The 102546-nt window shown below is 30.8% G+C and carries 95 protein-coding genes and 2 pseudogenes (1 of these 97 only partly in view); 31 read left to right on the top strand and 66 right to left on the bottom strand.

The features are described from left to right. Positions 1 to 771: 771 nt before the first annotated feature. The 5 genes from thrS (at position 772) to rlmF (ending at position 5084) form a co-directional block, all read left to right on the top strand. Positions 772 to 2712, top strand: a complete 1941-nt coding sequence (gene thrS / locus BMX42_RS09080) for a threonine--tRNA ligase (protein WP_091312634.1) — start codon at positions 772 to 774, stop codon at positions 2710 to 2712. An 86-nt stretch (positions 2713 to 2798) separates the two neighbouring features. Then, positions 2799 to 3299 carry a translation initiation factor IF-3 gene (gene infC / locus BMX42_RS09075; RefSeq protein ID WP_143055624.1) on the top strand — a complete coding sequence of 167 codons (501 nt, stop codon included), beginning with the start codon at positions 2799 to 2801 and terminating at the stop codon, positions 3297 to 3299. A gap of 81 nt (positions 3300 to 3380) precedes the next feature. Continuing rightward, a complete protein-coding gene (rpmI, locus tag BMX42_RS09070; RefSeq protein ID WP_008256922.1) occupies positions 3381 to 3578 on the top strand; it encodes a 50S ribosomal protein L35 in 198 nt (65 codons plus the stop codon). A gap of 123 nt (positions 3579 to 3701) precedes the next feature. After that, a complete protein-coding gene (rplT, locus tag BMX42_RS09065; RefSeq protein WP_091312626.1) occupies positions 3702 to 4046 on the top strand; it encodes a 50S ribosomal protein L20 in 345 nt (114 codons plus the stop codon). Between the two features lie 123 nt (positions 4047 to 4169). Beyond that, a complete protein-coding gene (gene rlmF, locus BMX42_RS09060) occupies positions 4170 to 5084 on the top strand; it encodes a 23S rRNA (adenine(1618)-N(6))-methyltransferase RlmF (protein WP_091312623.1) in 915 nt (304 codons plus the stop codon). Between the two features lie 71 nt (positions 5085 to 5155). On the opposite strand, the gene BMX42_RS09055 is transcribed toward rlmF, so the two are convergent. Both BMX42_RS09055 and BMX42_RS09050 read right to left on the bottom strand, forming a co-directional pair. Beyond that, the gene (locus BMX42_RS09055) at positions 5156 to 5998 is read right to left on the bottom strand and encodes an isoaspartyl peptidase/L-asparaginase (protein ID WP_091312620.1); all 843 of its coding nucleotides are present in this window, start codon (positions 5996 to 5998) and stop codon (positions 5156 to 5158) included. Between the two features lie 91 nt (positions 5999 to 6089). Next, entirely contained in the window at positions 6090 to 6962 is an 873-nt protein-coding gene (locus tag BMX42_RS09050) for a cyanophycinase (protein ID WP_091312617.1), read from the bottom strand. Positions 6963 to 7222: 260 nt separating this feature from the next. Between BMX42_RS09050 and cphA the strand changes: the two genes are divergently transcribed. Further along, the gene (gene cphA / locus BMX42_RS09045; protein ID WP_091312613.1) at positions 7223 to 9847 is read left to right on the top strand and encodes a cyanophycin synthetase; all 2625 of its coding nucleotides are present in this window, start codon (positions 7223 to 7225) and stop codon (positions 9845 to 9847) included. A 69-nt stretch (positions 9848 to 9916) separates the two neighbouring features. On the opposite strand, the gene BMX42_RS09040 is transcribed toward cphA, so the two are convergent. From BMX42_RS09040 to BMX42_RS08960, 17 genes are all read right to left on the bottom strand, one after another. After that, complete coding sequence (locus BMX42_RS09040) at positions 9917 to 10828, bottom strand: glutaminase (protein WP_091312608.1); 912 nt, start codon at positions 10826 to 10828, stop codon at positions 9917 to 9919. 62 nt (positions 10829 to 10890) lie between these two features. Further along, entirely contained in the window at positions 10891 to 11589 is a 699-nt protein-coding gene (locus tag BMX42_RS09035; protein ID WP_091312606.1) for a response regulator transcription factor, read from the bottom strand. Positions 11590 to 11592: 3 nt separating this feature from the next. After that, on the bottom strand, positions 11593 to 13176 hold the full coding sequence (locus tag BMX42_RS09030; RefSeq protein WP_091312602.1) for a sensor histidine kinase: 1584 nt from the start codon (positions 13174 to 13176) through the stop codon (positions 11593 to 11595). Between the two features lie 70 nt (positions 13177 to 13246). Further along, on the bottom strand, positions 13247 to 13834 hold the full coding sequence (gene coaE, locus BMX42_RS09025) for a dephospho-CoA kinase (protein WP_091312599.1): 588 nt from the start codon (positions 13832 to 13834) through the stop codon (positions 13247 to 13249). 1 nt (position 13835) lies between these two features. Then, on the bottom strand, positions 13836 to 14831 hold the full coding sequence (locus tag BMX42_RS09020; protein WP_091312596.1) for a glycosyltransferase family 2 protein: 996 nt from the start codon (positions 14829 to 14831) through the stop codon (positions 13836 to 13838). Positions 14832 to 14919: 88 nt separating this feature from the next. Continuing rightward, complete coding sequence (locus tag BMX42_RS09015; protein ID WP_091312594.1) at positions 14920 to 18756, bottom strand: GEVED domain-containing protein; 3837 nt, start codon at positions 18754 to 18756, stop codon at positions 14920 to 14922. A gap of 198 nt (positions 18757 to 18954) precedes the next feature. Further along, complete coding sequence (locus tag BMX42_RS09010) at positions 18955 to 22761, bottom strand: T9SS type A sorting domain-containing protein (RefSeq protein WP_143055623.1); 3807 nt, start codon at positions 22759 to 22761, stop codon at positions 18955 to 18957. Positions 22762 to 22921: 160 nt separating this feature from the next. After that, positions 22922 to 27739: a T9SS-dependent choice-of-anchor J family protein gene (locus BMX42_RS09005; protein ID WP_091312582.1), complete on the bottom strand. Its 4818-nt coding sequence runs from the start codon at positions 27737 to 27739 to the stop codon at positions 22922 to 22924. 222 nt (positions 27740 to 27961) lie between these two features. Continuing rightward, positions 27962 to 31810, bottom strand: coding sequence for a T9SS-dependent choice-of-anchor J family protein (locus BMX42_RS09000; RefSeq protein ID WP_091312579.1), 3849 nt, complete (start codon positions 31808 to 31810; stop codon positions 27962 to 27964). Between the two features lie 159 nt (positions 31811 to 31969). After that, positions 31970 to 33160, bottom strand: coding sequence for an enoyl-ACP reductase FabV (fabV, locus tag BMX42_RS08995; RefSeq protein ID WP_091312575.1), 1191 nt, complete (start codon positions 33158 to 33160; stop codon positions 31970 to 31972). Positions 33161 to 33218: 58 nt separating this feature from the next. After that, entirely contained in the window at positions 33219 to 34871 is a 1653-nt protein-coding gene (recN, locus tag BMX42_RS08990; RefSeq protein WP_091312572.1) for a DNA repair protein RecN, read from the bottom strand. Position 34872: 1 nt separating this feature from the next. Continuing rightward, positions 34873 to 35757, bottom strand: a complete 885-nt coding sequence (porD, locus tag BMX42_RS08985) for a type IX secretion system protein PorD (protein WP_091312569.1) — start codon at positions 35755 to 35757, stop codon at positions 34873 to 34875. Then, positions 35747 to 36958, bottom strand: coding sequence for a bifunctional phosphopantothenoylcysteine decarboxylase/phosphopantothenate--cysteine ligase CoaBC (gene coaBC, locus BMX42_RS08980; protein ID WP_091312566.1), 1212 nt, complete (start codon positions 36956 to 36958; stop codon positions 35747 to 35749). The genes porD and coaBC overlap by 11 nt, the downstream gene beginning before the upstream one ends. A gap of 15 nt (positions 36959 to 36973) precedes the next feature. After that, positions 36974 to 37288: a DNA-directed RNA polymerase subunit omega gene (locus BMX42_RS08975; RefSeq protein WP_091312562.1), complete on the bottom strand. Its 315-nt coding sequence runs from the start codon at positions 37286 to 37288 to the stop codon at positions 36974 to 36976. A gap of 8 nt (positions 37289 to 37296) precedes the next feature. Further along, entirely contained in the window at positions 37297 to 38103 is an 807-nt protein-coding gene (locus tag BMX42_RS08970) for an outer membrane protein assembly factor BamD (RefSeq protein WP_091312558.1), read from the bottom strand. A gap of 85 nt (positions 38104 to 38188) precedes the next feature. Continuing rightward, positions 38189 to 39067, bottom strand: coding sequence for a 4-hydroxy-tetrahydrodipicolinate synthase (gene dapA, locus BMX42_RS08965; protein WP_091312555.1), 879 nt, complete (start codon positions 39065 to 39067; stop codon positions 38189 to 38191). Position 39068: 1 nt separating this feature from the next. Then, a complete protein-coding gene (locus BMX42_RS08960) occupies positions 39069 to 39587 on the bottom strand; it encodes a DUF6913 domain-containing protein (RefSeq protein ID WP_091312552.1) in 519 nt (172 codons plus the stop codon). 46 nt (positions 39588 to 39633) lie between these two features. Between BMX42_RS08960 and BMX42_RS08955 the strand changes: the two genes are divergently transcribed. Next, positions 39634 to 40416 (top strand): 5'-nucleotidase C-terminal domain-containing protein, encoded by a 783-nt coding sequence (locus tag BMX42_RS08955; RefSeq protein ID WP_091312548.1) that lies wholly within the window; start codon positions 39634 to 39636, stop codon positions 40414 to 40416. A gap of 6 nt (positions 40417 to 40422) precedes the next feature. Continuing rightward, positions 40423 to 41340: a bifunctional metallophosphatase/5'-nucleotidase gene (locus tag BMX42_RS08950; RefSeq protein ID WP_091312546.1), complete on the top strand. Its 918-nt coding sequence runs from the start codon at positions 40423 to 40425 to the stop codon at positions 41338 to 41340. On the opposite strand, the gene BMX42_RS08945 is transcribed toward BMX42_RS08950, so the two are convergent. From BMX42_RS08945 to rpsF, 7 genes are all read right to left on the bottom strand, one after another. Further along, complete coding sequence (locus BMX42_RS08945) at positions 41327 to 42049, bottom strand: hypothetical protein (RefSeq protein ID WP_091312544.1); 723 nt, start codon at positions 42047 to 42049, stop codon at positions 41327 to 41329. The genes BMX42_RS08950 and BMX42_RS08945 overlap by 14 nt on opposite strands. Next, on the bottom strand, positions 42049 to 42729 hold the full coding sequence (locus BMX42_RS08940) for a lysoplasmalogenase family protein (protein WP_091312541.1): 681 nt from the start codon (positions 42727 to 42729) through the stop codon (positions 42049 to 42051). The genes BMX42_RS08945 and BMX42_RS08940 overlap by 1 nt, the downstream gene beginning before the upstream one ends. After that, entirely contained in the window at positions 42722 to 44713 is a 1992-nt protein-coding gene (ligA, locus tag BMX42_RS08935; protein WP_091312538.1) for an NAD-dependent DNA ligase LigA, read from the bottom strand. The genes BMX42_RS08940 and ligA overlap by 8 nt, the downstream gene beginning before the upstream one ends. Position 44714: 1 nt before the next feature. Next, positions 44715 to 45191 carry a DUF6495 family protein gene (locus BMX42_RS08930; RefSeq protein ID WP_091312535.1) on the bottom strand — a complete coding sequence of 159 codons (477 nt, stop codon included), beginning with the start codon at positions 45189 to 45191 and terminating at the stop codon, positions 44715 to 44717. A gap of 110 nt (positions 45192 to 45301) precedes the next feature. Next, a complete protein-coding gene (rplI, locus tag BMX42_RS08925; RefSeq protein ID WP_091312532.1) occupies positions 45302 to 45745 on the bottom strand; it encodes a 50S ribosomal protein L9 in 444 nt (147 codons plus the stop codon). Positions 45746 to 45806: 61 nt separating this feature from the next. Next, positions 45807 to 46094, bottom strand: a complete 288-nt coding sequence (rpsR, locus tag BMX42_RS08920) for a 30S ribosomal protein S18 (protein ID WP_091312528.1) — start codon at positions 46092 to 46094, stop codon at positions 45807 to 45809. Positions 46095 to 46096: 2 nt separating this feature from the next. Beyond that, positions 46097 to 46438 (bottom strand): 30S ribosomal protein S6, encoded by a 342-nt coding sequence (gene rpsF, locus BMX42_RS08915; protein ID WP_091312525.1) that lies wholly within the window; start codon positions 46436 to 46438, stop codon positions 46097 to 46099. A 177-nt stretch (positions 46439 to 46615) separates the two neighbouring features. Here rpsF and BMX42_RS08910 point away from each other — a divergent pair, with 177 nt between their 5' ends. Further along, positions 46616 to 47314: a LytR/AlgR family response regulator transcription factor gene (locus BMX42_RS08910; protein ID WP_091312522.1), complete on the top strand. Its 699-nt coding sequence runs from the start codon at positions 46616 to 46618 to the stop codon at positions 47312 to 47314. On the opposite strand, the gene priA is transcribed toward BMX42_RS08910, so the two are convergent. Genes priA through BMX42_RS08895 form a run of 3 tightly spaced genes read right to left on the bottom strand, consistent with a single transcriptional unit; the run spans position 47311 to position 51655 of the window. Then, positions 47311 to 49752: a replication restart helicase PriA gene (priA, locus tag BMX42_RS08905; RefSeq protein WP_091312518.1), complete on the bottom strand. Its 2442-nt coding sequence runs from the start codon at positions 49750 to 49752 to the stop codon at positions 47311 to 47313. The two genes, BMX42_RS08910 and priA, sit on opposite strands and share 4 nt — an antisense overlap. Positions 49753 to 49775: 23 nt before the next feature. Then, entirely contained in the window at positions 49776 to 50651 is an 876-nt protein-coding gene (locus BMX42_RS08900) for a hypothetical protein (RefSeq protein WP_143055622.1), read from the bottom strand. An 8-nt stretch (positions 50652 to 50659) separates the two neighbouring features. Beyond that, positions 50660 to 51655 carry an NAD(P)H-dependent glycerol-3-phosphate dehydrogenase gene (locus tag BMX42_RS08895; RefSeq protein WP_091312512.1) on the bottom strand — a complete coding sequence of 332 codons (996 nt, stop codon included), beginning with the start codon at positions 51653 to 51655 and terminating at the stop codon, positions 50660 to 50662. A 216-nt stretch (positions 51656 to 51871) separates the two neighbouring features. On the opposite strand from BMX42_RS08895, the gene BMX42_RS08890 reads away from it, so the two are divergent. Next, positions 51872 to 52756, top strand: a complete 885-nt coding sequence (locus tag BMX42_RS08890; RefSeq protein ID WP_091312508.1) for a nicotinic acid mononucleotide adenyltransferase — start codon at positions 51872 to 51874, stop codon at positions 52754 to 52756. Between the two features lie 211 nt (positions 52757 to 52967). Here the strand turns inward: BMX42_RS08890 and BMX42_RS08885 are convergent, their stop codons facing one another. From BMX42_RS08885 to BMX42_RS08850, 8 genes are all read right to left on the bottom strand, one after another. Then, positions 52968 to 54134, bottom strand: coding sequence for an iron-containing alcohol dehydrogenase (locus BMX42_RS08885; RefSeq protein ID WP_091312505.1), 1167 nt, complete (start codon positions 54132 to 54134; stop codon positions 52968 to 52970). A 63-nt stretch (positions 54135 to 54197) separates the two neighbouring features. Then, on the bottom strand, positions 54198 to 54668 hold the full coding sequence (locus BMX42_RS08880) for a hypothetical protein (protein ID WP_091312502.1): 471 nt from the start codon (positions 54666 to 54668) through the stop codon (positions 54198 to 54200). Positions 54669 to 54855: 187 nt separating this feature from the next. Beyond that, positions 54856 to 55401, bottom strand: a complete 546-nt coding sequence (locus tag BMX42_RS08875) for a hypothetical protein (protein ID WP_091312498.1) — start codon at positions 55399 to 55401, stop codon at positions 54856 to 54858. 5 nt (positions 55402 to 55406) lie between these two features. Then, on the bottom strand, positions 55407 to 55988 hold the full coding sequence (gene nadD, locus BMX42_RS08870) for a nicotinate (nicotinamide) nucleotide adenylyltransferase (protein ID WP_091312495.1): 582 nt from the start codon (positions 55986 to 55988) through the stop codon (positions 55407 to 55409). A gap of 38 nt (positions 55989 to 56026) precedes the next feature. After that, a complete protein-coding gene (gmk, locus tag BMX42_RS08865) occupies positions 56027 to 56599 on the bottom strand; it encodes a guanylate kinase (RefSeq protein WP_091312491.1) in 573 nt (190 codons plus the stop codon). Between the two features lie 35 nt (positions 56600 to 56634). Then, positions 56635 to 57495 carry a YicC/YloC family endoribonuclease gene (locus BMX42_RS08860; RefSeq protein ID WP_091312488.1) on the bottom strand — a complete coding sequence of 287 codons (861 nt, stop codon included), beginning with the start codon at positions 57493 to 57495 and terminating at the stop codon, positions 56635 to 56637. A gap of 61 nt (positions 57496 to 57556) precedes the next feature. After that, the gene (locus BMX42_RS08855) at positions 57557 to 58453 is read right to left on the bottom strand and encodes a DMT family transporter (protein WP_091312484.1); all 897 of its coding nucleotides are present in this window, start codon (positions 58451 to 58453) and stop codon (positions 57557 to 57559) included. After that, entirely contained in the window at positions 58446 to 58802 is a 357-nt protein-coding gene (locus BMX42_RS08850) for an arsenate reductase family protein (RefSeq protein WP_091312480.1), read from the bottom strand. Before BMX42_RS08850 ends, BMX42_RS08855 begins: the two co-directional genes overlap by 8 nt. Before the next feature lie 69 nt (positions 58803 to 58871). On the opposite strand from BMX42_RS08850, the gene BMX42_RS08845 reads away from it, so the two are divergent. Then, positions 58872 to 59327: a DinB family protein gene (locus BMX42_RS08845; protein WP_091312477.1), complete on the top strand. Its 456-nt coding sequence runs from the start codon at positions 58872 to 58874 to the stop codon at positions 59325 to 59327. Here the strand turns inward: BMX42_RS08845 and BMX42_RS08840 are convergent. The 3 genes from BMX42_RS08840 to BMX42_RS08830 all read right to left on the bottom strand — a co-directional run bounded on the left by BMX42_RS08840 (position 59320) and on the right by BMX42_RS08830 (position 63414). Then, a complete protein-coding gene (locus tag BMX42_RS08840; protein WP_091312474.1) occupies positions 59320 to 60060 on the bottom strand; it encodes a DUF3298 domain-containing protein in 741 nt (246 codons plus the stop codon). The two genes, BMX42_RS08845 and BMX42_RS08840, sit on opposite strands and share 8 nt — an antisense overlap. 118 nt (positions 60061 to 60178) lie before the next feature. After that, positions 60179 to 61126, bottom strand: coding sequence for a thioredoxin-disulfide reductase (trxB, locus tag BMX42_RS08835; protein ID WP_091312470.1), 948 nt, complete (start codon positions 61124 to 61126; stop codon positions 60179 to 60181). 134 nt (positions 61127 to 61260) lie between these two features. Beyond that, positions 61261 to 63414 (bottom strand): TonB-dependent receptor, encoded by a 2154-nt coding sequence (locus tag BMX42_RS08830; RefSeq protein WP_091312467.1) that lies wholly within the window; start codon positions 63412 to 63414, stop codon positions 61261 to 61263. 129 nt (positions 63415 to 63543) lie between these two features. Between BMX42_RS08830 and BMX42_RS08825 the strand changes: the two genes are divergently transcribed. The 7 genes from BMX42_RS08825 to BMX42_RS08795 all read left to right on the top strand — a co-directional run bounded on the left by BMX42_RS08825 (position 63544) and on the right by BMX42_RS08795 (position 68618). Then, a complete protein-coding gene (locus tag BMX42_RS08825) occupies positions 63544 to 63999 on the top strand; it encodes a YciI family protein (protein ID WP_091312464.1) in 456 nt (151 codons plus the stop codon). Positions 64000 to 64145: 146 nt separating this feature from the next. Further along, positions 64146 to 64697, top strand: coding sequence for an IS1096 element passenger TnpR family protein (locus BMX42_RS08820; RefSeq protein WP_091312462.1), 552 nt, complete (start codon positions 64146 to 64148; stop codon positions 64695 to 64697). A gap of 95 nt (positions 64698 to 64792) precedes the next feature. Beyond that, positions 64793 to 65851, top strand: coding sequence for a nucleoid-associated protein (locus BMX42_RS08815; RefSeq protein ID WP_091312459.1), 1059 nt, complete (start codon positions 64793 to 64795; stop codon positions 65849 to 65851). Positions 65852 to 65998: 147 nt separating this feature from the next. Then, entirely contained in the window at positions 65999 to 66976 is a 978-nt protein-coding gene (locus tag BMX42_RS08810; RefSeq protein WP_091312456.1) for a DUF6624 domain-containing protein, read from the top strand. A 143-nt stretch (positions 66977 to 67119) separates the two neighbouring features. Further along, positions 67120 to 67614, top strand: coding sequence for a DUF2059 domain-containing protein (locus tag BMX42_RS08805; protein WP_091312452.1), 495 nt, complete (start codon positions 67120 to 67122; stop codon positions 67612 to 67614). 6 nt (positions 67615 to 67620) lie between these two features. Then, on the top strand, positions 67621 to 68181 hold the full coding sequence (locus BMX42_RS08800) for a YdeI/OmpD-associated family protein (RefSeq protein WP_091312448.1): 561 nt from the start codon (positions 67621 to 67623) through the stop codon (positions 68179 to 68181). A 2-nt stretch (positions 68182 to 68183) separates the two neighbouring features. Next, the gene (locus BMX42_RS08795; protein WP_091312444.1) at positions 68184 to 68618 is read left to right on the top strand and encodes a DUF1801 domain-containing protein; all 435 of its coding nucleotides are present in this window, start codon (positions 68184 to 68186) and stop codon (positions 68616 to 68618) included. Between the two features lie 71 nt (positions 68619 to 68689). Here the strand turns inward: BMX42_RS08795 and BMX42_RS08790 are convergent, their stop codons facing one another. Beyond that, positions 68690 to 69109 carry a lipocalin family protein gene (locus BMX42_RS08790; protein WP_091312441.1) on the bottom strand — a complete coding sequence of 140 codons (420 nt, stop codon included), beginning with the start codon at positions 69107 to 69109 and terminating at the stop codon, positions 68690 to 68692. Between the two features lie 226 nt (positions 69110 to 69335). Between BMX42_RS08790 and BMX42_RS08785 the strand changes: the two genes are divergently transcribed. Beyond that, positions 69336 to 71618: a GH92 family glycosyl hydrolase gene (locus BMX42_RS08785; RefSeq protein WP_091312437.1), complete on the top strand. Its 2283-nt coding sequence runs from the start codon at positions 69336 to 69338 to the stop codon at positions 71616 to 71618. 1 nt (position 71619) lies between these two features. On the opposite strand, the gene BMX42_RS08780 is transcribed toward BMX42_RS08785, so the two are convergent. Further along, a complete protein-coding gene (locus BMX42_RS08780) occupies positions 71620 to 72384 on the bottom strand; it encodes an oxygenase MpaB family protein (RefSeq protein WP_091312436.1) in 765 nt (254 codons plus the stop codon). Positions 72385 to 72533: 149 nt separating this feature from the next. On the opposite strand from BMX42_RS08780, the gene BMX42_RS08775 reads away from it, so the two are divergent. The 3 genes from BMX42_RS08775 to BMX42_RS08765 are packed head-to-tail and all read left to right on the top strand — an operon-like array spanning position 72534 to position 74238. Further along, positions 72534 to 72959, top strand: a complete 426-nt coding sequence (locus tag BMX42_RS08775) for an META domain-containing protein (RefSeq protein WP_091312434.1) — start codon at positions 72534 to 72536, stop codon at positions 72957 to 72959. Positions 72960 to 72974: 15 nt separating this feature from the next. Next, positions 72975 to 73745, top strand: a complete 771-nt coding sequence (locus BMX42_RS08770) for an META domain-containing protein (protein ID WP_091312432.1) — start codon at positions 72975 to 72977, stop codon at positions 73743 to 73745. A 19-nt stretch (positions 73746 to 73764) separates the two neighbouring features. Next, positions 73765 to 74238 carry a hypothetical protein gene (locus BMX42_RS08765; RefSeq protein ID WP_091312430.1) on the top strand — a complete coding sequence of 158 codons (474 nt, stop codon included), beginning with the start codon at positions 73765 to 73767 and terminating at the stop codon, positions 74236 to 74238. Here BMX42_RS08765 and BMX42_RS08760 read toward each other — a convergent pair whose 3' ends face one another. Further along, the gene (locus BMX42_RS08760) at positions 74239 to 74847 is read right to left on the bottom strand and encodes an HPP family protein (protein WP_091312429.1); all 609 of its coding nucleotides are present in this window, start codon (positions 74845 to 74847) and stop codon (positions 74239 to 74241) included. Between the two features lie 2 nt (positions 74848 to 74849). Next, positions 74850 to 76124: a chloride channel protein gene (locus BMX42_RS08755; RefSeq protein ID WP_091312428.1), complete on the bottom strand. Its 1275-nt coding sequence runs from the start codon at positions 76122 to 76124 to the stop codon at positions 74850 to 74852. A 201-nt stretch (positions 76125 to 76325) separates the two neighbouring features. On the opposite strand from BMX42_RS08755, the gene BMX42_RS08750 reads away from it, so the two are divergent. Continuing rightward, positions 76326 to 76940, top strand: coding sequence for a Pr6Pr family membrane protein (locus BMX42_RS08750; protein WP_091312427.1), 615 nt, complete (start codon positions 76326 to 76328; stop codon positions 76938 to 76940). On the opposite strand, the pseudogene BMX42_RS08745 reads toward BMX42_RS08750, so the two are convergent. Beyond that, positions 76941 to 78056 (bottom strand): annotated as a pseudogene (locus BMX42_RS08745) (YifB family Mg chelatase-like AAA ATPase); the annotation flags it as partial. A gap of 47 nt (positions 78057 to 78103) precedes the next feature. Here BMX42_RS08745 and BMX42_RS08740 point away from each other — a divergent pair. The 5 genes from BMX42_RS08740 (at position 78104) to BMX42_RS08720 (ending at position 82081) form a co-directional block, all read left to right on the top strand. Beyond that, positions 78104 to 79900 (top strand): recombinase family protein, encoded by a 1797-nt coding sequence (locus BMX42_RS08740; protein ID WP_091312426.1) that lies wholly within the window; start codon positions 78104 to 78106, stop codon positions 79898 to 79900. A 292-nt stretch (positions 79901 to 80192) separates the two neighbouring features. Then, on the top strand, positions 80193 to 80537 hold the full coding sequence (locus BMX42_RS08735; protein WP_091312425.1) for a hypothetical protein: 345 nt from the start codon (positions 80193 to 80195) through the stop codon (positions 80535 to 80537). Between the two features lie 34 nt (positions 80538 to 80571). Continuing rightward, positions 80572 to 81021 (top strand): hypothetical protein, encoded by a 450-nt coding sequence (locus BMX42_RS08730; protein WP_091312424.1) that lies wholly within the window; start codon positions 80572 to 80574, stop codon positions 81019 to 81021. 189 nt (positions 81022 to 81210) lie between these two features. Beyond that, positions 81211 to 81411: a hypothetical protein gene (locus tag BMX42_RS08725; protein ID WP_091312422.1), complete on the top strand. Its 201-nt coding sequence runs from the start codon at positions 81211 to 81213 to the stop codon at positions 81409 to 81411. A gap of 31 nt (positions 81412 to 81442) precedes the next feature. Beyond that, the gene (locus BMX42_RS08720) at positions 81443 to 82081 is read left to right on the top strand and encodes an Abi-alpha family protein (RefSeq protein ID WP_091312420.1); all 639 of its coding nucleotides are present in this window, start codon (positions 81443 to 81445) and stop codon (positions 82079 to 82081) included. A 391-nt stretch (positions 82082 to 82472) separates the two neighbouring features. Here the strand turns inward: BMX42_RS08720 and BMX42_RS08715 are convergent, their stop codons facing one another. The 12 genes from BMX42_RS08715 to BMX42_RS08660 all read right to left on the bottom strand — a co-directional run bounded on the left by BMX42_RS08715 (position 82473) and on the right by BMX42_RS08660 (position 93285). Next, complete coding sequence (locus BMX42_RS08715) at positions 82473 to 84983, bottom strand: multicopper oxidase domain-containing protein (RefSeq protein ID WP_245748278.1); 2511 nt, start codon at positions 84981 to 84983, stop codon at positions 82473 to 82475. Between the two features lie 5 nt (positions 84984 to 84988). After that, positions 84989 to 87526 (bottom strand): heavy metal translocating P-type ATPase, encoded by a 2538-nt coding sequence (locus BMX42_RS08710; RefSeq protein WP_091312418.1) that lies wholly within the window; start codon positions 87524 to 87526, stop codon positions 84989 to 84991. A 77-nt stretch (positions 87527 to 87603) separates the two neighbouring features. Further along, positions 87604 to 88164, bottom strand: coding sequence for a helix-turn-helix domain-containing protein (locus tag BMX42_RS08705; RefSeq protein ID WP_091312415.1), 561 nt, complete (start codon positions 88162 to 88164; stop codon positions 87604 to 87606). A gap of 73 nt (positions 88165 to 88237) precedes the next feature. After that, a complete protein-coding gene (locus BMX42_RS08700) occupies positions 88238 to 88480 on the bottom strand; it encodes a heavy metal-binding domain-containing protein (protein WP_091312411.1) in 243 nt (80 codons plus the stop codon). Positions 88481 to 88539: 59 nt separating this feature from the next. Then, positions 88540 to 89355, bottom strand: a complete 816-nt coding sequence (locus tag BMX42_RS08695) for a hypothetical protein (RefSeq protein WP_091312408.1) — start codon at positions 89353 to 89355, stop codon at positions 88540 to 88542. Next, on the bottom strand, positions 89355 to 89852 hold the full coding sequence (locus BMX42_RS08690; RefSeq protein ID WP_091312405.1) for a heavy-metal-associated domain-containing protein: 498 nt from the start codon (positions 89850 to 89852) through the stop codon (positions 89355 to 89357). Before BMX42_RS08690 ends, BMX42_RS08695 begins: the two co-directional genes overlap by 1 nt. A 2-nt stretch (positions 89853 to 89854) precedes the next feature. Beyond that, positions 89855 to 90319: a TlpA family protein disulfide reductase gene (locus BMX42_RS08685; protein ID WP_091312402.1), complete on the bottom strand. Its 465-nt coding sequence runs from the start codon at positions 90317 to 90319 to the stop codon at positions 89855 to 89857. A 6-nt stretch (positions 90320 to 90325) separates the two neighbouring features. Then, entirely contained in the window at positions 90326 to 91198 is an 873-nt protein-coding gene (locus BMX42_RS08680; RefSeq protein WP_091312399.1) for a DUF3347 domain-containing protein, read from the bottom strand. 190 nt (positions 91199 to 91388) lie between these two features. Then, complete coding sequence (locus tag BMX42_RS08675) at positions 91389 to 91715, bottom strand: hypothetical protein (RefSeq protein WP_143055621.1); 327 nt, start codon at positions 91713 to 91715, stop codon at positions 91389 to 91391. A 143-nt stretch (positions 91716 to 91858) separates the two neighbouring features. Next, positions 91859 to 92488 carry a recombinase family protein gene (locus BMX42_RS08670; protein ID WP_091312392.1) on the bottom strand — a complete coding sequence of 210 codons (630 nt, stop codon included), beginning with the start codon at positions 92486 to 92488 and terminating at the stop codon, positions 91859 to 91861. Positions 92489 to 92632: 144 nt separating this feature from the next. Continuing rightward, positions 92633 to 92944, bottom strand: coding sequence for a hypothetical protein (locus BMX42_RS08665; protein WP_091312389.1), 312 nt, complete (start codon positions 92942 to 92944; stop codon positions 92633 to 92635). A gap of 17 nt (positions 92945 to 92961) precedes the next feature. Next, a complete protein-coding gene (locus BMX42_RS08660; protein WP_091312386.1) occupies positions 92962 to 93285 on the bottom strand; it encodes a hypothetical protein in 324 nt (107 codons plus the stop codon). Between the two features lie 136 nt (positions 93286 to 93421). Here BMX42_RS08660 and BMX42_RS08655 point away from each other — a divergent pair, with 136 nt between their 5' ends. Then, positions 93422 to 93697 carry a helix-turn-helix domain-containing protein gene (locus BMX42_RS08655; protein WP_091312382.1) on the top strand — a complete coding sequence of 92 codons (276 nt, stop codon included), beginning with the start codon at positions 93422 to 93424 and terminating at the stop codon, positions 93695 to 93697. 499 nt (positions 93698 to 94196) lie between these two features. Here the strand turns inward: BMX42_RS08655 and BMX42_RS08650 are convergent, their stop codons facing one another. Next, positions 94197 to 94838 carry an SHOCT domain-containing protein gene (locus tag BMX42_RS08650; RefSeq protein WP_091312378.1) on the bottom strand — a complete coding sequence of 214 codons (642 nt, stop codon included), beginning with the start codon at positions 94836 to 94838 and terminating at the stop codon, positions 94197 to 94199. Between the two features lie 6 nt (positions 94839 to 94844). Beyond that, complete coding sequence (locus tag BMX42_RS08645) at positions 94845 to 96233, bottom strand: choice-of-anchor tandem repeat GloVer-containing protein (protein ID WP_177169149.1); 1389 nt, start codon at positions 96231 to 96233, stop codon at positions 94845 to 94847. A gap of 105 nt (positions 96234 to 96338) precedes the next feature. On the opposite strand from BMX42_RS08645, the gene BMX42_RS08640 reads away from it, so the two are divergent. Next, on the top strand, positions 96339 to 96593 hold the full coding sequence (locus BMX42_RS08640; RefSeq protein ID WP_091312373.1) for a helix-turn-helix domain-containing protein: 255 nt from the start codon (positions 96339 to 96341) through the stop codon (positions 96591 to 96593). 162 nt (positions 96594 to 96755) lie between these two features. On the opposite strand, the gene BMX42_RS08635 is transcribed toward BMX42_RS08640, so the two are convergent. After that, positions 96756 to 97253 carry a hypothetical protein gene (locus BMX42_RS08635; RefSeq protein WP_091312369.1) on the bottom strand — a complete coding sequence of 166 codons (498 nt, stop codon included), beginning with the start codon at positions 97251 to 97253 and terminating at the stop codon, positions 96756 to 96758. A gap of 303 nt (positions 97254 to 97556) precedes the next feature. Here BMX42_RS08635 and BMX42_RS08630 point away from each other — a divergent pair, with 303 nt between their 5' ends. Further along, positions 97557 to 99161 (top strand): hypothetical protein, encoded by a 1605-nt coding sequence (locus BMX42_RS08630; protein WP_091312365.1) that lies wholly within the window; start codon positions 97557 to 97559, stop codon positions 99159 to 99161. Between the two features lie 61 nt (positions 99162 to 99222). On the opposite strand, the gene BMX42_RS08625 is transcribed toward BMX42_RS08630, so the two are convergent. From BMX42_RS08625 to BMX42_RS08605, 6 genes and pseudogenes are all read right to left on the bottom strand, one after another. Beyond that, entirely contained in the window at positions 99223 to 100116 is an 894-nt protein-coding gene (locus tag BMX42_RS08625) for a DNA-processing protein DprA (protein WP_091312362.1), read from the bottom strand. Beyond that, positions 100116 to 101279, bottom strand: a complete 1164-nt coding sequence (locus tag BMX42_RS08620) for a phosphoribosyltransferase (protein WP_091312358.1) — start codon at positions 101277 to 101279, stop codon at positions 100116 to 100118. The genes BMX42_RS08625 and BMX42_RS08620 overlap by 1 nt, the downstream gene beginning before the upstream one ends. A gap of 161 nt (positions 101280 to 101440) precedes the next feature. Then, a complete protein-coding gene (locus BMX42_RS08615; RefSeq protein ID WP_091312352.1) occupies positions 101441 to 101692 on the bottom strand; it encodes a hypothetical protein in 252 nt (83 codons plus the stop codon). A 40-nt stretch (positions 101693 to 101732) separates the two neighbouring features. After that, entirely contained in the window at positions 101733 to 101951 is a 219-nt protein-coding gene (locus BMX42_RS14620) for a GDCCVxC domain-containing (seleno)protein (RefSeq protein ID WP_245748279.1), read from the bottom strand. A 51-nt stretch (positions 101952 to 102002) separates the two neighbouring features. After that, positions 102003 to 102341 (bottom strand): annotated as a pseudogene (locus BMX42_RS14615) (MerC domain-containing protein); the annotation flags it as partial. Positions 102342 to 102347: 6 nt separating this feature from the next. Then, positions 102348 to 102546: the 3' portion of a cation efflux transmembrane domain-containing protein gene (locus BMX42_RS08605; protein ID WP_091312347.1), read on the bottom strand. The gene runs 596 nt beyond the window's last position; only the last 199 of its 795 coding nucleotides appear in the window; the start codon falls outside the window, past its right edge — the gene reads right to left on this strand; it ends in the stop codon at positions 102348 to 102350.

Below are 102546 nucleotides of genomic sequence, written 5' to 3'. Positions count from 1 at the left end.
GTTCGCCTTAACTTCGAGCGTTGCTCTCTGTGTTAGCGGGTGCAAAAGTAGAACCTTTTTTTTAATTACCAAAACTTTTTGAAACTTTTTTTTGAGAAAATTTTCATCCCGTTTTAATCAATCATTATTTGTAAGAACTCCCTCTCTTGCGGGGTGCAAAGATAACATCTTTATATTTTAATTTCCAAATCTTTTTTTATCTTTTTTCAAAAATATTTTTTCCGATTTGCTTATCATTATATAAAGAACTTCTCTCTCATTGCGGGTGCAAAACTAGCACTTTAATTCGAAATTCCTAACATAAACTTAATCTTTTTTTAAAGTATTTTGTTATCTTTTGTTTTACAGGAAGTTACAAACGAAAGTTTTTTAAACTATTTAACTCCACTGTAAGATTTTACCGATTTTACTAGACTTGCAATACTACCCCAACTTCTTAATCGGTTATGAAAAATTGATTTTTTTTGTAAAACAGCCTATTTTTGGATGTGTTTTTCTAAAATCAAAGCTTCAGAAACCAACAAAAGAGGAATGTTTCGCGAGTATTTCTTCTGAAAACGGATTTCTAGCCCTGATAGTAGCGGCATCCTTTTATTTAATTCTTCAAAAATTAAATAAAAGATATAGCGGATAGCAGGAAATAGCTTCTAAAAAATCATACCTATATATATAGTAAAAAACTGCACCTATTATATTGTAGAAAACTATACCTATATATATTGTAGGAAATATTGGTTTATACTATATTTGCACTTCAATAAAAATTAAACAATGATTAAAGTTACTTTACCCGATGGTTCGGTGAGAGAGTTTGCGCAAGGCGTGACTCCTATGGATGTTGCTAAGAACATTAGCGAAGGATTTGCTAGAAATGTTATTTCGGCTAATTATAATGATACAACGATTGAAACATCTACCCCGTTAACTACCGATGGTAATCTTACCTTATATACATGGAATGACAAAGAAGGTAAAAAAGCTTTTTGGCATTCGACTTCACACGTAATGGCGCAAGCGCTAGAAGAAATGTATTCTGGAATTAAGTTAACACTTGGTCCAGCGATTGACAATGGGTTTTATTATGATGTTGATTTTGGAGATAATAAAATTACGGATGCAGATTTCAAAAAGATTGAAGATAGAGTTTTAGAAATCTCAAGAGAGAAACACGAATTTAAAATGCGTGCCGTTACTAAAGCGGAAGCGTTAGAAATTTATAAAAATAACGAGTACAAAACAGAATTGATTTCTAATTTAGAAGATGGTACGATTACTTTTTGTGATCATGCTAACTTCTTTGACTTATGTCGTGGTGGACATATTCCAAATACTGGAATTATCAAAGCCGTGAAAATTATGAGTATTGCTGGTGCTTATTGGCGTGGTGATGAGAAAAACAAACAGTTGACTCGTGTTTACGGAACTTCTTTCCCAAAACAGAAAGATTTAACGGACTATTTAGAACTTTTAGAAGAAGCCAAAAGACGTGATCATAGAAAATTAGGAAAAGAATTAGATTTATTCCATTTTTCACAACGTGTTGGACAAGGTTTACCATTATGGTTACCAAAAGGTGCTGCTTTACGCGATAGATTAGAGCAATTTTTAAAGAAAGCGCAAAAGAAAGCGGGTTACGAACAAGTAGTTACACCACATATTGGTCAGAAAGAATTATATGTTACTTCTGGACACTATGCAAAATATGGCGCAGATAGTTTCCAACCAATAACTACTCCAGCTGAAGGTGAAGAGTTTTTATTGAAACCAATGAACTGTCCACATCACTGTGAAATTTATAATTCTAGACCTTGGTCTTACAAAGATTTACCAAAGCGTTATGCTGAATTTGGTACAGTTTATAGATATGAGCAATCTGGTGAATTACACGGTTTAACTCGTGTTAGAGGATTTACTCAGGATGATGCACATATTTTCTGTATGCCAGATCAATTGGATGAGGAATTTAAAAATGTAATTGATTTAGTATTATATGTATTTGGTTCATTAGGATTTGAAAACTTTACAGCGCAGGTTTCTGTGAGAGATTTAAATAATCCTGATAAATATATTGGTAGCGTTGAAAACTGGGAAAAAGCGGAAAGTGCTATTATTAGTGCGGCGAAAGACAAAGGTTTAAACTACGTTATTGAAGCTGGTGAAGCTGCGTTTTACGGTCCGAAGTTAGACTTTATGGTGAAAGATGCTTTAGGAAGAAGTTGGCAATTAGGAACTATCCAAGTAGATTACAACTTACCAGAGCGTTTTGAATTGACATATAAAGGTTCAGACGATAAATTACACAGACCAGTAATGATTCACAGAGCGCCATTTGGTTCGATGGAAAGATTTATTGCGATTTTACTAGAACATACTGCAGGAAATTTCCCACTTTGGTTAATGCCAGAACAGGCTATTATATTAAGTTTAAGTGAGAAATATGAAAAATATGCAAAAAAAGTTTTAGATTTGCTGGAAATTCACGAAATTCGCGCCCTAATTGACAACCGAAATGAAACAATCGGGAAGAAAATTAGAGAAGCAGAAATGCAGAAAATGCCGTTTATGCTGATAGTTGGTGAAGAAGAAGAGAAAAATGGTACCATTTCTGTACGTCGTAATGGACAAGAAGGAAAAGGAAATATTACAGTTACAATTGAAGAATTTGCGAAAATTGTAAATGAAGAAATAAGCAAAACATTGAAACAATTTTAAAGTTTAACTAAAATTACAGAGTCATAGCAATTAGAAGAGGAAGAGGGAGTTACACTCCTAGAGTAGAAAAAACAGCAGCACACCGTATTAATAATTTAATTAGAGGTGTAGCTGAAGTACGATTAGTAGGTGAAAATATTGAACCTGGAGTTTACAAAATGGCCGATGCATTACGATTTGCAGAGGAACAAGAAGTAGACTTAGTGGAAATTTCACCGAACGCAGAACCACCTGTTTGTAAATTGATGGATTATGGTAAATTCTTATACCAACAAAAGAAAAGGGAAAAAGAATTAAAAGCTAAATCTAGTCAGGTTGTAATTAAGGAAATTCGTTTCGGACCTCAAACAGATGAACATGATTATGAATTTAAGAAAAAGAATGCTTTAAAGTTCTTACAAGAAGGTTCTAAATTAAAAGCATTTGTATTCTTTAAAGGACGTTCTATTATCTATAAAGAGCAAGGACAAATTTTATTATTACGTTTGGCTCAAGATTTAGAAGAATACGGTAAGGTAGAAAGTATGCCAGTTTTAGAAGGAAAACGTATGATCATATACATTGCTTCTAAAAAGAAAGTAAAGTAATGCGATAAGCAATATGCTATGTGCATAAAGCCTAGAGCTATCAAAATAGTAAGTAAGAATAAATTAAATACCTAGGAAAAAATGCCTAAAATGAAAACAAAATCTAGTGCTAAGAAACGATTTAAAGTTACTGGTTCTGGAAAGATCAAAAGAAAACACGCTTTTAAGAGTCACATTTTGACAAAAAAATCTAAAAAACGTAAATTAGCTTTAACTCACTCTGGTTTAGTTCATAAAACAGATGAGAGAAGCATTAAACAACAATTAAATATTATTTAATTCGTTTGTTTGGTTAAAACAAATTAATAACCCTGGAGTGGGCAGACTTCGACAAGCTCAGCTTGACAACAGAAGTCGAAAGTACTAATAAAGTCGCCTTACTACAAAAAAACATTTAAAATTATGCCAAGAGCAGTAAATTCAGTAGCTACAAGAGCTAAAAGAAAAAGAGTATTAAAACAAGCAAAAGGATTCTTCGGAAGACGTAAAAACGTTTGGACAGTAGCTAAAAATGCGGTAGAAAAAGCAATGTGCTATGCATACCGTGATAGAAAGCAAAAGAAAAGAAACTTCCGTGCATTATGGATCATGCGTATCAACGCTGGTGCAAGACAATACGGAATGAGCTATTCTCAGTTTATGGGTAAAGTTAAAGCTAACAACATCGAATTGAACCGTAAAGTTCTTGCAGATTTAGCTATGAACCACTCAGAGGCATTTGCAGCTATCGTAAATAAAGTGAAATAATCAACGTTTAATCATATTTATTCTTACTTATACAAAATCCCAACTGAAAGGTTGGGATTTTTTTGTGTATAAAAATAACCGAACCTATTTTATTAATCGTAAATTTGCAACTTACAATAGTATATGGAAAACAATGAAACAAACCTTTCTTTTGAAGGTTTACACACAAGAAACAAACATATCGGAAGATATGATTTCGCACAATTGATTAAAACGCATCCCGATTTAAACTTACATTTATTCTTAAATAAAGCTGGAGAAAAGTCAATCGATTTTTCAAATCCAATTGCCGTAAAAGCCTTAAATAAAGCGTTATTAATGCACTTTTACAATTTAGAATATTGGAACATTCCAAAAAGCAACTTATGCCCTCCTATTCCAGGAAGAGCCGAATATATTCATCATATTGCCGATTTATTAGCCGCTTCAAATGGCGGAGTTGTTCCAACTGGAAACGCAGTGAGAATTTTAGATATTGGTGTCGGTGCGAATTGCATTTATCCAATTATCGGAAATCATGAATACGGTTGGACGTTCGTAGGAACGGAAGTCGACAAACAATCTTTATTGTCTGTGGAAACCATTTTAAGTAAAAACCCAAAATTAAAAGAAAACGTGACGGTTCGTTTTAACGATAACAAACGTCATGCTTTGAAATACATGTTAGAATCGGAAGAAGTTTTTGATTTTGTCATTTGCAATCCTCCTTTTCATTCTTCTGCAGAAGAAGCTGCAAAAGGTTCTTTACGAAAAAGTAAAAATTTAGGTCAGAAAGTTGCCGACAAACCAGTTTTAAACTTTAGCGGTCAAAATAACGAATTATGGTGTGAAGGCGGCGAATTAGGTTTCTTAACTAACATGATTTACGAAAGTGTGCACTTTAAAAGTCAATGTAAATGGTTTAGCGCTATTGTTTCTAAGAAAACAAACCTAAAGCCGTTATACAAACAAATGAAGAAAGTAGAAGTTAAAAACAGTACGACACTTCATTTGACAAACGGAAACAAAACGACACAAATTATTTGCTGGCAGTTTTAGTTTTCAAACATAAAAAAAACACCTGATACGATTTAAAATGTATCAGGTGTTTTTTATTTATATTTAATTTCTTAATTAAAAACTTCTTCGTTTTCACCATCAAAACTCGCAAAAACCATACTTGGATGCGAATCTTGATGAAATACATTTCCTTTCGAATCAATAGCAATCGCGCCAGCAAAACCATCATAAGGCAATAACTCGTCAAATGTTTTGGCAAAAGCATCTTGTAACGAGAAACCATCTGTAACTCGAGTTACAATTTTTGCTGCAGTCGCGTTACTTACAATGTCTTCTCCTACTCCAGTTAAACTTACACCACAAAATTGATTGGCATAATTTCCAGCAACTGTTGCCGAATCAGAAATTCTTCCCACTAATTCAAAACCTTTTCCACCAGTTGAAGTTGCTACTGCAATTTTTCCGGCTGCATCTAAAGCCACACAACCCACAGTTCCTAAACCTAATGACTTTATTTTCGCTTCATATTCTGCTCTTCGTTGTGGAATTTCTGTAGAAAATGCTGAAAATCCGTGTTGTCTTGCATAATTAGTTGCACCACTTCCGCCTAAAATTCGGTCGTCTTCTTTCATTAAAACTTCCGCAACTTGGATTGGATTTTTAACATCTTCAATATTAATCACGCCACTCATTCTCTGCGTTTCGCCATTCATTAAAGCTGCACTCATTCTTATTTTTCCGTCACTTTGTATTTGCGAACCAATTCCAGCATTAAATAACGCATCATCTTCCAATAAAGAAACCGCAAAAACAACCGCTTCTAAAGCAGAATGTGTTTTCAAATACTCGTGAGATTTTTTTACAATATTAAGTAAAGCCTGTTGCTTAGCGACTTTAGTTTCATTATTTGTAGACGATTCCGAAAAGAAACCACCGTGAATTATTATTTTCATATATTTTTAATATTAAAAAACACAGATTAAAGAAATTATATAAATTTTTAAAATTTCTTCAATCTGTGTTCAAAAATGAATAATTGTAAAATTAAACGTATTGCGAACTCTTAATCGTCATTCTAAACGTATCTAAATCAAAAGTGTCGTTTTTACTCATTACGTGTGTCACCAAATGATTAATAGAAATCGGTTCACCTAATTCAATTTGAGTCAAATTCGTGTCTTTTATTTCACGTCCGTCCACTAAAATCACTAATCCAGAACCAATCGCTTCCATTTGTTTACCATTTGTAATCAGTAAACCAGTATCTTCTCCCAAACCAATTCCTAAAACTTTCGGATTTCCAACAACTGCTTGAAACAAACGTCCAATTCTACCGCGTTGTACAAAATGCGTATCGATAATAACACCATCAATTAAACCTAATCCAGACGTAATTTTCACTTCACCTTTTAATAAAGCTTCGCTACTACTTCCTTGATAAATCATATTATTTGATGCCGCAGCTGCACCGGCCGAAGTTCCTGCGTATATAAAATCTTCATTTCTGTATTTTTGAATCAACATATCATCAAATGGTGTTCCTCCTAAAATGGAAGTCAATCTTAATTGATCACCACCAGTAAACATTACTACATCAGCCGCTTTTAATCGTGCTAAAACTTCAGGATCTAAAGCTTGCTCTCTTCTTTCAATATAAAGCACATCCACATTTGTCGCGCCTAAGAAATTTAAGGCTTTCACATATTCTGGACCAATTTCTTTTGGAATTTTAGAAGCTGTAGTAATTATCTCAATTCTTGACTCTTTCTTATGCTTAGATTCGTCAATAAGTCTCTTTAAAATTCCTTTTTCAAAAAAGTTTAAATTATTACTTGCATTTTTATCTAAATCGGTTTCTGTAAAACTCCCTTTATCAACCGCACCGCCAATTATGACTAATTTTCCTTGTATATTCATTTGGTAAAAATAGCCAAAAAGTTAAATAAAGCAAATCTATTTTCTTTTTTTGGAGCAAAACTTATTTCATACTTTTCAACAATTGTCCCGCTATCCATTAAATCTCCAATGAAAAATTGGAGGATATCATTCCTATCGGGGCTAAAATACATAAAATCAATTTCTTAAGACTTTCCCTTAAAATAATCTCAACAAAATCAATACGAAATAATAAAAAATCCTTATTTTTAACAAAATTCATTACAAAATATCATACCAAAATGAAAATCGATAAAATTCAAGCCCTTCGCGGACCAAATATCTGGAGTGTTCAACGCAAAAAATTAATCCAAATGCGATTAGACTTGGAGGAAATGGAACAATTTCCTACCAATAAAATTGAAGGTTTTCGCGAACGTATTGAAGCTATGTTTCCTACAATGATAGAGCATCGTTGTTCTGAAGGTTGTCGTGGTGGATTTTTCTCTCGTGTAGAACGCGGCACTTGGATGGGGCACGTTATTGAACATATCGCATTAGAAATACAAACACTTGCCGGAATGGAAACGGGTTTCGGAAGAACTCGTGAAACCAAAACGCCTGGAATATATAATGTTGTTTTCAGTTATACTGAAGAAAATGTAGGAATGTTTGCTGCCGAAAGCGCTGTTGCCATTGCCGAATCATTAATAGCAGGAACACCATATGATTTAGAAGCTGATATTCAAAAAATGCGCGAAATTCGTGAACGTGTTCGTTTAGGACCTTCAACCGGAAGTATCGTTGAAGAAGCTGTAGCTCGTGATATTCCATGGATTCGTTTAGGAACTAATTCGTTAGTACAATTGGGTTATGGTGTGAATCAAATGCGTTTTCAAGCGACAATTACTTGTAAAACGAGTAACATCGCTGTAGATATTGCTTGTAACAAAGAAGAAACCAAACGTATGTTAGGAAATGCTTCAATTCCTGTTGCAAGTGGCGGAATTTGTGTAGATGAAGATGATTTAGATGCAGTTATTAAGAAAATTGGTTTCCCAATCGTAATTAAACCATTAGATGGAAATCATGGAAAAGGCGCCTCAATTAATGTAAAAAACAGAGAAGATGCTGTAGCTGGTTTAGCTTATGCAAAGATGTATAGTCGTAGAGTAATAGTAGAAAAATTCATTACTGGTTTTGATTTTAGAGTTTTAATTATCGATAATAAATTAGTCGCAGCTGCCAAACGCGAACCGGCTCACGTAAAAGGAAACGGAAGAAATACAATTCAACAATTAATTGACGAAACAAATAAAGATCCAAGAAGAGGTTACGGACATGAAAATGTTTTAACTCAAATTGATGTCGACAGAGATACCACAGATTTATTAGAAAAATTAGGTTACACTTTAGAAACGGTTCCAAAAAAAGATGAAATTGTGTATTTAAAATCGACTGCGAATTTAAGTACGGGCGGAACTTCTGTTGATGTTACAGATATGATGCATCCTGAAAATATTTTCCTTTGCGAACGAATTTCTCGTGTGATTGGTTTAGATGTTTGTGGTGTAGATATTATGGCAGAAAATTTAACGCAACCTTTAAAAGAAAATGGGGGTTGTATTTTAGAAGTTAATGCTGCTCCAGGATTTCGTATGCACTTGGCACCTTCTGAAGGTTTACCTAGAAACGTGGCTGCTCCAGTAATTGACATGTTATATCCGCAAGGAAAACCAAGTAGAATTCCAATTATTGCCGTAACAGGTACAAATGGAAAAACCACTACTACCCGATTAATTGCACATATTGTTAAAAATAATGGTTATCGAGTTGGATTTACAACTTCTGATGGGATTTATGTACAAAATCACTTGATGGAAAAAGGTGATACAACTGGACCAATTTCTGCAGAATATATTTTAAAAGATCCAACCGTAGAATTTGCTGTTTTAGAAACGGCACGTGGCGGAATTTTGAGAGCTGGTTTAGGTTTTTCTCGTTGTGATATTGGAATTATTACCAACATTCAAGAAGATCATTTAGGAATTGCCGATATTCATACTTTAGATGATTTAGCTCGTGTAAAAGCTACCGTTGCAAGAAGTATTAAGAAAGATGGTTGGGCTGTTTTAAATGCCGAAGATGAATATTGCATGAAAATTGCTAACGATTTAAGTTGCAATATTGCTTATTTCAGTTTGGATGAAAATAGTGCAACTGCTTTAAGATTGGCAAAAGAAGGTAAAATTGTAGCTGTTTACGAAAATGGTTTCATCACCATTAAAAAAGGAGAATGGAAAATTCGTGTCGAAAAAGCGACACATGTTCCCTTAACTTTAGGTGGAAAAGCCAGATTTATGATTGCAAATGTATTAGCAGCGACTTTAGCAGCCTATTTACAAGGTTTCAAAACGGAAGATATTAGTTTATCATTGCAAACATTTGTCCCAAGTGCGGCGCAAACACCTGGTAGAATGAATATTTTCGACTTTAAGAAATTCAAAGTTCTAATTGATTTTGCTCACAATCCTTCTGGTTATAGAGGAATTGAAGAATTTTTAGAAAGCGTAACTGCAACCAAAAAAATCGGAATTATTGCTGGTGTTGGCGACAGACGTGATGAAGACATTAAAGAATGTGCGAAAATTGCAGGAAGAATGTTCGATCATATTATCATTCGTCAAGAAAAACATTTACGTGGTAGAACGGAAGACGAAATTAATACAATCATTTTAGAAGGAATTGCAGAAAGTGGTAAAAACGTGACTACTGAAATTATTCCAATTGAAGTTGAAGCTTTAAAACATGCGATGGATAATGCAGAAGATGGAAGTTTTATTACAGCTTTAAGTGATGTGATTAATAATGCAATTGAAACCGTTCAAGAATATTTAGATAAAGAAAACGAGGAAAGTAAAGCTTAAATCGTTCAAAATAGAAAACAAAAAAGTCTAAGTCTTAAAAAACTTGGACTTTTTTTATTTTTAAAATCTCTAAAAAATCGACATTCCGGTTTTCGTAGTTAATTGTTCTAAAGCGTACATACCTAATTCGGAATTTCCTTTTTCGTTTAATCTTGGATTCCATGTTGCTACAGAAAATTGTTTTGGTAAAACTGCTGCAATTCCACCACCGATACCACTTTTTCCTGGTAAACCTACTTTGTAGGTGAACTCTCCTGATTCGTCATAAAATCCGCAAGTTTGCATTAAAGCGTTAATTCTTTTGGCTTGACTTGAAGTTAAAATTTGTTTTCCATTTTTAGAAACGCCTTCATTGGCAAAGAAAAAGAAAGCATCTGCTAATTCTTTACAAGTCATTTCAATTGCACATTGATGGAAATAAAAATCTAAAACTAAATCAACATCATTATTTATATTTCCGAACGATTTTAGAAAATTGGTTAGCGCTGCGTTTCTAAAACCTGTATCTTTTTCAGATTTTGCCACTTTTAGATTGTAGTTTATCGTATCGCAACCTGAAATTTCTCGGATAAAATTCAAAAAATCTTCTTTTGGATTTTCTAAACAAGAAACCAACATATCGGCAATGACTAAAGCGCCAGCGTTAATAAACGGATTTCTCGGAATTCCTTTTTCGTATTCTAATTGAACTAAGGAATTAAATGGATTTCCTGAAGGTTCTACTCCTACTCGTTCCCAAATTTTTTCACCTAAATGAGAAAAAGCAAAAGTTACCGATAAGGCTTTGGAAACCGATTGAATGGAAAATTTTTCATGACTATCGCCAACACTAAATTCTTTTCCGTCAATAGTCGTAAGGCAAATTCCAAATTTATCTGGATTTACATTGGCTAATTCTGGAATAGTTGTGGCAATATTACCAATAATTGGCAACGATTTAGATTGTAAGTATATTTCTTCAAGTATTTGCTGATAGTTCATTGGGCTGACTTTATAAGCAAATATAAATAAAAAAGGCTACAATTTCTTGTAGCCTTTGTATATTATGAGTTGATTACTAATCGGAAACCTTCACCATGAATGTTTAAAATTTCCACGCGTTCATCTGGTTTTAAATATTTTCTAAGTTTGGCAATATAAACGTCCATACTTCTTGAAGTAAAGTAATTATCATCTCTCCAAATTTTAGTTAAAGCTAATTCACGAGGCATTAAATCATTTTCGTGTAAAGCTAACATTTTTAATAATTCTGATTCTTTTGGAGATAATTTAATTGGCTCTTCATTAGCGTAAGTTAAAAATCTCAATTTAGAATTCAAATGGAATTTACCAATATTGAATTCGAAAACTGTAGAATCTGGTTTAGATTCTGATGCTTTTCTTTGAATAATCGCTTTGATTTTCATTAATAAAACTTCTGAATCGAATGGTTTATTTAAATAATCATCCGCACCAACTTTATATCCTTTTAAAACATCTTCTTTCAATGTTTTTGCTGTTAAGAAGATAATTGGCACTTCTGCATTTTTTTCTCTAATTTCTCTAGCTAAAGTATATCCATCTTTATAAGGCATCATCACATCCAAAATACATAAATCGTAAGTATCTTTTTTGAATTTCTCAAAACCTTCCATTCCGTTTTTAGCTAATGTAACTTCGAAATCATTTAATGATAAATAATCTCTCAATACTGATCCGAAATTTGGATCGTCCTCTACTAATAATATTTTTTTCGCTTCCATATCTTAATTTATTAATGGCAATTTAATTATAAATGTGCTCCCTTTACCTTTTTCACTTTCCACAAAAACCTCGCCATTATGGTCATCGATTATTTGTTTTACGTATGCTAATCCTAATCCGTGACCTTTTACGTTGTGTAAGTCACCTGTGTGTTCTCTAAAGAATTTTTCAAAAACCTTTTTTTGTACGGCTTTTGACATTCCAATTCCATTATCTTCTATTTTAATAAGAACATAATCTTTAATATTTTCTGTATATACGTTAATTACTGGTTTATCTGCCGAATATTTCATCGCGTTATCCAAAATATTAACCAATACATTTGTAAAATGCACATCATTTAAAAGAACTGTTGTTCTTGTGGCATTAAAATGTGTATGAACTTCTCCTTCTCTATCCTCTAAAATTAAACTCACATGATCAATCGCATCTTCAATATACTCGGTGATTTCTTGTGGTTCTTTATCGATATTTAATTCGTTTCTTTCTAATTTCGAAATTCTAAGAACGTTTTCCACTTGGGCATGCATTCTTTTATTTTCGTCCTTAATCATTTGAAGATATTTTTGAACTTTGTCTTTATCATCAATGATTTTCGGATTCTTTATGGCATCTAAAGCTAAATTTATTGTCGCAATAGGTGTTTTAAATTCATGAGTCATGTTATTTATGAAATCTGTTTTTATTTCAGAAATCTGTTTTTGCATGATCAATTGTTTTAATGCGCTTGTGTAAGTTACCAAAATAATTACCACGAATAATAGCGTTAAAATTGTCATTGGCAACATAGAAGAGAATACAAAATTTGTTTTATTAGGGAATCTAAGTAACAACTTGTATTCTGATTTTCCTTCCGCATCTAATAATATTGGAACACTATAAGTAGTACATTTATCGTATCTAAATTCTTCCGATTTAATTTTTGTAGCAAATCCATTCTTATAAACTGCAAATTCATAAGGTGTTTTTAATTCCGATTTATATAACTCAAAATTTAAAACATCGTTAACCAATTTAGAAGATATTCTACTCTGGATTGGTCTTTTCAAAAGAACATCTTTGGATAAAAGTTCAAACTGAACAATATCTAAAATGCTTAATTCTCCAGATTTTTCAATTGTAACGTTAGGTTTTGAACTTAAATTTGTTCCACTACCATCTAATGAATTGTCTTTATAAATTTGAGTTTTACGATTCGCTGTATAATCTTTTATGTTTATACCTTTCAATTTTTTATCAAAGAACGAACCATCTATTCCAAAATCTTCGGGAACAATTGCATTTGTATAAATTAAAATTTCCTTTGAATTAGCGTCTTTTTCGTAATAGAAAAGCTGTTTTAATTGTTCTTGCTTTGGTTCTCTTCCTGTACTGTCTTTAAATTTTTTTATTGAAGTATAAAAGTCAACCATTTCTTTTTTGTTTAACTTTTCAGAAACATTGTTTAAAACCACCAAAGCATGATGTCTAAACTGTTCGTCATTCTTTTGAAACGAACTATTAATCCAATATAATTGAACCAATATAATTCCTATCAAAGAAATACTCATTAAAAAAACTAGTATTCTAAACCTTGTTTTATTCATTATAGCAAAGTTAAGGTGTTATTGACAACTGTTAAAACAATTAACCAATATTTAACAATTATGTTAAATTTCAAATATTTTTCAAAATTTCAATCAAATTATCGACCTTTTTATACGTTATATTTAATTTCTCATTTTCTATAACATAAGTCGCTAATTCTACTTTTTTTTCTTCAGGAAGTTGATTTTTAATGATTTGAAGTATATTCTCTCTTGAAGTTCTATCTCTTTCTAAAACTCTCTTAATTCTAGTTTCAATTGGTGCTGTAACTAAAATGGTAGCATCACAATATTTTTGTCCATTGGTTTCAAATAAAATGGCAACTTCTTTAATAATAAATGGTGCTTTTTTATTTTTATGTAACCAATTTTCAAAATCAGTTTTCACTTTTGGGTGAATAATTTTATTTAGTTGTTCTAATCTGTTTTTATCTTTAAAAACCAATTCACGAATGGCATTTCTGTCTAATAATCCGTTTTCTAAAATAACCTTTTCTGAAAATTTGGACTGAACTTCTTGAACAACATCTTTGTCGTCCATAATATTTTTAGCGGCTTCATCGGCAATGTAAACTGGAATTCCTTTTGAAGCAAAATATTTTGCAACAGTGGTTTTCCCGCTACCAATTCCGCCAGTAAGTCCAATAATTTTTGTCATCTTATCTTTTAAAAAACATTTTTGGAAAAGCTATTTCTGGTTGTTGTTTTAAAATATGAATTTTAATAAATGAGAGTAAAAAACCTTTTCCATATCCATAAAACTGAATTATAGCAGCTACAATACTATAAAACGCAATTTCCAATGATTTATTTTGTCCTAATGAAGAAATAAATAACATTGAAAAGTAAAAACCATAACAGTATAAAAAATAAGGAAAATTAAAAATCACACATACTACAGAAAACAAAAAACCTAGTAAAAATAAGGTTGGAAACCAAAATGTAATTTTTGTATATTCTGGATACCAAGCGTTTAATATGGGTCTGGCTAAACCAAATTTATTAACTTGTGTGTAAAATTTATTCCAATCAATTCTACGTTTATGATATACAAAAGCTTTTGAAATTAATTTTGTTTTGTAACCCAATTTCCATAATCTGATAGATAAATCTGGATCTTCACCAGGGTGAATATTTCCGAAACCTTTTGATGCAATAAAAGCTTTTTTAGATAATCCCATATTGAAACTTCTAGGTTGAAATTTATCTAATTTTTCACTTCCACCTCTTATTCCACCAGTCGTTAAAAAAGAAGTCATCGTAAAATTAATTGCTTTTTGAATGTTTGAAAACGAATCTAAAGCGGCATCTGGTCCACCAAAACAATCTACATAATCTTTTGATAATTCCTCATCTACCGTTTGTAAATAATTTGGAGGAATAATACAATCTGAATCTAAAATTATAAAATAATCGCCTTTAGCTACATTCATTCCATAATTTCTTGAGTCACCTGGTCCAGAATTAGGTTTAAAATAATAGCTTACATTTAAAGGTGCATATTTTTCAATAATATGTTTACATGTAATTGTAGAACCATCTTCAATAATAACAATTTCATAATTGCTAGAATATGTTTGTTTTGTTAGACTTTCTAACAATTCATCAATTTCATCTGGACGGTTATAAATAGGAATTATTAAAGAAAAATGCATATCATAATTTTATAAAAACAAAGATATATATAAAAACAAAAAAGTCCCGATTTCTCGAGACTTTTAAGTAAAAAAATTATGTGTAAAATTATTCTTTAATAACTTTAATTGTATGAACTGTATCTTCAACAGTAATGTTTACAATATAAGCGCCTGCAGTTAAAGCAGACATATTAACTTGTACGTCATTAGCATTGGTTTTAGTATTTAAAACTTCTTGACCTAATAAGTTAATAACTCTTACATTACTAATTGAATTTTTGTATGATAAATTCAATACATCTTTCACTGGATTTGGATATGCTACGAAAGAAGTTGTATCAAATGAATTTGAACTTAAAACAGTATCAACTGTAAAATCAAGAGTAATCCCATAATAACCACTATAACATGAATTTGGAGGATTCTGACCTGAATCAGCTGAACCAATTCTCATTCTATGAATACCAGTTGGTGCTGTCATTGGCATTATAAATGATGCATCTACAGTATTTGGTTGATCAATTGTACAAGCAATACCTGTTTTAACTAACTCACCAGCATCATCAAAATCATAATCATTATTAAAATCTATCCAAACATTAACGTCATACGTATAACCCGTACTAAATGTTAATTGAACATTTGTATTTTCTCCTTGAGAAATAATTTCAGGAACTGCTGTTAAATCAGCATAAGTAACATCAGCAATATTATTTGTTGTTGAACCGATTACAGCTGTTGTAATACCTAAATTATCATTTGATATTGGTGAAGAAGTACAATAACAACCTGTAGCTGCTGTTGTAAATGATTGTTCTGTACAACCTGTTGCAGAACCTGCAGCATTATACGGCACAACTTTCCAAAAATAAGTAGTTCCTATTGAACCTGAAAATGAATATGAATTTAAACCAACGTTAACTGCATTAGCAATATCAGTTCCACCAGAAGTAGAACCAATAGTTACATAATATCCTGCAGCTGTAGATTCATAATCCCAAGTTAAATTATTAGAAAAGTTTCCACAAGTAGCGTTTGGTGTAGCTACTAAATTAGTAGTACAAGCTGGAGCTGAAGCTGGTGATAATTTTAATTCAAAATCATCAAAAGCAATATAAATAGGGTAACCTGGTTGATTTACTCTAACTGCAAAATAATAAGTACCAGTTGTTGCAGGAACAAATGTTCTAATAACTTTAGTGTATGGCTGAATTCCAAATGTTCCTGTTCCAGGTACATTATAAGCAGTACCTAATTGAGTAGCGCCAGTTGAATTTTGAACAGAATTAACAAAATAATCAACAACCCAATTAGCTCCACCATCACCTTGAATCCAAGATGAAAAATCGTAAGAAGTATCAGCAACTAAATCAAAACCTGGAGTCCACATGAACTCGTTAGTTGCAAGCCATGCATCTCTTAAATAATTTGCACCTGAATGTGGAGTATTACTAGATGTAGAGTTAGAAGTACTATAATCACCATTTTCTTCAGACCAACATTGTGGTATTGCTGGAGTTGTTACTGCATCAAAATTTTCAATCCAAGGCAATGTAGCAATTGGTGAACAAGCTGTAGTAAATGGAATTGTTACCCAAATACCATAACTTCCTGCACCACAATCAGTTCTTACATGTAAATAATGAACAGTTTGAGGAGCTAAACCTGAAGCCATATAAAAAGTAGCTGTAGTTGGAGTTCCAGAAGCAGGAGGTGTAGCTGAAGTTGTAATAGCGTATTCTACTCCAGCAGCAACTGCATCCCAAGAAGTATTAGCTCCTGAAGAAGTAATATTTGAAACCACTAATCCAGTTTGATCTGGACATGTAGGAATTGCTTCCCAAACTACATCATCTAAATAAACGTTTGAATAAGTTGATGTTGATAATCTTTTTAATGCAATTGCTGCACCTGGACCAGAAAAAGTATCAAAATTAACTATATAACTTTGATAAGTAGTAGTAATATCAACAGCTTGAACCAATGTAAAAGTACTTGCATCTGCTGGATCTGTTAAAACTCCAATTTCTAAATCTTGAGTATCAACATTATTTAAAGCTTTGAATTTTAAACGATGAGTACCTGCACTTAAATTACTTAACAATGGAGTTACCAACATTATATTATCTGAAGCTCCAGAATTTGAATTATATAAATCAACACCATTAGGTGCAGATGCATATACAGTTGAAGTATTAACACTTGCATAAGTAGATAATGTTGCTCCAGAAAGTAATTTACTCCAACATCCAGGTAGAGTTGGAGTAGTTACTGAATCAAAATTTTCATTAAAATTAGCAATTGGAGAACAAGCAGTAGTAAATGGAATTGTTACCCAAATACCATAACTTCCTGCACCACAATCAGTTCTTACATGTAAGTAATGAAGAGTTTGAGGAGCTAAACCTGAAGCTATATAAAAAGTAGCTGTAGTAGCGGTACCTGAAACAGGTGGAGTTGCTGAAGTTGTAATAGCGTATTCTACTCCGGCAGCAACAGGATCCCACGAAGTATTAGCTCCAGTAGAAGTAATATTTGAAACCGTCAATCCAGTCTGATCTGGACATGAAGGAATTGCTTCCCAAATAATATCATCTAAATAAACATTTGAATATGTTGATGAAGATAATCTTTTTATTGCAATTACTGATCCTGGACCTGTGAAAGTATCAAAATTAACTATATAACTTTGAAAAGAATTAGTAATATCAACAGCTTGAACCAAAGTAAAAGAATTTGCATCTGCAGGATCTGTTAAAACACCAATTTCTAAATCCTGTGTTTCTGTAGTATTTCTAGCTTTAAATTTTAAACGATGTGTACCGTCACTTAAATTACTTAACGTCGGTGATACTAACATAATATTACATGCAGAACCGGAGTCAGAATTATATAAATCAACTCCATTTGGTGCAGATGTATTTGTAGTTGCTGTACCAACACTTGCATAAATTGATATTCCTGTTCCTGAAAGTATTTTACTCCAACAACTTGGTAAAGCTGGTGTTGTTACTCCATCAAAATTTTGATTAAAATTGGCCACAGATACACATCCTGTTGTAAATGAAATTGGTCCATACCAACCACTAAATTCACCAGCAGCACAATTTGATCTTACAAATACATAATAAGTTGTTGTTGGCAATAAAGAAGAAACACTTGCATACACATTCGTAGTAGCAGTACCAGCTCCTGTTGGAGCAACATTTGAAGTTGAAACTACATATTCATATCCAATTAGTGGAGTAGATGAAGTCGCATCCCAAGAAATATCTGCAGTAAATGCTGTAACATTAGCACTCACTAAATTTAATGGAGCTAAGCATGAAGCTACATTTCCTGTCGCTACTAATAATGGTCTATCATTCAATGCTGTTCCTGTAACTTCAGTACAAGGTGAAGTAGATGAATCACTTCTGAAAAACACAGCCTGTGTTCCTGTAGTTGTAGAATTAGCACAACTTACATTTTGTGTATAAGTACCTGATGAAGAACCAGCACAAACTTCAACTATTACGTTTGAAGTTCCATCCCAAACAAAAGGAGTTGTTAATGTAAACATAACATTACCTGTTGTAGATGGAGTAAAATCTGTTGGACCGTAAACTACAGTTGAACCAGATTCAAAATTTGCAGTTAACACAGTAGATGAAGTACTTTTCATTGAAATTGTATAGCCTTCTTGCAAAGTACTTGCATTATTTGAAGTGACTACCCAACCAATTTCAGTAATGTTTCCTGCAACTAAACCAACTCCTAATAATTCTGAAGCTGTGTACAAAAACTGAACTCTACCAGTTTTATAATAATCTTGCATTGGTGATGGATTGCTAATTGCTGTGTTTGGTGTACCATCGTTCACACCAACTACAATCGTACCCGTTTGGGCGGATATTTGCCAACACGTAAAGAGCGCAAATAACCATAATGTAATTTTTTTCATTAATAAGGTTTTTTGGTTTATAATTACGGGGGGAAAATATTTCGCAATATAATAGCATTAAATAACTTCATCCTAAAAATCATTGAATTATCATAAATAAACAACAAAATGTTATAAAAAATCAAATGTTCTAAGAAAAAAATATGCAAAAAAAAGTCCCGATTTCTCGGGACTTTTAAGTAAAAATTTATTTTAAAATTATTCCTTAATAACTTTAATTGTATGAACTGTATCGTCAACAGTAATGTTTACAATATAAGCACCTGCAGTTAAAGCAGACATATTAACTTGTACATCATTAGCATTAGTTTTAGTATTTAAAACTTCTTGACCTAATAAGTTAATAACTCTTACATTACTAATTGTTGATTTGTATGATAAGTTTAATACATCTTTCACAGGGTTTGGATATGCTACAAATGTAGATCTATCAAAACTAGAAGAGCTTAAAGAAGCATCATAAGCAGAGATTTTAAAAGTATTAAATGTATCATTACCATATTCCCATGCTCTTACATATAACAATTCTCCTGGTGTTCTACCAGTTAAAGCAACTAATGAAAAATTACCATTTGTTCCATCATCATCATCACATTCAACTAGAACTAAAGCGCCACAAGCACCTGAATAAACAGCTAAACCTGTATCTGTTATAGTTGTACCAGTGTTAGTATCAGTTTCTAATGTAATACTTCCTGAAGCAGGAACTAAAACAGAATACCAAACATCACCACCTGAATATGAAGCACAACCTGGAGCAGTTTCTGTTGAACCAGTAGCTCCAACATTAGTTGCAACCAATGGATTAGTTGCGAATGTAGCACCTGGAGTTAAAACTGTAGCATTACTACAATTATCATTAACTGGAGGTGTTGCTAAAGTTGTAAAACTAACTGTAGACCAAGTACTATAAGTTCCAGCTGAACATACAGAACGTATATGGAAGTAATATAATGTTGAAGCATTTAAACCACTAGCTGGATACGCCAAAGCCATTGTTGAAGTTCCAGAACCAGCCGGATCAGTGGCAACATTATCTAAAACATATTCATAACCTAAAGCTGCACTTGGAACAGCTGCCCAAGATAAATTAGCTGCAGCATCAGTAACACCTGAAGCTGAGGCTAATGGCGCAGGACAAGCAGGAGTTAATTTCAACTCAAAATTATCAAAATTGATTCCATTTGGTGCAAGTGGTGCAACCACATGAACTCCAAATGAATAATCACCTGAAACTGTTGGTGTATATTCTAGAGAAACTAATGTCCATGCTGGACCTTGATATCCAACTACAGTTGATAATGTAGTATTCATTGCTGCACTATTTTGAGAGTTTCCTACCCCAACAGTAACATCATAACCTACAGTAGTATCGTTTGTTCTTACAAAATAACTAAATGTATAAGAAGTTCCTGCAGTTAACGTAAACATTGGTGTAAAAGCCCAACCATCTGTACTCCAAGTTCTTCTTAAAGAATTGGCTCCACTATATGCGGTTGGTGTCGTTGAAATAGACCAAGTACTAGTTGTATTTGAGTAGTTCCAACAATTTGGAAATACATTAGTTCCAGGAGTTAAAGCATCAAAATTTTCTAACCAAGGTAATGCTAATGGTACACAAGCTGTTGTAAAAGTCGTTGTAGCCCAAACTCCGTAAGTACTACCCGCACATTCTGATCTAACATGTAAATAATAAACCGTTTGAGGTAACAAACCAGATGCAATATAAAAAGTAGCAGTTGTTTGAGTACCTGAAGCTGGTGGAGTTGCTGATGTTGTAACTGCATACTCGTAACCAACAGCACCTAAAGCAGACATATCATCCCATGAAGTATCAGCTCCTGATGAAGAAATATTTCCAACAACTAATCCTGTTTGATCTGGACAAGTTGGAGATAATTCTAATCTAAAATTATCAAAATTAATTCCATTTGGCGAAACTGGTGCAACAACATGTACTCCAAAAGAGTAATCACCTGTTACAGTTGGAGTAAATTCATGATTTACTCTAACCCAAGCTGGACCTTGATAACCAGCTACAGTTGACAATGTAGTATTCATTGCTGCACTATCTTGTGAATTTCCAACACCAACTGTAATATCATAACCTACAACATTATCGTTAGTTCTTACATAATAACTAAATCTGTAAGAAACACCAGCTGTTAAAGTTGCCATAGGCGTATAAGCCCAACCATCTGTACTCCAAGTTCTTCTTAAAGAATTGGCTCCACTATATGCTGTTGGTGTAGTTGAAATTGACCAAGTACTAGTTGTATTTGTATATCCCCAACAAGCAGGAAAAACATTTGTCCCAGTAGTTAAAGCATCAAAATTTTCAGTCCATGGTAAAGAAGCAATTGGTGCACAACCTGTTGTAAAAGTAGTTGTCCCCCAGTTTCCAAATGTACTACCAGCACATTCAGATCTTACATGTAAATAATATACTGTTTGTGGATTTAAACCAGAAGCAATATAATAAGTATTTGTAGTTCCAGTACCTGATGCAGGTGGAGTTGCTGAAGTTGTAATAGCATATTGATAACCTATTGCACCAGTTCCAGACGTATCATCCCATGAAGTGTTAGCTCCAGAACCAGTAATGTTATTTACAGTTAATCCTGTTTGATCAGGACATGTTGGAGTTAAACGAATTTCAAAATTATCAACAGAAAAATCTACAGAAGCAGATCCGTTTGTTGCACCTTCTATAGCTCTAAAAGCAAAACGAACAGTTTGTGCTGAAAAAGAACTTAAATCAATAGTATTAATACTACCTGTGTTTGAAGGTACATTACCATCATTATAAATAAATATTGGAGTCCAGTTTGTCATACCAGTTGTAGTAACTAACACTTCAATTGAATCATCTGACTCCCATGCGGTAGTTGGTGCTGTAGTTGCACCACTTTGATTAGCTGCTGCAATAAATTTTAATTCATAACCAGCTGCAGGAATTGTAAATTCTGGAGAAACAACCCAGTCATTATCACCAGTAGCATCAAGAGTTACTCTGATTGCTCCTGTTGTTCCTACATTTCCTAAGCCATCAACTAGCCAACTTCCTGCTCCAACTGTTGCTGGACCTACAGCTAAATCACCATTATCAGCTTCTGTCCAACAATTTGGTAAAAATGTTGTAAAAGGTTCTAAGTGAGGTAAGGTAGTAATTGCTCCACAAGTTGTAAATGAAGTTTCTGTACATCCAGTAGCATCTCCGTTAGCATTATATGGAATTACTTTTACATAATAAGTTGTACCAGATGTTAAAGCCGGTAAAGTATAGTTAGTAACGTTACCTACATCAAATAAATTTAATACATCTGTACCACCAGATATTGTACCTACATTTAGTTTATATCCAGTTGGTAAACCTCCTGCAGCATTCCAAGAAATAGTTGAACCTAAAACATTTGTTGCTCCATTTGCAGGGGTTGATAATACTGTACATAATGGTGGAACTACTGTTACTTGTGTAGCCGAAAAATTATCAATATAAATATCATAATCTCCTGCTGCCCAAGTATATAAAAATCTAATTCTAACATCAGAACCATTTGGCAAACTTGCCGCAGGAATGACATTTGAAAAGTTTGCACAAGTATTTGCAACAACGTGATTTGCATCATTAATTGTAAAAAAAGTTGTCCAAGCACCTCCATTATTAATAGAATATTGAACTTGAATATTACCCCAACCTGCTGGATTAGCATTTGTAGTATTCCAAACTTCAATTTTATAATCAAAAGATACTGTTAAGTCAGTTGCATTTGAAGCTGCAACTTGGTTAGGAGTAACCAGTGTACCTGTGTTACTACTAGCGTATAAGTTATCTCTAATGGAATTTCCTGAACAAGATTCTGCAGCAGCAATTGTCTTGCCCCCAGTTTCTGTCCAACCTGTAGGTAAAGTAGTAGCAGAATCAAAATTCTGTATAATACCTACTTGTGCTGATATTTGCCAACTTGATAGTAAGACAAACACCCAAAAAGTAATTTTTTTCATTTTTTCACTGTTTTTATTTGGTTTATTACAGTAAATAAACAAAAAAACTATCAAATGTTACAATAATTAACTTGCATTCCCGATGAAATACAAATTACATCGATATATTGCAAAAAAAAATCCCGTTTTCACGGGACTTTTTTTACAAATTTTAAAAAAATTATTCTTTAATAACTTTAATTGTATGTACTGTATCTTCAACAGTAATATTAACAATATATGCTCCAGCAGTTAAAGCTGACATATCAACTTGAAGATCATTAGCATTAGTCTTAGTATTTAAAACTTCTTGACCTAATAAGTTAACAACTCTCACATTGCTAATTGCTGATTTATATGATAAGTTTAACACATCTTTCACTGGATTTGGATAAGCTACAAAAGTAGTTGTGTCAAAAGAATTTGAACTTAATATAGCCGTATCAACTGTAAAATCAAGAACAATTCCATAAGAACCATTATAACAAGGATTTGGAGGATTTTGAGCAGTCCAAGCTGAACCAATTCTCATTCTGTGTTGACCAATCGGTGCAGTTAAAGGCATTGTAAATGATGCGTCTACAGTATTTGGTTGAACAGTTGTACAAGCAATACCAGTTTTAACCAACTCTCCTGCATCATTAAAGTCATAATCATTATTAAAATCTACCCAAACATTAATATTATATACAAAACCTGTACTAAATGTCAATTGAATATTTGTGTTAGATCCTTGAGTAACAACTTCAGGAACTGCTGTTAAATTAGCATAAGTAACATCAGGAACTGCATTTGATGTAGCACCAACTAAAGCTGTTGTAATTCCTAAACCATCATTAGAAGTTGGTACAGAAGTACAATAACAACCTACAGCAGCTGTTGAGAATGATTGTTCTGTACAACCAATTGCTGCACCTGCTCCATTATAAGGCACAACTGACCAAAAGTAAGTAGTTCCTATTGAACCTGTAAATGCATAAGAATTTGATCCAACGTTAACCGCATTTGCAATATCAGTTCCTCCTGGAGTTGTACCGATTGTAACATAATACCCATTAGCTGTTGGCTCAACATTCCAATTTAAATTATTAGAAAAATTTCCACAAGCATTAGGTGTAGCTACTAAATTAGTTGCACAAGTTGGAGGTGTAGATGGTGATAATTCTAATTTAAAATCATCAAAAGAAACATACCAAGGGAAACCTGGTTGATTTACTCTAACTGCAAAGTAATATGTTCCCGATGTTGCTGGAACAAACGATCTAGTTACTTTAGCATAAGGTTGAAATGAATAAGGAGTTCCAACGCCTGGCACATTATACGATGCACCAATTTGAGTTGCACCTGTAGAATTTTGAGCTGAATTAACAACATAATCAACAACCCAACCTGTTGCGTTATCACCTTGAACAAAAGATGAAAAATCATAAGAAGTTCCTGCTACTAAATCGAATCCTGGTGTCCAAATATATTCGTTAGCTGCAGCATAAGAATTTCTAATATAACGAGTACCTGTATTTGCTGTACTATATGTAGTACTTGCGTTTGCTGAAGTCCAATCTCCATTTTGTTTATACCAACATGGAGGATAAACTGTACTACCAACAGTTGCTAAACCTTCAAAACCTTCATTCCAAGGTAAAGTATTTATTGGAGCACATTGTGTTGTAAACGTAATTGGACCTGTCCAATAACTAAAATCACCAGCACTACAGTCTGAACGAACAAAAACATAATATGTTGTTTGTGGTAACAAACTTGATAAACTTGCATAAGTATTTGTTGTTGCAGTACCAGCCGTTACTGGAACTGTATTTGTTGTTGAAACAAAATACTCATAACCAGTTGTTGGACTTGGAGATGTAGCATCCCAAGAGATACTAGCTGTAGTAGAAGTTACAGTTGAAAAAATTAAATTTAAAGGTTCAATACAACTTGGCGTTAATCTAATTTGAAAATTATCAATAGAAAAATCAATATCAGCAGAACCATTTGTAGCACCTTCAACAGCTCTAAAAGCAATTCTAATATTTTGACCTGCATATGCATCTAAATCTAAAATATTTGGTGTTCCTGTATTTGATGGTTGATTAGTATTGTTATAAGTATGTAATACTGTCCAGTTTGTTAATTCTGTAGTAGAAACTAAAACCTCAATAGAATCATCAGATTCCCAGGCGTTAGTAGGAGCATTTACTGTAGCAAACTGAGTTGCAGCAGCATCAAATTTTAATTCATATCCAGCAGCTGGAATTGCAATTCGAGGAGAAATAATCCAATCGTTAGCACCAGTTGTGTATATTTCATTTCTAATAGCACCAGTTGTACCAACATTTGCAAATCCGTCAGCAAACCAACCAAGGGCAGTTGATGAAGTTGGTCCAGTTGTTAAATCACCACCAGTTCTATTAAACCAGCAAACGCTTGGTAAAAATGTTGCAAAATTTTCAGTCATTGGAACTGAATACACACCACAAGGTGTTGTAAACGTAACTGGTCCACTCCATTCGCTAAATCCTGAAGCACCACAATCAGATCTCACAAAAATATAATATGTTGTGTTTGATAATAAACCTGAAGCAGATGCATAACTAGTTGTTACAGGAGTTCCAGCAATAACAGGTATAGTGTTTGATGTTGACACAATATATTCGTAACCAACTGAAGGAGCGGTTGCTGGAGCTGTCCAAGACATATCAACAGAAGAATCCGTTACATTTCCAAAAACAATACCTATTGGTTCTGAACAAGCAGGAGTTAATCTTACTTGAAAATTATCAATAGAAAAATCAATATCAGCAGAACCATTTGTAGAACCTTCAACAGCTCTAAAAGCAATTCTAATATCAGAACCAGCATATGCATCTAAATCTAAAATATTAGAAGTACCAGAATTTGATGGTTGATTAGTATCGTTATAAGTATGTAATACTGTCCAGTTTGTTAATCCTGTAGTAGAAACTAAAACTTCAATAGTATCATCTGCTTCCCAAGCATTAGTCGGAATATTTACGTTACCGAACTGTGTAGCAGCTGCATCAAATTTCAATTCATATCCAGTAGTTGGTATTCCAATTCGTGGAGAAATAATCCAATCGTTACCACCTGTTGTAAAAATTTCATTTCTAATAGCACCTGTAGTACCCACATTTGCAAATCCGTCAGCAACCCAACCAGAACCAGTTAATGAAGTTGGTCCAGTTGTTAAATCACCACCAGTTCTATTAAACCAGCATACACTTGGTAAAAATGTTCCAAAATTTTCTGTCATTGGAGCTGGATATACTCCACAAGCTGTTGTGAAACTAACTGGTCCAGTCCATGAACTAAATCCTGCCGCATCACAATTAGATCTCACAAAAATATAATATGTTGTATTTGATAACAAACCTGAAGGAATTGCATAAGTATTTGCTACTGGAGTACCAGCAGTTACTGGAACTGTATTTGATGTTGAAACAAAATATTCATAACCATTTGAAGGAGCAGTAGCTGGAGCAGTCCAAGACACATCAATTGTAGAATCAGTTGCGTTTGCAGTAATAATACTCATAGGCTCTGAACAAGCAGGAGTTAATCTTACTTGAAAATTATCAATTGAAAAATCGATATCAGCAGAACCATTTGTAGAACCTTCAACAGCTCTAAAAGCAATTCTAACATTTTGACCTGCATATGCATCTAAATCAATAATATTAGGTGTACCAACATTCGATGGCTGATTAGTATCGTTATAAGTATGTAATACTGTCCAGTTTGTTATTCCAGTTGTAGAAACTAAAACTTCAATAGTATCATCTGCTTCCCAAGCATTAGTCGGAGCATTTACTGAATTATATTGAGTTGCAGCAGCATCAAATTTCAATTCATATCCAGTAGCTGGAATTGTAATCACTGGTGAAATAAACCAATCATTAGCACCAGTGGTAAAAATTTCGTTTTTAATTGCTCCTGTTGTACCAACATTTCCAAATCCATCAGCAAACCATCCTAAAGCTGTTGAAAAAATTGGTCCAGTTGTTAAATCACCACCTGTTCTGTTAAACCAACATGCGTTTGGTAAAAAAGTTGCAAAAGGCTCTAACATTGGTGCTGTAACTGGCCCACATGTAGTAGTAAAAGAAATTGGTCCATACCAACCACTAAATTCACCAGCATTACAATTTGATCTCACATAAATATAGTAAGTTGTTTGTTCTAATAAAGACGAAACACTTACAGATGTATTAGTAGTTGCTGTACCAGCCCCAGTAGGAGCAGCATTTGAAGTTGAAACTACATATTCATATCCAATACCTGGATTAGATGTAGAAGCAGTCCAAGAAATATCTGCAGTAAAAGCTCCAACATTAGCACTTACAACATTTGTTGGCGCTAAACAAGAAGCAACATTTCCAGTTGCAACTAATAAAGGTCTTTCATTTATAGTTGTTCCTGTTGTTGCTGTACAAGGTGATAATGATGCATCATTTCTGTAATATACAGATTTGATTCCTACAGTTGTATTATTTGCACAACTAACATTTTGCGAAATTGTACCTGTAGATACACCTGCACATACTTCAACAATTACATTTGAAGTTCCATCCCACACAAAAGGAGTTGATAATGTAAACATAACATTTCCTGTTGTAGACGGAGTAAAATTTGTAGGACCGTAAACTAAAGTTGCACCCGATTCAAAAGTACTTGTTAATACCGTTGAAGCTGTGTTCTTCATAGAGATTTTGTAGCCTTCTTGTAAAGTACTTGTATTATTTGAAGTAACTACCCATCCAATTTCTGTAATATTACCTGCTACAAAACCAGCATTTGTAAGCTCTGAAGCTGTATACAAATACTGAGCTCTCCCAGTTTTATAAAAATCTTGCATTGGAGAAGGATAACCTGTTATAGTATTTGGCGTGCCGTCACTTACACCAACTACTATTGTCCCTGTTTGGGCGGATATTTGCCAACACGTAAAGAGTGCAAATAACCATAAAGTAATTTTTTTCATGAATAATTTTTTAAAGTTATAATAATGAGGTTTTTAAAATAATTATGTAAAAAAATGATATTAATTATGTTATTCCTAAAAATTATTAAATTATCATAAAAAAATAAATAAATGTTACAAAAAATAAATGAATGTTACAATAAACAAAAAATGTTGTAAGAGAAAATACATAAAAAAAAGTCCCGATTTCTCGGGACTTTAGTTAAATAATTTTTTAGAAAATTACTCCTTAATAACTTTAATCGTATGTACTGTATCTTCTACAGTAATATTTACAATATATGCACCTGCAGTTAAAGCAGTCATATTAACTTGTACGTTATTAGTATTCGTTTTAGTATTTAAAACTTCTTGACCTAATAAGTTAACAACTCTTACATTGCTAATAGCAGTTTTGTATGTTAAATTTAATACGTCTTTCACTGGATTTGGATAAGCTACAAAAGTAGTTGTATCAAATGAATTTGAACCTAAAGTAGTATCAACAGTGAAATCAAGAGTTACACCATAAGAACCACTATAACATTCATTTGGTGGCACTTGACCACCGTCTGCAGTACCAACTCTCATTCTATGAACACCAGTTGGTGCAGTTAAAGGCATTAAGAACGAAGCGTCAACTGTATTTGGCTCAACATCTGTACAAGCAATTCCTGTTTTAACTAACTCTCCGGCATCATTAAAATCAAAATCGTTGTTAAAATCAACCCAAATATTAATATCATAATCGTAACCAGTATTAAATGTTAACTGAACATTAGTAGTTGTACCAGGTTCAACAATTACAGGAGTTGCAGTTAAATCAGTATAAGTAACATCAGCAATTGGATTTGATGTAGCACCAACTACAGCTGTTGTAATACCAGTACCATCATTTGAAGTCGGTACAGAAGCACAATAACATCCTGTTGCAACAGTTGAAAATGATTGCTCAACACAACCTGTTGCAGAACCTGCAGCATTATAAGGCACGACTTTCCAAAAATAAGTAGTTCCTATTGAACCAGTAAATGAATATGAATTCGAACCTACGTTAACAGCATTTGCAATATCAGTTGCACCAGTACTTGTACCGATTGTAACATAATATCCTGTAGCTGTTGGCTCAAGATTCCAAGTTAAATTATTAGAAAAATTTCCACAAGTAGCGTTTGGTGTAGCTACTAAATTAGTAGTACATGCTGGAGGTGTAGATGGTGATACTTTTAATTCAACATCATCAATAGCAATATACCAAGGTCCACCAGTAGATTCATTTACTCTAAAAGCAAAATAATACGTTCCTGATGTTGCTGGAACAAATGATCTTGTTGCTTGAGCATAAGGTTGTATTGCAATTGGGCCTGAACCTGGAACAACGTATTGTGGCCCTAATTGAGTTGCAGCTGTTGAATTTTGAACATTGTTTACAAAAAAGTCAACCGTCCATGAACTAGCTCCATCTCCTTGAATCCAAGATGAAAAATCGTAAGAAGTTCCAGCAATTAAATCAAAACCTGGAGTCCACATAAATTCATTATTTGCAGACCATGCATCTCTTAAATAATTTGTACCTGAATGAGCTGTATTATAAGTACCTGCTACAGCTGTTTCATAATCACCATTTTCTTCAGACCAACATTGTGGTATAGCTGGTGTTGTTACAGCATCAAAATTTTCAATCCAAGGTAATGAAGCAATTGGTGCACATTGTGTAGTAAATGGAATTGTTACCCAAATCCCATAATCACCTGCACCACAATCTGTTCTTACATGTAAATAATAAACTGTTTGAGGTGCTAAACCAGAAGCAATATAAAAAGTAGCTGTAGTTGGAGTTCCTGAAGCAGGAGGGGTAGCTGAAGTTGTAACAGCATATTCTACACCAGCAGCAACTGCATCCCAAGAAGTGTTAGCTCCTGAAGAAGTAATACCACTAACTGTTAATCCAGTTTGATCTGGACAAGTTGGCATAGCTTCCCAAACAATATCGTCTAAATAAACGTTTGTGTACATTGAAGTTGATAATCTTCTTATTGCAATAACTGCACCTGGACCAGAAAAAGTATCAAAATTAACTACATAACTTTGAAAAGTACCTGTAATATCAACTGCTTCAACTAATGTAAAAGTACCTGCATCAGAAGGATCAGTTAAAACTCCAATTTCTAAATCTTCAGTAGCTGAATTATTTCTAGCTTTGAATTTTAAACGATGAGTACCTGCACTTAAATTACTTAACATTGGAGTAATCAACATAATATTATCAGTTGCAGAAGAATTTGAATTATATAAATCAACACCATTAGGTGCAGATGCACTAACAAAATTCACAGTACCAACAGTTGCAAAATTCGATATTGTTGCTCCTGAAAGTATTTTATTCCAACATGTAGGTAGAGCTGGTGTAGTTACTGCATCAAAATTTTCATTAAAATCTGTAATAGATGAACAAGCAGTTGTAAATGAAATTGTAGACCAATTTCCATATGTACTACCACTACATTCAGATCTTACGTGTAAGTAATAAACCGTTTGTGCAGTTAAACCTGTAGGTTGAAAATAAAGAGCAGTAGTTGCAGTACCTGAAGCTGGAGGTGTTGCTGAAGTTGTAACAGCGTATTCGTAACCAACTGAACCACCAACAGACATATCATCCCATGATGTATCAGCTCCAGATGAAGTAATGTTTGAAACTGTTAAACCTGTTTGATCTGGACAAGTTGGAGTTAAACGCACTTGGAAATTATCAATAGAAAAATCAATATCAGCACCACCATCGGCAGTACCTTCAACAGCTCTAAAAGCAAATTTTACTGTTTGAGAAGCATAAGCATCTAAATCAATTGCTAAAGAAGTTGCTGTATTTCCTGGTTGATTTCCATCATTATAAGTATGTAAAACTGTCCAGTTTGTATTACCAGTTGTAGAAACTAATACTTCAATTGAATCATCAGCTTCCCATGCAGGTGATGGAGCATTTGTAGATCCATATTGATTAGCTGCAGCATCAAATTTTAATTCATATCCTGTTGCAGGAATAGCAAATTCTGGAGAAATAACCCAGTCATTTGCAGAAGCAACAAAAACATTATATTTAAAAGCACCAGATGTACCAACGTTACCTAAACCATCAGCTTGCCATCCACTAGATCCAAAAGTTGCAGGACCAGCAGTTAAATCTCCACCGTCACCTTGAGACCAACATTGAGTTGGTAAGAAAGTTGCGAATGTTTCTAAACTCGGATAAGTTGTTATCGCACCACATGTTGTAAATGAACTTTCAGTACAACCTGTTGCACTACCATTAGTATTATAAGGAATTACAGTAACGTAGTAAGTTGTTCCAGAATTTAATGCTCCTAAATTATAACTTGTAACATTACCAACATCAAATAAATTTAAAACATTTGTACCACCTGGAGTAGTTCCAACATTTAATCTATAACCAGTTGGTATTCCTGGAGCATTGTTCCAAGAAATTGTAGAACTTAAAATATTTGTAGCTCCATTTGTAGGTGTTGCTAAAACAGTACAAGATGGAGGAAGCGCAGTTACTTGTGTTGCAGTAAAATCATCAATATAAATATCATAATCTCCAGCTACCCAAGTAAATAAAAATCTAATACTTACATCTGAACCATTTGGAACACTAGCTGCAGGTATTACATTTGAAAAATTAGCACATGTATTAGCTACAACATGATTTACATCATCAATTGTAAAAAATGTTGTCCATGCACCTCCATTATTAGTTGAATATTGAACTTGAATATTACCCCAACCAGGTGAGGCTGCGGTATTTGAATTCCAATTTTCAATTTTGTAATTAAACGACACTGTAAGATCTGTACCATTTGAACCAGCTACTTGATTAGGAGTAACCAACGTTCCTGTAGTACTAAAACTGTACAAGTTGTCAACAAAAGAATTCCCTGAACAAGCTTCAGTAGCAGTAACATAACCACCACCAGTCACCGTCCATCCAGCTGGCATATTAGTATCAGAATCATAGTTCTGAAAAATACCAACTTGTGCTGTCATTTGCCAACTCGTTAAGAGGGCAAATAACCATAAAGTAATTTTTTTCATTATTTAATATTTAATGTTTAGTAGCTGTAAATAAACAAAAAAATAATGAAATGTTAATATATTCAAAATATTTTACCGATGAAATGCACAAAACTTCGATAAAATGAAAAAATCCCGAACGAATCGGGATTTTATAACATTTATTCTATAAAATGTGAATTATTTCATACTTGGCACAAATACTAATTCTGAAGTATCTGCAAGGTAGTCAACACCATCGAAACCGAAACCAAATAAGTTCAAAAAGTCTTGTTTGTAACCAGCTAAATCTCCTATTTCAGAAAGATTTTCTGTGGTTGCAACTTCCCATAATTTAGAAACTTGTGCTTGAACATCGTCACGCATTTCCCAATCGTCAATTCTAATTCTTCCTTTATCATCAGTTGGAATAGCATTTCCGCTAAATAATCTGTTAGAATATAAACGCTGTATTTGTTCAATACAACCTTCATGAATTCCTTCAGCTTTCATTGTTTTGTATAATAATGAAATGTATAATGGAATTACTGGAATAGCAGAACTCGCTTGAGTTACTAACGCTTTATTTACTGAAACATACGCTTTGCAATTTACATCTTCTAATTGTTTTGTAATTTCAAAAGCTGTAGCTTCTAAATGATCTTTAGCACGACCAATTGTTCCTTTTCTGTAAACTGGCTCTGTAACTTCTGGTCCGATATAAGAATATGCTAAAGTCATCGCGTCATTTGCTAAAACTCCAGCATCTTTTAAAGCATTCATCCACATTGACCAATCTTCACCGCCCATTACGACAACTGTATTATCAATATCTTCTTGATTAGCAGGTTCAATAGAAACTTCTGTTACATTTCCTGTATGAAAATCAACTGTTTTGTTTGTAAATTTTCCACCAATTGGTTTTAATGTTGAACGATGTAAAACACCTGTTGTAGGATGCATACGAACTGGAGAAGCTAAACTATAAATTACTAAATCAACTTGACCTAAATCTTTCTTGATTAAATCGATAGTTTGTTGCTTAATTTCATTTGAAAACGCATCACCATTGATACTTTTTGCATATAAACCCACTTTTGCTGCTTCAATTTCTAATGCTGCAGAATTATAATAACCTGGAGTTGCTGTTTTTCCTTCACTTGGTTCTTTTTCGAAGAAAACACCAATTGTAGCTGCATCACAACCAAATGCACTTGTAATTCTTGAAGCTAAACCAAAACCAGTTGAAGCACCAATTACTAAAACTTTTTTTGCTCCATCAATTTTACCTTTTGACTTCACATATTCAATTTGATTTTTTACATTTTGTGCACAACCTTCTGGATGAGCTGTTAAACATATAAATCCGCGCATTCTTGGCTCTATAATCATAATTTTATTTTTTATTATTGTTGTATCTTGTTTTAAATCTATTACAAAAGTATAAATTTTAATTTAATAATGTTTTAGCATGAGTTAGTGCCGAATCTGTAATTTGTTTTCCAGATAACATTTCAGCAATTTCTACAATTCGTTCATCAGAATTTAATTTGACAATTTTAGAAATTGTATTATCTGCAACAGTCTCTTTTGAAACTTTATATTGCGCATCACCTTTTGAAGCAATTTGAGGTAAATGTGTAATCGCAAAAACTTGACGATTCGAGCTCATTTTACTCATAATTTCTCCCATTTTCAAGGCAATTTCACCAGAAACTCCTGTGTCAATTTCATCAAATAAAATAGTTGGCAATTGAGAAAAATCAGCTAAAACAGATTTTATTGCCAACATTATTCTCGACATTTCTCCACCTGAAGCCACTTTTTTAAACGAACCTAAGCTCGTTCCTTTATTCGCTGAAAACAATAATTCTAATTCGTCTTTTCCGTTCGATAAAAACTGATTCGAAGGAATTAATTCCATTTTAAATTGCGAATCTGGCATTCCTAATTCGAACAAAATAGAAGAAATTTTATCTATGAAAACAGGAATAGCCTTACTCCTGTTATCTGTAATATTTTTTGCTGTTGCATTTAATTCCGCAGTTTTCGTGCTTAGATACGCATTCAAACTATTGATTTTTTCTTCTAAATTATCAACTAAAAGCACTTTTTCGTCTAATTGATTTCTAATATCAATTAAATCTTCAATGGTAGAAACTTGGTGTTTCTTTTGTAAATCGTAAATCGTTTGTAATCTGCTTGAAATAAATTCTAATCGTTCTGGATTGTAAACGTTTTTTTCAGCTAAATTGAAACTCGTATCAGCAATATCTTCTAATTCAATCAATGAAGAATTTAATCTTTCATATAATTCTGAATAAGAAGTTGAAAATGGAGCGATTTTATGCAAAGCATTTTTGCACTCTTTCAAGGCATTTATGAATCCGAATTGCTCTTCATTAGCACTTGAAACCAATTTACTCAAAGTTTCGCTAATTAATTCCGAATTATTTAAACCCAATAATTCTTCTTCCAATTCTGCTTGTTCATTCGGTTGTAATCCAACTTGAATTAACTCATTTAACAAATAAGAATTGTATTCTTGAGCCGTAAATAAGGTATTTTTATCTGCAATTGCTTGTTCTAACTCTTTTGATTTTTGTTTAAAATCTGATAATAAAACTGCGTATTCTTTTAGATTTTCCGAATTCGTACCAATGGCATCTAAAATAGAAATCTGGTAATTTTGTTGTTCTAATTCACGTGTTTGATGCTGTGAATGTATATCGATAAGATTTTCAGCTAAAATTTGAAGTTCCGATAAATTAACCGGCGTATCATTAATGAAAGCGCGCGATTTACCTGAAGGTAAAATTTCTCTTCTTATTATTGTAGTGTTTTCGTAATCTAAATCGTTGGCTTCGAACAGCGGTTTTAAATTGTATTTCGAAACTTCAAAACTTGCTTCAACTACACATTTTTTTTCTTTATCTTTAAGTGAAGACAAATCGGCACGATTACCCATTATCAAACCTAAAGCACCTAATAATATCGATTTTCCCGCACCCGTTTCTCCAGTAATGGTAGCAAACTGATTGGTAAAATTAATATTAAGCTGTTCTATTAAAGCGTAATTTTGAACTGATAAAGATAAAAGCATATTACCTTATTTTATTCCATTTAGAAGAATTTAACGGAGAAATGGTAGCTAAATTATCTTTTACTTTTGAGACGTCTAACATTGGTCCACCAGTGAAAATATTTACAATTTCATCAGTTTTAGCATCGAAGAACGTTCTTGCTAAAAGTGAATTTGGTCTCACTTTATGTAATTTTAGCAACGTTTCAATAGAATTGATTATTTCTAATTTCCCGGTTTTTAAATCGTCTGCCATTTTATCTAATCCATTAATGTGATACTGATATAGTGTTTCTCTGTAAGCATCAAAAGTATTAGACATTAAATCTGAAATTAAATTATATCTCGTTGTTTTTTTTCCTGTTTGCACCCAACCAGAAAAACCACTTGATTGTGCTACATTCGAAATATTTAAAGCACTTTCTAAATATTCTGTACCGCCTTTATCAGAAAAAGTATCTGCATCAGAGGCTAAAACAATATTCGCATAAAAAGATAAAACGGATACTAAATTTGAAGTAAATGAATTTTGATCGTAAATTAAGTTTTCAAATTCAATGTATTTAAAACTTACGTCTTTATCATTAATATTTAGAATTGGTGTTGTAAAAGTTGAATTGAAAACTGGTCTGGTTGAATTTACTTGTAAAGTAACTTCGAAATTATTGGCTTCAAATTTATTTACGATAAAGAAAAATGAACAATTTACTTTTTCATTTTGTTTTACAACTTTATCTGAAAATTTAGTATTATTTAAAAAATCGAAAATTTGTTTTTCTAAATTCTTAAAAATCTGAGGATTTACGTTTGTAACCTGAGCAGAATTTATAGAAACTACTGCTTTTAATTCTTGTGAAGATGCACAAAAAGCACTTAAAACAAATAGTATTAAAAATTTAATTCGCATATTTTTTCACAATTAGGTTAACAATATCTTCGGCAACTAATTCCTTAGATTTTAAAGGATTCTCAAATATATTAAAATCTTTATCAATAAAAGTAACTTTATTCGTTGGTTTTCCAAAACCTGCACCTTTATCTTTTAAAGAATTCAAGACAATTAAGTCTAAATTCTTCTTTTCAATTTTAATTTTTGCGTTTTCTATCTCATTTTCAGTCTCTAAAGCAAAGCCAATTAAAAATTGATTCTTTTTAATCTGACCTAAAGATAATAAAATATCTTTATTTTTTTCTAGCTCTATAGTAAACGTTTCTTCCGTCTTTTTTATTTTCTGAGTGGCCACATTTTTTGGCTTATAATCGGCAACAGCAGCAGCAGCGATAGCTACATCAGTAGTTGAAAAATATTGATGACATGCTTCATACATTTCATCTGCCGAAGTTACTCTTATTACTTTTACCGAACTGTTCTTCATTTGCAAATGTGTTGGTCCAGAAACCAAAACAACTTCTGCACCTAAATTTGCGGCGGCAGTTGCAATATCAAATCCCATCTTTCCAGAGGAATGATTTCCTATGAAACGAACAGGATCAATAGCTTCATAAGTTGGACCAGCAGTAATTAAGACTTTTTTACCTTTAAGAGGTAATTTACTTTCCAAATCTTTTTCAATAAATTGAATAATATTTTCTGGCTCAGCCATTCTACCTTCACCACTTAAACCACTCGCTAATTCGCCGCTTTCTGCAGGGATTATAGTGTTTCCGAAACTTTGTAATTTATCGAAATTAATTTTAGTTGTAGGATGAATGTACATATCTAAATCCATTGCTGGAGCAAAATATACTGGACATTTTGCAGACAAATACGTTGCCATTAGCAAGTTATCACAAGTACCAGATGCCATTTTCGACAAAGTATTAGCTGTTGCAGGTGCAATAAGCATATAATCTGCCCAAAGTGCTAATTCTACATGATTATTCCAAGTAGCATTTGCATCTTCTTCGTTATAAAACGTACTATAAACTGGATTTTTTGAAAGCGTTGATAATGTTAACGGGGTAACAAAATCAAGAGAAGCAGGTGTCATGACAACTTGTACATGTGCACCTGCTTTTATAAGAAGTCTTACTAATGATGCTGTTTTATAAGCTGCGATTCCGCCAGAAACACCTAGCAAAACGTTTTTACCGTTTAAAACAGACATTAATATAAGTTTAAATTATTTAGTATCTCTATGATAAATTTTATCCTCTAACCATTCTTGAACAGCTAAAGCATGTGGTTTAGGTAATTTTTCGTAATATTTAGAAACTTCAATTTGTTCTTTATTTTCGAAAACTTCCTCTAAACTATCATTATAAGTAGCAAATTCGTCTAACTTATCTAATAATTCTTTTTTAATTTCAGAATTAATTTGATTTGCTCTACGTGCTATTATAGTAATTGCTTCATATACATTTCCAGTTGGTTCTTCAATTACACTTTTATTGTAAGTTATAGTGTTTACTGGAGCATTTGTTTTCTTTAAATCCATAATAATGATTAATTTGTATATTGTTTCAATTCTTTATCTACTGTTTCAAGCATTTTATTAGATTTCTCTAAATACTTGGTATCTGCTTTAAATTTGATTAAACTTTGATAATAAGTTTTAGCCGAATTTAATCTTTCTTGCTTTTTAGATGGAATACTATTCAACGCTAATTTGTACATTGAATCGTATTTATAAAACAAAGCGTCTTCTTTAAATTTTGAACCTGGATAATTTAAAACAAAGTTATCTAATGCTTTAATTGCGGCATTATAATCTCTAGTAAATTCTCCAATTGTATTATATTGTTTAGCAATTTCAAATGCTTTTAATTCTAATTTTTCAGATAACACTTTTACAATTTCGTTTGCTTTTGGCAAATATTGAGAATTTGGATATTTATTAGCAAAAATTTGAATCTTACTTAATGCTTTATCTGTATCAACTTGATCTAAACTATAAATCGGCGAAACTCTACTATAACTTTCAGCTCCTAAAAAGGCTGCTTCTTCAGCATTAGCACTTTTTGGGTAACTACTTGCAAAACTTTCAAATTGGTATGCTGCAGTAATATACTGTTTTGTAGCATATAATGCTTTTGCATAATTGAAAAAAGCGCTTTCTCCTTGAGGTTTTCCTCTATAAGAAGTGGCATATTGTTCAAACAATCTTATTGCTTTAGAATACTTTTTCTTTTCAATTTGTGTGTGAAAAACTTTTGTTTTGAATTCTACATCATCAGATTTTAAAGCTTTTTGATATTCACTACAAGATGATAATGTTAGTATTGCTAAAAGTATATATAAAAATTTGTTCATATTTATTGTTACGTTATGCCTTTTGCACACTTTGAAAAAGCAACTGCAAAGGTAGATATATTTTTATGTTTTACAAAAAAGATTTTTAACCTAAATTTTTAATGAAATTTGATAATCTTCCAGATAAGTTTTCATCAACAGTTACTAACGGCAAACGTACGATATTTTCAGATAATCCCAAGTGTTTAAAGACTTCTTTAATACCTGCAGGGTTTCCTTGTTCGAAAATCATATCAATTGAATCGGCTAATTTGTAATGAATTTTGTAAGCTTCAACTGCTTTTTTGTTTAATCCTAAACGTACCATTTCTGAAAATTCCTTCGGAAAACCTTCTCCAATTACAGAAATTACTCCTGCTCCACCAGCTAAAACCATCGGTAACGTAATCATATCATCACCAGAAATTACTAAGAAACCTTCTGGTTTAGTTTGAATTAATTTCATCGCTTGAACAATATCTCCAGCTGCTTCTTTAATTCCAATAACATTTTTAAAATCGTTTGCTAATCTAATTACCGTACTTGGTAACATATTACTAGCTGTTCTTCCTGGAACATTATATAAAATAATTGAAATTGGCGACGCTTCAGAAACTGCTTTGAAATGCTGATAAATTCCTTCTTGAGTAGGTTTGTTATAGTATGGAGAAACTGATAAAATCGCAGCAAACTGTGATAAATCTCTTGTTTTTAATTCTGCAACTACATCTGCTGTATTGTTTCCACCAACACCTAAAACCATTGGTACTCTACCGTTATTCGCAGCAATAATTGTTTGAATTACTAGTTCTTTTTCATCAGCGTTTAGAGTTGCGCTTTCTGCTGTTGTTCCTAATATTACTAAATATTCTACTCCGCCTTCAATAACGTAGTTTGTAATTTTAGCTAAAGCTTCTGTATCTACAGAAAAATCTTTTTTGAAAGGTGTAACCAGCGCCACTCCTGTTCCGATTAATGATTGCATGTTATATTTTTTTTAGTATTTTTAAATATTTAAATAATTCCGAAATAAATTCCGTGTAATTTTCCGCTACTGAATTGATTGACAAATGATTAATTCTTTTATCAATCGTTTGAAAACCAACCTTAAACTTGGCTTTTGAACTTTTTGTAACTAATAATAATGTTGGCTTTTGAATGTCGTAATAACTAATTAACATGTCAAAAGGTTGGTCGGTAAAATTAGTAACTCTTTCGCTTTTAAACAACCCACCAAATGAAATATCTTTCCTGAAAAAATAATCAAATTTTTCCAATAATGTTTTCTTATTCTTGTTTACAAAAGACAAAATTTCAATGTTTTCTTTTACAATGCCGTGTTTCGCAATTTCTTCAACTAATAATTCTTGATTCGTAAAATAATTCCCATCAATCAACACACCAACTTTAACTATCTTGTTTGAAGACACTTGTAATTGATAATCTTTTAACCTATTATTTACCTTTCTTTTAAGAAAAAAATCCTTTATTATTTTAGAAATCATTGTAACTTTACTTCTTTTACAAAATTAAAGTAATCTATTGGAATATATGACATTCAAAAGTAAAAATACTAATCATCTTTACACAATTTTTGTTACAACTTTAACATTATTAAGTTTAGCTTCTTGCAAAACAAAATCGTACAACAACTATTTAGTTGAAGGAAAAAAGATTGAAGTCAATAAAAATTACGCCACAAATGAAAACATTGAGTCTTTCATAAAACCTTATAGAACTCATATTGACAAAGATTTAGACAGCGTTATCTCCTATTGTCCAGAAACTTTAGATAAAAACAAAGGCGAATGGCAATCCAATATTGGAAATTTTATGGCTGATGCTTGTTTTGAATTAGCCAATCCGATTTTTTTAAAAAGAGAAAATAAGAAAATTGACATTACTTTATTTAATAATGGTGGAATTCGTTCTATCATCCCGAAAGGAAATATCACGAAAAGAAATGCATTTGAAGTTATGCCCTTTGAAAATAGCTTAATTGTTGTAGCACTGAAAGGTGAACAAATTAAGACTTTAGCACAACATATTATCACAGAAAAAAAACCACATCCACTAAATGGTTTGAAAATTTATTTGAACTCAAACAGTGAAATCACCAAAATTTTATTTGAAGACAAACCCATTGATAATTCAAAAATATATTATGTTTTAACTTCTGATTATTTATCAAATGGAGGCGACAACATGACTTTTTTCCTTAAAAATGAAGGAACTTATGATTTGAATTATAAAATAAGAAATGTGTTAATTGATTATTTCTACAAGTATAAATCAATTGTAGCATCCAATTCACCAAGAATTATTAAAGAATAGTACAAAATGAAAAGAAGAACTTTTATAAAAAATACAGCAGCAACTTCAGCTTTAGTAACTCTTAGTGGCGTTTCTTTATCGAGTTTTGCAACCGTAAAAGAGCGTAAAATTACAATTTTACATACTAACGACGTACACAGTCACATTGACCCATTTCCAGAAAATCATCCTAAAAATCCAGCAATGGGCGGCGTGGCAAGACGTGCGAGCTTAATTGAACAAATTCGAAAAGAAGAAACGAATGTTTTATTGTTAGATGCCGGTGATATTTTTCAAGGAACACCTTATTTCAATTATTATGGTGGCGAATTAGAATTCAAACTAATGAGTATGATGAAATACGATTTAGCCACTATGGGAAATCATGATTTCGACAATGGAATTGATGGATTTTATGCCCAATTGCCTCATGCTAACTTTGAATTTGTTTCTGCAAATTATGATTTTAAGAATACCGTGTTGAATGGAATAGTAAAACCTTATAAGACATTTATAAAAGACGGAATTAAAATTGGTGTTTTTGGTTTAGGCGTTCAATTAGAAGGTTTAGTAGATAAAAAATTATACAAAGAAACCATTTACAACAACCCAATTGAAGTAGCAACGGATATTTCAAAAACATTAAAAGAAACAGAAAAATGCGATTTAATCATTTGTTTATCGCATTTAGGATTTGATTATAAAAACGAAGCTGAAAAACCTTCGGATATGAAATTAGCAGAAGCTACGAAAGACATTGATTTGATTATTGGCGGACACACGCATACTTTCTTAGACAAACCAATTATTAAAACGAATAAAGTTGGCAAACAAGTTGTAGTAAATCAAGTTGGTGCATACGGAATAAACTTAGGGAGAATTGATTTTTATTTAAGTGATGATTCAAAATATATCAGCCAGGAAAAGAATATTATTGTTCAATAATTTCTTTATCTTTTCTAAGTAAATATTTCAGTAAAAAATAATAAACTGGTGTTTCTACAAGACAAATTAAATACTTAAAGATAACATGTCCATTATAATACTTATGCATTGAAAAACACAAATGTGATAAGAAAAGACAAAGTATCATTAAGAATAAATACTTTGTCTTTTTTGATTTTAGTTGAATAAAGTTAAACATACTTAGTAGAAACAATAGCATAAATATGATCATATATTCAAATGCTACAAATTTTTCTGCGGCTTTATCAACAATATTATAATTGAAAAATAAATAAAGTAGGCTAATTATAAATATACTTGCCAAAACAAAACCAACTTTATTACTAAATTGTCTTTTTCTCTGAAAATACTTCATATCCAATAAAGCATAATAAAATAAAATATAAACGCTTAGCATATAAATAATAGTGGCGTAAACATAAAAAGATCTTATTTCAAGTAGTGTAGAATTGTCTGAAACAAAAATTAAAACTAATAATGCAATATTTAAGACAGTGCGCTTACTTTTTTTATTAGTTAAATACAGAAAGGCAATTATTGGAATTATTATGGGTTTAACTAATATAGCATAATCTTCCTGCTCTAATATCCTATCAAAAACCAGATATAAGAAATAAAAAATAAAATACGCCATCAAAGGAATTACTTCTAGATCACGCTTCAATAAACTCTGAATATTGTTTTTCATTATTTACCTTTTACTTTAATCAAGGAGAAAGTTACAAAAAAATAATAAGATAACAGCTGACTGATAAGATTAACTGATTTAAAAACCCAATTATATTCAATTTTTATAATGAATATATAGAACATATCCGATACAACAAATGCAATTACAGTCATTACCAAGAAAAGATTTGATGCTGAATGCTTTAAAACATAAATTGTAATAGCAAAGATACCTAAAAGCAATAAAACAAAGCCATACGAATATAACAGCAATTTTTCAAAAGCAGATTCCGTATCAATTATTAAAATGATACTTACATAAAGATAAACTAAAAATGCAAGTACAAAAATTACTGAAAAATTAATTTTGTTAAGCGAATTTATTCTTAACAAAAGCAACAAATCTTTGACTACAAAGTATAATAAAATTAAATAAGGAACTAAAAAAAACGATATTGAAATCAGATAATATTCTTTATTATCTTTTAAAACTAACATTTCAGCTATATAATAAAAGATAAAACTGACTACAACCCTATTTTGAAAATTACCTTTTGATTTTTTTATATAATACAGAAAAAGAACGGGTAAAAATAAAGGTTTCGTAAGAACTTCTAAACTATCTAATTGCAATAGTGAAGAAAAAAAATACAAAACACAAACTACTATAAAAGCATATAAAATAGTTTTTTTACTCATTTATCATTTTTTGAAATTGATATTCATCAATTATTTGGATTTTTAGTTGACTTGCTTTTTCTAATTTAGCTGGACCCATATTTGCACCAGCAATAACATAATTTGTTTTGGCAGAAATAGAACTTCCTACTTTTCCACCATTATCTTCAATCGCTTTTTTCAAATCGTCACGAGAAAACACTTCAAAAACACCTGAAACAACAAAAATTTTACCTTCTAAAACATTGGAAACTGAAGTCGAAACTTCATTCAATTCAAACTGAACACCAACTTCTTTTAACTTGTTTATGATTAATTTATTCTCCGCATTTTGAAAGAAATCCATCACACTTTGTGCAATTCGTTCGCCAATTTCATCGACAGTTACCAAATCTAATAAATCGGCATTTGCTAAGTTATCGATATTTTTATAATGTTTCGCTAGCTTTTTTGCTACCGTTTCACCCACATATCGAATTCCTAGCGCATATAAAACTCTATCAAAAGTAATTTCTTTTGACTTTTTTATACCAGAAATCAGATTATCTGCAGATTTATCCGCCATTCTTTCCAAAACAACTACTTGTTCTTTTTTCAAATCGTATAAATCGGCATAATTATGAACCAATCCTGCATTAAATAGCAAAGCCACAGTTTCACCACCTAAACCTTCAATATCCATCGCTTTTCGAGTAATGAAATGCTGAATTCTTCCAATAATTTGTGGCGGACAACCATAAAAATTCGGACAATAATGATTCGCTTCGCCTTCACTTCTTGTCAATTCGGTATTACATTCTGGACAATTTGTAATATATACAGTTGGATTTTCTTGATTTCCTCTGCTGGCCACACCAATTATTTTTGGAATAATTTCTCCACCTTTTTCTACAAAAACTTCATCATTGACACGAATATCTAATTTTGCGATTTGATCTGCGTTATGCAAAGAAGCACGTTTTACAATAGTTCCTGCCAATTGCACAGGTTCTAAATTGGCTACAGGTGTAATTGCTCCAGTTCGTCCAACTTGATATGAAATTGATTGTAAAATCGTACTCACCTGCTCTGCTTTAAACTTATAAGCCATTGCCCAACGAGGCGATTTTGCCGTGTAACCTAATTCTTCCTGAAAATGAATATTATTGATTTTAACTACAACTCCATCCGTTTCATATGGTAAATTATGTCGGTTTTTATCCCAATACTCAATGAATTCAAAAACTTCATCTATGTTTTTAGCCAATTTACTCTGATTCGGTACTTTAAAACCTAATTTTCGAGACAATTCTAAACCTTCATATTGTGATTCGATTGGTAAATTATTTCCAATCATCGAATACAACAAACATTCTAACGGACGTTTGGCAACTTCTGCACTATCTTGTAATTTTAAACTTCCAGAAGCTGTATTTCTTGGATTTGAATATGGCGTTTCTCCGATTTCAATTAAATCTTGGTTCATTTTTTCAAAACCTGCAAATGGTAAAATAATTTCCCCACGAATATCAAATTTATCAGGAAATCCAGCATTTAATTTTAATGGAACGGATTTTATCGTTTTGATATTATTAGTCACGTCATCACCTTTAAAACCATCACCACGGGTAACTGCACGGACTAACTTTCCGTTTTCGTAAGTAATACTAATTGAAGCGCCGTCATATTTTAATTCGCAAGTAAATTCTAAAGGCACATCGCCTAAAATTTTCTGACAACGCGTTTGCCAATCTAGTAAATCTTCTTTGGAATAAGAATTATCTAAAGAATACATTCTGTATTCGTGTTCAACGGTATTGAAATTTTTTGTTATTGTTCCACCTACACGTTCAGTTGGGGAATTTTCATCAAAAAATTGTGGATTTGCAGCTTCTAAATCCTGCAATTGTTTCAATTTAGTATCGAAATCTAAATCCGAAATCGTTGGATTATCTAACACATAATAATTATAATTGTGTTGATTTAATTCCGCTCTTAATGATTGAATTGTTTCTAAAACAGTCATATTACGATACTTTGATTAATGCAATTAGTTTGATATATAATTCGCCTTTACTAATGATTCCTCCGTTTTCAATAATGTTAAAAACTTCTTTATTACGATTTTCGGCTACTTCTTTTTTTCCTGTTTGAATGGTTACAGCATCAGTAAATAGGTTATTCCCTAACCATTCTAAACCTTCTGTTGTAAAAAAATCAATATCTTCATTTGAAGTTTGAACAATTAATGATTCCAATAAAGCATCATGACATTTAAAAAGAAAAATATGATTTTTAGAAAAATGATCAATAAAACGAACATTCGTTATGGCTTTATCCCAAATTAAATCTGAAAACACATCAATTTCTTGTAAAGCAATTTCTGGTTTATTGGTTTTTAAATCTTCCCATTCTTTTTTATCAATAGTTTGGGTCGCTAAGAAGGTAATAAACTCAGGATGAAGTTCTTCTAATTGTTCTTTTGTTAATCGAGTATATTTCATATTCTGCAAAACTATTTTAAATGCATTTTATTTTTAAAAACTTAAGGTTTCGTAAAAATAAAAAAAGCGTTGCAATTGCAACGCTTTTTAAAGAAATATTTTAAATAAAATTATGCTTTTTCAGCAACAATTTCATAAGGTAATTCAATGATTACTTCTCTGTGTAAACGGATAGTAGCATTGTATTTTCCAGTTCTTTTAACAATACCAGAAGTAATAAATTTTCTGTCGATTGATTGTCCGTTTGCTTCTAAAGCTTGCGCGATATCTGCATTAGAAATTGATCCGAATAATTTTTCACCACCTGCTTTTGCAGTAATTTTTATCTCTAAAGCTTTGATAGCTTCAGCAGTTGCTTTCGCGTCTGCTACAACTTTAGCTTCTTTATGAGCTTTTTGTTTTAAATTTTCAGCTAATACTTTTTTAGCAGAAGAAGTAGCTAAAATAGCAGCTCCTTGAGGAATTAAAAAGTTACGACCGTATCCGTTTTTTACAGTTACTACATCATCTTTAAAACCTAAATTTTGAACGTCTTGTTTTAAAATTAGTTCCATTTTGTTGTCCTTTTTTATATAAGTTAGGTTCCGTTATAAGGAAACCAACAAATGATTAATATTATTTTAATAAATCCGCCACGTAAGGCATTAAAGCTAAGTGACGTGCTCTTTTCACAGCAACAGAAACTTTTCTTTGGAATTTTAATGAAGTACCAGTTAAACGTCTTGGTAAAATTTTACCTTGTTCGTTTACAAACTTTAATAAAAAGTCACCATCTTTATAATCGATATACTTGATACCAGATTTTTTGAAACGACAATATTTTTTTTGTTTGTTAGTATCAATGTTTAAAGGAGTAAGATATCTGATATCTCCTTCTTTCTTACCGTTGTTAGCTATCGACATGATTAGTTACCTTTAGTTTTTAATTTTTCTCTTCTTCTTTCCGCCCAAGAAATAGCATGTTTGTCTAAAGAAACAGTTAAGAATCTCATGATTCTCTCGTCTCTTCTGAATTCAGTTTCTAAAGAAATGATTAATTCAGCTGGAGCTTGATACTCAAATAAATGGTAAAAACCACTTTTTTTGTGTTGGATTTCATAGGCTAATTTTTTTAAGCCCCAATCCTCTTTTGATACCATTTTGGCACCCTTAGAAGTAAGAAAATCTTCAAATTTGCTTACTGTTTCCTTTACCTGAACATCAGATAAAACGGGATTCAAAATGAAAACAGTTTCGTAATTTTTCATTTGTACGTATTTTTTAAATTGGGTGCAAAGATATACAATTATATTTAATTTACAAATCCTATAATAAGTATTTTTTTTTAACATAATATTAGTTTATTCTCAATATTTTTCTTATTTTTATCCTGTTAATTAAAATTAAATGATAGAATCTTATCACTTAATTAATCCCTACAGCCTATGAAGTTAAATACTATTGTTGTTGATGACAGTTCAATTCAACGTATAACTATTGCAAAATTAATTTCCGAACATACTAATTTAAGATTAGGAGGAGATTTTTCTAATGCATTAGAAGCTAAAAGTTATATCACAAATAACCATGTTGATCTAATCTTTTTAGATATTGAAATGCCACATATCACTGGTTTTGATTTACTTGATGGATTAAAAATAAAACCTCTAATTGTTTTCATTACTTCTAAAGCAGATTATGCTGTAAAAGCATTTGAATATTCCGCTTTAGATTTTTTACAAAAACCTATTAAGAAAGAACGTTTCTTAATTTCTGTAAAGAAAGCATTGGAGATGCATCAACTAAAACACGATCAAATTCACGATGATCACGGTCCACATTTAATTATCAAAAGTAATCTTAAAAAGATTAAAGTATATACTTCTCATATCAAATGGGTTGAAGCTTTTGGTGATTATATTAAAGTGGTGACTTACGAAGACACTCATTTAGTGTTATCTACAATGAAAGCGTTCGAAACGGAACTTCCAAAAGATAATTTCTTAAGAATTCATAAATCATACATTATCAATTTAGATAAAGTGGAACGTTTTAACAGTAAACAAGTTGAAATTGACGGAGAAAAAATTCCGTTAAGTAGAAACAAAAAAGAAGAAATTATTACAATTTTAGAAAGTTATTAATAATCTACATTAATTGTAGTTTTAATAGAACGATACTGCGAAGTCGCCTCAAAACTTATCAATACTTTTTTGATAAGTTTTTTTGTTTGTATTAAATTCGTGTTATTCGGTATTTTGATAAGAATTGTTCTAATGTATTCATTTCTGATTCGATTTATCGCAGGTTCTTCCGGACCTAAAATTGGAACCTGAATCGCTTGTTTCAAAACATTATACAACCAAGTGGAACCTTCACGAAGTTTTTCGTAATCTCTGTGTTTTAATCGAATTTGTAACAAACGGAAATACGGCGGATACTGAAAATTACGTCTTTCGTATAATTGTTCGTTAAACATCCCTAAATAGTTATTATTCACCACTTGCTGAATCGTATTGTGCATTGGGTTGTAAGTTTGAATAACTACACTTCCTTTTTTCGCTTTTCTTCCAGAACGACCCGCAACTTGTACCATCATTTGATACGCACGTTCGTAAGCTCTATAATATGGTTGATTTAATAAATTATCTGCATTTAAAATTCCAACTAAAGTTACGTTTTCAAAATCTAACCCTTTAGCTAGCATTTGAGTTCCGACTAAAATATCAATTTCCTGATTTTTAAACGCATCAATCATTTTCTCGAAAGCAAATTTTCCTCGTGTAGTATCTTGATCCATTCTGGCAATTCGCTTGTTTGGAAATAATTTTATCAATTCCAATTCGACTTGTTCCGTACCAAAACCTTTTGCAGAAATATCTAAAGAATTACAAGCGTGACAATGTGTTGGTTTTGCCATGCTATGTCCGCAATAATGACATTTTAAATGATTTTTGTATTTGTAATACGTCAAACTTACATCGCAACTTGGACATTGAGGCACGTGTCCGCAAGTCGCACATTCAATATACGGCGAATAACCTCTACGATTTTGAAACAACATAATTTGTTCATTATTCGCTAAAGTTTCGTGCATTCTTTCCAATAATTCATCGGAAAAATGACCATCCATTCGCTTACGAAAATATTTATCTTTTAAGTCAATCAGATGAATTTCGGGTAAAACCACATTATTAAATCGTGTAAACAACTCAATTAAGCCATATTTATTGGTTTTTGCGTTGTGATAAGATTCTAAACTTGGCGTTGCACTTCCTAATAACACTTTTGCATTATGAAACTTTGCCAGAACAATTGCCGCATCTCTGGCATGATAACGTGGCGCTGGATCTTGTTGTTTGTAAGTCGCTTCGTGTTCTTCATCTACCACAATTAAACCTAAGTTAGAAAATGGTAAAAACAAGGCGCTTCGAACACCTAAAACTACTTTTGCTTTGTCGGAGTTTTGTAATACGTGATTGTACACCTCAACACGTTCGTTTGAATTGTATTTCGAATGGAAAACCGCAATTTGATTTCCGAAATATGCCGATAAACGTTGTACTAATTGTGTTGTTAAAGCAATTTCTGGCAACAAAAACAACACTTGTTTATCTTGTTCTATAAATTCTTCGATGAGTTTAATATAGACTTCCGTTTTTCCAGAAGCGGTAACGCCGTGTAATAAATTGACATCAAACTGAGTGAATTTCTCTTTAATACTTTCTAAAACTATCGTTTGAGATTCACTTAATTGAATTTCATAATCATCTTCTTTTTCGAAGGAAACTCGATCAGTATTGATATAATATTCTTCGAAAATTTGTTTGTCGACTAACGATTTAATAACCGCAGCGCTAACTCCAGAAGTTTCGATTAATAATTTGGATGTGATTGGCTTTTTTTCTGTCGCTTGCAATTGAAAATAGGACAAAACAATTTCTTTTTGCTTTTTTGCTTTTCCTAAAATCTCTAATAATTCTTGAAGTTGTTCTGGTTGTAAAAATTCATCTTGAAGTTTGATGTATTTTACCAATTTGGGTTTGTAATTTTCCTGAACTTCTTCTTGCATCGTTAGCAAACCTTTGGCTAACAAATTTTGAATAATTGGGATTACATTTTTCTTATTTAAAATCTGAGAAATTTCAGAAATCGTAATCGAAGATTTATTCTCTAATGCTTCTAAAACTAAGAATTCTTCATCTGTCGCCAACGTTTTATCCGATTCTGTATGCGAAGAGGAAATGATGGTTTCACTTTCCAAAATCAATCCAGAAGGCAAAGCCGATTTAAAAACTTCTCCAATCGAACACATATAATACGATGCAATCCAACTCCAATGTTTCAGTTGAATTTCATTTACAATAGGAACCTCATCAATAATTTGACTGATTTCTTTGGCTTCGTATAATTCTGGTGGATTGGTGTGTTTATCAACAACTAAAGCCGTGTACACTTTTGTTTTTCCGAAAGGAACCGTAACTCGCATTCCAGGTTGCAAAAACTTGTATTCTTCCACATTTACGGAATACGTAAACGTTTTATCAAGATTTAAAGGAAGAATGACGTTGATGAAGTGCATTTATAGTTGAGAGTTTTTAATTTTTAGTTTTGAGCTTGAATTACTCTTGAATTTTTTAACATTTTTTTAAACTCATCAAATGGTTTCCAAAAAGTTCTGCTTATTTTACCTTCTTCAATTTCTTTATTAATCAATGGTCTGAAATAATTCCACACATAATTATCTTCGTCATGATTACCTCTTTGATGCCATAATATAAGCCAAGCACGCTCTTGCCAACCATGAACTTTTGTTATTTCAATCAATCTTTCAATATTTAATGAATCAATTTTTTGAGTTAACTCATCAAATACAATTTCATGTTCTTTTTTGGGTTGCGGAAAAAGTAATAATTTATATTTTGCAATTAATATCGAATCATTACTCTCTATAGCTTTTTTATATCCTTCCGAAGCAATTTTTATATCATTATCTGACCTTAAGATTATATAATCATTTAATTTTCTAACAAATTGATCTCTTTGAACTAATTCTTCTATTTCTAAATAAATATCAATATTTTTAATTTTAGAAAAATATTGCTGACGTAAAGCATCGTATTTATTGATAATTTCAATATAAAATGATTCATTTTGAATTTCAGAGAAACCTTCAAAATTTTTAAGATAATCCAACTGAGCACCACCTTCTGAGACACCTTTTTCAATCCACTTTTTAGCTAATTTCGAATTATTATTTTTTAATGCACAAAAAGCTACATTAAAAAATTCAGTGCTTGATTTTGGTGTCAAAACATTTAAAGCTTTTACATATTCTTTATATGCTACCTTATAATTTTCAGATAATCTCAAACTATCTGCATTATGAATTAAACTATCAAAGTTATCATATTTTGTTTGACTAAAACATAGTGTAGAAATTGTCAAAAAAACAATTAAACTGCAAAAAAATGATTTCATAATATTTATTAATCCAACTTCTCCGTTAATTTATTAAACACAGATTTTGCATCTTTTCCTTCGTATAAAATTTGATAAACCGCATTAATAATAGGCGTTTTCGCTTTGTATTCTAAATTTAGATTGTAAGCACTTTTTACAGCGTAATAGCCTTCTGCAACCATACTCATTTCCATTTGAGCTGATTTTACAGTGTAACCCTTCCCTATCATATTTCCAAACATTCTGTTTCTAGAAAATACCGAATATCCAGTTACTAACAAATCGCCCAAATAAGCCGAATCGTTAATATTACGTTTCATTTTATGTACTTTTTTAATGAATTTTTTCATTTCGCGAATGGCGTTACTCATCAAAACCGCTTGAAAGTTATCTCCATAACCCAAACCGTGTGCAATACCAGCTGCGATAGAATAAATATTCTTTAAAACTGCTGCATATTCAGTTCCAACAATATCGTCAGACGTTTTAGCTTTTATGTAGTACGAAGAAACATTTTGAGCTACATATTTAGCTTTTTCTTCATCTGAACAAGCAATTGTTAAATATGATAAACGTTCTAGTGCGACTTCTTCTGCGTGACAAGGTCCAGTAATTACTCCGATATTTTCGTATGGAATATTAAATTGTGTATGAAAATGCTCGCCAACAATTAAACTTGTTTCTGGCACAATTCCTTTGATTGCTGAAAAAACGATTTTACCCTCTAAAGACTCGGTCATTTTTTCTAATTCGGCACTTAAAAACGCAGATGGAATAGCAAAAATAACAATATCTGCAAATTTTATAGCTTCATTAATATCGTTTGTTAACTGTAATTTATTAATATCAAAAGCCACAGAACTCAAATAATTAGGGTTGTGTTTTTGGTGTTTTAAATGTTCTAAAGCATAGGTACTACGCATATACCAAGCAATTTTCTGTTGGTTTTCACATAACATTTTCGCGATAGCTGTTGCCCAACTTCCGCCTCCTATAACTGCAAATTTTTTATTGTTTTCCATATTCAAAAATAATGAACCTCAAAAATACACTTTTTCAATTACAAGTGCAAGTTCAAAAATTAATGCTAATTTTCTTAATATTATAATCGCTTGATTTCTAAGTATTTAATATTAAAATCAAGAATAAAAAACAAAACAAACTTGTTAATGATTTGTGAATAGCAGTTTTTTGGCACGGCAATTGGAATGTAGTTAATAACCTTAAAACTTAAAATTATGAAAGCAAAAATACTTATAGTAGCATTTATCTCACTCTTCACTTTACAGTCTTGTACAACTGATGTAGTAGTAAATGATTATCAGGATTATCCTAACCATGTTAGTTTACCTGATTTGATGGAAGGATATGATTTATGGTATGTAGATTATAATAGAACAACAGGAAATGGAGATGTTCCGTTTTTATCAAAAGCTTTTACAGTTTCTTTTTTAGGAGGCGATTTATTAGCTAATAATAATTTAGTTGGAATTGGAAGTACTGGAAATGGTTTCGGTGTAAATATTGGATATTATGACTATACTCCAAATTCTGTTCGTGTTCATCACAATATTTATGGATTTTATGAGTTAAATGTATATCAAGTTTCATCAAATGAAATTAAATTAGTTGACCCATATACAAATACGGCATATTATTTGATTGGATACCAAAGAAGTTCTTTTGATTATGATAGAGTGTTTTACGACAACATGCACTATTTCTTACAGGAATATGTAGCTTGGGAAAAAGTATATACTAGTGCAGCCGGAAATCCGAATGCATTTGATGCCGAGAACTATTTGAAATTTGTAATTGGAAGTAACGACACGTTTCGTTCCTCTCAAGATTATATGATTGGAAATGTGAATAACATTTATTGGGATTATACTGGAAACTATAACATTCAGAATGTTTCAGGTAATTATTATACAAAAAAATTGAATCTTTACTACAATAGTAACGATTATGAAGGATTTAACATCACCGTTATTAATGACGGTAGAATAAGATTATACCACATCGCTAGTGGAACAACTTATGAATTTGAAGGAAGAGGCTTTATTCCGATTATGAGAAATGCAGCCCCAAGAACCAAAACAAATTTAGAGTTTAAAAAATAGTTAGTAGTTTTAGTTTAGTTTGTAAAAAGCGTCACGAGATTTAGTTCCCGGACGCTTTTTCTTTTATTATTATTTTGCCACGAAGGCACAAAGATTTTTATGAACACATTGGCTGAGGCTCTCGAAGTCACTTTTAGTTAAATTTATTTTTTTAACGAAGACCCCAAAATTTTCTCTTTTTACTTTTGCCTTTTTACTTTTGCCTTTTTACTTAATAACTCAACTCCACAATTTCTTTAACTTTATCTAAAGTGATGTTTTGTTTTTCACCCATAGCTTTCCATCCTCTTTCCTCAAAACGGTTTACGATGAAACTCGCTGTATTATCATAATTTGTGGTTGCTTGCGAAAGTTTCGTTTCCATTCCCATTTCTTCTAAAAATGAAACTAACTTTTCTATCGCTTTTTCTGCAATATCTTCTGTTGAATCTCCAGTTAAATTGAAAACTCTTTCTCCAAATTGAGCTAATTTTTCTTTTTTGGTTTCGAACATTACTCGGTATAAATTTGGACCAATGATAGCTAATGTTCTCGCGTGATCAATTTCGTATAAAGCGGTTAATTCGTGACCAATCATGTGCGTTGCCCAATCGGAAGCCACACCTTTTTGTATTAATCCGTTTAAAGCCATTGTCGCACACCACATAAAATTAGATGCTAATTTATAATCGGTTGGATTTTCGACAACTTTCGGACCAATTTCTACTAGCGTTTGTAAAATCCCTTCCGAAATTCGATCTTGTAATAAAGCGTCTTGTGGATACGTTAAATATTGTTCTAAAACGTGCGTAAAAGCATCTACTACTCCATTTTGAATTTGTCTTTTTGGTAAGGATTGAATTACGGTTGGATCACAAATCGAAAATTGAGGAAACAAAGCGCTTCCGCCTAAAGTTAGTTTTTCGTGTGTGGCATCAATCGTGATTACGGCACCAGAATTCATTTCAGAACCTGTTGCTGGTAAGGTTAAAACCGTTCCGAATGGAATTACTTTGGAAACATCTTTGAATAAAATTCTGTTTCTAAGAATATCCACCGTATTTCCTTCATAATTTACGGCTCCAGAAATAAATTTCACACCGTCAATAACACTTCCGCCACCAACAGCTAAAATAAAAGTGATTTTTTCTTTACGAATAATTTCTACCGCTTTCATTAAGGTTTCAAAACGTGGATTAGGTTCAATTCCGCTAAATTCTATAACTTCATGACCTTTTAAGTGTTCCGTAACTTGAGCGTGAATGCCGTTTTTAAAAATACTTCCACCACCATAAGCCAATAATACTTTGGCATTAAATGGAATTAACGTGGCTAATTTTTCTACTTGATTTTTACCAAAAATATAATTGGTAGGATTGTATAATTCGAAGTTTAACATAACTATTTGTTTTAAGAATCACAAATTTACGAAATACTCCTTCGAACAAATGGTAAAGTAATGTTAAGAAAGTTTTCCTTCTTGTTTCATTTTTTCAATAAACTCTTTATACAAAGTATAATTATAAAACTGTTTATCAATAAAGTCTAAATTTTTCTTTTGGAATGGGAAAACTTCTTTAATTATATAGTGAAACAAATCAACTTGTATGGCATCATATTGTGAAGTAGAATACAATTGAAAATGCGTTTTTATAAATTTCGAATTATGATAAAATGAAATGTGATTATTTAAACCTTGTGAATAATATGGTCCAAGTCTACGATTTCCTGTATAATCTTTATATTTATTTCCGTATTTTATATCCAGCTTTTTAATTTCTGAAAATAAATATAGATTTTCATTTATTTTAATTCCTTTTTCTTCAAAAGAAATTTCTCCCTCAATTTTACCGTTAATTCTTTCAAATTCCCAATATCTATATGTTAATGAAAATATCCAAGCAGCTAAAAAGTAACAAACAAAAAATTTCATATAAATGATATTATTATTTTCAATTTCAAACTTAAATATTTTATTAAATAAAAATATAATTATGAAAATGAAACAGCCCCCATACAAAAGTTGCTCGGTTAAAGCCCACTTCCTATAAAAAAGTAAACTTTCATCTTTAATATAAATTTTTGCCTTAAACTCCATAAAATCTAACTATAAACAGAAATTAATTTCTTCTTGAATTATATCTATTTCTAAAAAAGTTCATGGTTTCTATAATTTCTTCTGGGTTTGAATAACTATATAAGCCGAAACGTACTTTCTCACCTACGATTGTAAAGATTTCAAGATAATAGTTAGAACTTTTGTGCGCGGGTTCAATCGTAAAACCATAATTATAAATTTGATTCCAAAAATATTGGGTTTTATTAATTTCAATTCCTGCTTCTGAAATTTTTATTTCTTCGATTTTTTTTGTTTTATTATACCAAACAACAAGTAGCAAGACAAGCAATAAACCTAAAACAAAATACCTGCTAAATACATCTTCAATCACACGACATCCAAAAATAAAAATCATAAACCCAAATACGAAATAGATATTATTATCAGAACCCGTATTATTAAAAACGATTTCTTCACTATAGTTTTCAATGGTAGAACTGTATTCAGTAGATCTAACAAAATATGGATTATTAAAAACAAAATCGATTACCGAAATTTTCTTTTTAGGTTGCTTTTCAATCAACTTTTCTATTTCAGAATTTTGCATTGAGATTACTTTTTGTAAAACAAATTATGTTCTACATATTCCCAAACTTTGTGAGGTAACATGGGAATTATGTTTTTATTATTTTTAATACTTTCGCGAATGAAGGTTGAAGATAATTCTACAACTGGCGCTCCAATTCTGTGAATTTTTGGATGATTAACAAATTGTTCGTCTAGTTCTCCAGAATTTAATCGTGGATACACATAAATGTGATGATGTTGTAAAATAGCTTCGTAGTTTTTCCATTTATGTAGCGAATTCAAATTGTCATCGCCCATAATTAAAGAGAATTCGTAATTAGGATGTTTCTCTTGTAAATGTACTAACGTGTTAATCGTATAATTAGGCTGTGGCAATTTAAACTCAATATCCGAAGGCTTAATTTTCGGAAAATCTTCCGTTGCTAAATGCACCATATGCAAACGATGGTAATCATCCAACAACGTATTCTTTTGTTTGTGTGGATTGTGCGGCGTTACGACCATCCAAATTTGATCTAAATCCGAATGCTCCGCCATATGATTGGCAATGATTAAATGCCCAATATGTATGGGATTAAACGTTCCGAAATATAAACCTATTTTCATTTTTTTAGTGAAAAGTGATTAGTAAATAGTGAAAAGTGTTATCTATTCACAAATTCTTTTACCAAATTATATGCATCTACTTTGGCTACGTCTAAATCGTAATTCTTGATAATTGTATCAAATTGTGGTGCTGTGGCTAATTCCACTGAAGCTTTTGCAATTCGCATGTTGATTTTATCGTCGCTTTCTGTTGAACGTTTTTTCAATCGGATTTTCAACTCGTCGATACTTGGTGGTTTTACAAACACTGCCAATGTTTCTTGTTTGAATTTCGATTTAATACGTAATCCGCCCGCCACATCAATATCGAAAATTACATTTTTTCCTTTTGCCCAAATGCGTTCCACTTCGCTTTTTAAAGTTCCATAGAAATTATCTCTATATACTTCTTCCCATTCCACAAAATCTTCCGCTTTGATGTGTTTTTTAAATTCATCTAAAGATATAAAATAATAATCTTTTCCATGAACTTCTTCGCCACGTGGCTCACGAGTCGTACAAGAAATTGAAAATTCTAAATTTAAATCTTCTTGTTTTAATAAATGTCTTACTATAGTCGTTTTTCCCGAACCTGATGGTGCTGAGAATACTAATAATTTACCTTGATTCATTGCGTGTTATGTTGTTTTTGATTTATAGTTAGAATCTATAAAACATTCAATACTTGCTCTTTAATTTTTTCCAATTCGTCTTTCATCATTACCACCAATTTTTGCATTTCGGCATGATTCGATTTTGAACCCATCGTGTTGATTTCTCTTCCCATTTCTTGTGTGATGAATCCTAATTTTCTTCCGTTAGCTTCACTTCCATTCAAAGTTTGTAAGAAATAATCTAAATGATTGGTCAAACGTACTTTTTCTTCAGTAATATCTAATTTTTCTAAGTAATAAATCAATTCTTGTTCGAAACGATTTGTATCTACATTGACTTTTAATTCGTCAATAGCAGTTTGCAAACGTTCTTTAATAGCAGCTACTCTTTCTGGATCTAAAGCCAAAGCCTGATTCATGTAACTTCTAATATTTTCAATACGTAACGTGAATTCTTTTTCTAAAGAAGCACCTTCAGAAGTTCTGAAAGACAACATATTTTCAATAGCTTCGTCAATTACCGTTTGAATTTGCTTCCATTCGTTTTCGTCAATTTCTTCACGCTCGGTTTTCATCGTATCTGGCATTCTTACAGCCATTTTCATCAATTCCGTTTCGTCAGCGTCTGGCAAAATCGCTTTCATTTGAGCAATATAAGCTCTTACAATAGGCGCATTTATTTTTGAAGATGTTTCTTCACCAGTCACCTCAACAAATAAAGAAAAATCGACTTTACCTCTTTCTAACTTTTGAGCTAGAAGATTTCTTAAAGCCAATTCGTTTTCTCTGTAAACAGAAGGCATTCTCGTATTTAAATCGAGCCCTTTACTGTTTAAAGATTTAACTTCTACTGTAATTTTTTTGGTTGATAATTGCAAACTTGCTTTACCAAAACCGGTCATTGATAATATCATATATTTTTATAAAAGAGTGTAAAGATACTATTTTTAGTGATTAGTAAAAAGTGAATAGTGATTAGTCGTTGCTAACCTCTTTCTTTTTATGAATAACCAAATAAACGCCAACAAATATCAATGAAGCAGAAATCATTTTCACCAAATTTAGATTGTCTTTTTCTAAATAAATAGCAAAAACAGTAGCGAAAAAAGGTTGTAAATAAATAAAAACCGCAACTGTTGTTGGTTTTAGATTTCTCATCGAAATCAAGTTTAATAAATACGTGAAAAACGTAGAAAAGATAACTACAAATCCGATTTTTAAGCTAATATCTAAAGGAATTTCGTTCCAATTTACGACTTGCAATTCATTAAACCCAAAAGGTAAAACCATAAAAAAGCCGAACAAATAAATGTATTTCACAAACGTAAATGCATTATATTTATCCATTAACTTCTTCACGAAGATTAGATAAAAACCATAAGAAACAGCATTTACAAACACCAATAAATTTCCTAAAGTGGCATTTGGTGCGTTGTTTAGTGCTTTTCCGTATAAAATTAAAGTGATGGTTCCGGCTAATCCTAAAAGAATTCCAATAACTTTTTTAGATTGCATTCTTTCTTTCATGATAATAGAAGAAAGTATCAATACAATCATTGGCGTGGTTACCATTAAAACCGCTCCCATAATTGGCGAAGTATAACTTAAACCTTTAAAGAATGTCAACATATTAAAAGCAACTCCAAAAAAGGCACAAGCGGCAATTCTAAGAAAATCGCTTTTGGCAATTTTTTCTTTTGGTCCGAGAAAGGAAACCAACCAAAATAATATTGTTGCACCACCAACTCGCAACACAATAAAACCATAAGCATCAATATACTTTGGCATTACGTCTTTCGCAATAGTGAATGTAACTCCGTAAATAATAGCGACAATCCAAGCGCAAACTAACGCCCAAGAACGACTACTCATTACTCAAAGCCTTTTGCAATTTTAAAATATTAGGCTGACTGTTTCCTATGAAAATTTCATTTTCTAAAATCACCACAGGACGACTCAAAAAAGTATAATGTTCTAAAATATAGTTTTTATAATCTTCTTCTGTTAAAGTAATATTTTTCAAGCCTTTTTCTTTATATAATTGGGCTTTTTTGCTGAAAAGTGCTTCGTAACTTCCAGAAAGTTGGTGCATGAATTCTAATTCTTCAACCGTAATTGGATTTTGACGAATATCGTGAAACTCTAAATTTGCATTTGAAGGTAACGACTTAATTATTTTTCGACAGGTATCGCAAGAAGCGAGATAATATATTTTTCGCATAATAAATTTAAAGTGCAAAGGTAAGAAAGTTATTTTTTTATAATAAATTTACAGAAACAAATAAACATTATGGAAGCAACTTTTAATATTTGGAAAACGAGTAGAGCTACTTATTTGAAATTCTTAGAAAATTATTCTTTAGAACAATTGAACAAAATTCCCGAAGGAATGAGTAACAATTTGATTTGGAATATTGGACATATAGTAGTTTCGCAACAAGGTTTGGTATATCGCTTATCTGGTTTACCAATGCAAGTTACCCCAGAAATGATGGATGCATTCAAAAATGGTTCTGTTCCAACGGGAAACACATCTTTAGAAGAAGTAAATGAAATTAAAGCCTTACTAATTTCAACTATGAATCAGACAATTTCTGATTATGAAAATGGTGTTTTCAAAGAATATACTCCTTATGAAACGAAGACTGGATTTTCTTTACAGAATTTACACGATGCGATTCAATTTAACAATTATCATGAAGGAATCCATTTAGGATTTATGATGAAAATTAAAAAATTTATTTAATTAATAAGTATTTATCAATTTCTTGATAGGTTAAAAAAACTTCGTATGAGCCTTTATCGTATGAAGAGATTTCGTTGATATTGTATAGGAATTTCACACCTTCAATATTGAAAAACACATTATTGGTAAGATAAAACGAACCTGTTTCAAAACAATAACCTTGTTGATTTAAACTTACAGCGTTGTTTACATGATACTTATCTCTAAATTTGGCTTCCACTAATTTTGAGACTGCTTTTGGATTTATGAAAATATCTTCCAATTTTAATTGATTTCCGGTTTGTTTATTAAAAACAAGAGAGCGTTTTCCTCCAAAACCAGAAGCATCGCCGTAAGAAGAAGTATAATTAATACCAATATTTACAAATTCTTCTGTTTCGTATTCTATATTAGATTCTAATTCAAAATCCCAATTTTTGATATTATTACCTGGTGTTTTATTTTTTGCGTTTTTATAAGTATCAACAAAGCCTTTTGTCAATTGATTATAATTATTAATCGTTAGGTTTTGACTATCAATAAAACTAGAAAGTTCCTTAATGTTTTCGAAAATTATTTTATTGATATTATCATCATTTTTTGCTTCTAAAACTTCCATTTTAATATTTGCCGAATTATAACTAGTAGTGTAATTTGGACTATATGATGAATTGTATTGTTTGCGTTCAAATACTAATTGCTGTGAACAACCAGTAAGCAAGAATAAAAGAAGTATAAATATTGTATTTTTCATTATTATTTTTTGCAAGATTTTGCTTTTACAAATGTAGCAAAAATCGAGCCAAGGTCACGATTTAAAACAAAAAAATCGGATATGAAATCCGATTTTAGTAGAATTATGTTATAAAAACTTAGTCTTTACTTGCTAAATATCTTTCCGCATCTAACGCCGCCATACAACCTGTTCCAGCAGCGGTAATTGCTTGTCTGTAAACATGATCTGCAGCATCTCCACCAACAAAAACTCCTGGTACATTTGTTTTAGAAGTTCCTGGTACATTTACAATATAACCAGTTTCATCTAACGTTAAATAGTCAGCGAAAATATCTGTATTTGGTTTGTGACCAATCGCTACGAAAAATCCAGTTGCAGGAATTTCATGCTCTACGTTAGTCGCTGTATTTTTTACTTTAATAGAAGTTACTACTTGTCCATCACCTAAAACTTCAACCGTTGATGTATTTAATAAAACCTCAATGTTTGCTGTATTCATCACACGTTCAGCCATAATTTTAGAAGCTCTAAATTTATCTGTACGAACTAACATTGTTACTTTCTTACATAATTTAGATAAGTAATGCGCTTCTTCACAAGCACTATCTCCTGCTCCAACAATTACAACTTCTTGGTTTCTATAGAAAAATCCATCACAAACTGCACAAGCCGAAACTCCACCACCAGTATTTAAATAGTGTTGTTCTGAAGGTAAACCTAAATATTTTGCAGCAGCTCCAGTAGAAATAATTACTGTATCGGCGTGAATTTCTGTAGTTTCGTTAATCCAAACTTTATGTGGTTCTGAACTAAAATCAACTTTTGTTGCCCAACCGTCACGAACATCTGTTCCAAAACGTTGCGCTTGACTTTGTAATTGTACCATCATTTCTGGTCCAGTTACTCCATCAGGATAACCTGGGAAATTTTCTACTTCGTTAGTCGTTGTCAATTGTCCACCTGGTTGTGTTCCTTGGTATAAAACTGGATTCATGTTAGCTCTAGCCGCGTAAATTGCAGCAGTATATCCTGCAGGACCAGAACCTATTATAAGGCATTTTACTTTTTCTATTTCGTTTGACATTGTCGTATTATTTTAATTTGGAGCAAAAATATAAAAATCAAATGCTTTTTTATGTAATAAAAGTTACATTTTTTATTATTCTTATATAAATGTTTTCGATAACAAAATCAAGCTCAGTTTGACAAACGTAAAAATTAAAGTTGATCCAATTGATTTGTTTTTTTATTGTCAGAAATCGTCCAAAAGAAACCTATGAAGAAGAAACGGCTGGCTGGTTGCGTTATCGCTTGCCTTTGAAAAGTTCTATTAACGTCTGGTGAATTTGCATATTGATATCCGAAAACGTTATTCGCACCTAATAAATTAGAAACGGAAAGGTATAAGATTTTCTGTTGTGATAACAAATAAGACCAACCTAAACTAAAATTATTGTACGATTTGGTTTTCTGATTCATAAATTCTACTTCATTCGGATTATCGTAAGGTCTACCCGAATTAAAACTATAAGTCAATCCTATTTGCGATTTCAATTCATCCACCCAAAATTTAGTCACAATAGAAAAATTATGATTGGCGATAAAACTTGGCGTGACTTGTTTCTCGTAATTTTTATAATCTCTTTCCGAATCGATATAAGAATACGTTAACCAATAATCTAAGTGCTTTATCGATTTATTATCTCTCCAAAATAAATCGATTCCTTTAGCATAACCCAATCCGTTATTGTTGAAATTTGAATTATAGCTTGATGTATTCGAATCGAACTTAACTAAATTTGAATAATCTTTAAAATACGCTTCTGCACGAAACATTTTTCCATTATTGTTGTATAAATAATTCAAAATATAATGATTGGTGTTTTCATATTTTAAATTCTGAGTAAACTTTAAATAATCTGGATTTGCGGTTTGATAAAAACTTCCGTATGCTAATGAAAGCTGACTCTTTTTTGCGATTTTATACGCTACTGAAACTCTTGGTTCTACAGTAAATTCATCAACAATTGATGCATTTGAAGAACGCAATCCTAAATTGAAAGCCAAATCTTGAGATAAGAAAACTTCTGCTTCTGTAAAAAGAGCGATTGTATTATTTTGATAACCATAATCGACTCTGTATTGAGAAAAATCTTGATAATTTTCATTGAAATTCGTGTGGAAAAATTCGCCACCAATATTTAATTTAAACATATTTGAAAACGTTTTTCGTAGTTTCAATTTATAATGTAAAGCACGCTCATAATTATTCAATTTATCCGAATTTATTCCGATTTGATTCTGTCCATATCCAAAACTAAAACCAGTTTGCAATTGCAAAGCCGTTGCGATATTTCCTTTATAAACCGAATTGATGTAAAAGTTATTATTCGTCAATCCGAATTTAATCTTATCCAAATAATTAATGTCTTTCTGATTTACGTTCATCGTAGAAGTATCAAAAGCCGCATACACTTTTAGCAATCCGTCTTTAATTTTAGTTCTAAAAACCGTTTCACCAGCAATAGATTCAGGAGCTTTATTCCAATCTAAACTTTGTGGCGCAATCAAATAATACGGTTTCAAATTGATATAGCTTGTATTAAATGTAATTGAACTATTCTTCCATTTTTTCGATTTTCCTAAACCTACACCAACTGTCATAATTGAAATATCTGTCTGATTTTGCGCGGGTTCATCAACCGTATTCAATAATAAAATACTTGATAAAGCGTCACCAAATTCGGCACTATAACCACCAGTTGAAAACGTAATTCCTTTGAATAAAAATGGAGAAAATCGGCCACGAGTTGGAAGATTATTTGGTGAAGCGCCATAAGGTTGTGCGACACGAATTCCATCTACATAAGTCTGCGTTTCACCAGCTTCACCACCACGAACAAACAATTTTCCACTTTCACCAACAGCGTTTACGCCTGGCATCGTTTCCAAAGCCGCTACAATATCACCAGAAGAGCCAGCTGTTGTTACAATATCTAAAGGTTTTAAAGCAGTAACTTTACTATTATCACCCGCTTTTATCGTTCCGGCTGAAATTACAACTGTTTCAATGGTATTCATATCTTGAAAAAGGGTAAAAACTCGACTCACATATTCTTCTATAACAATATCTTCAGTCACATCTAAAAAACCATTTAAAGTAAATTTCAAAATCTTATTTTGTTTGGCATCCGTTTCGAAACTAAATTCGCCTTTTTCATTTGTTAATGCGCCGTCGTATGTACCGTCAATAAAAACATTTACGCCTTGCATGGCAACATTTTTCTTATTGACTACTTTTCCAGAAATCTTAGTTTGAGAAAAAGCGGTAAAACTGAATAGTGAAACTAAAATAAGTATTAAATTCTTCATGATATATTGTTTTGATGAAGCAAAGTTGTTATAATTGCCTTTCAATAAAAAAAGTATTGTGCCGAATTGTAGAATTTTGCATCTGAATTGTAAATCGACTATCTTTATCGTTTAATTAAATCTAAAATCATGCAAAAAATACTATTTACCCTTTTATTTATAGCTTTCAATCAAGTTGGATTTTCGCAAGAAGCAAGTGGTTATGATGAAGCATTAGCCAAAAAATTGGGTGGAGACGAACGTGGAATGAAAACATACGTGTTTTGTATTTTAAAAACAGGAACCAACACCACAGCAACGGCAGAAGAAAAAAAAGTGCTTTTTGATGGTCATATGGCTAATATTAAAAAGTTAGCCGAAGAAAATAAGTTAGTTGTAGCTGGACCATTTATGAAAAACGACAAAAACTATAGAGGAATTTTCATTTTTAATTGTACTACTATTGAAGAAGCAGAAAAGTTAGTGAATACTGATCCAGCTGTGCAAGCTAAACTATTTGAAGCGGATTTAACTGTTTGGTATTGTACTGCTGCATTAGATATAATAAAAGAAACGCACGACAAAATTGTGAAACCTAAAAAGTAATTTTTTAATTTTTAGTACTTTAAAAAATAACAGAAAATTACGAAATTTTTCAATTCTATTTCCTAGAAACTATTTATTAACAATCGCATTTTTGAGTAAAAAATAGTTCAAATATTGCTTACTTTTGCCTTTTAAAATTACATATTATGATTTATAAGTTTAGAGCCATTTTAGACAACGAAGAGGATATTTTTAGAGATATTGCTATTGAAGCGAAAGACTCTTTGGAAGATTTACACAACGCTTTAGTCAATGCTTTTGGTTTTGATGGTACCGAAGTTGGTGCTTTTTATACTTGTGGAGACGATTGGGCTTGGCATGAAGAAGATGGGATTCCGATGTTTGACACAGGAGATATTCCTGGTGAAATAAAAACAATGGCCGAATATAAATTAGACGATTTAGTCCACGAACAAAATACCAAATTAGTTTACGTTTACGATTTATTTTCGATGTGGACATTTTTCGTAGAATTAGCTGCTATTGAAGAAAATAAAGAAGAAGTTATTTATCCAGCCTTATTATTCTCTCACGGAGTTTTACCAGAAGAAGCTACAACAAGTGGTTTTAGAGGTGGCGATTTAGAAAACGAAAACTTATTTAACGACTTCGAAGACGATTTAGACCAAGATGATTTAGATATGTTTGATGGCGACGACAGTTTCGAAGATATGGGATTTGAAGAAAATTGGAACTAATTTAATTAGCCAATAGAATAATGTGGCAGTACGCCAATCTTAAAATAAAATACTAATAATTGGCTAATTAAAATTGGCTGATTGACAAATTAACTATGATAAACTTATTTAATACACACGTAGAAAACCTTTCTATACACCGAGTTGGTAATAAAAACAAAGAAGAACAAATTTTTCTTTCTGAAAATCCGTATTCGTTGAATGATGAAATTATGCCAATTTTAAAGGAATATTTCTTCAAGGCTTTTCGTGAAAAAGAAGAAAACTACTATCAGTTTGCACATGATGTAGACTTAGAATACAATGAAATGTTCAATTTAGCGACGGAAATTTTCAACAAACCAAGCGAAATTCATAACGTTTCAAAAAAAATTACACAGCATTTATTTGAGCAATCAAATCATCCGCACATTAAAAGTGGAGAAGTTTATATTGCTTATTTAACGAACGTTTCTATCGATAATAATGTGGTAGATGCGATTGGTGTTTTCAAAAGTGAAATCAAAACCGATTTTTTACAATTTCAAGAAAACGGAAGTAATTTAGAAATGATTTTACAAGACGGAATCAACTTAAACAAGTTAGATAAAGGTTGTTTAATTTTCAATTACAAAAAAGAAGAAGGTTATAAAATCTTAACTGTTGATAGCAACAGATATGATGCGCGTTACTGGTTAGAGCATTTTTTAAGTGTAGATGTGTTTCAAGATGAAACGTTTATGACTAAAAAATACTTACAATTTTGTAAAGATTTCGCTAAAGAAGTGGTTTTACCAGCAGAAGACAAAAAAGAAGAAGTTTTGTTTATGAACAGAGCTGTAAATCACTTTGCTAAAAATGACGAATTTGAAGAAACTGCTTTCTTAAACGACGTAATCAATAATCCAGATTTGATTCCAGAATTTAAAAATTATAAAGTCGACAAAGGTGCAAAATATAGTATCGAAGATGTTTCAAGTTTTCCAATTGCGAATGCAGCCGTAACGGATGTTCGTAGAAAATTAAAGAACACAATTGAATTAGATACCAACATACAAATTAGATTAGATTTCATTAACCCTGAAAGCGCTGAAAAATTTGTAGAAAAAGGTTGGGACGAAGAAAAACAAATGTATTATTACTTGGTTTACTTCAACAAAGAACAAAAATCTTAATCAGATTAAACAAAATATAAAAATCCTCAATTATCGCTAATTGAGGATTTTTTTTATAATACTTTCTAAAAAACAAGGAATACTGAATTTTAATTTATTATTTTTGACTTGAATTTAATTATTTAACACAATTAATCTTACTTAAAAATGAAAAAAACTTTTTTTATTACCCTACTAATCCTAATATCAAGTAGTAACACATTTGGTCAAGATTTTAAAAAATACAATGAATTAGTTAATGAAGCTATGAGTTTTTACGATAGTAAAGACTATCATAAAGCTGGTGAAAAATTTTCTGAAGCTTTTGAAGTGAATGATAAAAAAGCAAGTGTAAATGCTAGATATAACGCAGCTTGTTCTTGGGCTTTAGCAAATGAAAAAGATTTAGCTTTTGTTCAATTATTTAATATTGTTGAAAAAGGTAATTATACGAATATCGATCATATAACAAAGGATACTGACTTAATTTCACTTTATAAAGACAAACGTTGGAAAAAAGTAATTAAAAAAGTGAAAGATAACAAAGAAAAAGCTGAAGCAAAATTAGATAAAAAACTTGTAGCTAAACTTGACACTATTTATCAAGAAGATCAAGATTACAGAATGCAAATTAAAGGTTTAGAAGAAAAATACGGTAGAGAATCTAATGAATTGAAAGCACATTGGAAAGTTATCGCAAAGCAAGATTCTATTAACTTAATAAAAATAACCAAAATATTAGATGAGCGCGGTTGGTTAGGTCAAGATGTGATTGGAAGCCAAGGTAATTCAACATTGTTTTTAGTCATTCAACATGCAGATATTAAGACGCAAGAAAAGTATTTGCCAATGATGAAAGAAGCTGTAAAAAAAGGCAATGCCAATTCTAGTAGTTTGGCATTATTAGAAGACAGAGTAGCTTTAAGAAAAGGAGAAAAACAAATTTATGGTAGTCAAATCGGTAGAGACAAAGAAACAGGAGAATTTTATATTTTACCATTAGCAGATCCTGAAAATGTTGACAAAAGACGAGCTGAAGTTGGTTTAGGCACTATTCAAGAATATGTGGCACTTTGGAAAATAACTTGGAATGTTGAAGAATACAAATTAAAACTTCCTGAATACGAAGCAAAACAAAAAAAATAACTTTTATTAAAATTCCTCAATTAGCGATAATTGGGGAATTTTTTTATATTTACGATAAGAAAAATATTAAATAATTGTATTTGAAAACTTACTTCTAAAAATCTCCTTGCTTTCAGTGATTTTAAAATTATAAATATGTCATCATGAAAAAAACCACTATCCTACTTTTTATTTGTTTTGTAATTTCGAGTCATGCTCAAAACGATAAAACTTCTGTGCCAATTTTTGAGAAAATAGCCTTAGAAATGAAAGAATTTAAGTTGGATACGACATTAGTTCCAAACGATAAACTTTCGAAAAGAATAGAAAAATTAAGAAGTTTAAAAGGCGGATTTAATATTAACGAAGCTATCGAATTTAAAATTGCCGAAGAAAGAAGTAAAGAAAACGCTCCAACGGAAGAATTAGATAAAATTGAAGCTTTTTTCAAAACTGGAAACGGCAAAAAATGGTTAAACAATGCCATTATTTGGATTTATAGAAAGCAATTTACGTTAAAAGAAATCAATCAACTTATTCGATTTTATAAATCATCAGCTGGACAAAAAATGGCTGAAAAATTCCCAATCTTAATGCTTCAGTCTTTAAAAGCGGGTGAAGAAATTAAAGAAAATTTTGTGCAACAATTGAAAAAATAAATTTCCATGCAAAACAATACTCAATGGACGGAAGAACTGGAACTTGTGGCCTCCATTATTAACAAACTTCCTTTAGAAAAAACCATAAAATGGGGAGCTGAAGTTTTTACCTATAACGGGAAAAACGTGGTGAGTTACGGCGGTTTTAAAAACTTTTTTACTATTTGGTTTTTTAATGGCGTATTTCTGGAAGATAATTACAATGTTTTAGTAAATGCACAAGAAGGTAAAACCAAATCGGCAAGACAATGGCGCCTTACTTCTATTGCTGAAATTGACGAAAAGAAAATTTCAGAATACATTTATGAAGCCATTGAAGTTGAGAAAAAAGGCTTGAAAATTCAACCAGAAAAATTTGTAGCTATTCCAGTGGCAGAAGTATTAGAAAATGAATTGAAAAACGATAAGTCCTTAAAAGCTTCATTCGAAAAACTAACACCGGGAAAGCAGAAAGAATATATTATTTATATCAACGAAGCCAAGCAAGATGCTACGAAACTAAAACGTGTGGAGAAAATAAAACCTATGATTTTACACGGAATTGGTCTAAATGATAAATACAAATAATCATGTCAAAATCAACCATAAAAACAAAAGAAACTAACGCGGATGTTCCTGATTTCATCAATTTATTTGCAGATTCGGAACAAAAACGAAAAGACAGTTTTGAATTACTAAAACTAATGCAAGATGTCACCGGATTTGAACCAAAAATGTGGGGGCCATCTATTATCGGATTCGGAAGTTATCACTATAAATCGGAAAGAAGCAAACAAGAAGGCGATATGCCTTTGGCTGGTTTCTCACCACGAAAAGCGGCAATTTCTCTTTATGTATTTACTGGGAATGAAGAACACAAATATCTTTTAGAAGATTTAGGCAAATTTAAAATGGGTAAATCCTGTATTTATGTCAAAAAACTATCAGACATTAATTTAGATGTTTTAAAAAACCTCATGAAAGAAACGATTAATTTTATCCATTCAAAATATCCTGAGAACTAAAAGAAAATAAAAAAACGGGAACAACATGTATAAGCTGTTTCCGTTTTTTTCGTTCTAAAAGTTTCAGATATTTATCTGATATAAACTTCAATGTTACCACTTGCATCTTTTAATTTTAATTCGTGTAATGTAAGATTTACAATGTCTTGAACAGTTGTTACACCATCAACAACTTTTGTTAAATCATTATGAGAACGTGAATAAATCCCAGTATCAGTAAACAAAGCACAAGGATCAATAGTTGAATCATAATTTCCTTCAATTACTGTGTTATCTATTTTAAGTTCCATATAATCTTTACTACAACCCGCTTGATTTTGTGGTGCATCGATTAAAGTTTCAGTTCCTCCAGATGTTGTACCAACTTTACTAATACTCCATTTTCCTACTAAAGGTGCTAATGTTTCACCTTCATTACTATCATCGTTATTACAAGATATTGTAAATAATCCGATGCATACTAAACCTAATACTATTCTTAAATTTTTCATAACTAAATTATTTAAATTGTTAGATACGAAATTAGGTTTTAAGTCTTGGAAGTCTGTTACAACATTATTGCTATTATTTATATAATTATTTTTTTAAGCCTTTATGGATTTTGTCCTTGTTATATTTAATTCTAAATTTACCTTATTGATATTAAAGCCTTAAACTAATTAATAATTACAAGATCTTTCCGTTTTTGAATTCGAGAAATCTTTATGAAAAATTAATATGAAAAAATTTTCAACACTACTTTTACTTCTATCCTATTTTACCACAAATGCGCAACAAAATTTAGTAAAATATGTAAAACCAATTATTGGTACAGAAAAAATGGGACATACCTATCCAGGAGCAACTGTTCCGTTTGGAGCGGTGCAATTAAGTCCAGAAACGGATACTATTTCGTATGAATTAAATGGGAAATATAATGGAGATGTTTACAAATACTGTGCAGGTTATAGATATGAAGACAAAACAATTGTAGGCTTTAGTCAGACACATTTAAGTGGAACAGGACATTCCGATTTGGGAGATTTTCTAATTATGCCAACACAAGGGAAATTGCAATTAAATCCTGGAACAGCTTCTAATCCAAAAAGTGGATTTCGTTCTGCGTTTTCTCATGCCAATGAAATAGCTGAAGCAGGTTATTACAAAGTCAAATTAGATGACGATAACATTTTGGCTGAAATGACTACCACAACTCGTGTTGGAATGCAACAATACACCTTTCCTAAATCTGATGAAAGTCATATTATATTAGACTTAATGTCCGGGATTTATAATTACAAAGAGAAAAACGTTTGGACGTATGTTCGAGTGGTGAATGATACTTTAATAACGGGTTTCCGACAAACCAATGGTTGGGCACGAACCAGAACAGTTTATTTTGCGATGTCATTTTCAAAACCTTTTATCAATTACGGACAAAAAAATTACGATGACAAACAACCCTATAGAGGTTTTTGGAGAAAATTTGATGAATCTAAGAACTTCCCAGAAATTGCTGGAAAAAATATCAGAATGTATTTTGATTTTAAAACAAATGAAGCAGAAAAAATTCAAATTAAATTCGCTTTATCTTCTGTTAGTCAAGAAAATGCTTTGGAAAATATGCAAGCTGAAATTAAAGATTGGAATTTCGAAAAAGTAAAAGAAAATGCACAAAAACAATGGAATTCCGAATTAAATAAAATTGTCATTAATGCTTCTGAAGACACAAAAGTAAATTTCTATACTGCCATGTATCACACTTTTATAAACCCGACGGTTTACACTGATATTAACGGACAATATAAAGGTTTAGATCAAGGAATTCACACTGCTAAGGATTTCACTAATTATGGTACGTTTTCACTTTGGGATACCTATCGCGCATTGCATCCATTTTTCAATATTATTCAACCTTCACGCAACAATGATATGATTAAATCGATGATGGCTCATTACAATCAAAGTGCTTTACACATGTTGCCAATTTGGTCGCATTATGGTAACGACAATTGGTGTATGAGCGGTTATCATAGTGTTTCTGTAATTGCTGATGCAATAATAAAAGATGTTTATAAAGGTAATCCAAATGAGGCCTTAGAGGCTTGTGTCACAACAGCCAAACACAGAAATTATGAAGGAATTGGAAATTACATGGATTTAGGATTTATTCCTGCAGAAAAAAGTGGTATTTCGGTTTCAAACACTTTAGAATATGCTTATGACGATTGGTGTATTGCGCAAATTGCCAAAAAATTAAACCGTCAAGATATTTATGAAGAATTTATAAAACGTTCTGCAAACTGGAAGAACAACTTCAATGCTGAAACTGGATTCATGCAACCTAAATTAGCAGATGGAACTTTCAAAAGTAATTTTGATGTGCTATCAACTCATGGTCAAGGTTTTATTGAAGGAAATAGTTGGAATTACAGCTTTTTCGTACCTCATAATCCAACAGAATTAATTGAAAAAATGGGTGGAAAAAATAAATTTTCATCGCGTTTAGATACTTTATTCTCAATGCATTTACCAGATTCTTTCTTTGCAGAAACCGAAGATATTACTCGTGAAGGAATTATAGGTGGCTATGTTCACGGAAACGAGCCTGCTCATCATGTTGCTTATTTTTATAATTGGACAAATGAATCTTGGAAAACACAAGCTCAAGTTAGAAAAATCATGAAAATGCAATACAAACCTACTCCAGATGGTTTAGGTGGAAATGACGATTGCGGACAAATGAGTGCTTGGTATATTTTTTCTTCTTTAGGATTTTACCCAGTTGCTCCAGGTTCTGATGAATATGCCATTGGTTCACCATCAGTAAATAATGCGATTTTGACTTTAGAAAATGGAAAAAACTTTACAGTTGAAGTAAAAAATCAAAACGATAAAAATATTTATGTTCAAAAAGTAATACTTAACGGAAAAGTGCAACCCAATTTATTTATCAAACACAGTGATATCGTGAATGGAGGTAATTTGACTTTTTATATGAGTTCGAAACCTAAAAAATAAATTAATCTTTATGAATATCTAACTCATCAATTTGCGATTTGTAATCCGAAGGAAGTAAGATCATTTTAATAAACCCGTCCATTTTTATCAATTTACTAAATTTATAAATCGGAACGAGTGGTGTAATTAGTGAAAAATTACTGAAATGCATCAACTCTTTTACTCGGTTTGGCACGACTAACTTCTGCCCTTCCAACAAGACTTTGTAACGCATCGCACCAAGATGTTTTCTGTATTGTTTGAATAAATCTATGGTGAAATTACTTTTCTGTAAATTCTCCATTAAATGCGATTCTCTCACTGGAAGCCAATCAATATAATTATCTGGCAATTCTTTCAATCCCATTCTTATTCCAACACGATAAAAAACATTGTAAACTTCTTCTTTTTCTGAATCAGTTAATTTTTGCTCTAACAATTCATAAGCCGCAATAGAATAATGAATTAACATAAACAAAACATCTCTGTAAGCCCAATCTGGAATGACATCTCCTCTATTTTTTTCAACTGACGAATGAATTTTTCGCATCGTATCAATAGCATTATTAGCATCATCTAATGAGGAAAAAACAATTTTTCTAGCATATCGAACAGTAGAAAAAAGTCGGCCTAAAGGATCTGAAGGTAATTTACCGGTAAAATAAAGCCAATCTACAGCTTTATTAAGTGCGAATTCTGCGGAAGCTCCTGCAAAAATAAAAAGTATGGTATCACTTTTCCCCCATATTTTTCTAACAACCGATTCATTTTCAACAAAGTTCTTCATAAAATCAAATATACAAAAAATAGAATTTCAACAGAGCTATATTACAATTTTAGATAATATTTAACTTACAAATAATGTTATATTTCTATTTAATTAAATATTTTTATTACCTTTAGTTAAATTTTTTATCAATTTTAATAATATAGAATATGAAAAAACACACACAACTTTTCATTTGCTTATTAACACTAATTTTAAGCGGTTGCACAACATTAAAAAGCACAGCAGTACTTTCAAATGAAACTTGGGAGTTAGAATACATAACAGGTCCAAGAATTACTTTTGAAGGTTTATTTCCTGAAAACAAACCACAAATTACATTCAACACTACAAGTAAAGAAGTTAGTGGAACAACGGGTTGCAATGGTTTTGCAACGAAATACACTTCAGAGGGTCAGAAAATTAAATTTGATGAAAATTTTCCAACAACAATGAGATATTGCGAAGGCGGTGGAGAACAAGTTTTCTTAAAAATGATAAAAGAAGTAAACAATTATTACATTGACAATGAAGGCAAACTATTTTTAAACAAAGATGATGTTCCAATGATGCGATTCAAAAAAATAGCCAAATAATTTACAGTCCAAAAAATGAATAAATTAATATACTTAGGAATTTTACTTTTTACTCTTTTTAGTTGTAAAACAGCTTCGATTTCAACCAATAACAATACCAATTCAAACACAAAAATAACAAATGACTCAGGAATAATTCCCTATTTTAAAGCTAGCGGAACAGAACCTTTTTGGAGCATTTTAATTTCTGATGATAAAATTGTTTACAAAACTCCTGAAGATTCTATTTTTATGCCTCACTCGAAGCCTATTTTAGCAATGGATAGCAATGTGAAAATGTATAAAATAAAAACCGAATCCGCTCAGTTCAACATTCAAATTTCACAAAAAGAATGTGTCAATCAAATGTCAGGAGAAGTTTCCCCATACACCGTTTCTGTTGAATTTAAGAAAAATGCAGCTTCTAAATTTGAAAAAATTGACGGTTGCGGACACTATATTACAGATTATCGCTTGCACGACATTTGGGTTTTAGAAGAACTTAATGGTGAAAAAGCCAATAAAGAAAATTTCAATACAATATTACCTTTAATAGAAATTTATTCAAATACAAACAAGTTTTCAGGACTTTTAGGTTGTAATAGAACAAATGGAGCTATCTTTTTTGAAAAAGGAAAACTTCGATTTATCAATATTGCATCAACTAAAATGTCGTGTGGAGAAAATAACAAAGAGCCAGAATTAATAAAGGCGCTTGAAAGTGTTACAACCTATTCTATTGGAGAAAACAGATTAATTTTATCGAATCCTTCAGGGAAAAAAATAATTTTTAAAAAAGTTGATTAACATCTAAAAAATTAAAAACATGAAGAAATTAACAATTTTATTTTTTACAGCATTAACGATGTTAAATTGTAAAAAGAAAGAAGTAGAAAAAATAGAAAATTCAACTCCGCAAGAAGTTGTAACGGATGAAAAAGTAACTCCACAATTAGACTTAGGATGTTATATTTTTAATGATGGAAAAAACAACGTTTCTTTTGAGATCACCGAAAATGGAGAAGAAATCAAAGGAAATCTGAATTATGCTTATGCCGAAAAAGATAAAAATTCTGGGAGTTTCTCAGGAAAATTAAATGATGGAATTCTACTAGGTAAATACACTTTTCAATCTGAAGGAAAAGAAAGCGTAAGAGAAGTTGCTTTTAAAGTTGAAGATGATAAAATAATTGAAGGATATGGAGATTTAAATGAAGATGGAACAACTTTTAAAGATGCAACTCATCTAAGTTTTACTTCAAAAATGCCTTTAACAAAAACAGAATGTAACAAAAAATAGTTACTTCTTTCTTAAATAATTTGGAAATATCAGGATTCTGTTTCTGATATTTCCAAATTTTTTGTTTACTGGATATATCCTATTTGCAGTCATGTTGTTGAAAATAATGGCAACTACAAGCAAAATCAGAACGCCACTTAAAACAGGAGAAATCACGTAAAAATACCCCATTTTTTTTATAGCAACGGAGCCTGTAACCGCAATCAAAGCCGTTGCTCCACCTGGTGGATGAAGCGTTTTTGTAATTTGCATAAAAACAATAGATAACGAAACCGCTAATGGTGCAGAAATCCATAAAATATCTGGAATTAGCTTTTGAACTGTAACTCCAATAATTGCAGAAACTAAATGTCCACCTACCAAATTTCGAGGTTGTGCTAACGGACTTTGAATGACTCCATAAACCAAAACACTCGAGGCTCCAAAAGAACCAATTAGAAAAACAACATCAGAAGTTTCTAAAGTTTGACTTTGCAAATACGCAATAATTCCAATTCCGAAAAACGAACCGATAAACGACCAAAAATGCTCTTTAAAGTCGATTAACGTTTCTTTATAAAAGATATATCTAGTTTTTCTATATCCTCGTTTTATTCTTTTAATTGGCATATTTATGCTTTAATAGGATTCAAATTATAACTATAAACCGTGTGTGGAAAAATATATTTAGCAGTGTATTTTGAAATCAAACAAACTAATAAAATCGGAACAAACAATGTGTAATCGTTTACGATACTACAAACTAAAAACAAAGAAGTAAATGGCGCATGAATGCTAGCACTCAATAACGCTGCCATTCCAATAATGATAAAATTGATTGGCAACACATTCGCATTAAAAAACGTGTTTAGAAATGTCGCAACAAAAAACCCCAAAAATGCACCAATAACAATACTTGGCGCAAAAACACCACCATCACCACCAGAAGCTAAAGTTATAGCCGTAATTACTGGTTTCAATAATAAAATCCCGAAAATAGAAAGGAAGAATTTTAGCGAGAAATTAGAATTTGGATGTGATAATATTTCTTTAACTCCGTGATAACTATCACCATATAAAATTGGTAATAATAAAATAGCAGCACCAATAATTACAGTTCCGATTAAAACTTTATTCTGATTTTTTTCAATTTTTATGAATTGAGATTTAAAGAACAACACACTTTTAGTCAAGAAAACAGAATTTATACCCGCTAAAACACCTAAAATAGCAAAATATGGAATCGCATGAATGTGCCAAGTACTGATTTTAATAGCAAACAAAGTTGGTTCGTCTAAAACATAAACCAATAATGAAGCTACAAAAACCGCAATGAAATTGGTAAATAATAAAGTTCTATTTACTTTTCTTGAAATAACTTCAACAGAAAACAAAATTCCTGCAATTGGACTGCAAAATAGAGCTGTTATTCCAGCTGCAATTCCGGCACAAATTAATTCTGTTTTATATTCGTGTAGAAAATTCGCTTTTCGTTGTGCAACTGATCCAATTGTAGCAGAAGAAACGACCGTAGAAACTTCAATTCCAGTAGAACCACCAAAAATTACTGTGAAAAATCCATTGATAAAGTGTGATGGAATTTTATAAACCGGTAAATTTTTATTTGGACTTTCCGTACATTCAAATATCTCTTTAATTCCTTTATTTTCCTTGTTTTTGAACAAATACTTACGCAAAAAGTAAATAATAGTTAATCCAAAAAGTGGAAATAAAAAGTATAAAAAATTAAGCTCTACCGCTTTTAAGAAAAAAATATCTTCGTAATGTTCTGTAATTCTTTTTAAAGAAACCGCTAAGAAAGACGCTAAAAATCCAATTAATATTGAAACTAGTACCAATTTTTGAATCACCTTAAATTGAGGTGTTATTTTTATATTAAGTGACATAAGTAGTGAATGTTGTGCTACAAAAATAGTCAAAATATGTAGTGAAAATTGTAATTATCATAATTTTAAGATTACTTTATCATATTTTAATTTACATACTATTAATCTTAATAAATTAGTCCTTTTAATACAAAATTTAAACTTTGTTTTGTATTTTTGAATGCAGCATAAATAATATAACTCACTATAAACAAACATAATATGAAAAAATACATAGATTCAATTGGTTTCTTTTTAGGTTGGTTGGCGATTATTGGGCAATTTATTTTAATGATTCAAAACAGACAAGCTGAAGTTACAGAAACCATTATTAGATTTTTCAGCTATTTCACCATTACCACCAATATATTAGTTGTTTTATATTTCACTTCTCGAATTTCAATTTTTAAGAATTCATTTCTCTCAAAATTTTCCAAAAACGGCAATATAACCGCGTTAACTGCTTTTATTTTAGTAGTCGGATTAATCTATCAATTCATATTAAGAGGTACTTGGCAACCAACCGGAATACAAAGGATTGTTGACGAGTTATTACATTCTGTAATTCCACTTTTTGTTTTTTTATATTGGTTGAAATTCGCAACTAAAACTGATTTAATTTTTAAAGATATTACTATTTGGCTTTGGTATCCAATAGGTTACTTTATTTACATCATCATTCGAGGGCATTTTTCAGGTTTTTATCCTTATCCATTTATTCATGTAACTGAAATTGGTTATCCTCAAGTTCTAATTAACTCTGTATTAGTCAGTTTATTTTTCCTATTTATAATGGGCGCTTTAATTTTTGTTGGAAACAAAACTCGTAAATTGTAATTAACCCAACCAACCTTCTCTGTCTAAACTTCTGTATTGTATGGCTTCGGCAATATGATGTGAATACACATTTTCAGAATTTTCTAAATCAGCGATAGTTCGGGAAACCTTTAAAATTCTATCATAAGCACGCGCGGATAAATTCAAACGTTCCATTGCGGTTTTCAATAATTGTAACGAAGCTTCATCTAAAGCGCAATATTCTCGAATCAATTTACTACTCATTTGCGCATTGTAATGAATGTGATTGTAGTTTTCAAAACGTTGTGTTTGAAGGTTCCTAGCAGCTGTAACACGTTTTCTGATTTCAACACTACTCTCCGCTTTTCTGGTTTCCGATAATTTTTCGAAAGGTACTGGTGTAACCTCTATATGAATGTCGATTCTATCCAATAATGGACCAGAAATTTTACTCAAATACCGTTGCATTTCCATTTGAGAAGCGTTTGAAGCAGATTTCGAATCGTTAAAAAATCCACTCGGACTCGGATTCATACTTGCCACTAACATAAATGAAGACGGATAAGTAATGGTGAATTTAGCTCTAGCGATGGTCACTTCTCTGTCTTCCAAAGGTTGTCGCATGACTTCTAACACTTCACGTTTAAATTCGGGTAATTCATCTAAAAATAAAACGCCATTATGTGCTAAAGAAATTTCTCCAGGTTGTGGATAACTTCCGCCGCCGACTAAACTTACCGAACTTGCCGTATGATGCGGAGCACGAAATGGCCGTTGTGTTAGTAATCCTGTATCTTTAATTCTACCAGTAACCGAATGAATTTTAGTCGTTTCTAAAGCTTCATGCATGCTCATTGGTGGCAAAATACTTGGTAAACGTTTCGCTAGCATAGTTTTTCCAGCTCCAGGTGGACCAATTAAAATAATATTATGTCCACCAGCGGCTGCAATTTCCATACATCTTTTAATAGACTCCTGCCCTTTTACATCAGCAAAATCGAATTCTGGAAATTCTAAGTTTTTGGAAAATTCTTCTTTAGTATCAATTACTGTCGGAATTAAAGTTTCTTTTCCTTCAAAAAAATTAATGACTTGCAACACATTATCCACGCCATACACATCAATTCCATCAACAATGGCCGCTTCATTTGCATTTAATTAGTTTATGTAATAGATTTGTAAAAATATTAAATGATAAAATCATGGGACAAGTAGCCATATTTGCAAGGGTTTCAACTGCTGATAAGCAAGACTACGAACGTCAAATAAGTGATTTAACTAGAATTATAAAAATTAATGGTTATAAAGATAGTGAAATTGAACTATTTGCAGAAAAAGTTTCTGGATATAAAAAAAGTGAAGACCGTCCAGAAATGACAAAGTTATTAAATACAATCTCAGCTAATTCTACATATTTTGACTGTGTGTATGTTACAGAGGTTTCAAGGCTTGGACGTAATCCCAGAACTACAAAAGAAATAATAGAAAAAATATCAGATTCACAAGTTCAAATATCAATTCAGAACCCACCAATTAAAACACTTAATGATGATGGTTCAAGAAATAATTTTGCTCAAATTATGTTGAGTATTGCAATTGAATTTTCTGATATGGAAGCAAAGCAAACCAAAATTAGGATGAAGTCTGGTAAACTGGAAAAAATCACTAAAAATGGAATTGTTCCAACATCAAACCTTGCTTACGGATATAAAAACGTAGATAAAATATTAACCATTGATGAAGAAGAAGCTGAAGTTGTAAAGATGATTTATGATATGGCATTATCTGGCAATGGTAGCTATGTAATAGCGCAAAAATTAAATCAAATGGATATTCCTACCAGAATACATAAAACACATAAAGATAAGGGTATTAAAATGCGTAATACTCAAATCAAGATGGATGCTTCAACTATTGTATGGAATGACATGACAGTTAGACAAATTCTGAAAAATCCAATATACGTTGGCAAAGGACTTTATCAAGGTGTTACATATAACACACCAAAAATCATTGATGAAGAAGTTCAAAATGAATGTAAAAAAACAATCTCAAATAGAAGTACTAAAACCGATATACTTTATACCTACTTGTTAAAGAATCTTATTTATTGTGGTGTTTGCGGAACAAAATATATTGGTGTGTATCAACCAAATGAAAAAGGAAGTAAAATATACAGATGCTTATGTAATAAAGTAAGAAACGTATGTGAAAATTCAAATATCAATTTATCATTAGCGGAATCAGTTTTTTACAACATTTTTCTTTCAACCGATTTAACAAGTTATATTGAAAACCCAAACGATTTAAAAAATAATTTAGTTTCAGATTTAGATAATATTTCAACAGAAATTATTTCTTTCAAAAATGATTTATCAATAAAAGAAAATGAACAAAATAGATTGCTTGAACTTTACGTTGGTAACAAAGGAAATTTCCCAATTGAAAAATTAAATCAAATGGGTGATAAAATAAAAATTGAAATCGATTCTATCAAAGAAAAAATTAGAATCAAAAAGAAACATGAATTGGAAATTAAACAAGCATTATTAAACTATAATGAAAACTATAATTCATTTGATGTAATCAAAAATGCAAAAGATAATAGAACTGAATTAAGAAACATTTTTAGACAAATGATTTCAAAAATCATTATTAATAAAGTTGATGATACATTTTCATTATTAACCTATTTTATTAAAATTAATGGAATTGAACTAATAACACCAATCAAAATCGTAATCAATAATAAACTTGCAAGAAAACATCTATACACCAAAATAAGAACTTACAAATACTTTGAAATTAAATCAATTGATAAAGAACCATTTTTTCAAAATCATATTCTTAAAAATAAATCTGCTGTAATGAATGGAATTAATTTTTGCATTGAGCAAGCAAATTTTAATGAAGAAAATATAAACGGATTATTGAACTATAAATGGATAATAATCGATGAAGAAAATCACATTTATTTAAATCCAGAATTAGATAAATAATCATCAAAAATGCCATCTTGTTTTATATGGTTAAAACTGCTTATCAAATTGTTTTATTTGGCAAAATACCATGTTAAAATTTTGTTAAAAATTAACTTTTTTCAAGATTTTTCCAGAATATTAAACCATTTGTTTTCAATACTTTAACCTCAACTACTAACCGAATTGTTTTATTTGGTCTTTTTCAAGCATTTTGACCATTTTTGAGATTTGGCTGGTAAGTTTAAAACTTATAATATTGTAACAGAAATAACAAAAAAAAAAATAATATAAACATTTAAATTATAGCATTATGAAACTAATTACAAACACAAATTTAAACGGAACATTTATTGAAAAATATAAAGTATATAATGAAGAAAATGTTCACATATTCAATATTGTTGCTGAAGAAGTTGAAACAGGTTTAGAAACTAGAATAGTAAAATTAACTGGCGAAACTGAACTAATAATGATTGAAAAGAAAAACGGTAATGGAATTTCTTTTAATATTGATTTAAGAAGTATTAGTTATGAAAAACTGATAAATTTGAGAATCTTATTAGATTTCAATTCAAAATTTGTTGATTCTGGTTCAGCTGCAGCAAATGTAAAATTAGTCCAAAATGAAAATGGATTAGTAATGAAAGAAAAATAAGATTGAAATAAATAATTTGTAACTTTTGAATATTATGACTAAAAAATATTTCCATTATACACCAGAAGTAAGAATTGATGAAATCATTCAAAGCGGCAAAATTAATTTAGCAACAGCAAGTGTTTACAATAAAAAAGAAAAAGCTTGTGCTTGGGTTTCATCAAATCCAATCTGGGAAAAAACAGCAACGAAAATGGTTTTTGATGAATTTGGTAATACTACCAAATTAACATTTGATGAACAACTTGAAATGTTTGGTTGTGCTAGAATTGAAGTTAAAGAAATCGGTTTATACTCTTGGAATAAATTAGTTCATATTGCAAAAATGAATCCAACATTTGCTGAACAAATGGTTAGAGTTGGTGTTGAACAAGGTGGAAAACCATCAGAATGGTTTGGTAGCTTATACCCTATCACAAAGGATAAATGGATTAAAGCTGAAATATATAAAAATGGTGAATGGGTTGAATATAAAGTATTCTAATTATGAGATATATTGTAACAGTTGATTCAAAAAGTAGCGATAACAAAGGAGTTTGTAAAATATTAGTTGATGTCAAATGATGATATTATTTGTAAAGTATTCAAGATTCAGATGATAAATTAGATAGCAGCGTAACAGCTGCTATTTTTTTTGTATAATTGTAAAACAAATTTTTTAAAAAATAAATAAATGGATAATTTTATTACAGTTAGAATATTAGCATTAGGTGACACTAATAAAAAAATAATTATTAATTCAAATTTAATAAGTGAAGTAAGTATACTTGATGGAAATACTTTATTTATTAAAATGAATAACAACAATGAACATACCATTTTCATTGATGGAAATACAATATTAAATATGTTTAAAGAAAATTTATTAGGTTAATAATATTTGAAATCGTTAAAATCAAATTAGTGTGAATATTGACATAACCTCAACTGCAGTTGAAAAAGGAATTGATTTAGTAAAAGGTTTTGTTGAAAAACTTGTTGGTTCAACTCTTGAAGAAACTGGATTATTAATGAGTGATAAAATTAGATTGTTTAGATTGAAAAATCAAATAAAAATGCTTTCAAAAGCACAAGAAATTTGCATTCAAAATAATATCTCTATTAAACAAATCTCATTAAAAACACTTGTACCATTATTAGAATATTCTAGTCTTGAAGAGGATAATACGCTTCAAGAAAAATGGTGTAATTTATTAGTAAACATAGTTAGTGAAAAAGAAAGATTTGAATCATCTGTATTTCCTTATATATTAAGTCAATTATCTACAAATGAAGTTATTGAATTAGATGATTTATTTGAAAAAAAAATAAACAATCCATTTATTATTTCGTTAAAAAATTTAAACATTCAAAATCTTCAAAGATTAGGATTAATTAAAATAGTAACTAGTTTAGAAACTGTTTTTTACAAAGATGATTTTGGAAATAGTTTTGATTATCTTCAAAATGAACAAAACAAGAACCTAAATTATGTTATTACAGAACTTGGTGAAGAGTTTGTAATAAGTTGTAAAATTAAAAAATTAGATAATGAAAAGAATTAAAACAAATTGGATTAGTATTCTATTACTTTGTATTCTAAGTTTTTCAGTTTATAATAACTATACACAACAGAAAAAATCAAATCATTTGATGACATTATAACTGATTTAGAATCTGATAAATCAATGATGCATGAAAATATCGATTCTTTAAATACAAAACTTAATGAATATATATTAGAAAAAGATTAAGTTGATTATACAGCTACTCAAAGCAATGTTGATGTTGTTAATCGATACAAAGAATATTATGAAGCTAACTATCGAAATTATGAAAACCAAACTCAAATTTTTTATTAGCTTATTTCAAAGGATTTAAATATTTGTAAACTGCTTTTTATAATCTTTTGACCGTTTTCCTTACTCTAAGAAATTCAGAAATCTTGATACTCATTTAGTAATTCAAATTCAATCCTAAGCCGAATCCCATATCACTATCGTAATGTGTTCTTACACTAAGGTTTCTTTTTAAAATATATCTTGCATCAAGCATAAACTCTGTATCGGTATTTACCATAAATCCCATTCTTAAACGTTTTGAAATTGGAATGTCTTCTCTCATTAACTGTAATCTTACATTTCCATCTTGAAATACTTCAGCTTGTGCAATAACTAGCATTGGTAATGTATAATTCACACCTAAACTCAAAACAGCTCTTCTATCTTTCGTATTTACTTGTCCAAAAATGTTTTCTTCCATCTCTCCATCCATTTTTCTGTATCTCCAATCGAAACCTACAAAAGGCATTAACCATTGCATTTTTCCAATATATCTTCCTAAATGAAATTCAGCTTCATAACCGTGCATATCTTCATATCCTAAACGCCATTCCGCACCTAAACTCCAACGAGTATTTTGCATCATTGCCATACCATCATTACCATTGGTTGCAAAATCATTTTCTGCCATAAAATGAAAAGCTCTATCATCAGCAAATAATTTTCTTTGAGCTAATTTAGGATTAGAAATTAGTGGATTTGATGCTTGGTTTTCATAAGTAAAAACTCTTCCCATTCCAGCCATCATATGATACAGAATGTGACAATGAAAAAACCAATCGCCTTCAACATTTGCATTGAACTCAATTACATTGGTTTCCATTGGCATTAAATCCATTATATTTTTTAAAGGAGCATAATCTTCTTGTCCATTAATAATTCTAAAATCGTGACCATGTAAATGCATTGGATGACGCATCATTGAACCATTATGAAGCGTTATCCTAACGTTTTCTCCTTTCTTAATAAGTATTTTATCGGTTTCCGAAATTACTTTATTGTCTAAACTCCAAACATAACGATTCATATTTCCAGATAATTCAAAACGAAGTTCTTTTACAGGCACATCTTTTGGCAAAGTTGTTTTTTCTGTGGATTTTAGCATTGCATAGTTAAGTGTTGTAATATTTGATAACGCATTTGCATTGTATTGATTGTGATTGGAATGGTCATTACTCATTTCCATATTGTCATTGCTATTCTCTTTTGCAACACTACCAGTTATCTCGGGATACATAACTACATTCATATCCATTTGGTTTAATGACATTTGCATTCCCATATCGTCCAAATCTCCGTTCATCTTCATCATCCCATTCATCATTTTCATACCTTCAAAATATTTCAATTTTGGCAAAGGAGAAATTAATTGCTTAATACCATTACCAACATATAATGATGCAGATTTTGTTCTATCTTCAGGAGTTGCTAAAAACTCATAAGAAGTATTATCCGCAGGAATTGTAACTATAATATCGTACGTTTCAGATACAGAAATTAACAATCTATCAACTTCAACAGGTTCAACATCGTTACCATCACTGGCAACTACTGTGATTTTACCACCTGCATAAGTTAACCAAAAATAAGAAGATGCACCACCATTAGCAATGCGAAGTCGAACTTTATCACCACCTTTAAATTGTGATAGTTGGCTTTCATTTTTACCATTGATTAGAAACTTTTCATAATAGACATCGCTTACATCCATAGCATTCATTCGTTTCCATTCGTTAGTAACTTTGGTTTTGAAATGTCCATTTCTTATAGCTTCTGCATAACTTTGTGTTGTTCCTTTTTTGATAGCAAACCAATCGGTAGCATTGTGTAACATACGGTGAACGTTTTCAGGTTTTAAATCTGTCCATTCGCTTAAAATGACAGGAACCGTTGGTAAATCGTCAATGCCTTTTCTAAAAGTTGGGTCTTCATTTCTTTTATTCATAACAAACGAACCGTACATTCCTATTTGCTCCTGTAATCCTGAATGGCTATGATACCAGTGTGTACCGCTTTGAATAATTGGAAATGTATATTTGTGTGTTGTGTGTGGTTTGATTGGCATTTGTGTCAAATAAGGCACACCATCTTCTTTGTTAGGCAAAAACAAACCATGCCAGTGCATTGCCGTTTCTTCGTCTAATTCGTTGTGCACATAAATTTCTGCAATGTCTCCTTCGGTAAATGTTAATGTAGGCATTGGTATTTGTCCGTTTACAGCTATGGCACGCTTTTGTTTACCTGAAAAACTGACAATGGTATCACGAACATATAAGTCATAACGAACTGTTTTTGAAGGTTCATTTTTTAATATAATCGTAGTTTGTTTTGGTTCTACTTTTTCAATCTTTTTTTGATAAGAAACACTATCATTTACAGCAATTTTTTTCTTAGGGTTTTCTTTCTTAGTATTTTGTGTTTTAGCCTTTTGAGGAACTGCTTTTTTCTTAATAACTTTTGGCTTTTCTTTTACCAATACCATTCCACACTTTGGGCAATTTCCTTGTTTAGGTGAATGGATTTCGGGATGCATAACACATGTATAAAAAGTCTGTTGCGTTTTGACTTGAGCATTTGCAAAAGAACATAAAATTATGAGAAATGCTATTAGGGTTATATTTTTCATTTTATTTAAAGTTTTAAATTTCGTAATCGTAATGCATTTACAATTACTGATACGGAACTAAATGACATTGCCAAAGCTGCAATCATTGGCGATAATAAAATACCGAAAAAAGGATATAAAACGCCTGCTGCAATTGGAACTCCTAACACATTATAGAAAAAGGCAAAAAATAGATTTTGCTTAATGTTTTTCATAACAGCATGGCTTAAATTTTTGGCTTTTACAATTCCTTGTAAATCTCCTTTTACTAAAGTAATTTTGGCACTTTCAATAGCTACATCTGTTCCTGTTCCCATTGCAATTCCAATATCTGCTTGTGCTAATGCTGGTGCATCGTTTATACCATCGCCTGCCATTGCTACAATTTTCCCTTCGGACTGTAAACGTTTAATTTCGTTTAATTTATCTTCGGGCAAACAACCTGCTTTGTAAGATGATAAGTTTAATTCATCAGCAACAGCTTTGGCTGTATTTACATTGTCACCAGTTAACATAATTACTTCGACTCCTTGTCGCATTAGCTCTTTTATGGCTTCTTTACTCGATATTTTAATTGCATCTGTAATTGATACAAAACCAACTGCAACGCCATCAACAGAGATATATGAAACGGTTTTTCCTAATTTTTGTTCTGCTATGATTTTGTTTTCTAAATCGTCAGAAACTGTTGCTTTGACTTGCTCCATTAACTTTTTATTCCCTAATGCCACTTTTTTATTCGTCACTGTTCCAGTAACTCCTTTTCCTGCAACAGCTTCAAAGTCTTTAACTTCAATTAATGAAACTGTTTTTGATTTAGCATAATTGACTACAGCTTGTGCTAATGGATGTTCACTATATTGGTTTAATGAAGCGATACTTTGTAATAAATCTTCCTCTTTGTTATCGGTTGAATAAATTTTTTCGACAGATGGTTTTCCTTCAGTGATAGTTCCTGTTTTATCTGTAATTAAAACATTTACTTTATTCATATTTTCCAAAGCTTCAGCATTCTTTATCAAAACGCCAGATTGTGCACCTTTACCCACGCCCACCATTACAGACATTGGAGTTGCCAAACCTAACGCACAGGGACACGCTATAATCAATACAGCGATGGCGTTTATAAAACCATAAACCATAGCAGGTTCGGGACCAAATTTTGCCCAAACGAAAAAGGTAATAACTGAAATAATTACAACAACTGGTACAAAATATTTTGCGATACTATCGGCTAATTTTTGAATTGGCGCTCTTGAACGAGAAGCATCATTTACCATTTGCACGATTTGAGAAAGCAAGGTTTCTGAACCTACTTTTTCAGCCACCATTACAAATGATTTATTACCGTTAATTGTTCCAGCAATTACATTATCATCTTTCTTTTTATCAACTGGTATTGGTTCGCCTGTAATCATGGCTTCATCAATGCTACTTTCTCCATCGGTTATTTTTCCATCTACAGGAATTTTATCACCAGGTTTTACTCGTAATAAATCACCTTTTTTGATATCGTGGATTGATATTATTTTATCGCTTCCATCAATAACCAAAGTAGCTTCAGTAGGTGCGAGTTTTAATAATGCTTTTATTGCCCCGCTGGTTTGACTATGCGCTCTGGCTTCTAATAATTGTCCTAACAAAACTAAAGTTAGAATAACTGTTGTAGCTTCGAAGTATAGTAGTACAGTACCGTGTTCTGTCTTGAATTCACTTGGGAAAATATCAGGGAAAAACATTCCGACTAAACTAAACAGAAATGCCACTCCTGTACCAATTCCGATAAGGGTAAACATATTCAAATTCCATGTTATGATGGATTTCCATGCTCGAACAAAAAATATCCAACAAGCATAAAAAACAACAGGAAGAGATAAAATGAGTTGCACCCAATTCCATTTTGAGGCATCCATTATTTTTAATAAAGGATTGTTATGTGCCATTTCAATCATTGCAATGGCGAAAATGGGAACAGTGAATATGACCGCTATTTTCATTTTCTTGACCAAGTCTTTGTACGTTTTTTGGTCTTCGCTGTCACTTGGTTCCATAGGTACTAAATCCATTCCGCAAATAGGACATGAACCCGCTGTTTCACTAATTACTTCGGGGTGCATCGGACAAGTATATAAGACTTTGCTAACTGTTAACTCTGGTGCTTTGACTAAATCCATTCCACATACTGGGCAGTCGCCCGCTTTGTCATAGACTTTTTCACCTTCACAATACATTGGACAATAATATTTGCCACTTGCATTAACAGGAACATTGATTTCTTTTTTATCGCTTTGAGAGTGCACGGAACAACATGATTTTGCAGTAGTTTCATTCGTTGTTGCTTGTTGCGTCATTTTACCATTGGTCATTTCAATGGTGTATTTTCCAACGGCAGATAATGTTTCTTGCAACTGTGTTGTTGGAATGTGTTTTTCCATTGTTATAGTTGCTATGGATGGATTTAATGAAACTTTAGCTTCAATGCCATCAATAGTATTCAATGCTTTTTCGACTTTGGTGCGACAACCATCACAAGTCATTCCAGTAATGTTGTATGTATGTATCATTTTTCTATAATTTTAATACAAATTTCAAGTATAACTGTCTATAAGAGTTGCATAATTTTGGGTTTGATTTGCAAGATTTATATATCTTCGATTTGTTTTCTTTTGATGGATTTCAAATTCTTGAAATATGTTGGTGAAAAACCTGTTACTTTTTTAAATTGGTTGCTCAAATGTGATACACTACTATAGTTTAAAGAATAGGCTATTTCACTTAATGAGAGTTCATCGTAAATAATTAACTCTTTTACTTTTTCAATTTTCTGATTGATAAAATACTTCTCAATAGTAGTGTTTTCTACCTCAGAAAAGAGATTGCTCAAGGTATTATAGTCTTGATGCAATTCTTGTGAAAGATAATCGGATAAGTTAATTTTCAAATCATTGTTTTTATTCTGAACTAAATCAATAATGAGCGTTTTAATCTTATCGATAGTTTTACTTTTCTTGTCGTCTATTAAATCAAAACCAATACTAAGAAGGCTTTTTAGTACTTCCTGTTTTTGCTCTTGCTGCATGTCATTTTTCAATTCGACTTCACCCAATTCAACTGAGATGGGTATAATTCCAATATTTTCAAACACAGTTTTGACAACCATTTTACATCGGCTACATACCATGTTTTTAATGTACAGTTTCATAGGGACACGTATTAAACTTAATGATTTTAACTAACCCTTAGATTGAAAATAGGGTTAGTTAAAATTAGCTTATTTACTTTGCAACAGGCTCAGTTAATTCCATACTACATTTAGAACATTTTTCGCCCTTTTTTCCAGTTACTTCTGGATGCATCGAACAAGAATACAACTCAGTAGTTGCTTCAGTTGGCTGAACTTTCTCGGTTGATTGAGTTGTATCGGTTTTGGAATCTGTAGATTCTACTTTTTCATTTTTTTGGTTACAAGAAACCAATACGAAAGCCAGTATTGAGGCTGAAAGAATTAAATTTTTCATTTTATTAAATTTTAAATTAGTATTAAATTTATGTTGTTGAAATTCTATTATTGTAACAATTATTTTTTACTTTTTAAATCAAAAAAAGTGTAATATAGGTTGAAATAAAATCCATTTGGTGCAGAACGTACCATTGAACTAATTAGTTCTTGACGGTATGCAAAATCTAAACGTGCTTGACTATTAAAAATAAATTGTACAGCAGGCATAACATCCAAATATGATTTACCATTTTCATTAATAGTTTGTCCCACAAATTCAACCATTAGATTAATATTTGTTTGTTTGTAATTGGTGTACTTTTTAGGATACATTAATTTACCTAAAGATAGTGTATAATTAGTAGCATTATCACCAATATTATCAGGAAATGGATAACTTGGTTTATTATCAAATGCTTTTTCAAAACTTACTGAAGAACTTATAGCAACTTTTTTAATCAATTTTGTAGCTATAATTCCTGTTTCAAATCCAGAATTATGTCCTAAGATTTCTATTTGTTCTTGATGGATATCTGCATTGTTGAAACTATATCTTCCATAAGCTGCTAATCTAAAATGGCTATTTAAATCATCAGCAGAATAAAAACGATATTTTGTATAAAAACTACCACCTTCAGTAACCAAATCATTATTTCTATTACTAACAAAAGCAGAAGCACGAAACATTATATTTTTATTTAATCCATAAGATACTTCAGGCATAAAATGGTAATTGTAACCCGATTTCATTTCTTCTTTAAAAAGTGACTGCATTACATTAACTCCAAGAGAATTTGCGGGAACATTGCTTGCAGGGTCGGTAATTACAAATAATTCCTGACTAAAAACATTTTGACAAGTTATTACAACAAAAAATAAAAGAATTTTCCTCATTAGTTTAAAATTTTAATGTGAAAATCATCTTCGCTATTAGCCACATAAGTTGCAATATCCTTATACGATTTAGATAATTTTTTAAACTCTTTTTCTGTTACATACCCTTTGTCAACTACTTGAAATTGAACTTCAGTAGCGTCATTTTTTTTATCATTAACTATAATGTAAGGACTTTTACTAACGGTTTCTGATTTTGCAGTTATTATTAATGAGCCAATGAAAAAACCTGCTTTTTCTACTTTTTCTTTAAATGTTTTTGGACTTAATTCATTCCCCTCTTTAAGTGTTACTGTGAAAGTATTTGTATTTAAATCAGTTTCTACATTAGTAACTTCTGGTAATGCTTTAAGTTGTTTATTTATCGCATTTGAACACATTGAACAAGTTAAACCTGTTGCTCTAATTTCGGCTTTTACAATTTGCGCATTACTTTTCATTGAAAACATCAAAACAACCGATGCTAATAAAACATAAACTTTGTTTATTTTTTTCATTTTTACTTTTTTATTAATTTAATTATTTCTTCATCTGATGGATTTTTTGCAATTAGAATACCTTCTTGATTAAACAAGTATTTTGAAGGTAATTCATCAACACCAAACAGCACTGCTGTTTCAGCATCAAAACCTTTAGAATCTATCAGTTGAGTAAATTTAATTTTATCTTTTTCAATAGCTTTTAGCCATTTATTTGTATCAGTATCTATTGAAATTCCTATAATTTCAATTTTATCCGAAGTAACTTCATTATGTAACTTTACTAATTTTTTATTACCTAAACGGCACGGTGCACACCAAGATGCCCAAAAATCAACAAGTACATATTTCCCTTTAAAAGATGTAATGTTTACATCTTTATTACTACTACTTTTTAAAGTAACAGATGGTATTGAATCACCATCGTTAATCTGTGCAGTCGTTATATTAGCGATTAAAAAAAACGCAAAAACTATTCTTCTCATTTTAGATTATTTAATAGTTTCAACCGTTTTCCCACAAGTTAACATCATTGAACCATAGTAAGGATTTTTCACTGCATTTTCTTTACTTAACCAATTCGCACCTTTACCATCGTTATACATTGGGCAGAATTGGAAGTAAACAGGTACATTGTATTTTGCTACTTTAATTAATTCATAAATGTCTTTTGATAATGTTGCAAAATGCTCACGTTGATGTTTAATATCTTTTGTATCTGCAATGTGCTCAGCATCTTCTTTTATTTGATTTAAAACTTTCATCCAAACCATATGAACATTCATTTCTAATTTTTCCATTTTAATATTGTTTATTGATACTAACAATTCCTTTGAAGCAATTGAAGCAACATTACCATCAGAAGAAATCATAGCATCTTTTACAATAAAATAATTATCGAAAACAACTTTAAGTTGATTGACTTCTTGAACTTCTGTTTTTGGTGTTTCTGTATAATTTCCATGATTATTATGATTTTCAGTAGTTTCTTCTGTTTTCACTTCTTCTTTAGCAGGAACTTTGGCTACTCTTTCATATTGACAACAACCATGAAGATTGCTATAGACATCATCAGGAGCAAGGAATTTATCGCTATCATAACCAGCTAATGCAATTCTCTTCAGTATTTCGTCTTGATTCGTTTTAGTGGCATCATAAGTTAAAGTTGCCATTTGAGTTTCTTGATTCCAATCAACCATAGCAACCTTTTTGATAGTTCCTGCTTTTTCGATTTTAGTTTCGCACATCCCACAGTTACCATAGATTTTAACTGTTTCAGTTTTTGAATTTTTAATTTGTGCATTGATTGTAATAGATAGCAATACAAAAGTTGCTAACATTATATTTTTAAATGAATTTTTCATTTTAAATAATGTATTAGTAATCAAAGTGAATTACTTTGATAAGTTGATAAAAAATAATTGAATTACAGTTGAGTTGACTATTTTAGAAATAATTAAAAATAATTATCCTAAAAACGGAAAACAAACTGCTGATTGATACGATAGCAAACTGCTATAAATTTGACACACTAATGGCTGTCAAAAAATGAATTTAGCCTATTTTTGGTATTAGCCAAATTGAATGAAAACCATCTGAGATTGATGGAGTTGTATATAAAAAATTAACTTTCTCTATTGAAGAATAGCGAATAAAGTCAATTTTAAAAATAATTTCTGGTAAAAAACTTATTGAAGAAGCTGGACAAGTTGAAGAACAACCACATTTTGAATGACCACAATCACCATTACATCCTTTTTCATCTTTGCTTTTAGAACTGTCATTACTACAACAACACTTTTTCTCTGTCTCTGTAGATGAAACCTCTTTTTCACAAGTATGCTTTGAATCACTACCACAAGCCATAGTACTATTAGGCATAAAGAATATGCTTAAAAAAACTACTAATATGATGTGGTATTTTTTCATTAAAAAAATTATAACATGACAAAACTAATAAAAACTTATTATTTTATGTTTAAAATGATGTTAAAATGTTAAAATTTCATTTTTTAGTTATAAGTTTAAATTTCACCTCTATTCAAAAGTATTTTTCTAACATTGACTATTGTGGTGGATGATTTTCCAGTTATTGTATTAATATCTCTTACAGATAATCCTTTTTTGATTTTCAAAACTACATCAGCATGTCTTTGAATCGTTTTATCTATGGATTGAACACTTCCAATTTTTCGCCCTTTAAATTTTCCAAGAGCTTGAGCTACCTTAATCCCTTCCATACTCCTAGATTTGATTTGATTACGACTTAACTCTCCGATGCTACCCATCACCGAAATAACTAGATTAGCCATCGGATTTTCTTCTCCATTATCTAAAAAAGTTGAAAACCCTTCTTTAAGAGATTTTAAATTAATTTGATTTTTTTTGAATACAGAAATGGTATTTAAAATATCCAATAAATTCCTTCCGAGCCTATCGGTAGAATCCACAACGACTGTGCATCTTTCAGATTGATTGGTTATTTCATCAAACATTTTGACAGCTTCAGGTCTTTCCATAAAAGGTACATTACCTTGTATTCTTTCAACAAACAATCTTGATGGGTCAAAACCTTCGTGAGATTTAAACGATTCGATTTGCCTAGCACTGTTTTGAAGCACGGTTGAAGTCCTAGAATAAAAATAGTAAGTCATAATATTTTGATATTTGTAGTTAGTTTTGTTTTAGTTTTAGACTCCAAGTTTTTTTAAAACATTATTGCTGATTTTGTTGGGATTTAGTTTTATACTTTCGTTTTAAAAAATAACCATAGTCTAAATCTAAAACAAAAATTAAAATTACTTTCCTTCAATCCAATCAATAACTGGAACTAACATATCACAATAAGCTCCTTCAAAAGTTTTAACAGTCTCACGATTACGATTAATAAATACTATGTTATAATCATCAACCCATCTTAAACAAACTTTCACCCATCCTCTATGAATTACCCCATTAACCTTAAAAGACAATCCACCTTGAAATTCTTTTGATTCTTCTAATGCACAAAAATTTGTTGCTCCCCAAGCAATAAGAGCAGAACGGTCTGCTAATTTTATTTGGTCTAATATTGTTTGTGCTATTTCCATTGTTTTTGATATATCTTCCATTTTGTTATATTTTAATATTAATCTAAAGCTCCAAAACTTCTCATAAATTCTTCTTTTGTTTTTGGATTCCAGAAGCTTTCAAATTGTATTGCAGTTACATTACTAGTTTTGAATAATTCTGCTAAATGCTTAATTGATTTAACTCCAACACTTCCATCTATAGTCCAAACTTTTTTAATTCTGAAATCATAACCTTTTTTTTCTTCTTCTAAAATAGCACCACCAAATTCATTTAAAGTTTTAAAAGATATATAACCATTAGAATTTGCCAACTGTAAGGTTAACCCTTTCAAATTTTCTTTAATTAATCTAATTCCGTTTTTAAATTCTGCAGCATTCATAAAATCAAGTATTACTTTATTAATACACTACAAAGTAAAGCTTTATTTTATTAAAAAACAAATAATACTTAATTAATTTAATAAAAAATAAAGCTTTACTTTATTTTTTATATATTTGTATTCTAAAAAAAATAAAATGGAAGTATTACGCCTAAAAGAATTGATGAATCAAAAAGGAATAAGTAGGGAAGAATTAGCCAATAAGGTTGGAGTATCTATGACGACTATCAGTAATATTAATTCGGAAAAAAATTTGCCAACAATAAATTTATTACTCCAGTTGGCTGAAGCACTTGATGTGGATATTAGAGAAATGTTTGTTGCAACAAAAAATTCAGTTGTTTTACAATCTGAAGTAAATCAAGTAAAAGAATTATTAGAAAAATCTCTTAAAATTCTTGAAAACAAATAATACAAAATTATTATAAATTAATAAAAGTCAAACTTTATTAAAAGCTATGCCTTCGTTCTTTTTTTGATTGTAACAATTTTGAAAACTCCTTTAGTTCTTTTGGTGTGAAATTCGATACTTCGAATATGATTGGATATTTTGGGTCTTCAGTCTGAAGTATCATTTTTAATTGTTCGAGTGTGATAATTATTTTCATTTTTCCGTTTATTAATAAATATCAACTAAAAAGCGAAAATTGATTTCAAAATTTTTCCTAGAAAATTTTTGAGCCACTTCATGCACACCATAATACATAAGTAAGTGTTTCCTAAATGAGGCGGATAACTGAAAATAAGCATTTCCCAATTTTTCTTGCCATTTACACGGGGGAAGGGGTGTTTTTACCCCAGAGGGGGTGTATTTTTCTGTTTGAACCTTAAACTTTTACGTGTGTTTGACAGAACAAATGGGGTACAAAAAGGAACATTAAAACTACATTTTAGGTACATAAAAGCACCGATTAATTCAACTTTAATAATTGCTTTTTCTTTTGGTCAAATTCGGTTTGAGTAATAATTCCAGCGTTTAGAAGTTCAGATAATTTTTTTAGTTCATCTAAATTACTATTTGGCTGTATTACTGTCGCATCATTTTTAACAGCAGATTTCTTCAGCTCGTATATTTTCGTTTCAAGTTCTTTTATCAATTCCAGTTCGTTAAGTTCTGTTATAAATTCGATGTTGTTCCCGCTTTTATTTCCTATAGTTATATAATAGCCTCGATTTGAAAAGAAATTATTTATTATGTTGTTAGTAATACCTAGTTCTAAAAATGAATCAATCACCGTAATTAAAAATAGAACAAACGCTAATCCCATCAACGTACAACCGATAATGATTGCTTGTGATTCCAGTTGTAATTTACCAAACAGTACTTTATTCAATATTACTAGCAATAGCCCAATAACGAACATACGAGACAATACACCCACAAACGTCATGCGTTGCTCCGTGTGTTCAGCATAGGAAAAATTGTCTAAATCAGTTGATTGAATCGTTTTATTACTGTTCTGAGCAGTTGCAGTAACCTTGTCATTGGTTGTTTCAACTGTCACGCCAGTTTTAAAATCGAATGTTTTCGGGTTTGGTTGTTTTGATTCCATATTATTTTATTTTAAAATGATTTTTTTGGTATCGATTAATTTATTGCTGTCATCGTAAATTCTCACAAAATAAATTCCAGTTCCGTTCAGGTTATTAAATGGCACTATATTTTGTTGTTGATTTATGTTTTGGTTAAACACTTCTTGTCCTATTGTATTGATGATTTTAACATTCCAACCGCTAACATTTATTTGATTATCAAAATCGATTGTTATGCAATCAGTTGCTGGGTTGGGATAGATTTTTATTGAATTGTTAGATAAATTATTTGTTTCAATACTTAGATTGGCTGGCGTGAACTTATAAATAACACCTCTGTCTAATGTCCCACCATAGCGGTTATTAACGCCATATAATGCGCTACCATCGTAAGTTAGCGTTCCGTTTTCTTGAATATCATAACTTTGTGGAGCAGTTCCATACTGACTCCAATTATACCATTGGTAACCCGTTCCGTCTGTATTGATTGAATATAAGTTTACGTTTGATTTCCCGTAAAGAACATTTCCCACCAGCACCAATGAGCCATATGACCAAGTATAATTAGTTGAGCCGTTTAATTCACTAAATAGACTTTGAAATCCCGTGCCGTCCGTATTGATTTTAAAAATATTTCCTTTACCTGTTGCTCCACCCAAAGCAGTCATCCCATATAAGGTATTTCCACCCAATACAAGCGTTCCGTTTGGCTTTGAACCATTTGTATAATTGAAATTGTGTAATATTGTATAACCAGTTCCGTCTTTATTGATTTTGAATATTTTACCAGCATTATTATTTGAACCATACGTGGAAGTCATACCATACAGGAAATTACCATCCATAAGCAATGAACCGTATGGGTTTTCCTCACCCAAATTAAAACTGTGAAGTATATTGAAGTTGCTCCCATCAGTATTTATTTTAAAAATTGTTCCTTCACCACCTAATATATCAGCATAAACGGCACCACCTTTTCGGGTCATACCATATAATGTATTACCTGAAATAACTAAAGAACCTTGCGGATTATTTCCATCAAGAGGATTTTGATAAGTAAATAAATGTAAAACTGTATATCCAGTTCCATCTATGTTTAGTTTGTAGATTCCATCACCTTGGGAAGACATTCCATACAATATACCATTATCATATAACAACGAACCGCATGGAAAACTATAAGTTTCCGTAAAGCTATGCAGTATTGTAAATCCAGTTCCATTTGGATTTATTGAATAAACATAACCTGCATTATTTGTTCCGCCTATGTTTGTCGTTCCATACAAAAGACCGTTTGCAAAAGTCAATGAGCTATAACCACCACTACCTACTGCTGAGAAATTATGCAAATTGGTAAATTGAGCATTTGATAACGAAGTAATTAGAATTGTTAAGATTAAAAAATATTTTTTCATCATTTTTCTTTTTTAAAATTTTAACAAATATAAAATAAAATTCTATTTTATAGTGTACTAAACTATAGAGTACCACAGAAAAATAAAAATATTGAGATTTGGAGTATGAAAGATTCTACTGAAAAACCAAATCTTGAAGAGCTTGAAGCAATTGCTCTGAGACTAAAAGAACTTAGAAAAACTAAAGGATTTTCTAATTATGAACATATTGCATTTGCATTAGGAATGAGTCGTTCAGCATACTGGAGATTAGAAACTGGTGCTAATTTTGAACTTAAAACATTAATTAAAATCTGTAGGGTACTTGATGTAAGTTTAGAAGAATTTTTTCATGGAATCAAAAAAACCGATTCAAAATAATAGAGTCTCACCCTCTTTCTTTAAACTAATTTCTGTTTTACAAACACAACTATCAAATATATCTTAACAACCTTAATTTCTGTGGGTGGGCTGTGTCATGTTCCCAAAAAAAAAATGCTGCCTAAATTTTAGATAGCATTTTAATAATTTTAAAAATGTAATTTATAATGATTTGATTTTTTGAACCAATTCATCAACTACTTTTTGTTTACAAGATAATTTTTTAGAAATATCATCATCTTTTGAAGTCCAAAAATCGAATAAGTTATTTGAATTAATTCTTTTTGTTAGCATTTTGTAAGTTGAACCATTTACATTTCGACTTCTTGCACAACAAATTACAATATCAATTTTAGAAATATTAATTCCAGTTATTTTACTTAAAGAAATTAAATCTTTTAAAAAATCCAATACCTTTTGTAAAACATTTGGTTTATCACCTTGACTAATGATAATTATAACCTTGCCATCAATTACCAAAACAGCAATAAAATCAATTAATTCACCTTCTGAATTATAATGTAATTTATCTATTTCTTTCCAAGCCCAATTGAAAAGCTTGAATTGTGATGCTTTTGGTTTAAGTTGTTCAAATAATAGCCCAGCTGTAGTTGTCTTACCACCATCTGCTGTACCTCTAATTACTAGGAAATTTGTCATAAGTTGTGTTTAAAAAAATTGTTTTTATAGTATTTAAGCTAAATTAATAATATTATTTCAATAACTATTTTTTATACGTTTTTTGTCCAAAACTTTAACATTTGACTGTAAAGTAGTTGACTATATCAAAAAAAAATCGTAAATTTTATCAAATTGAAAAACCTTTGAAGAAAAGTTAGATATTTAATAATAAACAGTAAAGTTTTTAGAAAAACCTTCGGTTTCCTATGGGGTTGCTCCCATAGGTTTCGCCACCGAAGTAAAATAAGGCGAAAATAACAAAGGCGAAATATTAACTTAAAATTGAAACACAAAAAAAATGTTCAGAAAGAACACAAAATTAAAACTACTTCTTATTTAAAATTACCTTCACAATTAGTTGAAGATGTAAAAGCTTTAAATCTATCAAAAGAAAATCAATCTTATTCTTTCAAATTCATTGGAATTATTTTAAGAAATAACTTCAATGATTACAAAGACTTATTTGAAGAAACTGCAATTCCAATTGAATACATCAAGAAATCATTCAATGATAAAAATTATCAAAATTGGTTAAAACCACTTTTAGATAATAACATTATTATTAGAAATGATTATTATTCAAAAGATAATAATACTTGTTATAATTATTCAATTAATTCTAATTATTTTATTAATAATTTATATGATAATTATATTGATAAATCATCTAATGTACTATGTGTAGACAATCAATGTAAACCCTTATCAATAGTGAGTTATAGAGATATTATTAAATTAGATAAAGAAGATATATTACACTTAAATTACTTCAAAAAAGATATTGAACAATTAAATATTGATTACACTAAATTAGAAGAAATTATTCAAAATAAAATTGATAGTATTTCAATTGAATCATTTGCAACAAATGAAAAAATACTTGATGAAATAATTAATCTAACAATCAACAAATCTTCAATCTGGATGAAACGTGAAAATGCAATTGCAAAAGCAAAAGAAATGAATATGGTACTGATTAAAGATAATAAGCGATTTGTAATTGCTGCACCAGAAGCTTTTATTTCAACTAAAAAGCAAATGATTGATATTATGTATAATCAAGCATTAATGAACCTTAAAAACGGTAATTATCGTGCTAAAAGAAATCAAACAAATAATCGATTAGACACCAACTTTACTAATATGTGTTCTAAAATGGTTGATGAAATTTGTAACCAAAATAACTTGATACAAATTGATTTAAAAAATAGTCAATTTGCTATTCTTTCATTTATGTTACAAGATAAATTACACACAAGTGATTTCAAGTTATTTAAAGAACTTTCAGCATCTGGTAAACTTTATGAATACATCAAAGATAACCTAGATTTAAAAGATAGAAAAGAAGGTAAAAACGCTGCCTTTGAAATTCTTTTTAGTTCACATAAAAACACAACCGCAAACAAAAAGAAATTGCAAGAATTATTTCAAACTGTTATTGCTTTTATTGATAATTATAAAAAAGAAAATGGTGATAATAATTTTGCAATAAAATTGCAGCTAATGGAATCAAAAATGTTTATTGATGATATTTTTATGGACCTTAAAAAGAAGAAATTTTTCGGTTTGACAAAACACGATTCTGTAATTGTTAAAGCTGAAAATGAACAAGAAATACTTGAATTAATTACAGCTTATTTTAAAGCACAAAATTTTGATTATGAGTTAGATATTAAGAAAACAGAAATCGTTTCAAATAACACATCAAATGAAGCTAATGGAACAATTGAATTGTTATCAAAAGAAGAAATAAGTAAAATAATTAATAGAAAATTGTTTAATGATGAAGTTCCAGAAGAATTAAAATCAAAGTTACAACCTATGGCTTGGAATCTATCTGCTTATTCAATTGAAGATTATCATGATGTTTATTCTTTAATTAAATAATTTTACAACTTACACCATTATTTAGGAAATTAAATGAGGTTCTTAACGATTACTATAAATCTTAAATACCTAAATCAAATTGTTCTGTTGTTCCAAGTGAATTGATTAGATTAAAAAATGAATCTCTATCTGTAAAAATTGATTGAAACTGGTGAGGATTATTTATTAAATGAAGTATTCCAAAGTAATTTTCAATTTCACTTAACATAGGTGTTGGTTTAAATAATGCAATATTCTTTTTATATCTTTTTGCAAAATCTATTGTGTGCATTGTTCCAGAATTAACACCCATTTCAATTGGAATTACAGTATCTGATAATGCGGCTTGTATTCTATTTCTTTGAACAAAACTTTGATTGCCTCTATTGATTCCAAAAATCATTTCTGAAACTAAACAGCCACCACTTTCAATTATTTCATTAGCTAATTTAAAATTTGTTGGTGGATAAATTGAATCCAATGAATTTGGTAAAACGGCAATAGTATATTGTTTATTTTGAACTGCTTTTTCATGAGCAAAAGTATCAATACCTAAAGCCAAACCAGAAACGACACCAAAATTCAATTCATTTAACCAATCTACAATTTGATAAGTAATTTTTTTACCGTGTTTTGAAACTTTTCTACTACCAACAACAGCCGCTAATTTATCTAACTTCAAAACACCTTTGTAATAAATAACAAGTGGTGAATCATTGATTCTTTTTAATTGAATTGGGTAATCATCATCAAAACAAGTTATTGTTTGAATATCATAATACTTTAATTTATCAATTGCAATTTCAGAAAACACATAAGATTCATTAACAACTTTATCAGAAATTAAAAAATTTTGAATTAATGAAAATAACAAAGTATCAAAATCTTCATAAAGATTAGCATAATCTTTAATGATTTTAATATTATACTTTGTTAAGTATTTTAATAAAATTATTTGTTTTAAATTTAATATCATTACAATAAATGATTTAAAGATTCAATTAAGTTGGTTTTATAATCTGGATTTATTGTACCTCTTACAGCAGTAAATTCACCAGAACATTTATAAGTATATCCAACTTTATAAACATCACCATCAATTTCATAATCATAAATTTTATAATCGACTTTAAATTTACCTAAAGCAATAAAAATAATTTTATTGACACCAGCTTTTTTTAGAAGTTTTCTAACTGTTTCACAAGATGAACCGTGTGTTGTATAATCATCAATAATACATACATTCTTACCTCTTAATAAATGTTTATAAACTGGATTCAAAATGATTGTATCAAATTCTGAATTACAACCATTAGAAATTCTTTCAGCTGCTGACATATTTTTTCTAGCAGCTGATGGTTTATGCCTTATTAAAATATCATCTGTTTTTCTACTTGAACTAAATGTTTTTCTTAAAACTTCTTTAAAAGTTTTAAGTACTTCATTTTCTTTTCCAGTTGAAGAAGGATAATAACCCCAATAATTAATTTCATTAAACTCGCTATGATTTTGATAAGCACTAATTAATGAATAAATTAGAAAAGGATTTTTAAATTCAGTAATTCCAGATTTTAAAAATCCTTTTAAACTATTGCCAATAGCTTTAACATCTGGATTTAATTCCATATTTGTCATTGCATTGGTAAGCCCATACAATTCAGTACTATCATCAACTTTTAATCTATAATACCAAGGGTTATTTATATTTAAAAAATGTTCAAAAAAATACCTTAGTCTTGCTGGTGATAATATTCCAATTCCATATCTATAAGTATATAATTTATCATCTGGATTGTTTTCTCGTGCATAATCAGCTGTCAATAAAACTAATTTTGAATTTGCTGCCAAAAACAAATCATCTTCCTTAGCTCCTAAAATTAATATATCACTAAAATTAATTTTTATTTTATTGTTAATATATTGAATTAAACCAGTACCTCTTCTATAATTTGCATTTACACAAACTTTTTCAAAATCATTTGGAATTGCATCAAGCCTATCTTGATGAATTGAAATAATAACAACTGTATTATCTTCATTTAATGATTCAAAATAATCTAATGCTTCTTTAATACCATCAAAATAATCTTCAGTTAAATTATCTATTAAAGCGTCAATTGATGTTATTAATAATTTCATATTGTAATTTTGTTAAACCTTTAATTACAAATTTAAGGTTTAGTTTGATATTTAGTGAAAATATTTACAAACAAAATAAACTAATTTTTATTAAATTGCAAATCAAGGAGTTATATATCATTTTATTCCTACAACAAAATAATATTTATATCTTTGAGATATTATACCAGTTTATAGATTGGTTTTGGATTTGGCAGAAAAGGAAAGGTTGAACACATGATTGTGCTCTCATTTCTCTGTTGAATGTCGTTTACCGAGACGTTCTTCTCACTTTTAAATTTATTTTGTAAATCGTCTTTATGAATTATCTCAATTAATTTATAAAGTGTTTCTTTGATTAAAATTACTTCTACATCAGTATAGAAAAAGCCATTTTGATTTAATATCTGCTTGCATTTTTTGTCTGATAACATAAGATTTTTTTGTTTTACTATACTTTTATTCTATAAAAAACTAGCAACAATTATCACCAGCTTGAATGGGTGGGCATTTCACCGTTCCATAGCTACAATATACGCAACAATCACCTTCCAATGGTCGCAATCTCGTTTTACAGCCTTTACATTCATAAAAAAACTCACAAGCATTGGTTGGCATCATTTCCGTTTTCTTATGCCCGCATTTCGGGCAAGTAATCGTTGATTCCAATTCAACTTTTTTACCGTTGTAAATTGTACATGTGTCACAATCCCCATGAAGTTTGTTGCTATAATAATTTATTGCTGTACTAACAAACAAACCAAACATTCCAGCATAAATGAAATATGTACCATCGTTGGCAAAATGATAACCATAAAATATCAAAAATCCACTTGGTATGCCTACTATCAACGGATATGTACATCGATGTTTGCGATATGAAATATAAAGTCCAATTAGCGAAACCAAAACCATAGCTTGGAAAATCCACATTGTCCAACCACCAAATAATTCAAAACTACCCAATCCAAGAGCGGAAGCACCGAATGCGAAAATAGGGAAACAACATGGTGAAAAAATAGCAGTTAAGAAAACTCCAACTGTTCCAAGCTTGTCAATATTATTAGTTAAAATATTTTTCATTTGTTATTATTTTGAAAGTTTTAAAATTCTAAATGCTCCTTTACCTACGAGGATAAACACAAAAACCCCAATGACCAAATCAGGAATTTTGGAATTGGTGAAATATACCAACACGCCAGCTACAATCACACTAAGGTTTACAATCACATCATTGGATGTGAAAATCATACTGGCTTGCATGTGAGCTTCGTTGCTTTTGGATTTT

This window comes from Flavobacterium terrigena (assembly GCF_900108955.1).
GTDB classification, from domain to species: Bacteria; Bacteroidota; Bacteroidia; order Flavobacteriales; family Flavobacteriaceae; genus Flavobacterium; species Flavobacterium terrigena.
The sequence above is the reverse complement of the archived record's forward strand: the minus strand, read 5'-3'. Positions and strand labels throughout refer to the sequence as shown.

Coding starts and splice junctions, on each gene's coding strand:
- thrS (WP_091312634.1), top strand. CDS start 772: ATGATTAAAGTTACTTTACCCGATGGTTCGGTGAGAGAGTTTGCGCAA.
- rpmI (WP_008256922.1), top strand. CDS start 3,381: ATGCCTAAAATGAAAACAAAATCTAGTGCTAAGAAACGATTTAAAGTT.
- rplT (WP_091312626.1), top strand. CDS start 3,702: ATGCCAAGAGCAGTAAATTCAGTAGCTACAAGAGCTAAAAGAAAAAGA.
- rlmF (WP_091312623.1), top strand. CDS start 4,170: ATGGAAAACAATGAAACAAACCTTTCTTTTGAAGGTTTACACACAAGA.
- BMX42_RS09055 (WP_091312620.1), bottom strand. CDS start 5,998: ATGAAAATAATAATTCACGGTGGTTTCTTTTCGGAATCGTCTACAAAT.
- BMX42_RS09050 (WP_091312617.1), bottom strand. CDS start 6,962: ATGAATATACAAGGAAAATTAGTCATAATTGGCGGTGCGGTTGATAAA.
- cphA (WP_091312613.1), top strand. CDS start 7,223: ATGAAAATCGATAAAATTCAAGCCCTTCGCGGACCAAATATCTGGAGT.
- BMX42_RS09040 (WP_091312608.1), bottom strand. CDS start 10,828: ATGAACTATCAGCAAATACTTGAAGAAATATACTTACAATCTAAATCG.
- BMX42_RS09035 (WP_091312606.1), bottom strand. CDS start 11,589: ATGGAAGCGAAAAAAATATTATTAGTAGAGGACGATCCAAATTTCGGA.
- BMX42_RS09030 (WP_091312602.1), bottom strand. CDS start 13,176: ATGAATAAAACAAGGTTTAGAATACTAGTTTTTTTAATGAGTATTTCT.
- coaE (WP_091312599.1), bottom strand. CDS start 13,834: ATGACAAAAATTATTGGACTTACTGGCGGAATTGGTAGCGGGAAAACC.
- BMX42_RS09020 (WP_091312596.1), bottom strand. CDS start 14,831: ATGCATTTTTCTTTAATAATTCCTATTTATAACCGTCCAGATGAAATT.
- BMX42_RS09015 (WP_091312594.1), bottom strand. CDS start 18,756: ATGAAAAAAATTACATTATGGTTATTTGCGCTCTTTACGTGTTGGCAA.
- BMX42_RS09010 (WP_143055623.1), bottom strand. CDS start 22,761: ATGAAAAAAATTACTTTTTGGGTGTTTGTCTTACTATCAAGTTGGCAA.
- BMX42_RS09005 (WP_091312582.1), bottom strand. CDS start 27,739: ATGAAAAAAATTACTTTATGGTTATTTGCACTCTTTACGTGTTGGCAA.
- BMX42_RS09000 (WP_091312579.1), bottom strand. CDS start 31,810: ATGAAAAAAATTACTTTATGGTTATTTGCCCTCTTAACGAGTTGGCAA.
- fabV (WP_091312575.1), bottom strand. CDS start 33,160: ATGATTATAGAGCCAAGAATGCGCGGATTTATATGTTTAACAGCTCAT.
- recN (WP_091312572.1), bottom strand. CDS start 34,871: ATGCTTTTATCTTTATCAGTTCAAAATTACGCTTTAATAGAACAGCTT.
- porD (WP_091312569.1), bottom strand. CDS start 35,757: ATGCGAATTAAATTTTTAATACTATTTGTTTTAAGTGCTTTTTGTGCA.
- coaBC (WP_091312566.1), bottom strand. CDS start 36,958: ATGTCTGTTTTAAACGGTAAAAACGTTTTGCTAGGTGTTTCTGGCGGA.
- BMX42_RS08975 (WP_091312562.1), bottom strand. CDS start 37,288: ATGGATTTAAAGAAAACAAATGCTCCAGTAAACACTATAACTTACAAT.
- BMX42_RS08970 (WP_091312558.1), bottom strand. CDS start 38,103: ATGAACAAATTTTTATATATACTTTTAGCAATACTAACATTATCATCT.
- dapA (WP_091312555.1), bottom strand. CDS start 39,067: ATGCAATCATTAATCGGAACAGGAGTGGCGCTGGTTACACCTTTCAAA.
- BMX42_RS08960 (WP_091312552.1), bottom strand. CDS start 39,587: ATGATTTCTAAAATAATAAAGGATTTTTTTCTTAAAAGAAAGGTAAAT.
- BMX42_RS08955 (WP_091312548.1), top strand. CDS start 39,634: ATGACATTCAAAAGTAAAAATACTAATCATCTTTACACAATTTTTGTT.
- BMX42_RS08950 (WP_091312546.1), top strand. CDS start 40,423: ATGAAAAGAAGAACTTTTATAAAAAATACAGCAGCAACTTCAGCTTTA.
- BMX42_RS08945 (WP_091312544.1), bottom strand. CDS start 42,049: ATGAAAAACAATATTCAGAGTTTATTGAAGCGTGATCTAGAAGTAATT.
- BMX42_RS08940 (WP_091312541.1), bottom strand. CDS start 42,729: ATGAGTAAAAAAACTATTTTATATGCTTTTATAGTAGTTTGTGTTTTG.
- ligA (WP_091312538.1), bottom strand. CDS start 44,713: ATGACTGTTTTAGAAACAATTCAATCATTAAGAGCGGAATTAAATCAA.
- BMX42_RS08930 (WP_091312535.1), bottom strand. CDS start 45,191: ATGAAATATACTCGATTAACAAAAGAACAATTAGAAGAACTTCATCCT.
- rplI (WP_091312532.1), bottom strand. CDS start 45,745: ATGGAACTAATTTTAAAACAAGACGTTCAAAATTTAGGTTTTAAAGAT.
- rpsR (WP_091312528.1), bottom strand. CDS start 46,094: ATGTCGATAGCTAACAACGGTAAGAAAGAAGGAGATATCAGATATCTT.
- rpsF (WP_091312525.1), bottom strand. CDS start 46,438: ATGAAAAATTACGAAACTGTTTTCATTTTGAATCCCGTTTTATCTGAT.
- BMX42_RS08910 (WP_091312522.1), top strand. CDS start 46,616: ATGAAGTTAAATACTATTGTTGTTGATGACAGTTCAATTCAACGTATA.
- priA (WP_091312518.1), bottom strand. CDS start 49,752: ATGCACTTCATCAACGTCATTCTTCCTTTAAATCTTGATAAAACGTTT.
- BMX42_RS08900 (WP_143055622.1), bottom strand. CDS start 50,651: ATGAAATCATTTTTTTGCAGTTTAATTGTTTTTTTGACAATTTCTACA.
- BMX42_RS08895 (WP_091312512.1), bottom strand. CDS start 51,655: ATGGAAAACAATAAAAAATTTGCAGTTATAGGAGGCGGAAGTTGGGCA.
- BMX42_RS08890 (WP_091312508.1), top strand. CDS start 51,872: ATGAAAGCAAAAATACTTATAGTAGCATTTATCTCACTCTTCACTTTA.
- BMX42_RS08885 (WP_091312505.1), bottom strand. CDS start 54,134: ATGTTAAACTTCGAATTATACAATCCTACCAATTATATTTTTGGTAAA.
- BMX42_RS08880 (WP_091312502.1), bottom strand. CDS start 54,668: ATGAAATTTTTTGTTTGTTACTTTTTAGCTGCTTGGATATTTTCATTA.
- BMX42_RS08875 (WP_091312498.1), bottom strand. CDS start 55,401: ATGCAAAATTCTGAAATAGAAAAGTTGATTGAAAAGCAACCTAAAAAG.
- nadD (WP_091312495.1), bottom strand. CDS start 55,988: ATGAAAATAGGTTTATATTTCGGAACGTTTAATCCCATACATATTGGG.
- gmk (WP_091312491.1), bottom strand. CDS start 56,599: ATGAATCAAGGTAAATTATTAGTATTCTCAGCACCATCAGGTTCGGGA.
- BMX42_RS08860 (WP_091312488.1), bottom strand. CDS start 57,495: ATGATATTATCAATGACCGGTTTTGGTAAAGCAAGTTTGCAATTATCA.
- BMX42_RS08855 (WP_091312484.1), bottom strand. CDS start 58,453: ATGAGTAGTCGTTCTTGGGCGTTAGTTTGCGCTTGGATTGTCGCTATT.
- BMX42_RS08850 (WP_091312480.1), bottom strand. CDS start 58,802: ATGCGAAAAATATATTATCTCGCTTCTTGCGATACCTGTCGAAAAATA.
- BMX42_RS08845 (WP_091312477.1), top strand. CDS start 58,872: ATGGAAGCAACTTTTAATATTTGGAAAACGAGTAGAGCTACTTATTTG.
- BMX42_RS08840 (WP_091312474.1), bottom strand. CDS start 60,060: ATGAAAAATACAATATTTATACTTCTTTTATTCTTGCTTACTGGTTGT.
- trxB (WP_091312470.1), bottom strand. CDS start 61,126: ATGTCAAACGAAATAGAAAAAGTAAAATGCCTTATAATAGGTTCTGGT.
- BMX42_RS08830 (WP_091312467.1), bottom strand. CDS start 63,414: ATGAAGAATTTAATACTTATTTTAGTTTCACTATTCAGTTTTACCGCT.
- BMX42_RS08825 (WP_091312464.1), top strand. CDS start 63,544: ATGCAAAAAATACTATTTACCCTTTTATTTATAGCTTTCAATCAAGTT.
- BMX42_RS08820 (WP_091312462.1), top strand. CDS start 64,146: ATGATTTATAAGTTTAGAGCCATTTTAGACAACGAAGAGGATATTTTT.
- BMX42_RS08815 (WP_091312459.1), top strand. CDS start 64,793: ATGATAAACTTATTTAATACACACGTAGAAAACCTTTCTATACACCGA.
- BMX42_RS08810 (WP_091312456.1), top strand. CDS start 65,999: ATGAAAAAAACTTTTTTTATTACCCTACTAATCCTAATATCAAGTAGT.
- BMX42_RS08805 (WP_091312452.1), top strand. CDS start 67,120: ATGAAAAAAACCACTATCCTACTTTTTATTTGTTTTGTAATTTCGAGT.
- BMX42_RS08800 (WP_091312448.1), top strand. CDS start 67,621: ATGCAAAACAATACTCAATGGACGGAAGAACTGGAACTTGTGGCCTCC.
- BMX42_RS08795 (WP_091312444.1), top strand. CDS start 68,184: ATGTCAAAATCAACCATAAAAACAAAAGAAACTAACGCGGATGTTCCT.
- BMX42_RS08790 (WP_091312441.1), bottom strand. CDS start 69,109: ATGAAAAATTTAAGAATAGTATTAGGTTTAGTATGCATCGGATTATTT.
- BMX42_RS08785 (WP_091312437.1), top strand. CDS start 69,336: ATGAAAAAATTTTCAACACTACTTTTACTTCTATCCTATTTTACCACA.
- BMX42_RS08780 (WP_091312436.1), bottom strand. CDS start 72,384: ATGAAGAACTTTGTTGAAAATGAATCGGTTGTTAGAAAAATATGGGGG.
- BMX42_RS08775 (WP_091312434.1), top strand. CDS start 72,534: ATGAAAAAACACACACAACTTTTCATTTGCTTATTAACACTAATTTTA.
- BMX42_RS08770 (WP_091312432.1), top strand. CDS start 72,975: ATGAATAAATTAATATACTTAGGAATTTTACTTTTTACTCTTTTTAGT.
- BMX42_RS08765 (WP_091312430.1), top strand. CDS start 73,765: ATGAAGAAATTAACAATTTTATTTTTTACAGCATTAACGATGTTAAAT.
- BMX42_RS08760 (WP_091312429.1), bottom strand. CDS start 74,847: ATGCCAATTAAAAGAATAAAACGAGGATATAGAAAAACTAGATATATC.
- BMX42_RS08755 (WP_091312428.1), bottom strand. CDS start 76,124: ATGTCACTTAATATAAAAATAACACCTCAATTTAAGGTGATTCAAAAA.
- BMX42_RS08750 (WP_091312427.1), top strand. CDS start 76,326: ATGAAAAAATACATAGATTCAATTGGTTTCTTTTTAGGTTGGTTGGCG.
- BMX42_RS08740 (WP_091312426.1), top strand. CDS start 78,104: ATGGGACAAGTAGCCATATTTGCAAGGGTTTCAACTGCTGATAAGCAA.
- BMX42_RS08735 (WP_091312425.1), top strand. CDS start 80,193: ATGAAACTAATTACAAACACAAATTTAAACGGAACATTTATTGAAAAA.
- BMX42_RS08730 (WP_091312424.1), top strand. CDS start 80,572: ATGACTAAAAAATATTTCCATTATACACCAGAAGTAAGAATTGATGAA.
- BMX42_RS08725 (WP_091312422.1), top strand. CDS start 81,211: ATGGATAATTTTATTACAGTTAGAATATTAGCATTAGGTGACACTAAT.
- BMX42_RS08715 (WP_245748278.1), bottom strand. CDS start 84,983: ATGAAAAATATAACCCTAATAGCATTTCTCATAATTTTATGTTCTTTT.
- BMX42_RS08710 (WP_091312418.1), bottom strand. CDS start 87,526: ATGATACATACATACAACATTACTGGAATGACTTGTGATGGTTGTCGC.
- BMX42_RS08705 (WP_091312415.1), bottom strand. CDS start 88,164: ATGAAACTGTACATTAAAAACATGGTATGTAGCCGATGTAAAATGGTT.
- BMX42_RS08700 (WP_091312411.1), bottom strand. CDS start 88,480: ATGAAAAATTTAATTCTTTCAGCCTCAATACTGGCTTTCGTATTGGTT.
- BMX42_RS08695 (WP_091312408.1), bottom strand. CDS start 89,355: ATGAGGAAAATTCTTTTATTTTTTGTTGTAATAACTTGTCAAAATGTT.
- BMX42_RS08690 (WP_091312405.1), bottom strand. CDS start 89,852: ATGAAAAAAATAAACAAAGTTTATGTTTTATTAGCATCGGTTGTTTTG.
- BMX42_RS08685 (WP_091312402.1), bottom strand. CDS start 90,319: ATGAGAAGAATAGTTTTTGCGTTTTTTTTAATCGCTAATATAACGACT.
- BMX42_RS08680 (WP_091312399.1), bottom strand. CDS start 91,198: ATGAAAAATTCATTTAAAAATATAATGTTAGCAACTTTTGTATTGCTA.
- BMX42_RS08675 (WP_143055621.1), bottom strand. CDS start 91,715: ATGCCTAATAGTACTATGGCTTGTGGTAGTGATTCAAAGCATACTTGT.
- BMX42_RS08670 (WP_091312392.1), bottom strand. CDS start 92,488: ATGACTTACTATTTTTATTCTAGGACTTCAACCGTGCTTCAAAACAGT.
- BMX42_RS08665 (WP_091312389.1), bottom strand. CDS start 92,944: ATGGAAGATATATCAAAAACAATGGAAATAGCACAAACAATATTAGAC.
- BMX42_RS08660 (WP_091312386.1), bottom strand. CDS start 93,285: ATGAATGCTGCAGAATTTAAAAACGGAATTAGATTAATTAAAGAAAAT.
- BMX42_RS08655 (WP_091312382.1), top strand. CDS start 93,422: ATGGAAGTATTACGCCTAAAAGAATTGATGAATCAAAAAGGAATAAGT.
- BMX42_RS08650 (WP_091312378.1), bottom strand. CDS start 94,838: ATGGAATCAAAACAACCAAACCCGAAAACATTCGATTTTAAAACTGGC.
- BMX42_RS08645 (WP_177169149.1), bottom strand. CDS start 96,233: ATGAAAAAATATTTTTTAATCTTAACAATTCTAATTACTTCGTTATCA.
- BMX42_RS08640 (WP_091312373.1), top strand. CDS start 96,339: ATGAAAGATTCTACTGAAAAACCAAATCTTGAAGAGCTTGAAGCAATT.
- BMX42_RS08635 (WP_091312369.1), bottom strand. CDS start 97,253: ATGACAAATTTCCTAGTAATTAGAGGTACAGCAGATGGTGGTAAGACA.
- BMX42_RS08625 (WP_091312362.1), bottom strand. CDS start 100,116: ATGATATTAAATTTAAAACAAATAATTTTATTAAAATACTTAACAAAG.
- BMX42_RS08620 (WP_091312358.1), bottom strand. CDS start 101,279: ATGAAATTATTAATAACATCAATTGACGCTTTAATAGATAATTTAACT.
- BMX42_RS08615 (WP_091312352.1), bottom strand. CDS start 101,692: ATGTTATCAGACAAAAAATGCAAGCAGATATTAAATCAAAATGGCTTT.